This window comes from Nesterenkonia halophila, from assembly GCF_009467795.1.
GTDB lineage: Bacteria > Actinomycetota > Actinomycetes > Actinomycetales > Micrococcaceae > Nesterenkonia > Nesterenkonia halobia.
This window is the reverse complement of sequence record NZ_WIAX01000012.1, coordinates 172793-288135: the sequence shown is the minus strand read 5'-3', so window position 1 is coordinate 288135 and position 115343 is coordinate 172793. Positions and strand designations below refer to the sequence as shown.

The window sequence follows — 115343 nt, the reverse complement described above, 5'->3', positions numbered from 1 at the left end:
GACGAGCCGCGCACCGTCGAGCTGACCAGCGGACTCATCGGCGCCCACCATGTGACCAATCTGCTCGCCGCGGCGGCCGCGGCGGCCGTCGCCGGAGTGGGCCCGGCGGCGATCGGCGAGCGCCTGGACGGCCGCGGGGCCTCCAGCCGCTGGCGCATGGAGCGCGCGGAGCGGGCCGACGGGGTGACCATCCTCAATGACGCCTACAACGCCAGTCCGGAGTCGATGCGCGAAGCGCTGCGGACGCTGGCGATGATCTCCCGCTCGGCCGGCCGCCGCTCGGTCGCGGTGCTCGGCGCGATGCTCGAGCTCGGCGACGAATCCATCGCCCGACACGCCCAGCTGGGGGAGACGGTGGTCCGGCTGGACATCTCCCGGGTGCTGGTCGTCGGCGAGGAGGCCTATCCGCTCTACCGCTCCGCGATCGCGGAGGGGAGCTGGGGCGCGGAGGTTCGCTGGGCGGCCACCGCCGACGAGGCCGAGGAGCTGCTCGCCGACGAGCTGCGCACCGGCGACGTCGTGTTGTTCAAATCGTCCCACGGCGCAGGACTTAGACTGCTCGGAGATCGCGTCGCCGGCCGGGACGGCGACGCCCTCGACGGCAGCGGGAAGGCAGGTACCACGTGGTAGGAGTAGTGATCGGCTCCGTGCTGGGGCTGGTGCTGACGCTTCTCGGCACGCCGCTGTTCATCCGTCTGCTGGTCAGGCGCGGCTATGGACAGTTCATCCGGGACGACGGACCGACCTCGCACCATGTCAAGCGCGGCACCCCCACCATGGGCGGGGCGGTGATCCTGCTGGCGGTGGTCGTGGCGTACTTCGCCACCCATCTGCTGCTGACGCTCACCCGCGACGCCGCCGGCCCTTCGGTCTCGGGGCTGTTGCTGCTGCTGCTGACCGTCGGCATGGGCGCAGTGGGCTTCGCGGACGACTTCAGCAAGATCAGCCGGAAGCAGTCGCTGGGGCTGACCCCCTGGGCGAAGATCCTCGGCCAGGGCGTCGTCGGCGTGCTCTTCGCCGTGCTGGCGCTGAACTTCCCCGACGCGCACGGGCGCACCCCCGGGTCGACGGCGATCTCCTTCGTCCGTGACACGCCGCTGGACCTGGCCTTCGCCGGGCCGGTGATCGGCGGGATCCTGTTCGTCCTCTGGGCGAACCTGATCACCACGGCGACGACGAACGGGGTGAACCTCACCGACGGACTCGACGGCCTGGCCGCGGCGGCGACGGCGATGGTCACCGCCGCCTACACGATCATCTCGATCTGGCAGTACAACCAGCTCTGCGGCGGCTCCGGCGCCGTCGAGGGGGTCTGCTACAGCGTCCGGGACCCGCTGGACCTGGCGATGCTCGCCGGGATCATCACCGGCTCGCTCATCGGCTTCCTGTGGTGGAACACCTCGCCGGCGAAGATCTTCATGGGCGACACCGGCTCGCTGGCCCTCGGCGGCGCGCTGGCGGCCCTCGCGATCCTGACCAGCACGGAGCTGCTCTTCGTGATCCTCGGCGGGCTCTTCGTGCTGATCTCGCTGTCGGTCATCGTCCAGGTCGGCTTCTTCAAGATCTCCGGCGGCCGGCGCATCTTCCTGATGGCGCCGCTGCAGCATCATTTCGAGCTCAAGGGCTGGGACGAGGTCACCGTGGTGGTGCGCTTCTGGATCATCGGCGCCGTCGCCGTCGGCCTGGGGCTCGCATTCTTCTACGGCGAATGGGTGGTCTTCCAGTGACGGACCGGTCCGACTCCGCGCAGGGCCCGCGGGACCCGCAGGACGGCGCGAACGACAGCATGAACGACGAGGGGCTCGTCACCTCCGACGACGGCGACGCCGGTGCGGAGTACGCGGGCCGCCTCGACGTCGCCCGCACCGAGCCCGAGCGCGAGCCGCAGGTGCTGCCGTCGCTGCGCGGCTGGGACGCGCCGTGGAGCGAGCTCACCGTGGCCGTGGCCGGCCTCGGGCTCTCCGGCTTCGCCGCCGCCGACACGCTCGCCGAGCTGGGCGCGCGCGTGGTCGTCGTCGACTCCGGGACCGGGGAGCGGCAGCGGCGCAGCGCCGAGACGCTCGGACTGGTCGGCGTGGACGACGTCCGGCTGGGCGCCGAGCACGCCGAGACGCTGCCGCTGGTCGACGGCGCGGCCCCCGACGTGCTGGTCACCTCGCCGGGCTGGCGCCCCGACTCGACGCTGATCGTCCAGGCCGCCGCGCACGGCGTGCCGGTCTGGTCGGAGGTCGAGCTGGCCTGGCGGCTGGGTCCGCGGCCCGGGGCGAAGGATCCCGACTGGCTGGTGCTCACCGGCACCAACGGCAAGACCACCACAGTGCGGCTGCTGGAGTCGATGCTCGTCGCCGCCGACCTCCGGGCGGTGGCCTGCGGCAACGTGGGCATGCCGGTGCTCGACGCGATCCGCGACCCGGAAGGCTACGACGCGCTGGCCGTGGAGCTCTCCAGCTTCCAGCTGCACTACACCGAGCTGCTCGACCCGGTCGCCTCGGCGGTGCTGAACGTCGCCGAGGACCACGTCGACTGGCACGGCAGCTTCGCCGCCTACTGCGCGGACAAGGCTCGCATCTTCGAGAACACCCGGGTCGCCTGCGTCTACAACGCCGACTCTCCGCTCACCGAGCGGATGGTCCTCGAGGCCGAGGTGCAGGAGGGCTGCCGGGCGATCGGCTTCACCACCGATGCGCCGGGCCCGTCGATGGTCGGAGTCGTCGACGACGTCCTGGTCGACCGTGCGTATCTGGTCGCACGCCGGAGCCGGGCCCTGGAGCTCGGGCTGCTCTCCGACTTCGGGCCTGCGGCTCCGCAGCATCTGGTGGCCGACGCGCTGGCCGCCGCGGCGCTGGCCCGTGCGGCCGGCGTCGCGCCGGAGGCGGTGCAGGCGGGCATCCGCACCCACGAGCCCGGCGAGCACCGCATCCAGCCGGTCGCCCAGTCCGGCGACGTGTTCTGGGTCAACGACACCAAGGCGACCAACCCGCACGCCGCGAAGGCCTCGCTGACCAGCTTCACCGACGTCGTCTGGATCGCCGGCGGCCTGCCCAAGGGGGTCGACTACGACGAGCTCGTCGTCGCCGCCGCGCCCCGGCTGCGTCACGTGGTGCTGCTGGGCACCGACTCCTCCCAGCTGAGATCCAGCCTTCGACGACACGCGCCGGGCGTCTCGGTGGTCGGCGGAGGCGTGCGAGATGATGACGACGACGGGCGGCCGGACCGCTCGACGGCCCCGCTGGAGTGTCGTCTCGCCGACGTCGACGGCCGGGAGGCCATGCGGGCCGCCGTCGAGGAGGCCTCCCGCGTCGCCGAACCGGGGCAGACGGTCCTGATGGCCCCCGCCGCCGCCTCGATGGACCAGTTCACGTCCTATGCGACCCGCGGCGAGGCGTTCATCGAGGCCGTGGCGGAGCTGATGGACCGGCTGGGCCATCGGCGGCCCGCGGACGCCGAGACGACGGACCCGGGCACCACGCCCGAGGCGTGACGACCTCGGACCCGACGCCGGTGATGCGGCGCCCGGGCGCCGCCCGGGGCCCGGAGACGGCCCGCCGCGGACTCCGCCCGGAGGCGGAGCCGGAGATGCTCGAGCAGGAGGACGGAATGGACCGACGGCGACCTCGCGTGCCGTCCTCGTCGCGCCCGCGCGCGGAGGGCCCGGAGGAGGTGCACGGCGACTCCTGGACCCGCGCGGATCCCGACGCCACGATCGGCGACGTCGCCTCTCCGAACGCCGCTGACGCCGCCGACGCCGCGGCCCGGGAGCCGGGCGAAGAGGGCGAGGAGGGCGCGGAGGGCGTCACCGAGGAGATCGCCGCCGACCGGCGGCGCAGCCTCCGACCGGTCGCGGACGCGGAGGACGCCGTGGAGACCACCGCCGGCGGCGAGGCCGCCGGGGACGCCGGGGACCGGCCCGCGACGTCGGGGCCCGCCTGGCGGGAGCAGCGCCGTCGGCGCCGGCGCGAGCGGGTCCTCGGCTTCTGGCGCTTCGTGGAGGTCGGCAACACGCACAGCACCTTCTGGATGCTGCTGGGGTCGTCCCTGGCGCTGACCGCCGTCGGACTGATCATGGTGCTCTCCTCCTCGGCGGTGGAGACGCTCGGCAGCTCCGGCGGGGCCTACGGCCTCTTCCTCCGCCAGGCGATCTGGGCCGGGGTCGGCCTCGTGGGCCTGTTCGCGGCCATGCTGGCCCCGCGCCGCTGGCTCGACCGACTGGCCTGGCCGGCGCTGCTGCTCGCCCTGGTGCTGCTGGCCCTGGTGCTCACCCCGCTGGGCTACGGCGTCAACGGCAACCGCAACTGGCTGCGGCTGGGGCCGATCACCGGTCAGCCGGCCGAGCTGGCCAAGTTGGCGATGGCGGTCTGGTCCGGCTCGGTGCTGGCCCGCAAGGGTGATCTCGTCCGGCACGTCCAGCACGCGCTGGTGCCGGTGGTGCTGCCGGGCGGCCTCTTGGTGCTTGCGCTGGTCATGGCCGGCAAGGACCTCGGCACGGCGCTGGTCTTCGGCGCGCTCATCGCCGCAGTGCTGTTCACCGCGGGCACCCGGATGCGCTGGTTCGTCATCTCCGGGGCACTGGGCATCAGCGCGGCGGTGGGGCTGACGCTGGTCAGCGTCACCCGCATGCAGCGCGTGCAGGTGTGGCTGGGCATGGAGGGCGCCTGCGAGGGCGTCCGGGACCCCTGCTTCCAGCCGATGCACGGCATCTACGCACTGGCCTCCGGCGGCTGGTGGGGCGTCGGCCTCGGCCAGTCCCGGCAGAAGTGGAACTATCTGCCGGAGGCGGAGAACGACTTCATCTTCACCATCCTCGGCGAGGAGCTGGGCCTGCTCGGCGCGCTGACGGTGCTGGCGCTCTTCACGATGCTCGTGCTGGGGATGTTCCGCGTCGCGTCGCGGTCCCGCTCGCCCTTCGTGCGGATCACCACCGTCGGGATCATGGCCTGGATCATCGGCCAGACCGTCATCAACCTGGCGATGGTCACCGGGCTGCTGCCGGTCATCGGCATCCCCCTGCCGTTCATCTCCTACGGCGGCTCGGCGCTGACGGCGACGCTGCTGGCCGTCGGCGTGGTGCTGAACTTCGCCCGTGAGCAGCGCCGCGAAGTGCGCCTGGAGGAGACGGCCCCCGCCGCCGATCCGGGGCGCGGCGGCGCGGCCGACGGCCCGGACGCCCGTTCCGGCCCCCGAGACTCTACAGTGGATCCCGCCCCCGGAACGCGGCGCGGCGCGAGCAGGGGGAGGACGAGCTTGACTCCGCGCATCACCACGGACCCGACGACCAGGAAGCAGGACCCCACAGCATGAGCAGCCAGGGATCGGCCTCGCCGACGCCGCACGGTGCCCCGGAGGAGACCCCGGGCGTCTCGGTGGTGCTCGCCGGCGGCGGCACCGCCGGGCACGTCAGCCCGATGATCGCGATCGCCCGCGCCGTCGAGCGCCTGATGCCGCAGGCGCAGGTGAGCATGATCGGCACCGAGGTCGGCCTGGAGACGCGCCTGGTGCCGGAGGCCGGCTATGCGCTGGACACGGTGGAGAAGGTGCCCATGCCGCGCCGGCCCTCCCGGGACCTGCTCAGCGTGCCCGCGCGGCTGCGGCGTGCGGTGGCCGCGGCCGCCGAGATCCTGCGCCGTCGCGAGGCCGACGTGGTCGTCGGCGTCGGCGGCTATGTCTGCACTCCGGTCTATCTGGCCGCGCGCCGGCTGGGCGTGCCGGTCGTCGTCCACGAGGCCAACGCCCGGCCCGGCCTGGCGAACCGGCTCGGCGCCCGCTTCGCCGCCCATGTCGGCACCGCCTTCGAAGGCACGCCGTTGAAGCGGGCCGCCTGGGTGGGCATGCCGATGTCCCGGGAGATCTCGCAGCTCGACCGCGAGGCCGAGCGGGCCTCCGCCCGCGAGCGGCTGGGCCTGGACCCCGACCGGACCACGCTGGTCGTCACCGGCGGCTCCTCCGGGGCGCTCTCGCTGAACAGCGCCGTGGCCTCGGCGGTGGACGATCTCCTGGTCGGCGGCGCCCAGGTGCTGCACCTCACCGGACGGGACAAGGTCGTCACCGCCGCCGACGCCGGCTCGAGCGACGGCGTGGGCGACGCCGAGGCGCCGCTGAGCCGCCCCGGATACCACCAGCGCGAGTACCTGGACGGCATGGAGCTGGCCTATGCGGCCGCGGACCTGATCATCGCCCGCTCCGGCGCCGCCACCGTCTGCGAGGTCGCGGCGGTGACGCTGCCGGCAGTCTTCGTGCCGCTGCCGGTGGGCAACGGCGAGCAGGAGCTCAACGCCCGCGAGCTCGTCGACGCCGGCGGCGCGCTGCTGGTCAAGGACGAGCACTTCACCCGCGCCTGGATCCGGCGCAATGTGGTCCCGCTGCTCGAGGACCCGCAGATGCTGCTGACCATGCGGGACCACGCCGCCGAGCGCGGCATCGCCGACGCCGACGAGCGGGTGGCCGCCGCGGCGCTGACCGCCGCCGGCGTGCCCGAGGACCGACTGCCGGCCGACGAGGCCCGGTGAGAGCGGCTCCGTGCGCGGAGCCCCGCGAGAGAGGACGCTGCCATGACTGAAGCCGCCGCCGCGCCGCAGCGCGCGGAGGACCTGGGCCGGGTGCACCTGCTGGGGCTCGCCGGCGTCGGCGTCTCGGGCGTCGCGCGGCTGCTGCAGGCCGACGACGTGCCGATCTCGGGCACCGACGGCAAGGACCTGCCGGTCCTCGACGAGTTCCGCGCCGCCGGGGTGCCCGTCCGGGTGGGCTACCGCGCCGAGAACCTCGACTCGGTGGAGGAGGAGGCCGGGGCGCCGATCAGCACCGTCATCGCCTCCTCGATCGCCGCCGAGGGCAATCCCGAGCACGACGAGGCGCGCCGCCGCGGGCTGCCGATCCTGCACCGCTCGCAGGGGCTGGCGGCGGTGATGGCCGGTCGCCGCGGCATCGCCGTGGCCGGCACGCACGGCAAGACCACGACCTCCTCGATGGCCACCGTCCTGCTGGAGCGCGCGGGCCTGTCGCCGAGCTTCGCCGTCGGGGCGACCGTCGCCGGTCTCGGGGTCAACGCCGCCGCCGGGGAGGGGGAGTGGTTCGTCGCCGAGGCCGACGAGTCCGACGGCTCGCTGCTGAACTACCGCCCCGAGACGGCGGTGATCACCAATGTCGAGGCCGACCATCTGGACCACCACGGCACGGCCGAGGCCGTCCACCGGATCTTCGTGGAGTTCACCCGGCGCATCGCCGACGGCGGTCTGCTCGTGCTCTGCCTGGACGACCCGGGAGCTGTGGCGCTGCTCGAGGACGTCGCCGCCGAGCTCGCCGCCCGCGACGTCGAGGTGCTGACCTACGGGTTCTCCGCCGACGCTCGGCTGCGGCTGCACGAGCACCGCGACGCCCCCGCCGGGACGCTCGGCCAGCAGGTGCTGCTCAGCGGGCCTCCGGCCGCGGATCCGGAGCGCCCCGGCGAGGAGCCCGGAGACGACGAGGAGGCGCTGCTGCGGCTGACGGTTCCCGGTCGGCACAACGCCCTCAACGCCGCGGCCGCCGCCGCCGCCGGTCTGCGTGCCGGGGTGTCGCTGGCCGGGGCCGCGGAGGCGCTGGGCCACTTCCAGGGCGCCTCGCGGCGCTTCGACTTCCGCGGCGAGGTCGACGGGGTGGCCGTCTACGACGACTACGCCCACCATCCGACCGAGGTGGCCGCAGTGCTCGCCGCCGCGCGCGCCGCGGCGGGGGAGCAGCACGCGGTCCACGTGGTCTTCCAGCCGCATCTGTACAGCCGCACCCAGCTCTTCGCCGCCGAGTTCGCCGAGGCGCTGGCCGCCGCCGACACCGTCGCGCTGCTGGAGGTCTACCCGGCCCGCGAGGAGCCGATCGCCGGGGTGACCTCGGAGCTGATCGCCGAGCCGCTCTTCGCCCGGCCGACGCCGCCGTCGGGCGGGGTCCGCTCCCGCGAGGACGCCGTCGCGGCTACGGTCGCCGCGGCCGCCGCCGGGGACCTGGTGCTGACGCTGGGCGCAGGCGACGTGACCGCCCTGGGCGCGGACCTGGTCGAAGCGCTGGAGCGTCGCAGCCGATGAGTCCGCGACCGCCGCGCAGGCCGCGCAGCACCGGCCCGCCGCGCGAGGGCCGGAGCGCCGCGGAGGCGCCCGATCCCGCGCCCGACCGCGACATCGAGGGGCCCGCCGCTGCGCCGGTCGAGGAGGCCGGCGCTGCGGAGGCCGCGCCCTCCGACGCCGCCGACACGGTGGTACCGCTGACCCGTGACGTCCCGCTCGTCGCCGGTCTTCGTGCCGGCTCCGGAGCGGCGACGGGGGAGAGGCGCTCCCGCGCGGCGCGGAGGGGCCCGGAGGCGGGCGACGACGCCGAGCACCTCGCCGAGCATTCCGCGGAGCACCCCGGAGGCAGCACCGGAGGGAACGCCGGCGGGGAGGCCGAGGAGGAGCCCGAGCAGCGCCCTGAGGCGGCCGCCGACCTGCTGGCCTTCCCGGAGCCGGAGGTCGTCGTCCTTCGACGGCGTCGACGGCGCGGGGCGCTGCTGGTCCTCGCCGGGCTGGCGGTGCTGCTCGTGGTCGTGCTGGTGCTGGTCTTCTCGCCGCTGCTGACGGTGCGGCAGGTGCAGGTCGAGGGCAACGACCTGCTCACCGACTCGAAGGCCGAGGAGCTGCTGGAGCCGGCCCTGGGGCGGCCGATGCCCCAGGTCGGCGACGGCCGGGTGGCGGAGCTGCTGGACGAGGAGCCGGTGGTCGCCGACGTCGTCGTCCAGGGCGAGCTGCCCGACACCCTCCGGGTCGAGGTCACCGAGCACCCGCCGGTGGCCCGGGTCCATCGCGACGGACAGGTGGAGTATTTCACCGCCGAGGGCGAGGTCATCCGCAGCTGGCCGGAGGACGAGGCACCGGCGGAGGACGCCTACGCGACTCCGGAGATCGCCAGCGACGCCGCACTCGATCACCGGGCGGTCTTCGAGACCATCGTCGGGGTCCTGGGCGAGCTGCCGAGTGCGGCGCGGAAGAGCATGCAGTCGGCCACCGCCGATTCGGTCGACTCGGTGCGGCTGCGGCTGGACGACGGGCGCACCGTCCTCTGGGGCGGCGAGGACCGCGGAGCGCAGAAGGCCGCCGTGCTGGCCGCGCTGCTGGAGTCCGACGCCGAGGAGTTCACCGAGGTCGACACGATCGACATCTCCGACCCCGAGGCCCCGGTGACCCGATGAGCGTGCCGTGGGCCGCCCCGTGGTCGCTCCACCGCCCCGGGAGCCCTCGCGAGGGCACTCCGGAATCCGCCCGGAACCGGCACGCAGCCGGCCCGGAGCCCGCCGGGAGCGCGATCGGCCGGGGACTCGCCCCGCCGGCTGGAGGCCGCGGTCCTTCCGCGCCGGTATCCTGGTCGGAGACGAGGAACCTTCGACCCAGGTCGAACCTTCGCGGGAGACCTAAGGTTCAAGTGCAACTTCAACGTTGCCGAGGGTCTGTGACCACCACAAGAATGTCATGCAGTACGGAGGCTCCCGTCGTGGAGGGCGAGCCGCTGCGACGTCGGAGAGCATCCCGGGTCGGTCCGGTGTGACCGCGAACCATCCCGGCCCGGCCGGATGCCGACGACGGGTCAGCTGGAGCAGCCGTCCCCGCAGAGGGGGCGGAGGCTCCGCCGATTGGCAGTGAGGAGTCGCGCCGCGGTCGCCCGACGGCGGGAGCCTCCGTACTTTTCGACGTGAGAGACGAGCAAGGGACACACAACGTGGCAACACCGAACAACTACCTGGCCGTGATCAAGGTCGTCGGCATCGGTGGCGGCGGCGTGAACGCCGTCAACCGCATGATCGAGGTCGGTCTGCGTGGCGTGGAGTTCATCGCCATCAACACCGATGCTCAGGCCCTCCTGATGAGCGACGCCGACGTCAAGCTCGACGTCGGCCGTGAACTGACCCGCGGGCTCGGCGCCGGCGCCAACCCCCAAGTCGGCCGGGAGGCCGCCGAGGACCACGCCGAGGAGATCGAGGAGGTCATCCGCGGCGCGGACATGGTCTTCGTCACGGCCGGCGAGGGCGGTGGCACCGGAACCGGCGGCGCGCCCGTGGTGGCGCGGATCGCCCGGTCGCTCGGCGCGCTGACCATCGGCGTGGTGACCCGTCCCTTCACCTTCGAGGGCCGCCGCCGCGCGACCTCCGCCGAGGACGGCATCGAGGCGCTGCGCGACGAGGTCGACACTCTCATCGTCATCCCCAACGACCGGCTGCTGTCCATCTCGGACAAGAACGTCTCCGTGCTCGACGCGTTCCGCTCGGCCGACCAGGTGCTGCTCTCCGGTGTCCAGGGCATCACCGACCTGATCACCACGCCGGGCCTGATCAACCTGGACTTCGCCGACGTGAAGTCGGTGATGCAGGGTGCCGGCTCGGCGCTGATGGGCATCGGGTCGGCGAACGGCGAGGACCGGGCCGTCAAGGCCGCCGAGCTGGCCATCGCCTCGCCGCTGCTCGAGGCTTCGATCGACGGCGCCCACGGCGTGCTGCTGTCCATCCAGGGCGGCTCGGACCTCGGCCTCTTCGAGATCAACGAGGCCGCCCGGCTGGTGCAGGAGGTCGCCCACCCGGAGGCCAACATCATCTTCGGCGCGGTCATCGACGACGCGCTGGGAGACGAGGCCCGCGTCACGGTGATCGCCGCCGGGTTCGACCAGGTCGACACGGCGTCGCAGCCGATGGCGCAGAACGCCGGACAGCAGCTGCCCGGCTCGGGGGCGGGCCAGGGCTCGCCGTCGGCGCGGCCCCAGCAGCCGCCGCGCCAGCAGGCCGGCGGCCACCAGGCCGGCCAGCGGTCGGGCGCGCAGCAGAGCGTGCCGGGCACGGTCCCGGTCCAGTCCGCCGCCCCGCAGCAGGTGCCGGGCACTGTGCCGATCCAGCAGTCCGGCGAGGCGGCCCCGGCGGCCGGTTCGGCCGAGGAGCAGGACACCGCGCCGCAGCAGCGGCAGGTCCGGCAGGAGCAGCAGGACATCCCCGACATCGTCGAGTCCGACTACTCCGGCGGGCGCAACGACGACCTGGACGTGCCGGACTTCCTCAAGTGATCGGAGAGCTCCGGGCCGCGGCCGAGGGGCTGCGACGGACGCGGACCGCATGACCGCGCGTCCGAGGGGCGGCGCCGACGCCGGCTTCTGGTGGCATGGTGCTGCCGGGGCCGGCGTCCGCGTCGCCTTCACGTCGGCGGCGGCGGGGAACCTGGCGCTGCACGTGGGGGATGCCGCGGCGCAGGACGACGACGGCCCGGCGCGTCGTGAGGTGCTCGCCCGGCGTCATGCGCTGGAACGCCGCCTCGGCGTCGCCGCCGGCCGGCTGCGCTTCCTCGAGCAGATCCACTCCGCAGAGGTCCGCGACGCCGACGGGTCGGAGACTGCGGACGCGACGGCGCCTGTGGGCGACGCGTGGGTCTCGCCGCACGGCTCCCATCCGCTGGCGATCATGGTCGCCGACTGTCTGCCGGTGCTGCTGGTCGGCGCGCGGGGCGACGGCGGCGCGGTCACCGGCGCCGCCCACGCGGGCCGCCCGGGGCTGCTCGCCGGCGTGCTGGAGCGGACGGTGGAGCGGATGCGCGACCACGGCGCCGAGCAGCTGCGCGCCTGGATCGGCCCCGGCGCCTGCGGCCGCTGCTACGAGGTCCCCGAGGCCATGCACGCCGAGCTGACGGTCGGGCGGCCGGCGCTCGCCTCGCGCACTCGGGCGGGCACGTCCGGTCTGGATCTGCGGGCCGAGGCGCAGGCGGTGCTGGCCGGCCGCGACGTCTCGACGGCCGAGGTGTCCGGCTGCACGATCGAGGATCGCACGCTCTTCTCCCATCGGCGGGAGCCGGGCCGCGGTCGCTTCGTCGGCGTCGTCTGGCGTCCGGAGGGCGAGGACCCGCGGAGCGGCGGCGGGGCCCGCGGCGGTGACGCGGGCGCCCCGCGATAGAGTGGGGCGGATGGACACCACCCCGTTCGACGACGCCCGCCTGCGCCGCGCCCGCGACGAGGACGCCGATCAGCGGACCCGGGAGATCGCCGCCGGGCTGCTCGCAGTCCGGGAGCGGATCGCCGCGGCGGCCGCCGCCTGCGGCCGGATCGACCTCCCCGCGCTGATCGTGGTCACGAAGACCTTCCCCGCCGAGGACGTCGTGCGGCTGCACGACCTGGGCGTGCGCGAGGTGGGGGAGAACAAGCACCAGGAGGCCGCGGCCAAGGCCGCCGCCGTGGAGCAGGAGCTCGCCCGGCGCGCCGGCCGGGACCCGCAGGAGGCGGCGGCCGACGGCTCGTCGATGCGCTGGCACTTCGTCGGGCAGCTGCAGTCGAACAAGGCGCGCTCCGCGGCCGGCTACGCCGCAGCGGTGCACTCGCTCGACCGCGGCTCGCTGCTGACGGCTCTGGCCCGCGCCGCCGGCGACCGGCGTCAGCCGCTCGACTGCCTGGTCCAGGTGGACCTGCGCCGTGAGATCCCCGCCGACTCCCGCGGCGGCGCGGCTCCGGAGGCGGTGGCCGGCCTCGCCGACCGATTGGCCGTCTCCGAAGGGCTGCGCCTCGGCGGGCTGATGGCCGTGGCCCCGCTGGACGAGGAGCCCGCCGCGGCGTTCGCCCGGCTGGCCGAGATCTCGCGGCGGCTGCGCGAGGACCATCCGGAGGCGCAGATGATCTCGGCAGGGATGAGCACCGATCTGGAGGCCGCCGTCGCCGCGGGCGCGACACACCTGCGCGTCGGACGCGATGTCCTCGGGAAGCGCGGAACGGGCCGGTAGTCTCGGGTCCGCGCAGAGACATCGTCCGGAACCGTGACATGGTCCGAGACAGATCCCAGACACGCCCCCGAACCTCAGCGCAGGTTCAGTTCTTCCCTCAGGAGAGACTTCATGGCCGGAGCATTCAAGAAGACCATGATCTACCTCGGTCTGGCCGACGGCGAGGAGTACGACGAGGACTTCGGCGCGCAGCAGGGCGCCGGAGCCCCGGCCGCGAGCCGGGACGCCGCCGCGAGCTCCTCCCGGCCGGCGGCGGAGTCGCCGCGCCTCGCCGGCGACCGGAGCGCCGCCCGGCCGACGGCGGAGCCCCCGGCGACCTCCGGGGTCCGTGCGGGCTCCTCCGGCGACGGCTCGGAGGTCGTCGAGCTGGGGGCCGCGGGGCAGTCCTCGGCGCGCGGCCCCGCGTCCGCCGGCGAGCACAACAGCTCGTCGCTGGCCGTCGACCCGGAGTACCGGGCGCCGGTGACCCCGATCAAGCGTGCCCCCTCCTCCCGCGACGAGAGTTCCTCCATGCGCCGTATCACCACAGTCCACCCGCGCTCCTACAACGATGCTAAGGTCATCGGTGAGTCCTTCCGCGACGAGGTCCCGGTGATCATGAACGTCACCGAGATGGGGGAGGCCGAGGCGAAGCGTCTCGTCGACTTCTCCGCGGGGCTGGTCTTCGGCCTGGGCGGATCGATCGAGCGTGTGACGAACAAGGTCTTCCTGCTGACCCCGAAGAACGTCGAAGTCGTCGCGGACGAGCGCGGCGCCGTGGAGCCGGACTCCTCGGCCCAGTTCTTCAATCAGAGCTGATCCGCCGCCGCGCGACGTCGTCGCGCCGGCTCGTCCGATCCGACCGCACCCTCCGGAGGAACCCGTCCCGCCGTGGATCTCATCGCCGCCCCGATCTACCTGCTGCTGACCGTGTACCAGCTGGCCCTGGTGGTCCGGATCATCTTCGACATCACCCAGCAGTACGCTCGCCAGTGGCGCCCGAAGGGAGCGGCGCTGGCGCTGGCGATGGGCGTCTACACGCTCACCGACCCGCCCATCCGCTGGGTGCAGTCCAAGGTGCCGCCGCTGAACCTCGGCGGGATCTCATTGGACATGGGCTTCATCATCGTCTTCCTCGTCGTGGTCATCGCCAAGGTCATCGTCCAGGCGATCGGCTGACCGGCTCGGCGCGCCGTCGAGGGGAGCCGTCGGCGCGGCCCGCGCCCCACCGACGAGGGTGTGACCTGTTCGTGAAGGCTGAGGTCCCGGTTCCGGTCGTCGTGGTCGGCGCCACCGGGGTATCGTATCCGGTGACCACTGGACGATCTTCGGAGGCGGCCCGCCCCCGGCTCCGTCTCGCCGACAGCTTCTCGATGAGGTGACACCGCATGGCTCTGACTCCCGATGAACTCCTGAACAAGGAGTTTCCGGAGACCAAGTTCCGCCCCGGCTACGACAAAGACGAGGTCGACGACTTCCTCGACGAGGTCGTCGTCGAGTGGCGACGGCTGGTCCAGGAGAACGAGGACCTCAAGGCCCAGGTCTCGACGCTCGAGGAGCAGCTGGAGGAGAATCCCGCCGACCTCGAGCCCGACGACCTCGAGGACGCCGGGCTCTCCGGCTACGCGGGCACCGACGCCGAGGTCACCGGAACCTTCGACTCGGTCGCGACCGAGGATCCGGCCGACGACGGCGCCGTGCCGTCGGGCTCCGGCGTGACGGCCTATCCGGAGTACGAGCCGGGCCACCGCCCGGCCCAGACCCGCCGCGAGGCCGCCGCGCAGCCGGCCGAGGGATCGCCGAGCGGGCCGGGCGCCGCGAGCTCGGACGACGCCGCGGCCGGGGAAGTCGCGAGCACCGCCGCCGGCGTGCTGGCCATGGCCCAGAAGCTGCACGACCAGTACGTCAGCGAGGGCGAGGAGACCCGGGCGCAGTACATCGCCGAGGGTGAGAAGACCCGGGCCGAGCACATTGCCGAGGGTGAGAAGACCCGCGACGAGTATGTCTCCGAGGGTGAGAAGACCCGGGCCGAGCACATCGCCGAAGGCGAGCGGAAGCGCACGGAGATCGTCACCGAGGCCGAGACGCGGGCGGAGAACATGATCGAGGAGGCCGAGATGACCTCCTCGCGCACGCTCTCGGCGCTGGAGCGCAAGAAGACCGACCTCGAGACCAAGGTCAGCGAGCTCACGAGCTTCGAGCGCGACTACCGCACCCGGATCAAGAACTATATCGAAGGGCAGCTGGAGCAGCTCACCAGCCGCGGCTCCATCGAGAAGGAAGCCGGCGCCGCCGAGATCTGAGCCGCCGAGACGGCGTCCGGGAGGACCGATCTCCCGGGCGCCGTCGTGTCATCCCGGACGTCCATGGGACGTCCCGCGCCGTGGGACGGCGCAGAACAGCAGAGGAGAGCAGGACGCCTGTGAGTCAGACGCGCCCGTCGCCGAGCCCCGCACGCCGCACGGCGCTCCTGGTCGCGGCGTCGGTCGCCGTCGTCGCCTGGGGGCTGGACCAGCTGACCAAATGGTGGGTCGTCTCCACGCTGAGCCTCGGCGAGGAGATCGCGGTGCTCGACCCGGTGCTCTCCTGGCGATTCCATCTCAACCCGGGAGCGGCGTTCTCGCTGGGCACCGACCACACCTGGCTGTTCACCCTGATCATGGTGGTCGTGCTGACCGTGGTCGTCGTCAACTCCCGCCGGCTCGGCGGCTCCTGGCTCTGGACGCTCGGGCTGGGCGGCCTCGCCGGGGGCATCGCCGGCAATCTGACCGACCGACTGTTCCGTCCGCCCTCCTTCGGCGAGGGCGAGGTCGTCGACTTCATCGCTGTGCCGCACTTCGCGATCTTCAACATCGCCGACTCGTTCATCGTCTGCTCGATGATCGGCATCTGCGCGATGCTGGTCTTCGGACTGGAGATGGACGGCCGTCGCACCCGCGACGACGAGGAGGACTGAGTCCCACGAACCCCGAGCCGCAGAATCCCGAGCCGCAGCATGAAACGGAGCCGGACCCCGGGACGCCGAGCCCCGATCCCGAGCGTCTGACGGTCCCCGAGGCGCTCGACGGGCGGCGCGCCGACCAGGTGATCTCCTCCTGCTGCGGGATGTCCCGCACCGAGGCCGCCGAGCATCTGGCCGCCGGCGCCGTCGTCCATGCCGCCGGCCGGGCGGCCGGACGAGCGGTGAAGAAGTCCGAGAAGCTGGCCGCCGGGACGGAGCTCGACATCGACCCGCCGGCGGCCGACGATCCGCTCGAGGTGAGAGTCGAACCCGTGGAGAATCTGCGCATCCTGCATCAGGACGAGGACCTCGTCGTCGTCGACAAGCCCGTCGGCGTCGCCGCCCACCCGTCGCCCGGCTGGACCGGCCCGACGGTGATCGGCGGGCTGCTCGCCGCCGGCGTGCCGATCTCGACCTCCGGATCCCAGGAGCGCCGCGGCATCGTCCACCGGCTCGACGTCGGCACCTCCGGGGTGATGGTGGTGGCGAAGAACGAGCAGGCCTACAGCGTGCTCAAGGACGCCTTCCGGCGGCGCACGCCCACGAAGATCTACCAGGCCCTGGTCCAGGGACTCCCGGACCCGGTCGACGGGACCATCGACGCGCCCATCGGCCGCCATCCCGGCCATGAGTGGCGCTTCGCCGTCGTCGAGGACGGCCGCGCCTCGCGCACCCACTACACGCTGCTGGAGGCCTACGGCCGGGCGAGCCTGATGCAGGTGCAGCTGGAGACCGGCCGCACCCATCAGATCCGCGTGCACTTCTCCGCCCTCGGCCACCCCTGCGCCGGAGACCTGACCTACGGCGCCGATCCGGGGCTGGCCGCCGAGCTGGGACTGACCCGCCAGTGGCTGCACGCCGCCGAGCTCGGGCTGACCCATCCGCGCACCGGCGAGCCGGTGACCTTCACCTCCGTGCGCCCCGACGATCTGGCCACCGCGCTGTCGATCCTGGAGAATGGGTGACCATGGCCTCGACTGCAGACTTCGTCCACCTGCACAATCACACCGAGTACTCGATGCTCGACGGAGCGGCGAAGATCGGCGAGCTCTTCGAGGAGACGCGCCGGCTCGGGATGTCCTCGGTGGCCACCACCGACCACGGGTTCCTCTTCGGCGCCTACGACTTCTGGAAGACCGCCCAGAAGCACCAGGTGAAGCCCATCGTGGGGCTGGAGGCCTACCTCAGCCCGGGCACCCATCGCTCGGACCGCCGGCGCGTGAAGTGGGGCGAGGGCATCAAGGGGGAGAAGGACGTCGCCGGCGGCGGCGCCTACACCCACATGACCATGTGGGCGGAGAACACCGCCGGGATGCACAACCTCTTCCGGATGGGCTCGCTGGCCTCCATCGAGGGCTTCTTCTACAAGCCGCGCATGGACCGCGAGCTGCTCCAGAACTACGCCGACGGGATCATCGCCACCACCGGCTGCCCCTCCGGCGAGATCCAGACGCGGCTGCACCTGGGCCAGTATCAGGAGGCGAAGAAGGCCGCCGGAGAGTTCCAGGACATCTTCGGCAAGGAGAGCTTCTTCTGCGAACTGATGGACCACGGTCTGGACATCGAGCGCCGGGTCAAGAGCGACCTGCTGAAGCTGGCCAAGGAGCTCAACCTGCCGCTGGTCGCCACCAACGACCTGCACTACACGCATAAGCACGACCACAATGCCCACGGCGCGCTGCTGTGCGTGCAGTCCAACTCCACCCTCGACGACCCGAACCGCTTCAAGTTCGACGCCGAGGAGTTCTATCTGAAGTCCCCGGCGGAGATGCGCGAGCTCTTCCGCGACTTCCCGGAGGCCTGCGACAACACACTGGCGATCGCCGAGCGCTGCCACGTGGAGTTCGACGAGTCGGCCTCCTACATGCCGAACTTCCCGGTGCCCGAGGGCGAGACCGAGGAGTCCTGGTTCATCAAGGAGGTCGAGCGCGGGCTGGCCTACCGCTTCCCGGGCGGCGTGCCCGACGACGTGCGCGACCAGGCGAAGTACGAGATCGGCATCATCACCCAGATGGGCTTCCCGGGCTACTTCCTGGTCGTCGCCGACTTCATCACCTGGGCCAAGGAGAACGGCATCCGCGTCGGCCCCGGTCGCGGCTCCGGCGCCGGCTCGATGGTCGCCTTCGCCATGCGCATCACCGACCTCAACCCGCTGCAGCACGGGCTGTTCTTCGAGCGCTTCCTCAACCCCGACCGCGTCTCGATGCCCGACTTCGACGTCGACTTCGACGACCGGCGGCGCGCCGAGGTCATCCAGTACGTCGTCAACAAGTACGGCGACGAGCGGGTGGCGATGATCGTCACCTACGGCACGATCAAGTCCAAACAGGCGCTGAAGGACTCCGCCCGGGTGATGGGCGAGCCCTTCTCCACCGGCGAGCGGCTCACCAAGGCCATGCCGCCGGACGCGCAGGGCAAGCCGACGCCGCTGGCCGAGATCTTCGACGAACAGTCGTCGCGCTACGCCGAGGCGGTCGACATGCGCGAGACGCTGGAGGCCGATCCGCGGCTGAAGGAGATCTTCGACCTCGCCACCGGCATCGAGGGGCTGAAGCGTCAATGGGGCGTGCACGCCGCCGGCGTCATCATGTCCTCGGATCCGCTGCTGGACATCATCCCGCTGATGAAGCGCGAGCAGGACGGCGCGATCATCACGCAGTTCGACTATCCGACCTGCGAGACCCTGGGCCTGATCAAGATGGACTTCCTGGGGCTGCGGAACCTGACGATCATCTCCGACGCGCTGGAGAACGTCCGGCAGAACCAGGGCGTCGAGCTGGACCTGGAGACGCTGCATCTGGAGGACCAGCCCTCCTACGACCTGCTGGCCAAGGGGGACACGCTCGGCGTCTTCCAGCTCGACGGCGGGCCGATGCGCCAGCTGCTGCGCCAGATGCGCCCGGACAACTTCGAGGACATCTCCGCGACCATCGCGCTGTACCGCCCCGGTCCGATGGGCGCGAACTCGCACATCAACTACGCGCTGCGGAAGAACGGCCAGCAGGAGGTCACTCCGATCCACGCGGAGCTCGAGGAGCCTCTGAAGGACATCCTCGACACCACCTACGGGCTGATCGTCTACCAGGAGCAGGTCATGGCGATCGCCCAGCGGGTGGCCGGCTACACGCTGGGCCAGGCGGACATCCTGCGCCGCGCGATGGGCAAGAAGAAGAAGGAGGAGCTGGACAAGCAGTACGTCGGCTTCCACCAGGGCATGCTCGACAACGGCTTCTCCGAGGAGGCCATCCAGGCGCTCTGGGACATCCTGCTGCCCTTCTCCGAGTACGCCTTCAACAAGGCCCACTCGGCCGCCTACGGGCTGGTCGCGTACTGGACCGCCTACTTGAAGGCGAACTACCCGGCCGAGTACATGGCCGCCCTGCTGACGTCGGTGGGGGAGAACCGCGACAAGCTCGCGCTCTACCTCAACGAGTGCCGCCACATGGCCATCACCGTCACCCCGCCGAGCGTCAACGAGTCCACGCAGAACTTCACCCCGGTCGGCGACGACATGATCCGCTTCGGCATGGGTGCTGTGCGCAACGTCGGCTCCAACGTCGTCGCCGGGCTGGTCGAGGCGCGGCAGGAGAAGGGGGCCTTCGAGTCCTTCTCCGACTTCCTGAAGAAGGTGCCGCCGCATGTGTGCGGCAAGCGCGCCGTGGAGTCGATGATCAAGGCCGGCTCCTTCGACGACCTCGGCTACACCCGCCGGGCGCTGGTCTCGGTCCACGAGCAGGCCGTCGAGCAGGCGGTGAAGCAGAAGAAGGACGCCCTGCAGTACGAGACCGACATCTTCGGGGCGATGTCCGGCGGCGAGGACGGTCTGGACGACTTCGACGCCGTGGCCGTGCCCGATGTGCCCGAGTGGGACAAGAAGGACCGGCTGGCCTTCGAGCGCGACATGCTCGGCCTCTACGTCTCCGACCACCCGCTGCAGGGGCTGGAGCGGGTGCTGGCCCAGCACGCCGACCGCTCGATCACCTCGCTGCTCGGCGAGGACGGCCCGCCCGACGGGGCGACGGTGACGATCGCCGGGATGATCACCTCGCTGCAGCGCCGCATCGCGAAGTCCTCGGGCAACCCCTATGCGCGGGTGGAGGTCGAGGACGTCGGCGGCACCGTCGAGGTGATGTTCTTCGGCAAGGCCTACCAGCCGGTGTCGATGGTCCTCGCCGAGGATCTGGTGGTGGCCATCAAGGGCCGCATCCAGCGGCGCGACGACGGCTCGGTGTCGATGTCGGCCCAGGAGATGATCGTCCCCGAGCTCGACGACGAGACGAGCACCGGGCCGGTGGTGCTCTCGGTGCCCAGCCAGCGGGCCAGCGAGAAGGTCGTCACCCAGCTCGGCGAGATCCTGCGCCGGCACCGCGGCTCCAACGACGTCCACGTGCGGCTGCTCTCCGGGGCGACCATCGAGGTGATGCGGCTGGGGCCCGACTACCAGGTCACGCCGTCGCCGTCGCTCTACGGGGATCTGAAAGTGCTGCTGGGGCCGAGCTGCCTCGAGTCCTGATCTGCCTGTCGGCCCGCCGCCCCCACAACATCTTGTGTATGCGGACTTGATGGCCACCACATCTAGTGCGTAGACTCATGCCGTCCGGTGATGTGCGCCGGATCAGCGTCCGACGGGCCGCGAGCGGACCGCAGGAGAGGAGAGCGCCGCGATGTACTGTCCGTACTGTCGCCACGACGCGTCCCGCGTGGTCGATTCGCGCATGCTCGACGACGGCTCCGGCATCCGGCGCCGGCGGCAGTGCCCGCAGTGCTCGAAGCGCTTCACCACGATGGAGACCACGTCGTTGAACGTGATCAAGCGCTCCGGAGCCGCCGAGCCCTTCGACCGCTCCAAAGTCATCAACGGCGTGCGCAAGGCCTGCCAGGGACGGCCGGTCTCCAGCGACGACCTCGCCGTGCTGGCCCAGGAGGTCGAGGAGGCGGTGCGCGCATCGGGCAACGCCGAAGTCGACGCGAACGACGTCGGCCTGGCCATCCTGCGTCCGCTGCGCACTCTCGACGTGGTCGCCTATATGCGCTTCGCCTCCGTCTACCGGGGCTTCGGCGGCCTCGACGACTTCCAGGAGGCCATCGACGAGCTGCGCCGCGAGGAGGAGATGCCCGGCGGGACCGCCGACGGCGTCACCGTGGTGCAGCCGCGCTTCGGGTTCCGCTAAACTCGGCCTCGTGGTCGCCCGCGCGGCGGCCGCATCGCAGACTCCGGCGGTGCTCTCGACAGGGGAAGGTCGGGAGCACCGCCGGTCTTCGTCCGCGCCCCCTGCGGCTCAGTGCTCCAGCAGTCCGCGCAGACCCGCGATCGCCGCGTCCGGGTCCTCGGCCGCGTAGACCGCCGAGCCGGCCACGAAGGTGTCCGCGCCCGCGTCGGCGGCACGCAGGATCGTCTCGGCATTCACCCCGCCGTCGATCTGCACCGCGATCTCCCCGCCCAGGTCGTCGACCGCCTTCCGCGCCCGGCGGATCTTCGGCAGCACCAGGTCCAGGAAGGACTGCCCGCCGAATCCGGGCTCGACGGTCATCAGCAGCAGCATGTCCAGCTCGCCGAGCATGTCCAGGTAGGACTCGATCCCGGTGGCCGGCTTCAACGCCATCGCCGCGCTGCTGTGCCGGGCGCGCAGCTCGCGGGCCAGCCGGATCGGCGCCTGCGCGGCCTCGGCGTGGAAGGTCACCGACTCGCAGCCCAGCTCGGCGTAGCGCGGCGCCCAGACGTCGGCATCTTCGATCATCAGGTGGATGTCCAGCGGCAGATCCGTCGCCGCGCGCAGCGACTCGACCACCGGCAGGCCCAGCGTGAGGTTGGGCACGAAGTGGTTGTCCATGACGTCGACGTGCACGGCGTCGGCGGTGCTGATCCGGGAGAGCTCCCGCTCTAGGTTCGCGAAGTCCGCGCTGAGGATGCTCGGGTGGATGCAGGGCGTGCGGGGCGAGGGGGTCACGGGTCGATCCTCCTGGTCGATCGGGTCGGTGGGCTGCGTCGCGCGCCGCGCTCAGGCCGGCCGGTGCAGCAGGGCGAAGAACATCGCGTCGGTGCCGGTGACGTGCGGCCAGAGCTGGACCATGCGGGACCGGTCGGCGACGGCGGCGCCGGTCTCCGATCCGTCCGGCGTCGTCGACGGCGCCGGCGACGCGGCGGCCAGCCGGGCGCCCTCGGGCAGCGCGACCATCGCCATCGGGTCATGCGCGTCGAGCAGCTGCAGCTCCGGATGGCGGCGCAGCACGTCGTCGACCTGCACCACCGTCTCGGCGGCGTGCGGCGAGCAGGTCACATACGCCAGCAGCCCGCCCGGGGCGAGGACGTCGACGGCGGCGTCGAGCAGCTCGGACTGCAGCACCGTCAGCTCGGCGAGGTCGGAGGGGCTGCGGCGCCAGCGCGCCTCGGGGCGCCGACGCAGCGCGCCGAGTCCGGTGCACGGGGCGTCGAGCAGGATCCGGTCGAATGCTCCGAGGTCGTCGTCGCCGACGGTGCGCCCGTCGCCGGTGCGCAGGTCCCAGGCCTCGGAGTCCACAGCGTCGAGGGCCTGACGGACCAGCTCGGCACGGTGGTCGGCGGGCTCGTTGGCGAGCAGCCAGGCCTCCTGCTGCGCGGCCAGGGCGGCGAGCAGGGCGGCCTTGCCGCCCGGCCCGGCGCAGAGGTCCAGCCAGCGCTCCCCGGCGACGTCGGGGTCGACGGTCTCCGGGGTGAAGGCCGCCGTCAGCGCGCGGGCGATCCACTGCGAGCCGATGTCCTGGACGCGGACGACGCCCTCGCGCACGCCGGGCAGCCGGCCCACGTCCCCGCCGCGGAAGACGACGGCGTCTTCGAGCAGCGGGCTCTCCTCGCCGCCGACCTCCAGGGCCGCCGGTAGGTGGCGCTCGCCCAGCTCGGGCAGGCCGACCAGGTGGACCTCGGGGGCGGCGTTGTCGGCGGCCAGCAGCTCCTCCAGCTCGCCGGGCCCGCCGCGGCCGTGCAGGCGCAGCCCCTGGCGCAGCGCCCGCACCACCCAGGAGGGATGGGCATGCTCCAGGGCCAGCGCCTCGTCGTCGCCGGCGGAGGTGCCGCGGGCGGAGGCGACCTCGGCGATCCAGTCGGCGCGGGACTTCGCCCCGACGCGGCGCAGCACGGCGTTGACCAGCCCGGAGGGGCCGGCTCCGATCTCGCCGCGGACCAGTCCGACCGTCTCGCCGACGGCGGCGTGGTCGTCGACCCGCATGCCGAGCAGCTGGTGGGCGCCCAGGCGCAGCGCGTCGAGCACCGGCGCATCGAGGGAGTCCAGCGGACGGTCCACGCAGGCGGCCAGGATCGCATCATAGGTGCCCTGCCCGCGCAGCGCGCCGTAGGTCAGCTCGGTGGCGAAGCCGGCGTCGCGGCGACCGAGCTTCGCCCGCCGGATCTCGGCGGGCAGCACCAGGTTGGCGTAGGCGTCGTCGGCCGAGACCGCTCGCAGCACCCGGAAGGCGGTGCGCCGGGCGGGATCGGCCGCACGAGTGCGCTCCGACGGCGCGCTGCGGCTGCGGCGGCGCGGCGTCGAGCTGGACGCGCGGGAGCGCTGGCGGCCGCCGGCGTCGCGCGGAGTCGAGTCCGCCGAGCTGCTCCGCCGGTCCTGGCGGTCCTGGCGTGCTCGACGCTCGGGACGGCCCGAGGAGCCGTCTCCCGGGCCTCGGTGCTGCTGCGGGGTCATCGCTGCTCCTCCCGGGAGGTCTGCGGCCGGCCGTCGGCCGGAGGGGGATCGTCGGGGCCCGACGGGAGTCCGCCCCGCTCGTGCGAGGCTCCGGCACCCGGTCCGGCGTCGTCCGCCCGGGGCGCCGCGCCCAGGACGGGAATCTCGCGCAGGCCGCGGTGCCAGGACGCCGGATCCATCATCTGCTTGCCCGCCGGCTGGACGCCGCGCAGCACGACGAGTCGTCCGTCGCCGGCGCGCAGCGTCAGGACCGACCCCGCGCCGGGTCGGTCCTCGGGCGCCGGCAGGACAGTGCCGACAGGAGCGTCGTCGATGTCGTCAGGAGCCTCGGCCTCATAGGGGCGGGCCGTGCCGAGCTTGAGCCGCGCCTCGCCCAGCAGCGTCCAGGGGCCCGGCTCGGGAGTGGTCGCGTTGATCCGGCGGACCAGCTCGGCGGCCGGGCGCCGGGGATCGATGAAGGCGTCCTCGCGGGTGAGCTTCGGGGCATGGGTCGCCTCGCCGGCCTGCGGCTCGGGGACCGAGCGGCCGGCCAGCAGGTCGGGGAGCAGGGCGATGAGCAGACGGGTGCCGACGGCGGTGAGCTCGTCGAGCAGCTCCCCGGCGGAGATCTCCTCGCTGATCGGCAGCGGGCAGACGCCGTGGATCGGGCCGGTGTCCATGCCCGTCGCGATCTGGAAGACCGTCGCGGCGGTCTCGACGTCGCCGTCCAGCACGGCGTGCTGGACGGGGGAGGCCCCGCGATGGGCCGGCAGTCGCGAGTAGTGCAGGTTCACCCAGCCGCGCTCCGGGGCGTCGAGGGCGTGCTGGGGCAGCAGCGCGCCGTAGGCGACGGCGATCCCGAGCCGGGCGCCGGTGTCGCGGATCGCGGCGGTGACCTCCTCGTCCACGCGGGAGGCGCGGATCACTGGGATCCCGGCCTCCTCGGCGAGGCGCGCCACCGGCGAGGGCGTCATCCGTCGCCGGCGCCCCACCGGGGCGTCCGGCCGGGTCAGCACGGCGACGACGTCGACGCCGGCGGCGAGCAGGCCCGACAGGCAGTCCGCGGCGATCTGCGGGGTGCCGGCGAAGAGGACGCCGCCGGCGGCCGCCGCGGCGGAGTCGGTGCGGCGTCCCGCCGCGGCGAGCGACGTCTCGGTGTAGTGCTGCACGAAGGTCCTTCCCAGGAGATCGGTGCTGTGCTGGTCGGGCGGGACGCTGGGACGGTGCTGACCCTCGGGCCCCGCCCGGCGCCCTGCCGCGGACCCGCGGACGTCAGCGGCCTGCGGCGAAGAAGCTCCCTCCCGCGCTCGGGGCGCGGCGCGCGTCGGGGGAGGAGCCGGCGTCCTGCGGGGTTCGCCGCAGCGTGCGCAGCGCGGCGCGCTTCTCCTCGCCGACCAGTCGATCCACGAAGAGCCGGCCGTCGAGATGGTCGACCTCGTGCTGGAAGCAGACGGCGAGCAGTCCCGAGGCCTCGACGTCGACGCGCCCGCCGTCGGGGGCCAGCCCGGTCAGCCGGGCGCGCTGCGGGCGTCCCACCGGCCCGTGGACGTCGGCGACGGACAGGCAGCCCTCGCGGAGGAGGTTCGTCCCCTCGGCCGGGCCGGCCGCGGCGTCCTGCGGGGTGAACTCCGGCTCGCCGTCGGTCTCCACCGCCGGGTCGACGACGGCGCCGCGCGATCCGGCGACGTCATAGGTGAAGATCCGCAGTCCCACGCCGACCTGCGGGGCGGCGAGGCCGATCCCGCCGACGGCGTCCATCGTGGTGAGCATGTCCTCGATCAGCCGGCGCGCCGAGTCATCGACGACGCCGACCTCGCGGGCCGGCGTGCGGAGCACCGGGTCGCCGATCATGCGGAGGGGGAGAACAGCCATAGTGTCGATCCTACTGTGCGAGGGCGTGCGGAGGTCATGCGTGGTGCATGGGGGAGGGGAGCGGGGCGGGCGGCGGAGGCGCTACGCCGTCGACGCCGCCGACTCTGCCGCAGTCTCCGGTGCAGTATCCGGTGCAGCCTTCGGCGCAGTCTCGGGCACGACCTCCGGCACAGGCGCCGGCGGCGGCCCGATCGGCTGCAGCGCGGGGCCGGCCTCGCTGGCGCGGCGCATATGCTCCCAGACCTGGCGCAGCGCCCAGAACTTGTGCCAGTGGGACTTCAGCACCTCAGGGTTGGCCTGGACGGGGACCACCTCGCGGGCGGAGAGGGCCACGCCGAGCAGCACCGGCGAACCGTCGCCGTGCGGCCACGGCGTCCAGCCGCCGTCGTCGGCGTCGACGAGCATCTCCTCGGCCTGCATGCCGGCGACCAGCTGCATCACCACGGACTCGCTGAGCGGCTTGGCGCGGCCCTTCCGCGTCAGGCCCTTGGTCTTGAAGTCGATGATGCAGGTCCGGCCGCCGATCTCGGCGACGAGGTCCAGCGTCCCGGCATAGCCCAGCGTGTGGTTCCAGACGGTGACCTCCGCGGCCAGCGGCTTCACCGCGAAGGTCCGCCACCAGTGGTCGAACTGGTCGGCGAAGGCCAGTTCGTCGTGGGCGCGCAGCACCTCGCGGGCGGCCTCGGCCTCGTGCTCGGCGTCCAGCGCCCGCCGGGCGACCTGCTCGGCGTAGTGGTGGACGCGGTCGCCCCGTGCGGCGGCGTCGTCGCGGAAGCGCGCCGCGGCCGAGGAGGCCCGGCGCGCCAGCGAGCGCAGCTTCGTCGTCGAGCCCACGGCCTCGGGGAGCCGGTCGTCGGCGATGAGCTCGGTGGCGGCCATATGACCCGCCCAGCCGGTGAGGTCCTTGTGCTCCTGGCCGATCACCGTGGTGATCGAGGGGACCTCCGGGGTCGAGGTCGTCGAACGCGAGTACATCCGGCCGAAGTCGGTGGCGTGGGCGAGGCTGGGCTGTGTCATGTCGCCGACCAGTCTGCCACGCTCGTCCGGGCGAAGGCGGCCTCGCCCGCCGTGGCGGGGATGGAGGGAGGTCGCACCGGTATGTGACGGGGGTCACGCACTCTCGATTGGACGCGACGGGCGGGGCTCCACTAGAGTTTCATGTCGTCGGAACGCAGAGGTGACGACGGGCCGCCCCGCTCCGGGACGGAGGCCGTGAGAGTGTGAGACACTGTCAGGGTCGCCTGACGAGGGGTTCCCGCGGAACCGACGCAGATGACAGGCGGATGTAGCTCAGCTGGCTAGAGCATCACCTTGCCATGGTGAGGGTCGCGAGTTCGAATCTCGTCATCCGCTCGACGAGCTGCATGCCATGCGGCGGAATCGGTCTTCCGAGGCCGTCGCATGCTGCGGTTCGCTCTTCGCCGCCCGGATTCGTCCGGCGTCGGAGGGGCACTGCAGACGGCGTGCGGGCTCCGGCCCGGCCGCTGGACGTCGAGCAGGCCTCGCAGGATCCTCCGGGATGCGAGCGAGGAGCTGATCGGGTACGGTGGGGTGGCCGAGTGGCGAGGCAGCGGCCTGCAAAGCCGTCAACGCGGGTTCGATTCCCGTCCCCACCTCGCACGACGGTCGAGCTGTCCGCAGCCGGCCGACAACTGAACAGGCGCGATTGGCGCAGCGGTAGCGCGCTTCCTTGACACGGAAGAGGTCACTGGTTCGAACCCAGTATCGCGCACTGGATGGTCTATACTGATCATCCATGCGGATGTAGCTCAGCTGGCTAGAGCATCACCTTGCCATGGTGAGGGTCGCGAGTTCGAATCTCGTCATCCGCTCTGGAGTATCACCGAAAGGCCCGGAATCCGAGAGGATTCCGGGCCTTTCTCATGCCTGTGGCAGACTGGACCTCGACACACCACGTGCTCCGGGATCGGTGGAAGTCCGAACCGGCGGTCACAGCCCGCGACCCGCGGTCGTCCCCGACGTCCACGGTTGAACCGGTGGAATTCCGGTGCCGACAGTCACAGTCTGGAGGGGAGAAGCACGCTGGGGGTCGGACGCGTCCCGGGTCTCTCCGCGGACCGGCGCCGCCCTCCGTCGCGCAGGCGCCGTCACCCCGGAGCTCCTGGCATCCACGAGATCCGCCGGACCGGGGGAGGACACGACGCCCATGCATGTTCCGCGCTTCCCGGGCCCTCCGCGCCCGACGACGTCGTCGCCGGGCCGCGCGCGGAGAGGGCGGCGATGACGGCGATGACTGAGCACGAGAAGCACATGGCCGCCGCGCTGCAGGCCGCCGAGCGTGGCGTGCGCGGGGTGAACCCACTGGTCGGGGCCGTGCTCGTCGACGACTCCGGCGCAGTGGTCGCCGTCGGCCACCACCGCGGCGCCGGGCACCGGCACGCCGAGCGCGACGCGCTCTCCCGGGCCGCCGCGGAGCGGCCCGACGTCGATCTGCGCACCACGACGCTCTACTGCACCCTCGAGCCCTGCCGGCACCACGGCCGCCAGCCGCCGTGCGTGGAGGCGATCCTGGCCGCCGGCATCCCGCGAGTCGTCCACGGCGCCGCCGATCCGACCGCCGACGCCGGCGGAGGAGCGGACGAGCTCGCCGCGGCCGGCGTGGAGGTCGTCTCCGGAGTGCTCGCCGCGGCATGCCGTCGGCTGAACCACCGGTGGACGCTCGCCCAGCAGCAGGGGCGCCCCTTCGTCACCGTGCACCTGGCGCAGAGTCTGGACGGGCGCATCGCCGCCGCCGACGGCACCAGCCAGTGGATCACCTCAGCCGCCTCGCGGAGCCACACCCACCGGATCCGCGCGCGCATCGACGCGATCCTCGTCGGCAGCAGCACCGTCGCCGTAGACGACCCCCGACTCACCGCCCGCGACGCCTCCGGCGAGCCGCTGGCGGCGCAGCCGCTGCGGGTGGTCATGGGGCGCCGCCCGGTGCCGGAGGACGCGCGGCTGCGCGGCGGACGGCCCGAGGGGGAGGGGTGGCTGCAGGTGCCCACCCACGATCCGCTCGAGGCGCTGCGCCGCCTGGCCGCCGTCCAGCATGAGGGCCGTCCCGTGCGCCATGTGCTCGTCGAGGGCGGATCCCGGGTGCTCTCGGCCTTCTTCGCCGCCGATCTGGTCGACGAGATCTTCGCCTACCACGCGCCGGTGCTGCTCGGGCAGGGCCCCAGCAGCGTCGGAGCCATCGGCGTCTCGACGCTGTCCGAGGCGCCGCGCTTCCGACCCGACTCCGCCGAGGACGGGCCGGTGACGCTGATGGAGGACGACGTCTGCGTCCACCTCACCCCCGAACCCCCGTCGTCATCCACCCTTGCGAACAGGAGCAGCTGAGAGATGTTCACCGGAATCATCACCGGACTCGGCACCGTCGTGGAACGCCGCCCCGATCCCGCCCGCGGGGTCGAGCGGCTCACCGTCGCCGCCCCGGGCCATGTCGACGACCTGCCGCTGGGCGGCTCGATCGCCGTCGACGGCGTGTGCGTCAGCGCCACCTCGATCGACGGCGAGCACCTCGCCGTCGACCTGATCCAGGAGACGCTGCGGCGCACCACGCTGGGACGCCGAGCCGTCGGGGATCGGGTGAACCTGGAGCGCTGCGTGCCCTCCGGGGCCCGGCTGGACGGCCACGTGGTCCAGGGCCATGTGGACGGGCTCGGCGAGCTGCTCGCCCGCGACGTCCACGACGGACGGCACCGCGTCGCCGTGCCCGCGGAGCTCGCCCCCTATCTGGCGGAGAAGGGCTCGATCGCCGTCGACGGCGTCTCGCTGACCGTCACCGCGGTCTCGGACCCCGAAGAGGCGCCGGCCTGGTTCGAGGTCGGGCTGATCCCGACCACGCTGGCCGAGACCACGCTGGGTCGCCGCGAGATCGGCGACGCGCTGAACCTCGAAGTCGATGTGCTGGCCAAATACGCCCGCCGCATGCTGCGCTTCTCCGGCGATCTCGCCGCCGCCGAGCTCGCCGCGGAGGACCCTGCCGCGGCGGTGCCCGCCGTCGCGGCGCCGACGACGCCGGAGCCGGTGCTGGACCCGGTGGAGGTCGCGCTGAACCAGCTCGCCCAGGGGCGGCCGGTCGTCGTCGTCGACGACGCCGACCGCGAGAACGAGGGAGACCTGATCCTGCCGGCGGCCCTCGCCGACGAGGAGCTGATGGCCTTCACCGTCCGGCACAGCTCCGGGGTGGTCTGCGCGCCGATGAGCGCCGAGCGCGCCGCCCACCTGGACCTGCCGGCGATGGTGGCCGAGAACGAGGACCCCAAGGGCACCGCCTACACCGTCAGCGTCGACGCCGCCGCGGGGGTGACCACCGGGATCAGCGCCGCCGACCGGGCGCGGACGCTGCAGGTGCTGGCCGACAGCGGCGCCGACGCCGCCGCCCTGACCCGCCCCGGCCACGTCTTCCCGCTCGTCGCCCACGCCGACGGCGTGCTCGGCCGGTCCGGGCACACCGAGGCCGCCGTCGACCTCTGCCGGCTGGCCGGGACCTCGCAGGTCGGGGCGATCGCCGAGCTCGTCCACGACGACGGCCGCATGATGCGCGTGCCGGCGCTGCGCGAGTTCGCCGACGCCCACGGGCTGGCGCTGATCTCGATCGCCGACCTGGTCGACTACCGCGGCGGCGCCGTGGATCCGACGGCCGTGCGCGACGCCGCCCGGGCGTCCTGGGACAGCCCCTCCGAGCAGGCCCGCGCCCTGGTCACCCCGGGGCCGGTGGTCACCCTGCCCACCGACCACGGGATCTTCGCCGCCCAGGTCTGGGCCGAGCACGACACCGGCCACGAGCACCTGCTCATCTCCGCCCGTTCGCAGGCGCCGGCCGAGGGCGGGGACGGAGTCGACGCCGCCGGCGCGGCCCCGCTGATCCGGCTGCACTCCGAGTGCATCACCGGCGACGTGCTGGGCTCGCACCGCTGCGACTGCGGCACGCAGCTGGCCTCGGCGCTGGAGTCCATCCAGCGCGACGGCGGGCACCTGCTCTACCTGCGCGGCCACGAGGGGCGCGGGATCGGGCTGGCCAACAAGCTGCGCGCCTATCAGCTCCAGGAGGAGGGCGCCGACACCGTCGAGGCCAACGAGATGCTCGGGCTGGCCGCCGAGCTGCGCGACTACACCGGCGCGGCGGCCATCCTGCACAGCTGCGGGCTGACGCGGGTGCGGCTGCTGACGAACAACCCGGAGAAGGTCGCCGCGCTGCAGGAGGCCGGCCTCGACGTCGAGCAGGTGCCCTCCGAGGGCGAGGTCCACGACGAGAACCGCCGCTACCTGCGCACCAAGCGCGACCGCATGCATCACCTCATGGACCACCTCGGCGACCGCCTGGGGCTCGGCGAGACGCCGACGGAGGTCCCCGACGCCGACGGCCGCGGCGAGCCGGCCGAACAGACCCGACCGCTGAACGAGCAAGGAGAACGATGAGCAGCACCGGAACCCCCGTGATCGACGCCGACGAGCTGCAGCAGCTGCGCGCCCGGGCCGGACGCGGCCTGCGCGTGGCCGTGGTGGCCTCCCGCTGGCACACCCGCGTGATGGACGGCCTGATCGGCGGCGCGCACCGCTTCCTGGAGCAGATCGGCGTCGACGACGTCACGCTGCTCCGCGCCCCGGGCAGCTTCGAGCTGCCGCTGCTGGCCGCCCGCGCCGCCGAGACGCACGACGCCGTCGTCGCCCTGGGCGTGGTCGTCCGCGGCGGAACCCCGCACTTCGACTACGTCTGCCGGGCGGCCACCGACGGGCTCACCGAGGCCTCGCTGCGCACGGCGACGCCGATGGGCTTCGGCGTGCTCACCGTCGACGACGACCAGCAGGCCCTCGACCGCGCCGGGCTGGAGGGCTCCACCGAGGACAAGGGCTTCGAGGCCGCGCATGCCGCCGTGGCGACCCGAGCGGTGCTCGACGCCCTCGACTGAGTCCCGCCCGCGACGGCGTCGTGGCGTCTGTGACGTCGTCGCGGGGCGGCGAATCGCCGCGACCGGCGCCGACGGCATACCCTGGGACGGTGAAGACCTTCGACCAGCTGTATGCCGAACTCGCCGAGAAGGCCGCCTCCCGACCCGAGGGATCCGGCACCGTCGCCGCCCTCGACGCCGGCGTCCATAGCATCGGCAAGAAGATCGTCGAGGAGGCCGCCGAAGTCTGGATGGCCGCCGAGCACGAGTCCGACGAGGCCGCCGCCGAGGAGATGTCCCAGCTGCTGTATCACCTGCAGGTGATGATGCTCGCCCGCGGGATCAGCCCCGAGGACGTCTACCGCCATCTCTGAGCCGGCGCCTCTCGCCGCTGCCCCCCCCGAACCGCTCCTGATCCGCATACTGACCCGAGGGACCACCTGATCCATGCTGCGTGTTGCCGTACCGAACAAGGGCGCGCTCTCCGAGGCCGCCATGGCCATGCTCTCCGAAGCCGGATACGTCCAGCGCCGTGACAAGCGCGACCTCGTGATGGTCGACGAGGAGAACGGCGTCGAATTCTTCTACCTCCGTCCGCGCGACATCGCCGTCTACGTCGGCTCCGGGACCCTGGACATCGGGATCACCGGCCGCGACCTCTTCCAGGACGCGCGCGTCGACCACGGCGCCGAGGAGATCCTGGGGCTGGGCTTCGGCCAGTCCACCTTCCGCCTGGCGGCCCCGCAGGGCAGCTTCAGCTCCGCCGAGGAGCTCGCCGGCAAGCGGGTGGCCACCAGCTATGACGGGCTGCTCGACCACTGGTTCACCTCCCAGGGCATCGAGGACGTCGAAGTCGTCCACCTCGACGGCGCCGTGGAGACCGCGGTCCGGCTCGACGTCGCCGACGCCATCGCCGACGTCGTCGAGACCGGCAACACGCTCAAGGCCGCCGGCATGGAGATGTTCGGCGAGCCGATCATGCGCTCGGAGGCCATCCTGATCTCCCGCCACGGCGAGCGTCCCGTCGGCATCGACCGGCTCATCCGGCGGATCCAGGGCGTGCTGGTGGCCCGGCGCTACGTGATGATGGACTATGACATCCGCCGCGAGCTGCTCGACCAGGCCGCGGCGATCACTCCGGGGCTGGAGTCGCCGACGGTCTCCCCGCTGGCCGACGAGGACTGGGTGGCCGTGCGCTCGATGGTGCCCAGCGGACGCACGAACCAGCTGATGGACGAGCTATACGAGCTCGGGGCCCGGGCGATCCTGGTCTCCTCCATCCACGCCTGCCGCGTCTGAGCTGGGCCGTCGCCCAGCACCCCGCCCCGTCCCCGGTCTGATCGAGCACAGGAGGAGCACAGCATGTCATTGGCGGTCCGGATCATCCCCTGCCTCGACGTGGACGCCGGGCGGGTGGTGAAGGGGGTGAACTTCGCCGAGCTGCGCGACGCCGGCGACCCGGTGGAGCTGGCCCGGCGCTATGACGCCGCCGGCGCCGACGAGCTGACATTCCTGGACGTCACCGCATCCTCCTCGGACCGCAGCACGACCTACGACGTGGTCACCCGCACCGCCGAGGAGGTCTTCATCCCGCTGACCGTCGGCGGGGGCGTGCGCAGCGCCGAGGACGTCGCCCGGCTGCTGCGCTGCGGAGCGGACAAGGCCTCGATCAACACGGCGGCGGTGGACCGTCCGGAGGTCATCGACGAGATCGCCGCCCGCTTCGGCTCCCAGGTGCTGGTGCTCTCGCTGGACGCCCGGCGCACGGAGGACCCGGCGATCGCCTCCGGCTTCGAGGTCACCACCCACGGCGGCCGGCGCGGCACCGGCCTCGACGCCGTCGCCTGGTGCCGCGAGGCCGCCGGGCGCGGCGTCGGCGAGATCCTGCTGAACTCCATCGACGCCGACGGCACCCGCGACGGGTTCGACGTCGAGATGATCCGCACCGTCCGGTCGGCCACCCGGGTGCCGCTGATCGCCTCCGGCGGCGCCGGGAAGCCCGAGGACTTCCCGGAGGCCGTCGAGGCCGGCGCCGACGCGGTGCTGGCCGCCTCACTGTTCCACTTCGGCCCCGACGACATGCTCGCCCGGGTCAAGGAGGCCGTGGCCGCCGCCGGCCATCCGGTGCGCTGACCCGCCGCCGACGGCGGATCCCGCCCGCCTCCGTCCCGTCCATCCGCCCAGGAGATCCCGATGAGCTCGACCCCGCTGCCCGCCGCCGTCCGCGACCGCGTCCGCTTCGACGCCGACGGACTGGTGCCGGCGATCACCCAGGACGCCGCCACCGGAGAGGTGCTGATGATGGCCTGGATGAACGACGCCGCGCTGGCGACGACGCTGGCCACCCGCCGGGGCACGTACTGGTCCCGCTCGCGGGGCGAGCTCTGGCGCAAGGGGGCGAGCTCGGGGCACACCCAGCAGGTCGTGTCCGTCGCGCTGGACTGCGACGGCGACACGGTGCTGCTGCGCGTCGAGCAGACCGGCCCGGCCTGCCACACCGGCACGACCAGCTGCTTCACCGACCGCGCCGTGGACCTCGACGCGCTCGAGACCGCCGAGGCGGCTCGCCCGGGAGAGGAGGGCCGCACCGATGGCGACTCCTGAGCTGGGCGTCGTCTCGCCGACGCCGGAGGAATTCGCCGAGCTGGCCGCCCGGCACCGGGTGATCCCGGTGACCATGCGGCTGCTCGCCGACGGACACACGCCGCTGAGCATCTACCGCACGCTGGCCGACGGGCGGCCGGGGACCTTCCTCATGGAGTCCGCCGCCCCCGGGGCGGCCTGGTCGCGGCATTCGTTCATCGGCGTCTCCTCGCGCGCGACGCTCTCCGAGCGCGACGGCGCCGCGCACTGGATCGGCGAGCCGCCTGCGGGCACCCCGCGCGAGGGCACCACCGCCGAGGTGCTGCGCGCGACGCTGGAGTTCCTCGCCGGCGACGACGGCCGGGCTCGCACCGCGCAGCTGCCCCATCTGACCTCCGGGATGGTCGGCTACATCGGCTGGGACGTGGTCCGGCACTGGGAGCGGCTGCCGCATCCGCCCGCCGACGACCTGCAGGTCCCGGAGATGGCGATGCACCTGGTCAGTGATCTGGTCGTCCACGACAACCGCGACGGCACCGTCACGCTGGTGGCCAACGCGATCAACCAGGACGGCCGCGACACCGGAGTGCAGGCGGCCCACCAGGACGCCGTCGCCCGGCTGGACCGGATGCGCGCCGAGCTGTCCACACCGGCCGGCGACCCCGCGCTCTCCGGGGTGAGCAGCGCCGAGGCCGGCTGGTCCGCGCAGGTCGAGCGCGACCTCGACGAGCGGGTGCGCCACGCCTGGGACGAGCGCGAGTACCTGGACACGCTGACGAAGGCCAAGCAGGCCATCGTCGACGGCGAGGTCTTCCAGATCGTGGTCTCGCGCCGCTTCGACGTCGACACCGCCGTCGACCCGCTGGCCGTCTACCGCATGCTGCGGCTGCTCAACCCGAGCCCGTACATGTACCTGCTGCACCACGAGACCCCCGACGGCGAGCCGTATCAGGTCGTCGGCGCCTCGCCGGAGGCTCTGGTCACCCTCGAGGAGGGCACAGTGGTCACCCATCCGATCGCCGGCACCCGACCGCGCGGCGAGACCCCGCGGGCCGACCAGGAGCTGGCCGCGGACCTGCTGGCCGACGAGAAGGAGCGCGCCGAGCACCTGATGCTGGTGGACCTCTCGCGCAACGACCTCGCCAAAGTCTGCGAGCCGGGCTCGGTCGAGGTCACCCAGTTCATGGGGGTGGAGCACTTCAGCCATGTGATGCACCTGACCTCGCATGTGCAGGGCCGGGTGGCCGAGGGCGTGGCCCCGCTGGACGTGCTGGCCGCGACCTTCCCGGCCGGCACGCTCTCCGGAGCCCCGAAGCCGCGGGCGCTGCAGCTGCTCGACGCCTGGGAGCCGACCCGGCGCGGGGTCTACGGCGGCGTCGTCGGCTACTTCGACTTCTCAGGCCGGATGGATGCGGCGATCGCCATCCGGTCCGCGCTGCTGAAGGACGGCGTCGCCCATGTCCAGGCCGGCGGCGGGATCGTCGCCGACTCCGACGACGACGCCGAGCGGCAGGAGACGGTGAACAAGGCCGCCGCCCCGCTGCGCGCGGTGCTGGCCGCCGACCGGCTGCACGACGTCGCCGGAGACGGGCAGGAGCCCCGATGAGCGGGACGACGAGCGCGAGGTCCGGCCGCCGTCCGGGCCGGCGCGCGGTGGCGCTGGGCGCGCTGCTCTCCGGAGCCCTGATCCTGGTCGCCACCTCCCAGCCATGGGTCACCGCGACGGGCCTGGGGCCGACCAGCGTGTCCTCCTCGGTCGACGTCGCCGGATCCGACGCCGCGCAGACGGTCACCGCCATGGGACTGGTCGCGCTCGCCGGCGGCGCGGCGGTGAGCATCGCCCGCCGCCTCGGTCGGCTGATCATCGCCGTTCTGCTGCTGGCGGCCGCGGCGGTCACCCTGGTCATGGTGGGATCCGTCGTCGCCGACCCCGCCGGGGCGGCGCAGACGCAGCTCGGCGACGTCACCGGCACCACGGAGGCCGCCGCCGAGTATGCGCTGCGGCCGGCCATCTGGCTGGCCGCCGCCGGTGCGGCGCTGCTGCTCGGTCCGGCGGCGCTGCTGCTGGGGTCCCGCGGCTGGCCGGAGACCCGCCGGTACGAGACCGCCGCGGAGTCCCCCTCGGCGGAGCCGGATGCCGCGGACCCGGCCGGGGCATCGGCCGAAGGGCCGACCGCGGGATCGGTCGCGGGCCTCGAGGACGCCGCGCCGTCCGGCGACGACGACGGCGAGGACGCGGAGCATGCGGAGGACGATCCCTTCGACCTGTGGGACGGACTGTCCCGGGGAGACGACCCGACGGATCGGCGCTGAGCGAGGGGGCACGCCCCCCCCCGGCGGCCGCCCGGTCCGGGCCGTGACGCCCGCGCCCGCGGGACCCTGCGGGCGTGGCAGAATGGACGACGGAGACTTCAACGGCAGTCCGCGGCGCCGGCGCGCCGCGCAGCAGAGAGGACAGCGATGACCACCACCACCGCGCAGCGGCCGGCCGAGGCCACCACTCCCCGCGCCGTCGAGCAGGCCGTCGAGCAGCCGGATGACTCCTTCATCCATGACGACCACATCGGCCACGGCTCCACTCCGGCGGCCTGGACGCTGAGCATCACGCTGATCATCGGCTCGGTGATCGGCGGCATCGGCTTCATCCTCGAGCTGTGGGTGCTGGCCTGGGTCGCCGCCGCCTTCGTGCCGCTGGCGATCGTCCTCGGCGTGCTGCTGAAGAGGGCCGGCCACGGCGTGGAGATCGACAGCTCCTCGGTGCTGCAGCGCGACCCCGCCCGCTCCGGACGCTGAGGTGACCATGCAGCAGTCTGCGAGCAGCTCCGGCGTCGCCGCCGACGGCACCTCCGGCACTGTGCTCGATCAGATCATCGCCGGGGTCCGCGAGGACCTCGCGACGCGTCGTGCCGCGGTGCCGCGGGAGGAGATCGCCGCTCGGGCCCGCCGGGTCCAGCAGGAGGCTCCGGCCCGCGACGCGCGGGCGGCGCTGGCGGGCGGCCGCGACGACGCCGCCGGGGTGCGGATCCTCGCCGAGGTCAAGCGCTCCTCGCCGTCGAAGGGCGCCCTGGCCGAGATCCCCGATCCGGCCGAGCTGGCCGCGGCCTACGCCGCCGGCGGGGCCTCGGCGGTGAGCGTGCTCACCGAGCCGCGCCGCTTCGGCGGCTCGCTGGCCGACCTCGACGCAGTGCGCGCCGCCGTGGACGTGCCGGTGCTGCGCAAGGACTTCATGGTCGACGAGTACCAGTTCCACGAGGCCCGCGCCCACGGGGCGGACATGGTGCTGCTGATCGTCGCCGCCCTGGACGACGCCCGGCTGCGCGACTACCTCGCCCTGACCCGCGAACTGGGCATGGAGGCGCTGGTCGAGGCGCACACCGCCGAGGAGATCGAGCGCGCCGCCGTCGTCGGCGCCCGGATCGTCGGCATCAACGTGCGGAATCTGAAGACGCTGGACGTGGACGTCGCCCACTACGCCACGCTGGCCGGGCAGCTGCCCGCCGACGTCGTGCGGGTCGCCGAGTCCGGCGTCGACGGTCCCGGCGTGGTCGCCGACTACGCCCGTGACGGAGCCGATGCGGTCCTCGTCGGCGAGGCGCTGGTCCGCGACGGCGACCCGGGCGCCGCGCTGGGCCGCTTGCGCGCCGCCTCGCGGGCCTGACCTCCGTCACGTTCCGTCGGCGGGCCGCGCGACGCCCGCGGCGACCGCACCGGACGCCGACCACCTCTCGTCGAGAAGGAGACACCCATGACCGACTCCGCAGCCGCCGGCTCCTCCCACCGGGACGCCGAGGGCCCCTACTACGGTCCCTACGGCGGTCGATGGATGCCCGAGTCGCTGATCGCCGCCCTCGACGAGGTCGAGCAGACCTTCGGCGAAGCCCGTGAGGACGAGGAGTTCGTCGCCGAGTACCAGCGCCTCTGCCGCGACTACACCGGACGGCCCTCGCTGCTGGCCGAGGTCCCGCGCTTCGCCGCCGAGCAGGGCGCGGCGCGCATCCTGCTCAAGCGGGAGGACCTGAACCACACCGGCAGCCACAAGATCAACAACGTCCTGGGGCAGGCTCTGCTGGCCCGCCGGATGGGCAAGACCCGGCTGATCGCCGAGACCGGCGCCGGCCAGCACGGCGTGGCCACGGCGACCGCGGCGGCGCTGATGGGCATGGAGTGCATGATCTACATGGGCGCCGAGGACACCCGCCGGCAGGCGCTGAACGTCGCCCGGATGCGGCTGCTCGGCGCCGAGGTGGTCGCCGTCGAGCACGGAGCGAAGACGCTGAAGGACGCGATCAACGAAGCCCTGCGCGACTGGGTCGCGACGGTGGAGAACACCCACTACCTGCTCGGCACGGTGACCGGTCCGCACCCGTTCCCCTCCATGGTCCGCTGGTTCCACCAGGTCATCGGCGAGGAGGCCCGCGAGCAGATGCTCGCGCAGGAGGGCCGGCTGCCCGACGCGGTGGCCGCCTGCGTGGGCGGCGGCTCCAACGCGATGGGCCTCTTCCACGCCTTCCTCGACGACGCCGAGGTCGCCCTGCACGGCTACGAGGCCGGCGGCGACGGCGTGGAGACCGGCCGGCACGCCGCGGCGATCACGCTGGGCCGCTCGGGCGTGCTGCACGGCGCGCGCTCCTACCTGATGCAGGACGAGGACGGCCAGACGCTGGACTCGCACTCCATCTCGGCCGGGCTCGACTACCCCTCGGTGGGTCCGGAGCATGCGCATCTGGCCGACAGCGGCCGGGCGATCTACGAGCCGGTCACCGACGCCGAGTGCATGACCGCCTTCGAGACGCTGTGCCGCACCGAGGGCATCATCCCGGCGATCGAGTCGGCCCATGCGCTGGCCGGCGCGGCCCGGCTCTCGGCCGCCTGGACGGCGGAGGATCCCGCGGCCGCCGCCGAGAAGATCATCGTCGTCAGCCTCTCCGGCCGCGGGGACAAGGACGTCGGCACTGCGGCCGAATGGTTCGACCTGCTCGACGCGGAGCAGCAGGAGCAGCAGGAGCAGCAGGAGCAGCAGGACGAGGACGAGCAGGACGAGGACGAGCAGGGCGACGAGACAGGAGTCCAGGCATGAGCATCACCGCAGACGCCGTCGAGGCCGCCCGCGCCGAGGGACGCTCGGCGTTCATCGGCTACCTCCCGGCCGGCTACCCGGACAAGGAGACCTCCATCGCCGCGGCGATCGCGCTGGCGGAGAACGGCGCCGACGTCCTCGAGATCGGCATCCCGTATTCGGACCCGGTGATGGACGGCCCGGTCATCCAGCAGGCCACCACGGAGGTGCTCGCCCGCGGGTTCCGCATGGACGAGGTCTTCGAGATCGTCGCCGCCGTCACGGCGGCCACCGACGCGGCCGTGCTGGTGATGACCTACTGGAACCTCATCGACCGGATGGGCCCGGAGGTCTTCGCCCGCCGACTGGCCGAGGCCGGCGGGGCCGGAGCGATCACCCCGGACCTCACGCCCGACGAGGCCGGGGCCTGGATCGCCGCCGCCGAGGCCCATGACCTCGACCGGGTCTTCCTGGCGGCGCCGACGTCGACGCCGGAGCGGATGCGACGGATCGCCGAGGCCTCGCGCGGCTTCGTCTACGGCGTGTCGCTGATGGGCGTCACCGGGGCGCGCACCGAGGTCTCCGACGCCGCGGAACGCGTGGTGTCCGCCGCCCACTCCGCCGGCGCCGGGCGCGTCTGCGTCGGACTCGGCGTCTCCACCCGGTCCCATGTGGAGGAGATCGGCGGCTACGCCGACGGCGTCATCGTCGGCACCGCCCTGGTCGCCGCCCTGCGCGACGGCGGCGTCGAGGCGGTCGCGGCGAAGGCCGCCGAGCTCTCCGGCCGCGCCTGATCCGCCACGACGCGGCATCCGCCGGGCCGCGTGCCGGACGACATGCGCCGCATGTCCAGACTCAGGACGTAGACTCGCCCCCGACGTCGCGCCGTCGACCCCGGTGCACTCCCCGCGGGGAGCGGACGGGTCGACGGCGCGCCTGACCGTGCACAGATCCGAGAGGACCTTCTGCCCATGACTCCCACTGTTGCGGCGGCCGCCCCTGCCGGGGACCTGCGTGCCGGATTCCCGGCTCCGCCCTCCAGCGGTCTCGACCTGTTCGGCCCGTTGACCCTGAACTACTACGCCCTGTGCATCGTGGTGGGCATCATCGCCGCCATCCTGCTCAGCTCCCGGCTGTGGAAGTCGCGCGGGGGATCGGTCGACAACGTCATGGACGCCACGCTGTGGGCGGTGCTGCTGGGCATCGTCGGCGGCCGGCTCTATCACGTGTTCTCCTCGCCGGACGCCTACTTCGGCCCGAACTTCGACGGCAGCGGCGATCTGACGCTCATCCCGCAGGTCTGGCTCGGCGGGCTGGGCATCTGGGGCGCCATCGTCCTGGGCGCCGTCGGCATCTGGATCGCCTGCCGACGCTACGGCATCAAATTCGCCGGATTCGCCGACGCGATCGTCCCCGGCGTGCTGCTCGGACAGGCGATCGGCCGCTGGGGCAACTGGTTCAACCAGGAGCTCTACGGCGCGCCGACCAGCCTGCCGTGGGGCCTCGAGGTCGACGCCGAGCACCGCGTTCCGCAGGTCCAGCACCTCTCCGAGTCCACGCTCTTCCACCCGACCTTCCTCTACGAGAGTCTCTGGAGCTTCGCCGGCGTCGTGCTGCTGGTGCTGCTGCACAAGAAGTTCCGCTTCAAGCAGGGGCTGGTCACCTGGACCTACGTGGCCTACTACACGCTGGGCCGCTTCTGGATCGAGAGCCTGCGCATCGACGAGCTGGACAAGTCGACCCAGTGGATCAGCCTCTTCGGGCAGGAGTGGCGGCTGAACATGTGGGCCGCGCTGTTCACCTTCGTGCTGGCGGCGGTCATGCTCGTGGTGCTCTTCCTGCGTCGCCCGCGCACCGCCGAGGCCGTCGCCGAGGAGCTCGAGGTCTACCGCGCCGGCCACGGGACCCGTACCGTGGGAAGCGCCCAGGACATCGACCCCGATGTCGACGAGGACGCCCCCGCGGATCCCGACCAGGATTCCGCGGAGGACGCCGACCAGGACGCCGAGGAGAGCACCGTCGCGGACCAGAGTCCGGATGATGAGACCTCGGTCGGTCCAGATGCTGGGACACTTGAAGGGGGCGCCGCGGCCCAGGAGGACGGAGCGTCCGACGAGACCGCCGGGAGTGCAGGAGAGGATCCCTCCGAAGCCGCTGATGAGCGCCGCTGAGCGGTCCACATCATGAGATGTGATTTGCTTCTGCGGCGTGGGACCCAGAAGATGAATCTGATCACCTGAGACCCAGGCGACACCGTCGTGCCCGGACACTCGCACCACCGATGCCGGGCGTGACCGGCGCCCCACATCCGGCGCCGAGGCGTCGCCGCGGGCCGGGCTCGGCGCCCGGGACTGCGTGTCGTCCCGGGTGCGGCGTCGGAGTGCGACGTCGTATCCGGGCCGCGGAGCCGGAGCACCGGCGCCTCAGGACGCACCGACAGCCTGTCCGGGGACCGGCCGGCCGCCTGCACGGCGGACCCGGCGGGCCTCTCCGGGCCCGAGACTGCATGAGACGCGAGACGAGGGCGCCCGGGCGATCCGCGGGTCGAGCCGACCGCCAGCACGGCGGCGCCGCCCTCCAGCTGTGACAGGGGCCGATGATGTCCCCTCCCATGAATCGTCCGCATGCGGAGGAAGGAACACCGTCATGTCCACTCGAGGACTTTCGGAGATGCACGTCCCCGCGACTGCCGAGGAGCAGTCGAGCACGGAGCAGGTGGTGAGCCCGTTCAGCCGGTTCTCGACCCGCCCCGAGCAGACGGGACTCTACTCTCCCGACAACGAGCACGAGAACTGCGGCATGGCCGCAGTGGCCACCCTGCGCGGGGAGCCCGGCCACGACATCGTCGACCACGCGCTGCGCGCGCTGCGCAACCTCGAGCACCGCGGCGCCGTCGGCAGCGACGTCGGCACCGGTGACGGCGCGGGCCTGCTCACGCAGGTCCCCGACGAGTTCCTGCGCGCCGTGGTGGAGTTCGACCTGCCGGCCGCCGGGGACTACGCCGTCGGCATCGCTTTCCTCCCGCAGTCCGCCGAGGAGCGCGAGCAGATGGTCGTCGGCATCGAGGAGCTCGCCGGCGAGCAGGGGCTCGGCGTGCTCGGCTGGCGCGAGCTGCCGATCGACGACTCGATGATCGGCGAGCTGGCCCGCGACGCCATGCCGGTCTTCGCCCAGCTCTTCCTGGCGCTCGACGAGTCCGCCGACGTCGAGGGGTCGCTGGACCAGCGGGCCTGGCGGCTGCGCAAACGCAGCCAGAACCGCCTGGGGGCCTACTTCCCGTCGCTGTCCTCGAAGACGATCACCTATAAGGGCATGCTGACCACGGCGCAGCTCGAGCCCTTCTACCCGGATCTGTCCGATCCGCGGTTCAAGACCACGCTGGGCATCGTCCACTCGCGGTTCTCGACGAACACCTTCCCCTCCTGGCCGCTGGCCCAGCCGCTGCGCAACATCGCCCACAACGGCGAGATCAACACCGTCAAGGGAAACCGCAACTGGATGCGGGCCCGGCAGTCGGTGATGTCCTCCGAGCTCCTGGGGGAGGACCCGGAGCAGCTGTTCCCGATCTGCACGCCGGGCGCCTCCGACTCCGCCTCCTTCGACGAGGCCGCCGAACTGCTGATGCTCTCCGGCCGGCCGCTCTCGCAGGCGATGCGCATGATGGTCCCGGAGGCCTGGGAGAACCACGACACCATGGACCCGGCGCTGCGGGCCTTCTACCGCTACCATTCCATGCTCATGGAGGCCTGGGACGGTCCGGCGGCGGTGGCCTTCACCGACGGCGTCCAGGTCGGCGCGGTGCTGGACCGCAACGGGCTGCGCCCGGCGCGGTACTGGGTCACCGACGACGGTTTGGTCGTCATGTCCTCGGAGGTCGGCGTCGTCGACCTCGACCCCTCCTCGATCGTGCGCAAGGGCCGCGTGGCCCCGGGGATGATGTTCCTGCTCGACACCGCCGAGGGGCGGATCATCGAGGACGAGGAGGTCAAGTCGGAGTTCGCCTCCGCCGCGCCGTGGCAGGAATGGGTGGACCAGAACCTGATCGAGCTGCAGGACCTGCCCGAGCGGCTGCACGTCCGCCACCCCTCCGACTCGGTGCGCCGCCGCCAGCAGACCTTCGGCTACACGCATGAGGAGCTGAAGATCCTGGTCGGCCCGATGGCGTCGAACGGCGCCGAGCCGCTGGGCGCGATGGGCACCGACACGCCGATCGCGGTGCTGGCCGACCGTCCGCGGCTGCTCTTCGACTACTTCGTGCAGAGCTTCGCCCAGGTCACCAATCCGCCGCTGGACGCCATCCGCGAGGAGCTGGTCACCTCGCTGGGCCACCACATCGGCCCCAACGGCAACCTGCTGGGCACCGGGCAGGTGAGGACCAAGCAGCTCGCCCTGGACTTCCCGGTCATCGACAACGATCAGCTGGCCAAGATCGCCAACATCCGCGACGACGACGGCCGGAAGATCGCGATGAAGGTGCGCGGACTCTACCGGGTCGGCAGCACCGAGGAGGACTTCCGCCAGCGCATCCGTGACCTCTGCGAGAACGTCTCGGCGGCGGTCAACCGCGGGGTGAGCTACATCGTCATCTCCGACCGAGACTCCAACGCGCAGTGGGCCCCGATCCCGTCGATGCTGCTGCTCTCGGCGATCCACCACCACCTGCTGAAGTCGGCGAACCGCACCCGCGCCTCGCTGATCGTCGAGGCCGGCGACGTCCGCGAGGTCCACCACGTCGCCTGCCTGGTCGGCTACGGCGCCGCCGCGGTGAACCCCTACCTGGCCATGGAGTCTGCCGAGGACATGGTCCGTCGCGGCGAGATCACCGGCGTCGACGAGGGCCGGGCGGTGCACAACCTGCTCACCGCGCTGGGCAAGGGCGTGCTGAAGATCATGTCCAAGATGGGCATCTCGACAGTGGCCTCGTACTGCGGCGCGCAGACCTTCGAGGCCGTCGGACTGGCCCAGCATGTCGTCGACCAGTACTTCTCCGGCACCCACTCGCCGATGGGCGGCGCGGGGCTGGAGGTCCTCTCCGCCGAGACGATGGCCCGGCACGCCCACGCGTACCCGTCCGACGGCAACGACCTCGGGCGCGGCGACGAGCTGGAGGTCGGGGGCGAATACCAGTGGCGCCGGGAGGGGCCGCCGCATCTGTTCAACCCGCAGACGGTGTTCAAGCTGCAGCACTCCACTGCGCGGCGCCGCTATGACATCTTCAAGCAGTACACCCGGCAGATCGACGACCAGTCCGCGTCGCTGATGACCCTGCGCGGGCTCATCAAGCTCAAGGGCACGCGGCCGTCGATCCCGATCTCCGAAGTCGAGCCGGTCAGCGAGATCGTCAAGCGGTTCAACACCGGCGCGATGAGCTACGGCTCGATCTCGCAGGAGGCCCACGAGACGCTGGCGATCGCGATGAACCGGCTGAAGGGCCGGTCGAACACCGGCGAGGGCGGCGAGCACCCCGCGCGTCTGGCCGACCCGGAGCGGCGCTCGGCGATCAAGCAGGTCGCCTCGGGCCGCTTCGGCGTGACCAGCCAGTACCTCACGCACGCCGACGACCTGCAGATCAAGATGGCCCAGGGCGCCAAGCCCGGCGAGGGCGGCCAGCTGATGGGCAAGAAGGTCTACCCGTGGGTGGCCGAGACGCGGCACTCCACGCCCGGCGTCTCGCTGGTCTCCCCGCCGCCGCACCACGACATCTACTCCATCGAGGACCTCGCCCAGCTGATCTACGACCTCAAGCGCGCCAACACCGGCGCGCGGGTCCACGTGAAGCTGGTCGCGCTCAACGGCGTGGGCACAGTGGCCGCCGGAGTGACCAAGGCCAAGGCCGACGTCGTGCTCATCTCCGGGCACGACGGCGGCACCGGCGCCTCGCCACTGAACTCGCTGAAGCACGCCGGGGCCCCCTGGGAGCTCGGACTGGCCGAGGCGCAGCAGACCCTGATGCTCAACGGGCTGCGCGAGCGGGTCACCGTGCAGGTCGACGGACAGATGAAGACCGGCCGCGACGTGGTCATCGCCGCGCTGCTGGGCGCGGAGGAGTACGGCTTCGCGACGGCTCCGCTGGTCGTCTCCGGCTGCGTGATGATGCGCGTCTGCCACCTGGACACCTGCCCGGTCGGCGTGGCGACGCAGAATCCCGAGCTGCGTGCGCGCTACACCGGCCAGGCCGACCACGTGGTGAACTTCTTCGAGTTCGTCGCCCAGGAGGTCCGCGAACACCTGGCCGAGCTCGGCTTCCGCAGCCTCGACGAGGCCGTCGGGCACATCGAGTCGCTGGACTTCGACCGGGCCAAGCGCCATTGGAAGACCGACGGGCTGAACCTGGACTCGGTGCTCGGCGGCTACGATGCGCAGGATCCCGCCACGGAGGCGATGCTCCGCCGCACCGGCGGGCAGGACCACGAGCTGGAGAAGCACTTCGACGTCGCGCTCATCGAGCAGGCCCAGCCGGCGATCCGGCAGGGCCTGCACGTGAGACTGGAGCGGAAGGTGATCAACACCGACCGTTCAGTGGGCACGATGCTCGGCCACGAGATCACCAAGGCGCGGGGCCTGACGACGCTGGATCCCGACACCGTCGAGGTGGACCTGCACGGCGAGGCCGGGCAGTCGCTGGGAGCCTTCCTGCCGCACGGCGTGACGCTGCGGCTCTCCGGCGACGCCAACGACTACGTCGGCAAGGGCCTCTCGGGCGGACGCCTGGTGGTCCACCCGGACGCGGAGGCGCCGCTGCGGGCCGAGGACAACGTCATCGCCGGCAACGTGATCGGCTACGGCGCGACTTCCGGCGAGATCCTGCTGCGCGGACAGGTCGGCGAACGCTTCCTGGTGCGCAACTCCGGGGCGACCGCCGTCGTCGAGGGCATCGGCGACCACGGCTGCGAGTACATGACCGGCGGCCAGGCGCTGATCCTCGGGCCGACGGGACGCAACTTCGGAGCGGGCATGTCCGGCGGCACCGCCTACGTGCTGGACTTCGACCCGAAGCTGATGAACGCGCAGGCCCGGGCCCAGGACGACCTGATGCTCGAGGAGCCGGACGAGGAGGACCGGCAGATCATCCTGGACCTGCTGCGCCGCCACCTCGAGGAGACCGGCTCCGAGCTGGCCCGCCAGCTGCTCGACGAGGTCGAGACGACCTTCTCGCGGATCACCAAGGTGATGCCGCGCAACTACGACGCCGTGCTGCGGACTCGCTCCGAGGCGCTCGACGAGGGCCTCGACCCCGACGGGGACGAGACGTGGCAGAAGATTCTGGAGGTGACCCGTGGCTGATCCCCGCGGATTCCTGAAGCACCGCGAGCGCCGGGACCGGCCCTCGCGCCCCGTGCCCGTGCGCATCATGGACTTCCACGAGGTCTACGAGCGCCAGGAGAAGGACACGGTCCAGACCCAGGCCGGCCGCTGCATGGACTGCGGCATCCCGTTCTGCCACACCGGCTGCCCGCTGGGGAACCTGATCCCGGAATGGAACGACCTCGTCCATCGGGACCAGATGGAGGAGGCCTCCGCCCGGCTGCACATGACCAACAACTTTCCGGAGTTCACCGGCCGCGTCTGCCCGGCACCCTGCGAGACCTCCTGCGTGCTGGGGATCAATCAGCCCGCGGTCACCATCAAACAGTCCGAGGTCTCCATCGCCGACGAGGCGATCGAGCAGGGCTGGGTGGAGCCGGTGATCCCGCAGCGTCTGACCGGCAAGACCGTCGCCGTCGTCGGCTCCGGCCCGGCCGGGATGGCCGCGGCCCAGCAGCTCACCCGCGCCGGGCACACGGTCGCCGTCTACGAGCGCGACGACCGGCTCGGCGGACTGCTGCGCTACGGCATCCCGGACTTCAAGATGGAGAAGCAGCACGTCGACTTCCGCATCGAGCAGATGGAGGCCGAAGGCACCCGCTTCTACCCGTCGACGGCGATCGGCGAGGACATCTCCTGGGACGCGCTGCGCGAGAGCTACGACGCCGTCGTGGTCGCGACCGGGGCCATGGTCCCGCGCGATCTGCCGATCCCGGGCCGCGGCCTGGACGGGGTGCACTTCGCCATGGAGTACCTGGTCCAGTCGAACCGGGCCACCCACGGCGACGACGTCGAGGACCAGATCCACGCAGAGGGCAAGCATGTGATCGTGCTCGGCGGCGGCGACACCGGCGCCGACTGCATCGGCACCGCCCACCGGCACGGTGCGGCCTCGGTCACCACCCTGGCCATCGGCACCCAGCCGCCGCAGGAGCGCCCGGAGAACCAGCCGTGGCCGGTGGATCCGAAGGTCTTCGAGGTCACCTCGGCCGACGAGGAGGGCGGCGAGCGGCGCTACCTGGCCTCGACGGTGGAGTTCCTCGGCGACGAGGACGGAGGGGTGCGGGCGCTGAAGATCGCCGAGACCCAGTACAACGAGGACGGCTCGCGCACGCCGAAGGAGGGGACCGAGCACGAGATCCCCGCCGACCTGGTGCTGCTGGCGCTGGGCTTCACCGGTCCGGAGCAGGACACGCTGTCCGAGCAGCTGGGCACCGGCTTCGACCGGCGCGGCGCGCTGGGCCGCGGCGAGGACTACATGACCGACGTCGACGGCGTCTTCTCGGTCGGCGACGCCGGCCGCGGGGCCTCGCTGGTGGTCTGGGCGATCGCCGAGGGGCGCGCCGTCGCCAAGGAGGTGGACTCCTACCTCGAGGGCGAGTCCCGCCTGCCGGCGCCGGTCAAGCCCTCCGACCACGGGATCTCGCTCTCGGCCTGAGCGCCGGGCCTGTCCCCGGCCGGGGCCGAGTGAGATAGGCTCGGAGCGTGACGCGTCGGACGTCAGCGACGTCAGCGACGCATGCTTCCGCTGGCCCAGTGTCGTGCCAGGCATCGAGCAGAGCAATGACCGCCAACGACTAAGGGTGAGGCATGAGACACGCCAAGATCGTCGCGACCTTCGGGCCGGCCACCGAGGGATATGAGACCACGCGTCGGCTCGTCGAGGCCGGCGTGGACGTGGCCCGGGTGAACATGAGCCACGGGGACTACAGCGTCCACGAGCAGACCTACAACACCGTCCGCGAGGTCTCGAAGGACCTGCGCCGCGCCGTCGCGCTCTTCGCCGACCTGCAGGGTCCGAAGATCCGTCTGGGCCGCTTCGTCGAGGGCGGCCACGAGCTCGCCGTCGGCGACCGCTTCACGATCACCACCGAGGACGTCGAGGGCACCAAGGAGCGCTGCTCGACCACGTTCAAGGGCCTGCCCGGCGACGTCGAGCCCGGTGACACGCTGCTCATCGACGACGGCAAGGTCTCGCTGCGCGCCGTCGAGGTGACCGAGACCGAGGTGGTCACCGAGGTGACCGTGGCCGGCCCGGTGTCGGACAACAAGGGCATCAACCTGCCCGGCGTCGCCGTCTCCGTCCCCGCGCTGAGCGACAAGGACGAGGACGACCTGCGCTGGGCGCTGCGCACCGGCTTCGACATGATCGCGCTGTCCTTCGTCCGCGACGCCTCCGACGTCGAGGCGGTCCACCGCATCATGGACGAGGAGGGCCGCCGGGTGCCCGTCATCGCCAAGGTGGAGAAGCCCCAGGCGGTCGACGCGCTGCAGGACGTCGTCGACGCCTTCGACGCGATCATGGTCGCCCGCGGCGATCTGGGCGTGGAGCTCCCGCTGGAGGAGGTCCCGCTGGTGCAGAAGCGGGCCATCGAGCTGGCCCGCCGTTGGGCGAAGCCGGTCATCGTGGCCACTCAGGTGCTGGAGTCGATGGTCGACAACCCGCGGCCGACCCGCGCGGAGGCCTCCGACTGCGCCAACGCGGTGCTCGACGGCGCCGACGCGGTCATGCTCTCCGGCGAGACCTCGGTCGGACAGTACCCGGTGCGCACAGTGGAGACGATGTCCAGCATCATCGCCGCCACCGAGCGCAAGGGGCTGAGCCGCATCCCTCCGCTGGGCACGCTGCCGCGGACCCGGGGCGGGGCGATCACCCGCGCGGCCGCCGAGATGGCCGAGCAGCTGGACATCGACTACCTGGCCACCTTCACCCGGTCGGGCGACTCGGCGCGGCGGCTCTCCCGGCTCCGCCCGGTCCAGCCGATCTTCGCCTTCACCCACGTCGAGCACACGCACAACATCCTGTGCCTGTCCTGGGGCGTGCAGCCCCGCTGGGTAGAATTCGCCTCGCACACCGACAAGATGACCGCCCAGGTGGACAAGCTCCTGCTGGAGGAGGGCATCGCGAAGCCCGATGACCTGGTGGTCATCGCCGCCGGCTCGCCTCCCGGTCAGGCCGGCACCACCAACATGGTCAAGGTCCACCGCATCGGCGACATCCCCGACAGCGCGGATCTGGCGACTCTGCAGCGCGGCGACATCGCGCCGCCGAACAAGGAGCCGGTCGGTCCGTGGCCGGCGAAGAGCGCCTCCAGCCCGCTCTGAGCGGCTGATCCTGCCCGGGACGCCGGGACGACGCCCCGCCCTCGCGACCTCGCCGGGTCGCGGGGGCGTCGTCGTGTCCGGGGCGGCCGGTCACGGCGTGCGCCGTCGCGGACCCCGCGCGTCAGCCCATCGTGGGCAGTCCGCCGAGGATGGCCAGCAGGGCTGCACCCACTGAGGCGCCGAGCAGTGAGCCGAGAACGATGTCGAGGCCCGTATGGCGTCGCAGCTCCAGGCGCGACCAGGACGCGGCCGCCCAGACCAGCATGCCGACGACCCACCAGACCGGATGGTCGAGGCCGGCGGGCACGATGACGGCGGCCAGAGCGGCGGTCAGCGCATGGATGCTGATCTTGAGCCTGGTATTGATGATCAACGCCGTCAGCTGAGTCCCGACGCCGAGGACGCCGGACCAGCGCACGGCCTCGCTGGTGGGCACCAGCAGCAGGGATGCGGCGCCGAGCAGCATCGACGCCAGCGCGATCCCGTAGAACAGGTGCCGTTGGCGTCGGTGCCGGATGAACGGATCGGTGGCCAGCCCGCGGCGGACCATCGCGCGCGATGCCAGCCAGGGAATTCCCGCGAAGAAGACGGCCGAGAACAGGGCGGCCCACCACCAGCGGGGGTCGGTGAGCAGCGCCACCCAGACCAGCACGAGCGTCACCAGGATGAAGGGGCTGAGCGCCTCCGAGAGGAGGTGGGCGGCTCGTCGCCGCGCGGCACGGCGCGGTCCGGGGGTGAGTCGGGCTGCGGCGGAGGGCACGGTGCTCGAGTCTAGAGCGGACCTCGTCGTCAGGCCACTTCATCGTCGGGCCTCCTCCGCCGCCCCGGCCGGCCGGGAGACCCTGGTGCCCGGCCGGGCGCAGTCGATATGGTCGACGTCCCCGGACTCATGTGTCCGGATCGCCGCGCATGGGGTGAGGGGCGCGGGTGACGAGGGGGTCGCCATGGCGGATTATCAGACGGAGCGGCGGGAGCTCGCGGCGCGGCTCGATTGCACGCCGTCGGAGGACGAGATGCTGCGCCCGAGCGAGCTCGTGCCGATCCTCGAGGCGTGGGCCTACTGCGGGTACATCGACGAGGATCATGTGAGCGAGATCCTCAGTCGATTGTGCCTCTGGGTGGAGGACTGCGAACACCATCGCCCCGGGTGGTACCTCCGGGGCGAGCATCGCGATCGGCGCGACTGGATGGACGTCGTGGAGGCGGTGAGTCGCGAGGTGGGGGAGCGGCGGACCTCGTCGTGACACTCTCTCCGTGCAGGGCGCCTCCCGGTGTCCGTCGGCACGACGCGGCCGAGCCGTCGCACACGAGATGCGTCACGCAGACGGCGTCCGGGGCCGATTCCCGACACACCAGGTGTGCCTCCAGCACGGTGGGGCGGACAGGCAGCACGGCGGCCGCATGCCGAGCGCGTGCCGGGACCTCGGTCCACGATGTCCCGCGACATCACCCAGGTGCCCGAAGCGGGACTCGAACCCGCACACCAGTGGTACCGCATTTTGAGTGCGGCGCGTCTACCGATTCCGCCATTCGGGCTGGTGGCCGCTCGAGTCCGGGCGCCAGGGGCCGCCGGAGGCGGCGACGTCGTCGACAGGCGTGCCGGCGTGGCCGGCGGACTCGAGGTGCCTGATCAGCATACCGGGCGATACGCTGGGGTGGACAATTCGGCCGCGCCGCCGGGATCGGCGGCATGGGCGGCCTCGCACCAGCAGATGAGCCCCATCCGAAGGAGAACGGTGACCGAAGAGCAGAACTCCGCATCAGCCGAGGCCGCATCCGACGCAGCGTCCGACGGCGGGGCCGGCAAGCGCCGCGTGCTCGTCGCCGAGGATGAGACGCTCATCCGTCTGGACATCGTCGAGATCCTCGACGGAGCGGGGTACGAGGTCGTCGCGCAGGCCGACGACGGCGAGCAGGCCGTCGAGCTGGCCCGCGAGCACGATCCGGAGCTGGTGGTCATGGACGTGAAGATGCCGGTGATGGACGGCATCACCGCCGCGACGACGATCGCCGAGGAGCAGATCGCTCCGGTGGTCATGCTCACCGCCTTCTCCCAGCGGGATCTCGTCGAGAGCGCCCGCGAGGCCGGGGCGATGGCCTACGTGGTCAAGCCCTTCACCGAGAACGACCTCATCCCGGCCATCGAGGTCGCCGTCGCGCGCTTCGACGAGATCCGTGCCCTGGAGCAGGAGGTCGCCTCGCTCAACGACAAGTTCGAGACCCGCAAGCTGGTCGACCGGGCGAAGTCGCTGCTGACCACCAAGATGGGGCTCAGCGAGCCGGAGGCCTTCCGCTGGATCCAGAAGACCTCGATGGACCGCCGGCTGAGCATGCGCGAGGTCGCCGAGACCGTCGTCGACCAGATGGACTGAGTCCTCCGTCACTCCGCCCTCCGCGGGCGGGGGAGCGGCTCAGCTCTCGAAGTACGCCGGGTGGTGCTTCCGGCACCCGGGATTGAAGGCCGCACCGCAGGCCGGGCAGGCCGGCCGCACGGCGTCGGCCGCGAGATAGGCGCGGATCGTCAGCCGCGCACCGCAGACGCCGCAGAGCAGCGCCGCCGCGTCGTGCTCGGCGCGGGGCCAGGGGACGGGCGCGTGCTCCTCGGCCGCGTCGTGGCAGTGCAGGCAGGGGTACCACCGGTCGCAGCAGCGGAAGCGGATCGCCACCACGTCCAGCGCGCCGGCATAGTGCGCGCAGCGCGTCTGCGCATCGACGACGGCGCCGACCACGGCAGGTCGCCGGTCCGCATCGTGCGGATCGGCCTGCCGGCCGCGCGGCGGATCGGTGCGGGAGTCGGCTCGGGCCATGGCGTCCACTGTAGCGGGATGCCCGGATACGGGCCCGGCGGCGCGGCGTCCCGCTCGGCCGCCGTCCGGGACGTCGCAGCACCGGACCATGTCATCTCTCGGCCGCCGCTCTTGTGATCGATCCCTCGACCCGGTAATGTCACGTTAAAGCGACTCACCTCACAGTGTGAGGGAGTCGTGGCCGGTCCACCCGGCCGACGGATGCCGGGGCGCTGGTGGTGCGGCGCGTCGGATGCGGCGGGGCCTCAGGTCGCTCGAGGTCGCCCCTCGGAGCGGGCCGCCGCCGTCGAGGGGAGGAACAGCCCCGTCGTCGTCCCGCAGCACTGTGCTGCGACGCTCTCCGGAGCGTCCTGCATGCTGAGACGGCGGCGGGGCTGTCGTCGTTCCGCGCCGACCAGGGCATAGAATCGCACCATGGCACACAGCACCCCAGAGGACCCCGCACGGGGCGCCGCCGAGGAGGCGCCCCACACCCCGCCGACGCCGGTCACCGGTCCGAGCGTCCCGGAGAAGCCGCGCAGCTGGCAGGTCACCGACGGCTACACCAGCGCGCCGTCCCGCGGCATGCTCCGTGCGGTCGGGATGGGCGACCAGGACTTCGGCAAGGCGCAGATCGGCATCGCGAGCTCGTGGAACGAGATCACTCCGTGCAACCTCTCGCTGGACCGGCTGGCCCGCGCCTCCAAGGAGGGTGTGCACGCCGGCGGTGGCTACCCGCTGGAGTTCGGCACGATCTCGGTCTCCGACGGGATCTCCATGGGGCATGAGGGGATGCACTACTCGCTGGTCTCCCGCGAGGTCATCGCCGACTCCGTGGAGACGGTCATGGAGGCCGAGCGACTGGACGGCTCCATCCTGCTGGCCGGCTGCGACAAGTCGCTGCCCGGGATGATGATGGCCGCGGCGCGCCTGGACCTCTCCAGCGTCTTCCTCTACGCCGGCTCCATCATGCCGGGCACCGCGCGGTTCTCCGACGGCAGCGAGAAGGAGGTCACCCTCATCGACGCCTTCGAGGGTGTCGGGGCCTGCGCCCGCGGGACCATCAGCGAGGAGGACCTCGGGGTCATCGAGCGCGCCATCTGCCCCGGCGAGGGGGCCTGCGGCGGCATGTACACCGCCAACACGATGGCCGCCATCGGCGAGGCCCTCGGGCTCTCGCTGCCCGGCTCGGCCGCTCCGCCATCGGCGGACCGGCGCCGCGACGTCTTCGCCCACCGCGCCGGCGAGGCCGTCGTCGAGCTGCTCCGGCGGGGGATCACCACCCGCGACATCCTCACCAAGCAGGCCTTCGAGAACGCCATCGCGGTCACGATGGCCTTCGGCGGATCCACCAACGCGGTGCTGCACCTGCTGGCCATCGCCCGTGAGGCCGGGGTCGACCTCGCGCTGGAGGACTTCAACCGGATCGGCGACCGGATCCCGCACCTGGGCGACCTCAAGCCCTTCGGCCAGTACGTGATGGCCGACGTCGACCGCGTCGGCGGCGTGCCGGTGGTCATGCGGGCGCTGCTCGACGCCGGACTGCTGCACGGCGACGCACTGACCGTCACCGGCCGCACCGTCGCCGAGAACCTGGCCGAGATCGATCCGCCGGACCTCGACGGCTCGATCATCCGGTCGCTGCAGGACCCGATGCACCACAACGGCGGCATCGCGGTGCTGCGCGGCTCGCTCGCGCCGGAGGGTGCGGTCGTGAAGTCGGCGGGCTTCGACGCCGAGGTCTTCGAAGGCACTGCGCGGGTCTTCGAGCGCGAGCAGGCCGCGCTGGATGCGCTGTCCGCCGGCAGCATCACCGCCGGCGACGTCGTCGTCATCCGCTACGAGGGGCCCAAGGGCGGGCCCGGCATGCGCGAGATGCTGGCGATCACCGGCGCGATCAAGGGCGCGGGCCTGGGCAAGGACGTGCTGCTGATCACCGACGGCCGGTTCTCCGGCGGCACCACCGGGCTGTGCATCGGCCACATCGCGCCGGAGGCGGTCGACGGCGGCCCCATCGCCCATATCGCCGACGGCGACCGGATCCGGGTGGACATCGCCTCGCGCACCATCGACCTGCTGGTCGACGCGCAGGACCTCTCGCGCCGGGCCGAGGGATGGGAGCCGCTGGACCCGACGACGACCACCGGGGTGCTGGGCAAGTACGCCAAGCTGGTCCGCTCGGCGGCCGAAGGAGCCTACTGCGGCTGATCCTCCGCGCCGTCCGCGCCCGGCCCTCCGGTCGGGGCGCGGCGCCCGGAGGCGCCGCGCTCGCGGGGCGGCCCGACGGGCAGTCCAGATGGTGAGACGGGTGAGTCGCCTGTTGACTCGCCCCTCTCGTCGGGGAAGCATTGGGGGCATGCGCCAGATGCTACGAGTAGCTCCCGTCCTCCCGCCGGGGGAAGCGTGACGATCCACGTTCCTCAGGGCGGCCCGAATCCTGCTCGTCGACGAGCAGGCGGACGGTCGCACTCGAGCTGACGCATGACGCTCAAACCCCGGCAGAGAGCCCCCGCAGGGACGCTTCCTCGCCGGGGTCTTCTCATCTCCGGGGTCACTTGCCAGCATCCATCCGGGGGCGCAGCCCCTGCCGACCGGATACAGGAACACACAGATGAGCAGAACAGCTGCGACGAGCCCAGCGGCTCCGCCGGCGTCGAGCCCCGAGCGGAGCCGGCCTAGCCACACCACGACCGCCGATCATCGCCTCTACGGCCCCGGCCTGTCCGTGGAGCCGGTGGAGGTGACCGGCTCGGAGTCCATCATCCGCAGCCTCGAGGCGCTCGGAGTGACCGATGTGTTCGGCCTCCCGGGCGGCGCGATCCTGCCGACCTACGACCCGCTCATGGACTCGTCGACGATCAATCACGTGCTGGTCCGCCACGAACAGGGCGCCGGCCACGCCGCGCAGGGCTACGCCATGGTGACCGGGGAGGTCGGCGTCTGCCTGGCCACCTCCGGACCCGGTGCGACGAACCTGGTCACCGCGCTGGCCGACGCGCATATGGACTCGGTGCCGATGGTCGCGATCACCGGCCAGGTCAACGCCGCAGTGATCGGCACCGATGCCTTCCAGGAGGCCGACATCGTCGGGATCTCCGCGCCGATCACCAAGCATTCCTTCCTGGTCACCGACGCCGAGACCATCCCGCAGGTGATGGCCGAGGCCTTCCACCTGGCCTCCTCGGGGCGCCCGGGCCCGGTGCTGGTGGACATCACCAAGTCGGCCCAGGCCGCGAAGACCACGTTCTCCTGGCCGCCCGAGATCGGACTGACCGGCTATCGGCCGGTCACCCGCGGGCACGCCAAACAGGTCCGCGAGGCCGCCAAGCTCATCCAGCAGGCGCGCCGTCCGGTCTTCTACCTCGGCGGCGGAGTCGTCAAGGCCGAGGCTTCCGAGGAGTTCCGCGCCCTGGCCGAGGCCGCCGGCGCTCCGGTGGCGACGACGCTGATGGCCCGCGGCGCCTTCCCCGACTCGCACGAGCAGAACCTGGGGATGCCGGGCATGCACGGCACAGTGGCCGCCGTCGCCGCGCTGCAGCGGGCGGATCTGCTGATCACCCTCGGCGCCCGCTTCGACGACCGCGTCACCGGGGCGCTGGACTCCTTCGCCCCGGACGCGAAGGTCATCCACGCCGACGTCGACCCGGCCGAGATCTCGAAGAATCGGCTGGCGGACGTGCCGATCGTCGGCTCGCTGAAGGAGATCGTCCCCGAGCTGACCACGGCGGTGACCGACGTCTTCGAGCGTGAGGGCCGTCCGGAGCTGGAGAGCTGGTGGCGCCAGCTGGACCGGATGCGCACCACCTACCCGCTGGGCTGGACCGAGCCCGAGGACGGCATGACCGCCCCGCAGCAGGTCATCCGGCGCATCGGCGAGGCCGCCGGCCCGGAGGCGGTCTACGTCGCCGGCGTCGGCCAGCACCAGATGTGGGCCTCGCAGTTCATCGGCTTCGAGCGGCCCCGGCAGTGGCTGAACTCCGGCGGACTGGGGACCATGGGCTACTCGGTGCCCGCCGCGATGGGGGCGCAGGTCGGCCAGCCGGACCGTGTGGTCTGGGCGATCGACGGCGACGGCTGCTTCCAGATGACCAACCAGGAGCTGGCCACCTGCGCGATCAACGGCATCCCGATCAAGGTGGCGGTGATCAACAACTCCTCGCTGGGCATGGTGCGGCAGTGGCAGACGCTGTTCTACGAGTCGCGCTACTCCAACACCGACCTGAACACGGCGATGGACCGCCACGGCGACCAGGTCGTGCCGATCCCGGACTTCGTGAAGCTCGCCGAGGCCTACGGCTGCGCGGGGCTGCGCTGCGAGCGCGAGGAGGACCTGGACGCGACGATCGCCGAGGCCATGGCGATCACCGACCGGCCCGTCGTCGTCGACTTCCGGGTCAGCCGCGACTCCATGGTCTGGCCGATGGTGCCGGCGGGGGTCTCCAACAGCGACATCCAGGTCGCCCGCGACCTGACCCCGGACTGGGACGAGGAGGAGTGACCATGAGCGCCGAGACGGCCGAACGCCGCACCCTGTCCGTGCTCGTCGAGGACGTGCCCGGAGTGCTCTCCAAGGTCTCCGGGCTGTTCTCCCGACGGGCCTTCAACATCGACTCGCTGGCCGTCGGGCCCTCGGAGATCGCCGGTCTCTCCCGGATCACCGTGGTCGTCCGCGCCGACGAGGTGCTGCTGGAGCAGATCACCAAGCAGCTGAACAAGCTCATCAACGTCATCAAGATCATCGAGCTGGCGCCGGAGACCTCGGTGCAGCGCGACCACCTGCTGATCAAGGTCAGGGCCGACTCGCCGACCCGGCTGCAGGTGACCCAGGCGGTGGACCTGTTCCGCGCCAAGATCGTCGACGTCTCGGTCGACTCGCTCACCGTCGAGGCCACCGGGGCTCCCGACAAGCTCAACGCCCTGCTGGACGTGCTCGAGCCCTACGGCATCCGCGAGATCGTCCGGTCCGGGACGCTCGCGATCAGCCGGGGCGCGAGATCCATGACCGACCGGGCGCTGAAGCCGTGACGGGGAGGCCGGAGCCCGCGGGCATCCGCCGCCGGATCCGGCCCGTCCCCGCCCGTCCCACCCGCACGATCCCTCCATATCCGACCCGCAAGGAGACCTCGAAGTGACTGACCTGTACTACGACGACGACGCCGACCTCGCCGTGCTGTCCGACCGGAAGGTGGCGGTGATCGGCTACGGCTCCCAGGGCCACGCCCACTCGCTGTCGCTGCGCGACTCCGGCGTCGACGTCCGCGTCGGCCTCAAGGAGGGCTCCTCCTCGAAGGCCAAGGCCGAGGAGCAGGGCCTGACCGTGACCACGGTGGCCGAGGCGGCCGCGGAGGCCGACGTCGTGATGATGCTGGTCCCGGACCAGCACCAGGCCGACGTCTACGCCGCCGAGATCGCCCCGCACCTGTCGGCCGGCGACGTGCTGCTGTTCTCCCACGGCTTCAACATCCGCTACGACTACATCCAGCCGGCCGCCGACGTCGACGTCGCCATGGTCGCCCCCAAGGGGCCGGGCCACGTGGTGCGCCGCGAGTATGAGGCCGGCCGCGGCGTGCCGGCGCTGATCGCCGTCGAGCAGAATCCCTCTGGGAAGGCCAAGGACGTCGCCCTGGCCTACGCCAAGGGCATCGGCGGCACCCGTGCCGGCGTCATCGAGACCACCTTCACCGAGGAGACCGAGTCGGACCTCTTCGGCGAGCAGGCGGTGCTCTGCGGCGGCGCCTCGCAGCTGGTCCAGTACGGCTTCGAGACGCTGACCGAGGCCGGCTACCAGCCGGAGATCGCCTACTTCGAGGTCCTCCACGAGCTGAAGCTCATCGTCGACCTGATGGTCGAGGGCGGCCTGACCAAGCAGCGCTGGTCCATCTCCGACACCGCGGAGTTCGGCGACTACGTCTCCGGCCCCCGGGTGATCTCCCCGGAGGTCAAGGAGAACATGAAGACGGTGCTGGGCGAGATCCAGGACGGCAGCTTCGCCCAGCGGTTCATGGACGACCAGCGCGCCGGCGCGCCGGAGTTCGCCGAGCTGCGGCGGAAGAACGAGTCGCACCCGATCGAGTCCACCGGGCGGCAGCTGCGCAAGCTGTTCTCCTGGATCCCGGAGGACGACGACTACACCGAGGGCACCGCCTCCCGCTGACCCGTCGTCGGGCAGCAGGCAGGAGGCAGTAGAGTGAGCGGGGTCGGGTCGTCCGCGGCCCGGCCCCGCACCGCTGAGGTCCGCACCGTCGATCGGACTCGATCCAACCACCACCGAGAAGAAGGACACTGTGAGCAGCAACCGCCCCGTCGTCGTCCTCGCCGAGGAACTCTCGCCCGCCACTGTCGAGGCCCTCGGGCCCGACTTCGAGATCCGCCAGTCGGACGGCACCGACCGTGACCGGCTCGCCGCCGATCTCGCCGACGCCCACGCCCTCATGGTCCGCTCGGCCACCACCGTCGACGCCGAGGTCCTCGCCCAGGCGCCCCGGCTGAAGGTCGTCGCCCGCGCCGGCGTCGGTCTGGACAACGTCGACATCAGCGCCGCCACGGAGGCCGGCGTGATGGTGGTCAACGCGCCGACGTCGAACATCGTCTCCGCCGCCGAGCTGACCTGCGCCCACATCCTGGGACTGGCGCGGAACATCCCGCCGGCGACGGCGGCGCTGAAGGCGGGGGAGTGGAAGCGCTCGAAGTACGCCGGCCTGGAGCTGCAGGACAAGGTCCTCGGCGTCATCGGCCTGGGCCGCATCGGCGGGCTGGTCGCCGAGCGGATGAAGGCCTTCGGCATGGAGATCGTCGCCTACGACCCCTACGTGACCTCCGCCCGCGCGCATCAGCTCGGCGCGCAGCTGCTCAGCCTCGAGGAGCTCTACGAGCGGGCCGACGTGGTCACGATCCATATGCCCAAGACCCCGGAGACGCTGGGCATGCTGGGCGCGGCGGCCTTCGAGCGGATGAAGGACTCGGCCTACGTCGTCAACGTCGCCCGCGGCGGCCTGGTCGACGAGGACGCGCTGGAGCAGGCCCTGCAGGCCGGCAGCATCGGCGGGGCGGCGATCGACGTCTACGCCTCCGAGCCGTCCACCCACCTGCCGTTCTTCTCCCGGGAGAACGTCGTGGTGACCCCCCATCTGGGCGCCTCCACCGCCGAGGCCCAGGAGAAGGCCGGCGTCTCGGTGGCGAAGTCCGTCCGCCTGGCCCTGGCCGGCGAGCTGGTGCCGGACGCGGTCAATGTCGCCGGCGGGGCGATCGACGAGCTCGTCCGCCCCGGCATCCCGCTGATCGAGAAGCTCGGCCGGGTGCTCACCGCCGTCGGCTCCGACGCCTTCACCGATGTGGAGACCGAGGCCGCCGGCGAGATCGCCGAGCTCAACGTCGATGCCCTGCAGCTGGCCGCGCTGAAGGGCCTGTTCACCGACGTCGTCTCCGAGCAGGTCTCCTATGTCAATGCGCCGGTGCTCGCCGAGCAGCGCGGGATCACCACCCGGCTGACGACCACGCCCGACGTCGGGGACTATCGCAACGCGCTCACTGTGCGCGGGGCGACATCCTCCGGGGCGCAGTTCGAGGTCCGCGGCACGCTCACCGGGCCGAAGCAGGTCGAGAAGATCATCGGGATCAACGGCTACGACCTGGAGATCCCGCTGACCGAGCACCTGGTGATCTTCGAGTACGCCGACCGCCCCGGCGTCGTCGGCGCGCTGGGACGGATCCTCGGCCAGCACGGGCTGAACATCGGCGGCATGCAGGTCTCGCAGAGCACCAAGGAGGAGCGCGCGCTGGCGGTGCTGGCCGTCGACGCCGCGCTGCCGACCGGGGTGCTGGACGAGATCGCCGACGAGGTCGGCGCCGCCCTGGCCGCCGAGGTCGACCTCGAGGAGCGTGGCTGAGCCGGGCTGAACCGGACTGAGCCGGTCCGACTCGCCTCCGCCGCACGACGCCGGCCGCCGGTCCCTGCAGGGACCGGCGGCCGGCGTCGTCGTGTCTGGGGCGGTGTCGGGAGCGGCGTCGGCGCCGGTGGCGGCGGTCGCGGCGACGTCACCGGCTCGGCGCGGTCGACGCCGGTGCGGTAGATTCTCGATGTGACTTCTGTGCAGCGTTCCCCCTACTACCTGACCACGGCGATCACCTATCCCAACGGTGAGCCGCACATCGGCCATGCCTACGAGTACATCTCCGCCGACGTGATGGCCCGGTTCAAGCGGCTGGACGGCTACGACGTGCGGTTCCTGACCGGCACCGACGAGCACGGCCAGAAGGTCCAGCAGACGGCGGAGGCCGAGGGCATCACCCCGCTGGAGCTGGCCGCGCGCAATGCGCAGGCCATCCGCGACGTCGACGACGAGGTCCTCGACGTCTCCTACGACCGGTTCATCCGCACCACCGACTCCGACCACTACGAGGCCTCCCAGGCCATCTGGCGGCGCATGGTGGACAACGGCGACATCTACCTGGCCGACTACGCCGGCTGGTACTCGGTGCGCGACGAGCGCTACTTCGCCGAGGACGAGACCGAGGTCGGCGACGACGGCGTCCGCCGGGCCTCCGAGACCGGCACCGAGGTCACCTGGACAGAGGAGGAGAGCTACTTCTTCCGGCTCTCCGCCTATCAGGAGAAGCTGCTCGCGCTCTACCGGGACCATCCGGAGTTCGCCGCGCCGGCCAGCCGCTTCAACGAGGTCATCCGCTTCGTCGAGTCCGGTCTGGAGGACCTCTCCATCTCGCGGACCACCTTCGACTGGGGCGTGCCGGTGCCCGCCGACCTCACCGCGGCGGAGACGACGCAGAACCACGTGATGTACGTGTGGGTCGACGCGCTGACGAACTATCTGACCGGAGCCGGCTTCCCGGACGTCGAGTCGGCGGACTACCAGGCCTACTGGCCGGCCGACCTGCACATCATCGGCAAGGACATCTCCCGCTTCCACTGCATCTTCTGGCCGGCCTTCCTGATGAGCGCGGGGCTGCCGCTGCCGCAGCGCGTGATGATCCACGGCTTCCTGCACAACGCCGGCGAGAAGATGTCGAAGTCGGTCGGCAACGTCGTCGCCCCGCGCGAGTGGGTCGCGGAGTACGGCCTGGATGCGGTGCGCTTCTTCCTGCTGCGCGAGTTCCCCTTCGGCCAGGACGGCTCGTACTCCCACGAGGCCGTCGTCGGGCGGAAGAATGCGGACCTGGCGAACAACCTGGGCAATCTGGCCCAGCGGTCGCTGTCGATGATCGTGAAGAACTGCGCCGGCGCCGTGCCCGAGCCGGGCGAGCTCACCGAGGCTGACCGGGCGATCCTCGCCCAGGCCGAGGAGCTGCTGGACATCAACCGCGCGGCCTACGAGGTCCAGGACTTCCACCGGGCTCTGGAGCGGACCTGGTTCGTGCTCGGCGAGGCCAACGCCTACTTCGCCGACGAGCAGCCCTGGAAGCTGAAGGCCTCGGATCCGGAGCGGATGGCCACAGTGCTCTACGTGACCGCCGAGCTCGTCCGGCGCGTCGCGCTGCTGGCTCAGCCGGTGATGCCGGAGTCGGCGACCCGGCTGCTCGACGCCCTCGGTGTCGCGGCGGCCGGCGATGCCGGCCGCACCACCGCCTCGGGGGAGGGGCCGCGGAGCTTCGCCGCCTTCGGCGAGCAGCTGCGGCCGGGGACGCCGCTGGAGAAGCCGCAGCCGATCTTCCCCCGGCACGAGGACTGAGGCGCCCGGCGGCGCCGGGCCGTCGTGCGAGGGGGCCTGACGGCGCGTCCCGGCGGTGGGGCCGCGCCGGTCTCAGATGGTGAGAGCCGTCGTCGTCCTCTCGCCGTCGCGGCGCCGGGGCCCTACTCTGGGCGGCATGGCTGACACCTCTGCGCAGACGACCCTGGACATTGCCGTCATCCCCGGAGACGGGATCGGACCTGAGGTCATCGCCGAAGCACGGCGTGTGCTGGAGGCGGTGCTGGACTCCGCGGGCGTCGGGCTGCGCTGCACCGAGTACCCGCTGGGCGCCGCCCATTGGCTGGAGACCGGCGAGACGCTCGAGGACGACACGCTCGAGAAGCTCCGCGGCCATGATGCGATCCTCTTCGGCGCCGTCGGCGCTGACCCCCAGGACGACCGCGTCCCCTCGGGGCTGATCGAGCGGGAGCTGCTGCTGAAGCTGCGCTTCAGCCTGGACCATGCGATCAACCTGCGCCCCTCGCGCTCCTACCCGGGGGTGACCTCGCCGCTGCGCGGCGTCGGCGAGGAGTCGGGCCCGCAGATCGACTTCGTCGTCGTCCGCGAGGGCACCGAGGGCCCCTACGTGGGCAACGGCGGCACCATCCGTCGCGGCACCGCCCAGGAGATCGCCACCGAGGTCTCGCTGAACACCGCCCACGGGGTCCGGCGCGTCGTCGCCGACGCCTTCGCCCGGGCGGCCTCCCGCCGGCGGAAGCTGACCCTGGTGCACAAGCACAACGTGCTCACCCGGGCCGGCGACCTCTGGCGCCGGGCCGTGGAAGAGGCCGCCGTCGAGCACCCGGACGTGAGCTGGGAGTACATGCACGTCGACGCCGCGACCATCCACATGGTCCAGGACCCGGCGCGCTTCGACGTGATCGTCACCGACAACCTCTTCGGCGACATCCTCACCGACCTCGCCGGCGCCATCAGCGGCGGCATCGGACTGGCCGCCTCCGGCTCGATCAACGCCGAGGGCACCGCCCCTTCGATGTTCGAGCCGGTCCACGGGTCGGCGCCGGACATCGCCGGCGAGCAGATCGCCGACCCCACTGCGACGGTGCTCTCGGCGGCGCTGATGCTGCAGCACCTCGGCCACGCCGGTCCGGCCGCCCGCATCCAGGCCGCCGTCGACGCGCAGATCGCCGACTGGGCTCGCGATCCCCAGGCCTCGGCGGCGCTGAGCACCGCCGCCCGCGGCGAGGCGCTGCTCCGGCGCGTGCTCGCCGGCTGACCGGTCGAGCACGCGCCGGAGCGGCGGTAGAGTGTGGGCCTGAAGCACCGGCCGAGTGGAAGGCAGTCCTGAATGCAGTTCGACGTCATCGAGAACCCGCACCCCGTCGCGCAGGATCGGCGCCGCGAGATCCTGGCCGATCCGGGCTTCGGCGTGCACTTCAGCGACCACACGGTGATCATCGACTGGACCGACGACGGCGACGGCGGCTCCTGGCACGACGCCCGCGTGGAGGCCTACGGCCCGATCGCGCTGGACCCGGCCGCCTCGGTGCTGCACTACGCCCAGGAGGTCTTCGAGGGCATGAAGGCCTATCGGCACGCCGACGGCGGCGTGTACACCTTCCGCCCGCGGGCCAATGCGGCGCGGATGAACCGCTCGGCGGCGCGCATGGCCCTGCCGCAGCTCGACGAGGAGGCCTTCGTCGAGTCGCTCGAGCAGCTGCTCGCCGTGGACTCCTCCTGGGTGCCCGAGGGCGAGGGCGCGGCGCTGTATCTGCGTCCGTTCATGATCGCCACCGAGGCCTTCCTCGGCGTCCGCCCGGCGCGCGAGGTCTCCTACCGGGTCATCGCCTCGCCGGCGGGCAACTACTTCGGCGGCGAGCTGAAGCCGGTGCGCATCTGGGTCTCTCGGGACTTCACCCGGTCGGGGCCCGGCGGCACCGGCGCGGCGAAGACCGGCGGCAACTACGCCGGCTCGCTGGCGGCGCAGGCCCAGGCCGCCGAGCACGGCTGCGACCAGGTGCTCTTCCTGGACCCGCTGCACGAGAACGCCGTCGAGGAGCTCGGCGGCATGAACGTCTTCCTGGTCACCTCCGACGGCCGGCTGATCACTCCGCAGCTGACCGGCACGATCCTCGAGGGTGTGACCCGCGACTCGGTGATCCAGCTGGCCCAGGACCGCGGTCTGACGGTCGAGGAGCGGCGGGTCACGCTCGACGAGTGGGCCCGCGGGATCGAGGACGGCACGATCGTCGAAGCCTTCGCCTGCGGCACTGCGGCGGTGATCACCCCGATCGGCGAGCTCGTCGACGGCGAGACGACCATCGCCTCCCCGGGCACCGGGGAGGTCACCGCGAGCATCCGCGAGGAGCTGCTGGGCATCCAGACCGGCGCGGTCGCGGACCGCCACGGCTGGATGCACCGGCTGGCCTGAGCAGGCGGGCCGTCGGCCCGGCGGCGCGCTCGGGGCGCGACGAGTAGACTGGCGGGCATGCGCATTGCACGTTTCGTCACTGAAGCCGAGCCCGCCTACGGCATCGTCACCGGCGATCCCGGCGAGGAGACCATCACCGAGCTGACCGGCGATCCGTTCTACGGATCCGTCCAGCAGACCGGGACCTCGCATGCCGTCGACGACGTCCGGCTCGTCGCCCCGATCATCCCCCGCAGCAAGGTCGTCGGCGTCGGCCGCAACTACGCCGACCACATCGCCGAGATGGGCGGCGAGCCGCCGGTCTCGCCGCTGCTGTTCCTGGTGCCCAACACCGCCGTGTCCGGGCCGAACGAGCCGATCACCCTGCCCTCCTTCTCCGAGGAGGTCAGCTATGAGGCCGAGCTGGCCGTCGTCATCGGCCGGATCTGCAAGGACGTGCCGCGCGAGCGCGTCGACGAGGTGATCTTCGGCTACACCGTCGCCAACGACATCACCGCCCGCGACGCCCAGCGCACCGACGGCCAGTGGGCCCGCGCCAAGGGCTTCGACGGATCGACGCCGCTCGGTCCCTGGGTGGAGACGGAGCTGGACGTCGAGGACCTGGAGATCACCGGCCGGCTCAACGGCGACGTCGTCCAGCAGGGCCGGACCTCCGAGATGATCTTCGGCGTGCCCGAGCTCATCTCCCAGGTCTCGCAGGCCTTCACCCTGCTGCCCGGCGACGTCATCCTCACCGGCACGCCGGCCGGCGTGGGCGCCGTCTCCGACGGCGACCGCTTCGAGGCCGAGGTCGAGGGCCTCGGCACGCTGGTCAACCACTTCCGGCGCTGACCTCGGCGGCGCGGGCGGCCGTGCGCCGTCGTGCCCGCCTGCGCCGCGCCCTCCCTCATCCCGCACCGATCAGGAGCCCCCACACCGCTATGAGCACCCCCGCCGCCTCCGGCCCCGCGATCCCCGCCGTCGACCCGTCCGCCCCCGTGCGCGTGCGCTTCTGCCCGTCGCCGACGGGATCGCCGCACGTCGGGCTGATCCGCACCGCGCTGTTCAACTGGGCCTACGCCCGCCACACCGGCGGTTCGCTGGTGTTCCGCATCGAGGACACCGACGCCGCCCGCGACTCCGAGGAGTCCTACGAGCAGCTCCTCGAGGCGCTGCGCTGGCTGGGCCTGGACTGGGACGAGGGTGTCGAAGTCGGCGGCGAGCACGGTCCGTACCGCCAGTCCGAGCGCGGCGAGATCTACGCCGACATGCTCGAGCGGCTGACGGCCTCCGGCCACGTCTACGAGGCGTTCTCCACGCCGGAGGAGGTCGAGGAGCGCCACCGCGCGGCCGGCCGGGACCCGAAGCTGGGCTATGACAACCACGACCGGCACCTGACCGAGGAGGAGAAGGCGGCCTTCCGCGCCGAGGGCCGGCAGCCGGTGCTGCGGCTGCGGATGCCCGACGAGGACCTCACCTTCACCGACCTGGTGCGCGGCGAGATCACCTTCGCCGCCGGCTCCACGCCGGACTTCGTCGTCGCCCGCGCCGACGGCAGGCCGCTCTACACCCTGGTCAACCCGCTGGACGACGCCCTGATGGGCATCACCCACGTGCTGCGCGGCGAGGACCTGCTCTCCTCGACGCCGCGGCAGATCGCCCTCTACCGGGCACTGCACGCGATCGGCGTCGCCGACCACATGCCGGCCTTCGCACATCTGCCCTACGTGATGGGGGAGGGGAACAAGAAGCTCTCCAAGCGCGACCCGGAGTCGAACGTCTTCCACCATCGTGACCGGGGCTTCATCCGTGAGGGCCTGCTGAACTACCTGGCGCTGCTGGGCTGGTCGCTCTCCTCCGACGAGGACGTCTTCACCGTCGACCAGCTCGTCGAGCACTTCGACGTCGCCGACGTGCTGGGCAATCCGGCGCGCTTCGACACCAAGAAGGCCGAGGCGATCAACGGCACCCACATCCGCCGGCTGGACCCGCAGGACTTCCGCGACCGGCTGGTGCCGCATCTGCGGGCCCAGGAGCTGGTCGGCGAGGAGCTCACGGCACGCCAGGCGAGGATCCTCGACGGCGCCGCCCCGCTGGTGCAGGAGCGCATCGCGCTGCTCGCCGAGGGGGCGGACATGATGGCCTTCCTGTTCGTCGACGACGAACAGCTGGAGATCGAGGCCAAGGCCTTCAGCGGACTCGGCGAGGAGGCGCCGGCCACCGTCGACGCCGCCGTCGCCGCTCTGGAGGAGCTCGACGACGCCGCGTGGACCACTGAGCGCATCGAGGCCGCACTGCGCGATGCCCTGGTGGACGGGCTGGGGTTCAAGCCGCGCAAGGCCTTCGGCGCGGTGCGCTCGGCCGTCTCCGGGCGCAAGGTCTCCCCGCCGCTCTTCGAGTCGATGGAGCTGCTCGGCCGGGCCTCCTCGCTGGCCCGTCTGGCTCGCTTCCGTCGCGAGCTGGTCGCCCGGCAGGAGGGCTGATGGCCGCGGCCGAGGAGCCGGACGCCGCGGAGCCCGTCGGCGGCTCGTCCGGCTCCGGCCGGGCGCCGCGGACGGTCGCGGGGGTGCTCTTCGACGTCGACGACACGCTGGTCGACCTGGGAACGGCCATGCGTGCGACCGTCGTCGAGCTGGCCGCCCAGCTCCCGGCCGCGCTCGATCTCGAGGCTCGACGGCGCGCCGCCGAGCTCTTCGCGCAGGACGCTCGGCGGCGGTACCACGCCTATCTGGCCGGGGAGCTGTCCTTCGTCGAGCAGCGGGTGGCCCGGATGCGCGATGCCTGCGCCGCGCTCGGGGTCCCGCTCCCGGACCGCGGCGCGCCGGCAGAGGCCCTGGCCGAGCTCTGGGGCGAGCCCTATGAGCAGGCGATGCGGCGCCGCTGGGGCCCCTTCGACGATGTGCATCCCAGCCTCGACGCCCTGGAGGCGGCCGGATTCGCCGTCGGCGCGGTGACCAACAACGTCGCCGCCTACCAGACCGAGAAGCTGCGCACGGCGGGCCTGGAGCGGATCGCCGACGTCGTCGGCATCGACGCCGTCGGCGTGGTCAAGCCTGATCCGGCCATCTTCCACGAGGGCGCCCGCCGGCTCGGCCTCGCCCCGGAGCAGTGCGCCTATATCGGCGACGATCCGGCCGCCGACGGCATCGGCGCGCGCGACGCCGGGATGCTCCCGGTGCTGGTCGACCGGGCCGGCCGGCATGCCGAGATCGAGGGTGTGACGAAGGTCAAGTCGCTGAGGGCCGCGCTCGATTTTGTACATCGAGCAGAGGGTCGTGTAGAGTAGTTGTCCGTTGCGAGGCGTTCGGAACACCGGTCGGAGACGAGCGGATGACCGGGCGAGGAGCAGCGGCCGATGGGCTATGGTGTAATCGGCAACACAGCGGTTTCTGGTACCGTCGTTCTAGGTTCGAGTCCTAGTAGCCCAGCGAGATCCCCTCGGGGATCGAGGGCCCTCGGAGACGGGGGCCCGACATATGGAGAGGGCCCCATCGTATAGCGGCCTAGTACGCCGGCCTCTCACGCCGGTAACGCGGGTTCGAATCCCGCTGGGGTCACCGCTCAGGCGGCCCTCGTGCTGATCACAGTGCGAGGGCCGCCGCTATGAGCAGGCGTTCGGATCGTCGGGCGCCGGCCGTCCGGTGACCGACGGCACGTGCTTCGAACAGGATTCTCTCTGAGGGTTCTGCTAGGATGGAAAAGCCTTCTGACGAGGGCGACAATCACATACGGCCCCATCGTATAGCGGCCTAGTACGCCGGCCTCTCACGCCGGTAACGCGGGTTCGAATCCCGCTGGGGTCACCGCTGAAGGCCCCCGATCCCGCGCGGATCGGGGGCCTTCGTCATGTCGGCCTGCGACGACGCCCGGGCGTCTCCGCGAGGCGTGCCGCCGCGGCCCGGCAGGACCGACCCTCAGAACCGACGTGGCAGGATGGCACGCATGGCAGAACCGCGAGAGATCCGCACCCGTCCCGAGCCCGACGTCGGACGCGGCGCCGAGCCCCACGCCGGGACGGAGGAGCCCGCCGGCATCACCGTGGGCGATGTCGGCGAGGACCGCGTCCTGGCCGCCGTGCGAGCGGTGATCGACGCGCACAACGCCGAGGAGCCACGTGCCGCCGGCCTGGCCCTGCCCCCCGGAGACGACGCCGCAGTGCTGCGCCTGGCCTCCGCGGAGGCGGTGCTGAGCACCGACACCATGGCCGAGGGTCAGGACTTCCGGCTGTCCTGGTGGTCCGACTCCGTCGCGGCGGGCCGCGCCGTCGGGCAGAAGGCCGCCGCGCAGAACCTCTCCGACCTCAACGCCATGGGGGCCGAGCCGCTGGCCCTGCTGGTCAGCTGCACGCTGCCGGCCGACCTGCCGCTGGCGGCGGTGACCGCCCTCGCCGACGGGCTGACGGCGGCCTGCCGCGCCCCGGGCGCGGGTCGCTGCGTCGTCGCCGGCGGAGACCTGGGCTCCGGGCCCGGGCTGGCGGTGACCATCACCGCCGTCGGCGAGCCCTGGCGTCCGGAGCCGTCGGCCGCCGCCCGGCCGCTGCGCCGCGACGGTGCGCGTCCCGGCGACGTCCTGGCGATCAGCGGGCCGCTGGGTCGTGCGGCGGCGGGTCTGGCGCTGATCGAGGGCGGGGTCGTCGCCCCCGACGCCCGGCCGATGCGGGGGCAGAGCCCGCAGGAGGGCCTGCTGGCCGCCTGTGCGGCGGCCCAGACCGCCCCGAGCCCGGACCTGACCTCGGGGGCCGCGGCGGTGCGTGCCGGCGCCACGGCGGGGCTGGACGTCTCCGACGGGCTGCTGCGCGATGCGCGGCGTCTCGCGGCGGCCTCCGACGTCGCCCTCGAGTTCGACCAGGCCGCGCTCGAGGAGGAGGTCGAGTCCCTGCGTCGCGTCGCGGAGACGCTGCGCCGCCGCTCGCCGGGGGCCCGCCCGGATCCGCGGGCCTGGGTGCTCTCCGGAGGCGAGGACTACGCCCTGCTGGCGACGTTCGGCGCCGCCGCCGAGCTGCCCGAGGGATTCCGCCGGCTCGGCACCGTGCGTGCGCACGACGGAGCCCCCGGCGTGGACGCCGGGGGCTCCGAGGGGTCGTCGGGATGGGACTCGCTGAGCGGCTGACGCCGACGGTCAGCGCAGACTCATCGGCGGATCATCGTGCGGGGCGCCCCATGCGGGGGCGCCTCACTCGGGGGCGCCGTCGTAGTAGCGGCCGAGCTGGGCGAACTGCCAGCCGGCGGCCTGCCACTGGTCGGCGGAGAGCACGTTGCGCGCGTCGAGCAGCCGCCGGACGGCCACGACCTCGTCGAGGTCGTCGGGGGTCAGCGCCTTGAACTCGTTCCACTCGGTGGTCAGCACCACCAGATCGGCGTCCGCGGCGGCCTCGCGCAGCGAGTCCACGTAGCCCAGCCGCGGGAAGCGCTTCGCGGCGTTCTCGTTGCCCTCCGGGTCATAGACGAGGACGTCGGCGCCGGCGGTGTAGAGCCGGTTGGCCACGTCCAGCCCGGGGGAGTCGCGCACGTCGTCGGAGAGCGGCTTGAAGGTCACGCCCAGCACGGCGATCCGCGTGCCGGGCAGGCCGCCGAGCATCTGCTCGGCGAGGGTCACCGCCCGCTCGCGCCGGCGCAGGTTGATCTGGTCGACCTCGTTGAGGAAGGTCATCGAGTGGTCCAGGCCCAGCTCCGAGACCCGGGTCTGCAGCGCGCGGATGTCCTTGGGCAGGCAGCCGCCGCCGAATCCGACGCCGGCATTGAGGAACTTCCGCCCGATGCGGGTGTCGTGGCCGATCGCATCGGCCAGCGTCCGGATGTCGCCGCCGACGGCCTCGGTGACCTCGGAGAAGGCGTTGATGAAGGAGATCTTCGTCGCCAGGAAGGCGTTGGCGGCGACTTTGACCAGCTCGGCGGTCTCGAAGTCAGTGCTGATCCACGGAGTCTCCTGGGTCAGGGCATCTGCGTAGACCTCGCGCAGCACCTGCTCGTCGTCCGCGGCGTCGGTGCCGATCACCAGGCGATCCGGGCGCAGCGTGTCCTGGACGGCGAAGCCCTCGCGGAGGAACTCCGGGTTCCAGGCCAGCGAGACCTCGACGTCGTCCGAGGACTCCTCGGCCACCAGCCGCTGCAGCCGGCGCGCGGTGCCCACCGGCACCGTCGACTTGCCGACCACCAGGGCGTCCTTGGTGATCGAGCGGGCCAGCGCGGCGGTCGCGGCGTCGACGGCGGTCAGGTCCGCGGCGGTGCCGCCGGCGACCTGCGGAGTGCCGACGGCGATGAAATGCACGTCGGCCCAGGAGCCGGCGCCTTCCATGTCGGTGGTGAAGCGCAGCCGTCCGGAGTCCACATGCTTGCGGATCAGCTCGGGCAGCCCGGGCTCGTGGAAGGGCAGGTCGCCGCGGGAGAGGGCCTCGATCTTCTCCGGGTCGACGTCGACGCCGAGGACGTCGAAGCCGAGCTCGGCCATGCATGCGGCATGCGTGGCGCCCAGGTAACCGGTTCCGATGACACTGATGTTCTTGATCACGCGCCCCATCATAGGACGCACCCGGACCGCGGCGAGACTCGACAGGCGACCGGCGCGTCAGGCGCGTCCGGCATCCTCGCCCAGACCATGTTCGGCGGCCTCCGGATTGCGCCGCACCAGCTCGGTGAGCTGATGGGCGGCCTGGACGACCACCTCGGCGTGCTGACGGCCCGGCTGGCGGGTCAGCCGCTCGATGGGTCCGGAGATGGACACGGCCGCGATCACCCGGCCGGAGGGGCCGCGCACGGGGGCCGAGACCGAGGCCACGCCGGGTTCGCGCTCGCCCAGCGACTCGCCCCAGCCGCGCCGGCGGACCCCCGCCAGCACCGTCGGGGTGAAGCGGGCGCCCTGCAGCCCCTCGACGAGCCGCTCATGGTCCTCCCAGGCCAGCAGCACCTGGGCGGCGGACCCGGCCTTCATGGACAGCTGGGTGCCCACCGGGATGGAGTCGCGCAGACCGATGGGCCGCTCGGCCGAGGCCACACAGATGCGGGCGTCGCCCTGGCGGCGATACAGCTGCGAGCTCTCCCCGGTGGCGTCGCGCAGCCGCAGCAGGATGGGCCCGGCCGCCGAGATCAGCCGGTCGTCGCCGGCGGCGGAGGCCAGCTCGGCCATCCGCGAGCCGATGACGTAGCGGCCCCGCACGTCGCGGGAGAGGAAGCGGTGGTGGATGAGCGCGCTGGCCAGTCGATGGACGGTCGGCCGGGCCAGGCCGGTGGACTCCACCAGCTGGGCGAGCGAGGCCGGGCCGGCCTCCAGCGCGTCGAGGATCATCACCGATTTGTCGACGACGCCGATGCCGGAGGGGGAGTGCAGCGGCCGCGGCGGCTCCGGGTCGACGGACAGCGGGGACGCGACGCCGGTCGGGGGCTCGGCGTCGGGGGCGACGTCCCGGGCCGGGAGCTCCGGCCGCTGGTTCTTCGGGGCGCGAGGACTGGACATGGCTCCATGATACGACGCCTCGCGGCCGAGGTCTCAGATAGTGAGACCTGACGTCACGGTATGGAGGTCCGACTGGCGGAGGTGCTTCTGTAGTGGTATATGGACCGCAGCAGGACGACCCCCACGGAGGCTCCCATGAGCAGGCCGCTCACCCTCGCCGAGAAGGTCTGGCGCGACCACGTCGTCGCGCCCGGCGTCGAGAAGGACGGGCAGCGCTCGCCGGACCTGCTCTACATCGACCTGCACCTGGTCCACGAGGTCACCTCTCCGCAGGCGTTCGAAGGGCTGCGCCTGGCCGGGCGGCCGGTGCGGCGTCCGGACCTGACCATCGCCACCGAGGACCACAACACGCCCACGTTGGAGATCGACAAGCCGATCGCCGACCCCGTCTCACGCAAGCAGGTCGACACGCTGCGCGACAATGCCGAGGAATTCGGCGTGCGGCTGCACTCGCTGGGCGACGACGACCAGGGCATCGTCCACGTCGTCGGCCCGCAGCTGGGACTGACCCAGCCGGGCATGACAGTGGTCTGCGGCGACTCGCACACCTCCACCCACGGCGCCTTCGGGGCTCTGGCCCTGGGCATCGGCACCTCCGAGGTCGAGCATGTGCTGGCGACCCAGACGCTGCCGCTGAACCCGTTCAAGACGATGGCGATCACCGTCGAGGGCACGCTGAAGCCCGGAGTGAGCTCCAAGGACATCATCCTGGCGGTCATCGCGAAGATCGGCACCGGCGGGGGGCAGGGCTATGTGCTGGAGTACCGCGGCAGCGCGATCGAGCAGCTCTCGATGGACGCGCGGATGACCATCTGCAACATGTCCATCGAGGCCGGCGCCCGCGCCGGCATGATCGCCCCGGACGAGACGACCTTCGACTACGTGAAGGACCGTCCGCACGCGCCGCAGGGTGCGGACTGGGACGCCGCGGTGGAGTACTGGCGCTCGCTGCGCACCGACGAGGGCGCGGAGTTCGACACCGAGGTCGTCATCGACGCCGACGCGCTCGAGCCGCATGTCACCTGGGGGACCAACCCCGGGCAGGGCGTCGGCCTGGGCGAGTCGGTGCCGTGGCCGCAGGACTTCGCCGATCCGGGCGATCGCGACTCCGCGGAGCGGGCGCTGCGCTACATGGACCTCGAGCCGGGCACCCCGATGCGCGACATCCGGGTGGACACGGTCTTCCTCGGCTCCTGCACCAACTCCCGGATGGAGGACCTGCGCGCGGCCGCGGGGCTGATCCGCGGCCGGGAGAAGGATCCGGAGGTGCGGATGATCGTGGTGCCGGGCTCGCAGAAGGTCCGCCTGCAGGCCGAGGCCGAGGGCCTGGACCAGGTGTTCAAGGACTTCGGCGCGGAGTGGCGCTTCGCCGGCTGCTCGATGTGCCTGGGGATGAACCCCGACCAGCTCGCCGAGGGCGAGCGCTGCGCCTCGACGTCGAACCGGAACTTCGAGGGCCGGCAGGGCAAGGGGGGACGCACCCACCTGGTCTCGCCGGTGGTCGCGGCCGCCACGGCGATCCGCGGCACGCTCTCCGCCCCCTCCGACGTGCTGGCCGCGCACCCGGCCTGACCCGCTCCGTCGCAGAGCCCGACGCCACGTACCAGGACATACAGGAGATCCCGCCATGGAACCGATCATCCGCCACACCGGAGTGGGCGTGCCGCTGCGCGCCTCCAACGTCGACACCGACCAGATCATCCCCGCCGTCTACCTGAAACGGATCACCCGCACCGGCTTCGAGGACGCGCTGTTCTCCGCCTGGCGCCGGGACCCGGAGTTCGTGCTGAACCAGCCGGCCTACTCGGCCGGCTCGGTGCTGGTGGCCGGGCCCGACTTCGGCACCGGCTCCTCCCGCGAGCACGCCGTCTGGGCGCTGAAGGACTACGGCTTCCGCGTGGTCGTCGCCTCGCGCTTCGCCGACATCTTCCGCGGCAACTCCGGGAAACAGGGTCTGCTCACCGCCGAGGTCGAGCAGGCCGAGGTCGAGCGGCTCTGGAAGGAGCTGGAGACCGTCCCCGGCGCCGAGGTCGAGGTCGATCTGGAGAGCCGCATGGTCCGCTGCGGCGCTGTCGAAGCTCCCTTCGCCATCGACGACTACACCCGGTGGCGGCTGATGGAGGGGCACGATGACATTTCTCTCACGCTGACCGCCGAGCAGGACATCGTCGACTATGAGGCGTCCCGCGCGGCGTTCAAGCCCACCACGCTGCCGGCCCGCACCTGAGCTCGTGCTGTCATCGAATCGTTGCCGGGACGCACTGCGAGGTGCGCGGGCGGCGGCGCCGCGTTGGGTACAGTGGCAGGGCTGTAAACCTGCGCACCACGAAGGGACCGTCGAGTCACCATGACCAAACTGCTCACCATCCAGGGTGGAAAGCCCCTCCAGGGCAGCGTCCGGGTCCGCGGGGCGAAGAACCTCGTCCCCAAGGCGATGGTCGCCTCGCTGCTGGGCAGCTCGCCGTCGCAGCTGCGCAACGTCCCGGAGATCAAGGACGTCGAGATCGTCACCAACCTGCTGACGATCCACGGGGTTAAGGTCGAGGCCGACGTCGACACCGGCGACCTGACGCTCGATCCGAGCCAGATGCGCACCGCCGAGCATTCGGAGATCGACGCCCACGCCGGCGACTCGCGCATCCCGATCCTGTTCTGCGGTCCGCTCATGCACCGCAACGGCGAGGCCTTCATCCCCGACCTCGGCGGCTGCCGGATCGGGGACCGGCCGATCGACTACCACCTGGAGGTGCTGCGCACCTTCGGCGCCGTGGTGGACAAGCAGGCCACCGGCATCCACATCACCGCCCCGAAGGGGCTCAAAGGCGCGAAGCTCGAGCTGCCCTACCCGTCGGTGGGCACCACGGAGCAGGTGCTGCTGACCGCCGTGCTGGCCGACGGCATCACCGAGCTGAAGAACGCCGCGGTCGAGCCCGAGATCCACGATCTGATCGCCATCCTGCAGCAGATGGGCGCGATCATCACCGTCAACACCGACCGCACGATCCGCATCGAGGGCGTCGAGCGGCTCGGCGGCTATAAGCACCGGGCGATCCCGGACCGCATCGAGTCGGCCTCCTGGGCCTCTGCGGCGCTGGTCACCCGCGGCGACATCTATGTCCAGGGGGCGGCTCAGCGGGATCTCTCGGCGTTCCTGAACACCTACCGCAAGATCGGCGGCGAGTTCGAGGTCGACGACGGCGGCATCCGCTTCTGGCACGCCGGCGGCCAGCTGGAGCCGCTGGTGCTGGAGACCGACGTGCACCCCGGCTTCATGACCGACTGGCAGCAGCCGATGGTCGTCGCGCTGACCCAGGCCCACGGAGTCTCCATCGTCCACGAGACCGTCTACGAGAACCGCTTCGGCTTCACCGAGCCGCTGCGCCGCATGGGGGCCTCGATCCAGCTGCACCGGGAGTGCCTGGGGTCGAACCCCTGCCGCTTCGGCCAGCGGAACTTCCTGCACTCGGCGGTGATCTCCGGCCCTGCGGAGCTGCAGGGCGCCGACATCGACGTGCCGGACCTCCGTGGCGGCTTCTCCCACCTGATCGCCGCGCTGGCGGCCTCGGGGACCTCCCGGGTGACCGGCATCGAGATCATCGACCGCGGCTACGAGCATTTCATGGACAAGCTCCACGCCCTGGGCGCGGACGTCGAGCTCACCGAGCGCTGAGTCGGTAGGCTGGCGACGTGACCGCAGCTGACGACACCTCCTCCGCCGGGCCCGCCGCGACGTGCGCCCGGCCCATCCCGCCGGGCTTCCGCGCCGCGGCCGCCGTCGTGCGTCCGGCGCTGAACCTGCTGATGGGCAAGCGTTGGGAGCACATGGACCGCCTGCCCGAGGGCGGGTTCATCGTGGTGGCCAACCATGTCACCGAAGTGGACCCGCTGGCGGTGGCCCATGCGGTCTACTCCGGCGGCAGCACGCCGCATTTCCTGGCCAAGGACTCGCTGTTCCGGCTGCCCGTCGTCGGCGCGGCGCTGCGCGGGCTGAAGCAGATCCCGGTGATCCGTGACCGGCGCGAGGCGCAGAAGTCCCTGGAGGTCGCCCGCGAGGTGATCGACGAGGGCGGGGCGATCATCATCTACCCGGAGGGGACGCTGACCCGCGATCCGGAGCTTTGGCCGATGCGGGCGCGGACCGGCGCGGCCCGGCTGGCGCTGACCACCGGCGCGCCGGTGGTGCCGATCGCCCACTGGGGCGTGCAGGACTTCCTGGCCCCCTACGGCAAGGTGCCGCACGTGCTGCCGCGCGCCCGGTACCGGCTCTCCGTGGGGCACCCGGTCGAGCTGCAGGACCTGCGTGACGGACGGGTGACCCGCCGAAGCCTGGCCGAGGCCACGATGCGCATCGAACAGGCGCTCAGCGACGGCGTAGCCGAGCTGCGCGGCGAGCCCGCCCCGGAGCTCATCTGGGACCGGGCGCTGCGCTGCCGCGTCCCGCGCGACCAGCACCTGCGGCAGCCCGGGGGAGGGGCCGCCTCCGCGGGCCCCGGACCGGACGCGGCGCAGGAGCAGCACGAGGTGCGAGAGCAGGACGGAGCCCGATCCGACCTCGGGACGCCCACGGAGAACGACACCCGGCAGAGCGGAGAGCAGAACTCATGACGGCACCCGTCGACGCCGCCCGGACCTCCTCCGGCGCCGGCGCGCACCGGATCGCAGTGCTCGGGGCCGGCAGCTGGGGGAGCACCTTCGCCAAGGTCCTCGCCGACGCCGCCGCCGGCCGCGGCGAAGAGCCCGAGATCGTGCTCTGGGCCCGTCGCCCCGAGGTCGCGGCCGAGATCGCCGAGCAGCACACGAACACCACGTACCTCGGCGAGATCGGGCTGCCGGAGGCGATCACCGCCACCGCCGACGTCGGCGAGGCCGTCGCCGGCGCCGACGTCGTCGTGCTGGCGCTGCCGGCCCAGTCGCTGCGCACGCAGCTGGAGGAGGTCCGCGGCCGGCTGGGCGCCGAGACCGTCGTGGTCTCGCTGATCAAGGGCCTGGAGCGCGGCACCGACCTGCGCATGTCGGAGGTCATCGCCGAGCAGCTGGCGCTGCCGGCCGAGCGGATCGCGGTGATCTCCGGGCCGAATCTGGCCATGGAGATCGCCCGCGAGGAGCCGACGGCCTCGGTGGTGGCCTGCGCCGACCACGCCGTCGCCGAGCGCATCGCCGGGCTGAGCAACACCGGCTACTTCCGGCCGTACACGAACTCCGACGTCGTCGGCGTGGAGCTGGCCGGCATCGTGAAGAACGTCATCGCCCTGGCGGTCGGCATCTGCGACGGGCAGGGGCTGGGGGACAACTCCAAGGCCTCGGTCATCACCCGCGGCCTCGCCGAGACCACGCGGCTCGCCCACGCCCTCGGCGGGACGCTGGAGACGTTCTCCGGGCTCGCCGGCCTCGGTGATCTGGTGGCCACCTGCGCCTCGCCGCTCTCGCGCAATCGCACCGCCGGGCGGCTGCTCGGCGACGGGCTGACCGCCGACGAGGTGGTCGCCGAGCTCACCCAGACCGCCGAGGGCATGAAGTCCGGATCCGCCGTGGTGGATCTGGCCCGCCGCCACGGGGTGGAGATGCCCATCTCCGAGGCGGTCGTCGCCGTGCTCGACGGCACGCTGAGCGTCGACCGCATCGCCCCGCTGCTGCTGGCACGCGACCTCAAAGCCGAAGGAAAGTGACCGACGTGTCCGACGCTCCGTCCCACCACTCCCTCCCCGACCCGGCCGCCGCCTCCGGCGCCGTCGGCGCTGTCGGCCCCGAGGTCCGGCGCCCGCGCGTGCTGGTGCTCTACGGCGGCCAGTCCTCCGAGCATGCCGTGAGCTGCGTGACTGCCGCCGGCGTGCTCGACGCCGTCGACGGCGAGCAGTTCGACGTCGTGCCGGTGGGGGTGACCGCCGCCGGCCAGTGGACCCGTCCGGTGATCGACCCGCGGACCCACGCGTTCGTGCCGGGCGAGGACCTGCCGCGGGTCGTGCCGACCGACGCCACCGTGCAGCTGCATTCCGGTCCGTCGGGTTCCGCCGAGCGCGGCGCCGAGCTGCTCGAGATCGGCGCCGACGGCTCCGCCGAGTCCCTCGGGACGGTGGACGTGGTCCTGCCGCTGCTGCACGGTCCCTTCGGCGAGGACGGCATGCTGCAGGGGCTGCTGGAGACGGTCGGGGTGCCCTACGTCGGCGCCGGGGTGCTGGCCTCGGCGGTGGGCATGGACAAGCACTTCATGAAGGTGGCCTTCACCGCGGCCGGCCTGCGGGTCGGCCCCTACGAGACCGTCACCGCCCGGCAGTGGGCCGCCGACCCCGACGCGGCCCGGGAACGCCTCCGCGGGCTGCGTCTGCCGGTCTTCGTCAAGCCGGCCCGGGCCGGCTCCTCGATGGGCATCACCCGGGTCGAGGACTGGGAGCAGCTGGATCCGGCGATCGCCGGCGCGCAGAAGCACGACCCGAAGGTCATCGTCGAGGAGGGCATCGACGGGCGGGAGATCGAGTGCGGAGTGCTCGACGGCCGCGACGGCGCCGCTCCGCGGGCGTCGCTGCCGGGGGAGATCGTCGTCCACGACGGCGGCGAGTCCCACCAGTTCTACGACTTCACCGCCAAGTACACCGACGCCGCGGCCGCGGACCTGAGCTGCCCGGCCGACCTGCCCGAGGAGGTCTCCGCCGAAGTGCGCCGCCAGGCGGTCGTCGCCTTCGAGGCCGTGGACGGCGAGGGCCTGTCCCGGGTGGACTTCTTCTGCGCCGAGGACGGCTCGGTGACCGTCAACGAGATCAACACGATGCCCGGATTCACGCCGATCAGCATGTACCCGCAGATGTGGCGGGCCACCGGGCTGGACTACCGCGAGCTGATCACCGAGCTGATCACCCTGGCCCGGCAGCGGCCCGTCGGGCTGCGCTGACAGTCGGACTGAGCTGAAACCCGGGCTGCGCTGAGGGCCGGGGATGTCCGTCGGCGGACGGGGCCGCCGACGGAGGTGGTCAGTCGGCGGCGCCGCCCGAGCCTTCGACGTCCTCGAGCGACTGCTCCACCGACGGGCAGCGGTCGTCGGCCTCGATGCGCTTCGTCGGACGGGCCATCGCCAGCATCACCGAGGAGGAGGAGATCTCCTCGGTGTCGATGAGCACCTCCACGGCGGGTTCGCGCCCATAGCTGATCAGCCGCCAGGTGGCGCCGTCCTCCTCGACGGCCAGCCAGTCGACGCCGTCGGCGCTGACGCAGTGCTCGCTGCTCGGCCCCGGCGGCTCCACGCCGCACCGGACCACCGCCTGACTCGGGTCGCCGAAGGCGGCGGTGGCCTGGGCGTTGGTCTCCCGCTGATCGGCCTCGCCGATGCTGTCCGGCAGGGCGATCATGACCGGGGCGCAGTCCGGGTCGGCGGCATGCGGCGCGGCCTCGACGTCGGCGATGCTCCCGCAGGCGGTCAGCGCCAGGCCCGCCGCGCCGAGCGCGGCGAGGGCGGTCAGTCGTCCGCGGACCCGGCCCGCGGCGCGGCCGCTCCGGACCCCGCGGGATCCTCCGGGAGCATCGAGGTGACTCCGCCGGGCGGACGGGCGGGACGCGGAGCGCGGGGTCGACGGCTCGGAGGGCGCGGAGAGCATGCGGCCAGGATATCGGACGTTCCCTGCTCCGCGTCGGGACGAGGAGACGGGCCGGTTTCCGCCGAGACTGCGCGCGTGTCCTATCCTGGGTGCAGTCTGTCGACCCGTCGACGCCGCTGATCAGCATCGCCCGGACGATCGCGTCCGCAAGCTCCGGCGTCGCACCGTGCGACCCCGCGGACCCTCCCCGGGGCCGCCGTCTCCGAGGAGGATCCATGTCCGAGGCCCCTGTGACCCCTGCCGCGCCGCGCGGCAGGCGCCGCCGTCGGATCACCGCGGTGGTGCTGGTCAGCCTGCTGGTGCTGGTGGTGGGCGGTCTCGCGACGACCTGGTACTACCTGGACTCGCTGAGCAGCAGCTATGAGGAGAACGTCCAGACCTTCGAGCAGCAGGCGCAGGAGGAGGGCGGGGACGCCGGGACCGGCGGATCCTTCCCCGAGGAGTCGGACCGGCCGGAGAAGGAGGCCGACGACGAGTCGATCACCATCCTGCTGCTCGGCTCCGACGACCGCGCCGGCACCGACCTCGCGCAGAGCACCGGACAGTTCCCGGGCAGCCGCTCGGACACGATGATGCTGGTCCATGTGCCCTCGGACCGCAGCGGCGTGCAGGTGATGTCGATCCCGCGCGACCTGTGGGTCGACGTGCCCGGCGACCACGGCGAGGCCAAGATCAACGCCCCGATGGCGCTCGGCGGCGTCTCGCTGACCGTCCAGACCATCGAGGGTCTCTTCGACGTGCGCGTCGACCATGTCGCCTCAGTGGACATGCAGGGCTTCATCGGCCTGGTCGAGTCCCTCGGCGGCGTCGACGTCGAGTCCACGCATCCCGAGACGTTCACCACCACGGGCGGACATACCTTCCACCCCGGCACCCAGCACATGGACGCCGAGGAGGCGCTGGCCTTCGTCCGCGAGCGCAAGACCTTCTCCGACGGGGACCTGCAGCGGGCGCGCAATCAGCAGTCGTTCATCCAGGCGGTGGTCGACGAATCGCTGCAGGCCGGCAACCTCGCCAACCCCGGCCGCGTGCGCGACATGGTCGAGACCTTCACCCCGTACCTCACCGTCGACGAGTCCCTCGACGCCTCGACGGTCGCCTCGCTCGGCTGGGAGATCCGCGGCGCGGCCGACGACATCACGATGTTCACCCTGCCGACCGGACCCGACGATCGCTCCGCCGACGGGCAGTGGATCTGGCGGCAGGACGAGCAGGCGATGACGGAGATCTCCGAGGCGCTGGCCGACGACACGCTCGAGGAGTACGTCGAGGAGAACGACCTCTGAGCACCGCCGATCACGCACGCCGCGCACCTGACCGGAAGGGGGAGCTGTGAAGGGGAAGGTCCGAGGACCCGCCGCCATGCATCGCTGGCTCCTCCTCTCCGAGGAGTCGCTGGAGGCCGCGCGCGAACGGCTGGACGGGCTCAACGTGTTCCCGATCCCGGACTCCGACACCGGCACGAACATGCTGGCGACGATGCGCGCCTGCCGTCGGGCCGTCGAGGAGGAGGCCGCCGAGCAGCAGGACCGGGAGGACCTGGGCGCGCTGCTCGCCGCCGCTGGCGCCCGGGCGATGTCCGAGGCGCACGGCAACTCCGGCACGCTGCTGGCCGTGCTGATCTCCGGCTTCGCCGAGCCGCTGCACACCGTCCCGCGGCTCAGCGCGGCCGGTCTGGCCGATGCGCTGGAGCGCGGCGGGCTGCGGGCCTGGTCCGCGCTCTCCGAACCGGTGTCCGGCACGATGCTGTCCGTGGTGGACGCGCTGGCCGCACGGGCCCGCCGGCTCGCGGCCGAGGCCGAGGAGCCGGACAGCCGCGCCGCCGTGCAGGGCGCCGCCGACGCGCTCGTCGACGTCGCCCGCACGGCGGTGGAGTCCACCGTCGAGCAGCTCGAGGCGCTGCGCCGCGAGCGGGTCGTCGACGCCGGCGCGGCCGGACTGCTGCTGGTGGTCGAGGCGCTGCGCGCCGCCGTCACCGGCACCGCCGTGCGGGACGAGATCATCGACGGTCTGCTCGGCATGGACGGCCGGCGGCCGAGGACGGACGGGCCGGCGACGGCCGCGGAGCCGACCGCGACCTCGGCCGCCGGCGTGGAGATCATGTGCACCTCCCGGCTGGACCCGCTGGGGGCGGCCTCGCTGCGCCACCGGCTGGACGAGCTCGGCGAAGCGGTCATCATCACGCCCATCGACGTCGAGCCCGACGCCTCGGGCACGCACCGGTGGCGCATCCACGTGCACACCGCCGACGCCCGCGAGGTCGAGGAGGCGCTGCGCGCCGCCGGCTCCGTGGAGACGCTGGACGTGACCGCATTGAGCACCGGGACCGAGGGGGTGAGCACCGAAGATGGAGGCGAGCACTGACTCCTCGACCGCCGCCGGCGCGACCGGACCGTCCGGGCCGTCCGAGCAGTCCGAGCAGTCCGGCCCGCATGCGCCGCTGGAGACGCTGCTGGGCGCCGCCGCGGCCGAGACGCTGCGCCGCGAGCTGGGGCTGAGCACCGCCGGCGAACTGCTCGAGCACCATCCGCGCCGCTGGGTGGAGTACGGGCGGCTCTCCTCGCTGACGGAGCTGCGCGAGGACGAGCACGCCAGCTTCATCGCGCGCGTCGTCAGCGTCTCCAAGCGCTCCATGCAGCGCCGCCGCGGAGTCCTGGTGGAGGTCGTCGTCGAGGACGACGAGGGCGGCCGGCTGCAGATGGCCTTCTTCCAGGGCTTCCGCGCCTTCCGCGAGCTGCGGCGCGGGGCCAAGGCGATGTTCCACGGCAAGGTCGGCAGCTACGGCGGCCGGCTGACGCTGAACAACCCCGAGTACTCCGTGCTCGAGCTCGCCGACGGCGGCGCGCCCGAGGAGGACGACGACGGCGCGGCGGCGCTGATCCTCGCCGCCGGACGCGCGCCGCTGCCGATCTACCCGGCCACGGCGCGGATCTCCAGCTGGGAGATCCTGCGCTGCGTGCGGCTGGTGCTCGACCTCGCCGCCGTCGACGCGTGGCCCGATCCGGTGCCCGCCGAGGTCGCCGCCGCCGAAGGGCTGTGCGACCTGGTCACGGCGCTGCGGCTCATCCATCGGCCGGAGACCATGGAGGACCCCGAGCGCGGGCTGGCCAGGCTGCGCTTCCAGGAGGCGTTCTTCCTGCATGCGCTGCTCGCCCGGCGTCGGGCGCGGGTGGGCACCGGCGTCGGCATCCCGCGTCCGCGGCCTGCCGACGGGCTGCTCGCCGCCTTCGACGCACAGCTGCCCTTCGCCCTGACGGAGGGCCAGCGCAGCTGCGGCGAGCTCCTCGCCGGCGACCTCGCCGGGAAGCAGCCGATGAACCGGCTGCTGCAGGGCGAGGTCGGATCCGGCAAGACGCTGGTCGCGCTGCGGGCGATGCTGCAGGTCGTCGACGCCGGCGGCCAGGCCGCGCTCATCGCGCCGACCGAGGTGCTGGCCGCCCAGCACGAACGCTCCCTGCGGGCGATGCTGGGCCCGCTGGCCGGCTCCGACCTGCTCTCGGCCTGGCAGCGCCCGGCGGCCGGGACCGAGGCGCAGGTGACGCTGCTGACCGGCTCGATGAGCACCGCGCGGCGGAAGCAGGCCCTGCTGGACATCGCCTCCGGCGCCGCCGGGATCGTCGTCGGCACCCATGCGCTGCTCTCCGAGACGGTGAGCTTCGCCGACCTGGGGCTGGTGGTGGTCGACGAGCAGCACCGCTTCGGCGTCGAGCAGCGCGACGCGCTGAGGACCCGGGAGGCGGCCACGCCGCACATGCTGGTGATGTCTGCGACGCCGATCCCGCGGTCGGTGGCGATGACCACCTTCGGCGACCTCGAGCTCACCGTGCTGGAGGGCCTGCCCGCCGGGCGACGTCCGGTGGAGACGCATGTGGCGAGGATGCGGCGCGGCCCCCGGGTGATCGGCCGGGTGTGGGAGCGCCTCGCCGAGGAGGTCGCGGCCGGGCATCAGGCGTATGTGGTGTGTCCGAAGATCACCGAGTCCGACCAGCGCGAGGATCCGGAGTCCGGTGTGGAGATCGAGCAGGACGCCTCGGTGGAGCTGCTGGAGCAGACGCTCGCCGAGCATCCGCTGATCGGCCCGCTGCGCCGCGCCGTGCTGCACGGGCGGATGAGCGGCGAGGAGAAGGAGGAGGCGATGACCGCCTTCGAACGCGGCGAGGTCGACGTGCTGCTCTCCACCACCGTCATCGAAGTCGGCGTGGACGTGCCCAACGCCACTGTGATGACGATCCTCGACGCCGACGCCTTCGGCATCTCCACGCTGCATCAGCTGCGCGGCCGCGTCGGCCGCGGCGCGGCCCCGGGGCTCTGTCTGCTGGTCACCCGGCTGCCCGACGACCACCCTTCGGGGCGGCGGCTCGACGAGGTCGCCGAGCACTCCGACGGGATGACCCTGGCCCGGCTGGACCTGCAGCGTCGCCGCGAGGGCGACGTCCTCGGCGCCTCGCAGGCCGGGCGCCGCTCGACGCTGAAGCTGCTGCGCATCGTCCGCGACGAGGAGCTCATCACCTCCGCCGCCGAGCAGCTGCGCCGGATCACCGCCGCCGATCCGGACTGGCGGGCCCATCCGGGGCTGCGCGCCTCCGTCGACGCCTGGATGGCCGCCCACGACGGCGCCGACGCGTATATCGAGCGCGGCTGAGGCCCGAGCGCCCCCGCCCCCCCCGCGAGCCGGCCGCCGCTCCCGCCGCCTCCCCCCCCCCGCATCCGCCCCGACCCGAGACAGGAGCTCTCCATGGCACGCATCATCGCCGGCACGCACAAGGGCCGCCGTCTGACGTCGGTGCCCACCGACGCGACGCGTCCCACCAGCGACCGGGTCAAGGAGTCGCTCTTCAGCCGCCTCGAGGGCTACGACGCGCTGGTCGACGCCGTCGTGGTGGACCTCTTCGCCGGCTCCGGAGCGCTGGGGCTGGAGGCGCGCAGCCGCGGCGCGCGCGCCGTCGAGCTGGTCGACGTCGCCGAGCCGGCGGCGGCGACGCTGCGGCGCAACGCCGCGATCGCCGACGGCGGGGTCACCGTCCACCGCACGGCGGCGCTGCGTCATCTGCAGCAGCGCGGACTGCGCGAGGCCGAGCCCATCGAGCTGCTCTTCCTCGACCCGCCCTACGACTGGACCGACGCGCAGCTGGCCGAGATCCTCGCCGCAGCGCTGCCGCAGCTGCATCCGGCGGCGACGATCGTCGTCGAGCGGGACGAGCGCGGCGGCGAGCCGGCCTGGCCGGAGGGGCTGGAGCGCTTCGCCGACCGGGCCTACGGCTCGACGCACATCTGGTTCCTCGAGCCGGAGTGAGCCGTCGCGGGACGGTGGTCGTCCCGTCTCAAGGTCCTGTCGTCAGGGGGTGGAACCCAGTCGGTACGGGCATTAGGCTGACCCCATGAACGGGGGAGACACACCGACGGTCCTGTCCATCGCGCGGGCCCCGCGGGGCGTCGCCCTGCCGCTGGCGGGGCTGCTCCTCGGCGCCGGCGCCTTCTCGCTGGGGACCACCCTGCTCGTCGGCGCGGGCGTGGTGTTCGGCGCCGCGACCGCCGCGCTGATGCTGGTCCTGGCCGGGATGATGCTGCGCCTCCGGACGACGATCACCGCCGATGCAGCCGGCCTGCACGCCCGCTGCCTGGGCGTCTTCCGGATGACCGCCGCCTGGTCGCAGATCCGCCGCGCTGAGGAGGGGCCGGCGACCGGACTCGTCGAGGGCCTCGGATGCCGGTTCCTCCCCGGCGGGACGACCGGACTGCTCGTCGGCGGCCCCACCGTCCATGTGGTCACCGACCGGCGCCGCTGGCTGCTCAGCGCCGCGGACCCCTCCGTCGTGTGCCGGGCCGTCGAGCGGCGTGCGGCGGCGCGGGGCGCCGGATCGGCTGCCGTGCCGCGCTCGCGCTGCTAGCCGGCCCAGTCGCGCAGCGCGGCTCCGGTCAGCGTCTCGCCGGGATGCGGCCCGGAGGCCCAGACGGCATTGACGGTGGCCTCGGCGAACGGCGCCTGCGGGGAGACGGCCAGCACCAGATTGCCCTCGGCCTCGCCGGCGACGACGTCGGCCGGGGCGGTCAGCAGCAGCCGGTCCCACAGCCCGTCGGCGGCCGCGCCGAGCGGGCCCAGCGCCTCAGCGACGCGGCGGACCTGTTCGGCGGCGAAGTCCATCGGCGGCTCGTCGCCCAGATTCATCAGCAGCAGCCCGCCCTCGGCCGTCGCGCCCAGCGTGGTGCGGTGGAAGGCCGTCGAGGTCAGCGCCTCCGGGGCCTCGGAGGAGTTGAAGAGGTCCACCAGCACCAGGTCGAAGCGCTCGCCGGCCAGCGCGCCGTCGTCGGCGAACACTGTCGCGGCATCGGCGACGACGCTGCGCGGCGCCGGCTCCATCGGCAGGTGGGTGAGCACGAAGTCGACCAGCTCGGGCTCGACGTCGACCACCGTCTGCTCCAGGCCCGGGGCGTGATGCCCCAGCCAGCGCGGCAGCGTCAGCGCGCCGGCCCCGAGGTGCAGGACCTGTCCGCGGGCGTCGGCGCGCACCAGGTCGCGCGCGGCGGTGCGCAGCACGGCGGATTTTCGGACGGTGTAGTCGTGCAGCAGGAAGCCCGGGTCCGCGACCTCGACGTGGGACTGCTCGGCCCCGTCGATGCTCAGCACCACGCCGGCGTCGGTGAGCTCGTCGCAGCGCAGCTCGGTGACCGTTCCGGAGGCGCTCAGCCGCATGCTCGCCGGCAGCCGGGCCATCAGGACCGCTCCAGCGCGGCGGGCAGCCGCTCGGCCAGGCGGCGCATGCCCTCGATGATCGTCTCGTGGCGTTTGCAGAAGGCGAAGCGCACCAGCTTCTGCAGCTCGTCCTCGGCGGAGGCGGCGTGCCGGATGGTCAGCGTCGAGACCGGGATCGCCGCGACGCCGACCTCCTCGGCGAGCAGCCGGCAGAAGGCCTCGCCGGAGAGATCGGTGAGCGGTGAGATGTCGGCGACGACGAAGTAGCCCGCCTCGGTGTGGTGGGCGCGCAGGCCGGCCGAGGTCAGCCCGCGGTGCAGCAGATCGCGGCCTGCGGTCAGCTCGGCGACGTTCTCGGCGAAGAAGCCGCGGTCGTCCGCCAGCCCTTCGGCGACGGCGTGCTGGTAGGCCGGGCCGGAGGAGAAGCTCAGGAACTGCTTGACCCCGCGGACCTGGTTGACCAGCGTCGCCGAGCCGGTGATCCAGCCGACCTTCCAGCCCGTCACCGAGAAGGACTTGCCCGCCGAGCCCACGGCGACGGCGACCTGCTCGGCGCCGGGGATCGAGAGGACCGTGCGGTGCGGATGCGCGGCGTCGTCGAAGACCAGCCGCTCGTAGACCTCGTCGCACATGATGCGCAGGTCGTGGCGGACGGCCAGATCGACGATCCGCCGCATCTCCTCGGCGCTGAAGACGGTGCCGGTCGGATTGTGCGGAGTGTTGAGCAGGATCATCGTCGTCCGCTCGGTGACTGCGGCCTCCAGCGCGTCGACGTCGGGCCGGAAGTCCGGGCCGCGCAGCGGCACGCCCACCAGCTCGGCGCCGGCCAGCGCCGCGCAGGCGCCGTAGGAGTCATAGTGCGGCTCGAAGGTCAGCACCTCGCCGCCGGGGCGGGCGAAGGCCAGGATCGCGGCGGTGATCGCCTCAGTGGCCCCGGTGGTGATCAGCACCTGCTGCTCCGGATCCAGGGCGACGCCGGCGCGGCGATCGACGTCGGCGGCGACGGCCTGCCGCAGGGCCGGCAGTCCCGGACCCGGCGCGTACTGGTTGGGCGGGCCGACCTGCGGATCGGCGACGGCGCGGGCGGCCAGGTCGAGCAGCCAGTCCGGCCCCTCCCGGTCCGGGAAGCCCTGTCCGAGGTTGACCGCCTCATGGCGCATCGCCGCGGCCGTGGTGCGCTCGTAGATCGTCGGGGTCACGGTGCCGGTCGCGCCGTCATAGGTGTTCGCGCCGACGGCGGCCCGAGCCCAGAGCGGGCGGTGATCCAGCGGGCGGCGGGCGGCGCGCTCGGCGGGCGTCTCGGCGGGGGAGAGGTCGGGCGCGCCGTCGACTCCGCCCTCGGTCGGGCGGTCGGCGGAACGGGGTGCGACGGGATCATCGGCGTGCGACAGCATGCTCCCCATCGTAGACACGGCGGCCCCGGCGGCGCAGAGGGCGGGGCGGACGCGGTCGTCCGGGCCGGCGACGTCCGGCGGCGTGGCCGTCGTCGGCCGCGTCGACTAGTGTCCTGTCCATGCAGTCTGCAGTGTGTCCCGGATCCTTCGACCCCATGCACAACGGCCACGCGGAGATCGTGGCCCGAGCGGCGAATCTCTTCGACGAGGTGATCGTCGCCGTCTCGCCGAACATGCACAAGTCCCCGATGTTCGGGGTCGAGGAGCGCATGGAGATGGCCCGCGAGACCTTCTCCGCGGTCCGCGGCGTCGTCGTCGAGCCGCTGGGCGAGGGTCTGCTCGCCGAGTTCTGCCGGCAGCACGGGGCCAACGCCGTGGTCAAGGGCATCCGCGATGCGAAGGACCTCGCCTACGAGACGCCGATGGCGACGATGAATCGTCATCTGACCGGTCTGGAGACCATCTACCTGGCCGCCGACGGCCGTTACACGCACCTCTCCTCGACGCTGATCAAGGAGGTCCACGCCCTCGGCGGCGACGTCGCCGAGTTCGTCCCGTGGGCCGTCGAGCGGCGGCTGGCCGAGCGGCGTGGAGCCGACGGCGGTTCCTGACTCCGTGCTAGATTCGCAGGCACCGGATCCCGTCCTGCGGCCCGTCTGCGTCCCCGCCCCGGGAGCTGCGGGTCGGAGCAGCCCAACCGAGAGAGGTCGATGCGTCCCATGAGCCAGATCCGCAAGGCCGTCATCCCCGCCGCCGGACTGGGGACTCGCTTCCTCCCGGCGACCAAGGCGATGCCGAAGGAGATGCTTCCGGTCGTCGACGAGCCGGCCATCCAGTACGTCGTCGACGAGGCCTCCCAGGCCGGGCTCGACGACATCCTGATGGTCACCGGCCGGAGCAAGCGCGCCCTGGAGAACCACTTCGACCGGGTGCCGGACCTCGAGGCCGTCCTGGAGGCCAAGGGAGATCAGAAGAAGCTGGACCTGGTGCGCCGGGCGACCGGCCTGGGCGATCTGCACTACATCCGCCAGGGCGAGGCCAAGGGCCTCGGCCACGCGGTGCTCTGCGCCAAACGCCACGTCGGCAACGAGCCCTTCGCCGTGCTGCTCGGCGACGACCTCATCGACGCCCGCGACGAGCTGCTGACCACCATGCTGGAGACCCAGGAGCGTCTGGGCGGGTCGGTCATCGCGGTCATGGTGGTCCCCCGCGAGGACATCAGCGCCTACGGCGTGGTCACTCCCGCCGAGTCCGGCGGCGACGCGGCCGGCGACGGCGTCGTGCCGGTCTCCGGGCTGGTGGAGAAGCCGGCGGCCGACGAGGCCCCGTCGAATCTCGCGGTCATCGGCCGCTACGTGCTGCACCCGGCGATCTTCGAGCAGCTCGAGCAGACGCCGCCCGGTCGCGGCGACGAGATCCAGCTGACCGATGCGCTGCAGGAGATGGCCGCCAAGCCGGCAGAGCAGGGCGGCGGCGTGCACGCGGTGGTCTTCCGCGGGCGCCGCTACGACACCGGAGACAAGCTCAGCTACATCAAGGCGGTGGTGACCCTCGCCGTCGATCGCGAGGATCTGGGCACTGACCTGCGCAGCTGGCTGAAGGACTTCGCCGCCGACCTCTGAGCGCTGCGCGGACCACGCTCGGCTGCGTCCGGGCGCGTCCGGAGGCGTCGTGACGCGCCGGAACGCGGGGATTCGCTCCGGTGTGCGACCATGGTCTAGCATGGAACGTCGGTCATGACGTATGCCCGGATCGCCGTCCACCCAGGGAGAGTGCCCCGTGAGCGCAGAGCAGGACGCCGGACTGTCCGTCGATGTCCGCGAGCTCGGGGGCAAGCCCGGCACGCAGGAGCATCTGGACAGGACGGTGGCGACCCCCGCCGACTTCTCGGCGGTCCTCGTCGGCTTCCGCGAAGGCGGAGCGCTGCACCTGGACCTGCGCCTGGAGTCGGTGCACGAGGGCGTGCTGTTGACCGGCACCGCCTCGGCGGAGGTCACCGGTCAGTGCAGCCGGTGCCTCGACGCGATCGGCTACTCCGCGACGGTGGACCTCATGCAGCTGTTCACCCACCCGGGACGGGAGGTCGACGGCGAGGCCGAGGACGAGGATGAGCGTCTCATCGGCGAGGACCTCACCATCGACCTGGAACCGGTGCTGCGGGACCTGATGGTCTCGACGCTGCCGTTCCAGCCGGTCTGTCGCGAGGACTGCCCCGGCCTGTGCTCCCAGTGCGGCTTCCGCATGGAGGACGATCCGGAGCATGCTCACGAGCAGATCGACCCCCGCTGGGCCGCCCTGGCGGACCTCGCCGACGGGCTGAACGACCCGGAGGACGCCTCCGGGGAGCGCAGCTGAAGACTCCAGAGCCGGGGACGCGGCGCGTCCCTGCTGACCTGTCCGACAACGACGAAAGAAGAGAGACACCGTGGCTGTTCCGAAGCGGAAGAAGTCCCGTTCCAACACCCGTAGCCGCCGTTCGCAGTGGAAGGCCCAGGCGCCCTCGCTGGTGAAGTCGGTGGAGAACGGTCGTGTCGTCTACAGCCAGCCGCACCAGGCCAAGCTGGTCACCGACTCGGCCGGCTCCCCGCTGTTCTACGAGTACAAGGGGCGCAAGGTCGCCGACGCGTGATCTCCTGACCTGTTGGGAGCGCGTGACGTGACATCATCGGCATCCGCCGGCGCGACGACGCCGGGGGACCATGAGGCATTGGTGGAGAGTCTCGGGGTGCACATCGACCCCGAGACTCTTCGTCTTGCCCTGACGCATCGGTCGTACTCCTATGAGAACGACGGCATCCCCACCAACGAGCGCCTGGAGTTCCTGGGCGACTCCGTGCTCGGCTACGCGGTGACCGACCACCTGTTCCGCAGCTATCCCGAGCTCTCCGAGGGAGACCTGGCCAAGCTGCGCTCGGCGCTGGTCAGCACCCGGGCGCTGGCGCGCGTCGCCCGCGACCACGGCGTCGGTCCGCACATCAGCCTGGGCACCGGCGAGCTGCGCACCGGCGGACAGGACAAGGACTCGATCCTCGCCGACACGATGGAGGCGCTGATCGGCGCGGCTTATCTCTCGACCTCCTTCGAGACGGGCCGCCGGCTGGTGCTGCGTCTGGTGCTTCCGCTGCTGGACGACGACCAGGCGATGAGCGCGGGCAAGGACTGGAAGACGACCATCCAGGAGATCGCCGCCGACCGGGAGCTCGGCGACATCCGCTACGTGATGGAGGACTCCGGGCCCGACCACGACAAGACGTTCACCGCCACGCTGACCATCGGCGGCGTCGCCTACTCCTCCGGCACAGGCAAGTCCAAGAAGGAGGCCGAGCGCGAGGCCGCCCGACTCACCGCGGCGACGCTGACCGCCGGCGAGGCCGACCGCGGCGCCTTCGACGCCGTGCTCGGCCGCTGACGCGGGGCCTGATGCCCGAGCTCCCCGAGGTCGAAGTCGTCCGCCGCGGCGTCGAACGCTGGGCCGTCGGTCGCCGCGCCGCCCGGCCCGTCGTCCACGACGTGCGCAGTCTGCGCCGGCACGACGACGGCGTCGAGGACTTCGCCGCCCGAGTCGCCGGCCGGACGCTCGACGCCGCGCGCCGCCGCGGCAAATACCTCTGGATCCCGCTGTCCGCGGCCGGGTCCCCGACGACGAGGCCGGACGGATCCGCGCGCGACGAGGCGCTGGTGATCCACCTGGGCATGAGCGGCCAGGTGCTGGTCCAGCCCGACGACGCCCCGGCGGAGAAGCATCTGAAGGTCGTCGTGGACCTGGGGGACGTGCCGGGGGACGCCGCGGCCGGCGACGGCGAGCCGGCGACCGGATCCGGCCGGCAGCTGCGCTTCGTCGACCAGCGCATCTTCGGCGGTCTGCAGATCCGCCCGCTCGTGCCCGCCGACCACCCGTCCGGCACAGTGCCGGCGAGCATCGCCCACATCGGCCCAGATCCGCTGGAGCCGGCCGGCGCCGCCGTCGAACCGTTCTTCCGCGCGCTGCGTCGCCGGCGCAGCGGGCTGAAACGGGCCCTGCTGGACCAGACGCTGCGCTCGGGCATCGGCAACATCTACGCCGACGAGGCGCTCTGGCGGGCCCGGCTGCACTTCGCCCGACGCACCGAGACCGTCACCCGCGCCGAGGCGGCGCGGGTGCTGGGCGCGGTCCGCGAGGTCATGGAGGCCGCGCTGGAGGCCGGAGGCACCAGCTTCGACGCGCTCTATGTCAACGTCAACGGGGAATCCGGCTACTTCTCCCGCGGGCTCGACGCCTACGGCCGCACGGGAGAACCCTGCCGCCGCTGCGCGACGCCGCTGCGCCGCACGCCCTTCATGGGGCGGTCCTCGCACTGGTGTCCGCGCTGCCAGCCCCGGCCGCGCTCCGGACGATGGTGACGCCGACCATGGCCTCGCTCACGTCGACTCCGCGCCTCGACGCTCCTGCATCGCAGAGCCGACCGCCTCGTCTAGCATGGGACGGGTCGCCCGTGCCCGCCGCGGACGGTCGCGCGGGTCCGGGAGGCGGCACCCGTCGTGCCGTCCGCTCCGGAGGGGACGGATCCGCGCGCCGCGCCCAGACTGCGACCACTCCGACGACCCAGGCGGCCGTCGCATCCGAGGGGAGGACCCATGGCCGACCGAGAGCATGACGGCGCCCGCCGTGGTCACCGGCCGCAGCGCGTGCGCTCCGTCTCTCCGGGGGCCCCCGCCCCGTCCGACCGAGGGGAGAAGCCTCGCCGCGGCCGGCGGATCCTGGCCTGGTCGCTGGCCGCAGTGGCCACGCTGGTGGTCGTCGCCGTCGCGGTCGTCGGCATCTACCTGCACGACCTGCGGAGCAGCTTCGAGGAGAACCGCAACGTCCTGGAGATGAACCTGGACGACGACTCCGCCGCGCGCACCGACGACGACGTCATCAACCTGCTGCTGCTCGGCTCCGACACCCGCGGCGAGGGGCAGGATCTCGCCGAGGTCAAGGGCGAGGACGGGCAGCGCTCGGACACGATGATGTTCGTCCACATCCCGGCCGACCGCTCGACGGTCTACGTCATGTCGATCATCCGGGATCTGTGGGTCGACATCCCCGGCGAGGGCCCCAACCGCATCAACACCGCCATCAACTCCGGCGGCTACCCGCTGGTGGTCGACACGGTCGAGGAGCTGCTCGACACGCATATCGACCATGCCGCGATCATCGACTTCGAGGGCTTCAAGGATCTCACCGTGGCGCTGGACGGGGTCTACGTGGACAACCCACAGGCGTTCTCCTCGGGCCAGCACAACCCGGACTTCTACCCCGAGGGCACCATCCGGCTGGAGGGATCGAACGCGCTGCGCTACGTCCGCGAACGGAAGACCTTCTCCGACGGCGACTTCACCCGTGTGGAGAACCAGCGGCGCGTGGTCAAGGCGATCATCGACCGTTTCCTCAGCGCCGACACGCTGACCAACCCCGGCCGCGTCTCGGACATCGTCGAGAGCATGGTCCCCTACCTGTGGCTCGACGAAGGGCTGGACGCCGAGACGGTGGCCGGCTACGCGGTCCAGCTGCGCAGCCTGCGCTCCGACGACATCGAGATGTTCACCATCCCCGCCGGCGAGCCGATGACGACCTCCGGCGGCGCGCAGGTGATCACCCGCGACGAGGCGGCGATGGAGGCGCTCCGCCGGTCGCTGGACGAGGCGTCCATGGACGACTTCGTGGACGATCTCGCCGAGGACGGGACGAATCCCTTCGAGGCTCCCGAGACCGATCCTGAGGCCGACCCTGAGACCGTTCCCGAGACTTCTCCCGCGACGGAGGACGACGTCGAGGAGACTCCCCGGTGAGCCCGGTCGAGGACCGTCGCCGGGGAGACGGCCGACGCGCGCTGCTGCTCACCCATTCCTACTGGCCGGAGCACACGCCCCCGCAGCGGCGCTGGCAGCGCCTGGTCGCCGGACTGCGGGCCGAGGGCTGGAGCGTCGACGTCGTCACCCCGGCCGCCGATGCCCGCAGCACGCCGGCCGCCGAGCGCGGCTCCGGCGCCGCCGGCGTGCGCAGCGGGAGCGGCCCGGCCGGTGAGCAGGTGCACCGGGTGCTGCGCCCGCTGCTCCGGGACAGCCGCGCCGGGCGGTTCGCCGCCGACGCGGTCGCCGCGGGGCTGATGGTCCCGCGGGCGCTGCTCGTCGAGCGTCCCGACGTCGTCGTCGCCACTGTGCCGGCGCTGCCGGTGATCTGCTCGGGCTGGCTGGCCGCGCGCCTGCGCCGTGCGCCGCTGGTGGTCGACATGCGCGACGCCTGGCCCGAGCTGGCCCGCGAGGCCGGCGTGCGGGCCGGACCGGCCGGCCGGATGATGGAGACGGTCGTCGCCGCAGTCCAGCGCCGCGCCGAGCTCGTGGTGACGGTGACCCGCGGATTCGCCCGCCGGCTGGCCGCCCGCGGCGTGGAGCGGGTGACCACGATCAGCAACGGCGTCGCGCTCGACGAGGTCCCGCAGCTGGAGCATCGGGAGCGCACCGCCGGGGAGCTGCGGGTCGCCTATCTCGGCAACCACGGCGAGAGCCAGGCGTTGGATGCGGTCATCGACGCGGCGGCCGCGCTGCATGCCGCCGGCGAGGTCGCCGTGCGGCTGCGCATGGTCGGCTCCGGCACGCAGAAGCCGCGCCTGGTCGCCCGTGCGGCGGACTGTGCGGCGATCGAGTTCCACGATCCCGTCCACGGCGAGGAGCTCTGGCAGCACCACCGGTGGGCCGACACCGTGCTGATCAGCCTGCGCACCGACTGGGAGTCCTTCGCCTGGACGGTGCCGTCCAAGACCTTCGAGCTGATGGGCACCGGCAAGCACATCACCGCCGCCGTCGTCGGCGAGGCCGCCGAGATCCTCGCCGCGGCCGAGAACGTCACCCTCGTCGACCAGGGCCCCGACGGGCTGGCCGAGGCGCTGGTGGCCCTGGCCCGGGACCCGGAGTCCACTCCGATCAGCGACTCCGGGCGCCGCTGGGTGCGTGAGCATGCGGATCTGCCGCGGCTGGCCCAGGACTACGCCGGGTTGCTGGCCGACGTCGTCGACCGCCGCGGCCCGGCCGGCTCCGCGCGCGCCGCACACCAGGGGCGTGCCGGGCGGCGCGACGGGGAGCAGGCCCTCGATCCGCGCGCGACCGCCGAGCCCGGCCCGGTGCGCGCCGATCGCGTCTGGGTCTGCGTGTGCACCTACCGGCGGAACGAGCTGCTCGCCGAGCTGCTGACCTCGCTGCGCGCCGCGGCTCCCCAGGAGCTCGGCGAGGACGTGCTGCCTCCGCTCGTCGTCGTCGACAACGACCCCGCGGCGGGAGCGGCCGAGACCGTCGCCGAGCTGGCGCCGGAGGCGATCGCCGTCCACCAGCCCCGCCCGGGGCTCGCCGTCGCGCGCAACGCCGCGCTGGACGCGGTGCCCGACGACGCCGACGCGGTGGTCTTCGTCGACGACGACGAGCGCGTGGCGCCCGGGTGGCTGGACGCGCTGATCAGCACGGCCCGCAGCTCGGGGGCGGCCACCGTCTCCGGGCCGGTGGAATCGATCTTTCCGCCTGAGGCCTCCGCGCAGGCCGTCGAGGACGGCGCGATCCGACGCACGGACTTCGCCACCGGGCCGTGGACTCTGCGGCCGGCGACGAACAACGTGCTGGTGCGGGCCGAGTGGTTCACCCGCTCGCCGGCGTTCCGCTTCGACGAGGCCTTCAACGCCACCGGCGGCGAGGACTCCGAGCTCTTCGGCCGGCTCCAGGCCGCCGGAGCGACGTCGTGGTGGTGCGCCGCGGCGCGCGTCTCCGAGGAGGTGCCGCTCGAGCGCACCACGCGACAGTGGCTGCGCCGGCGCGGGCTGCGCTCCGGCCATGTGCGGGCGCTGAAGGCGCGCAAGGCCCGGCGGAGCAGCGCGAGCATCGCCGCCGAGGGAGCCGCGCGCCTCGGCGCCGGCGTGCTGCGACGCGGGGCAGTCCGAGTGCGCGGACGACGGGCGAGCTATCAGGACCGACTCTGGACGCGCGAGGGACTGGGCATGCTGCAATGGCTCGCCGGCCGCGCCCGCGGCGAGTACGCCCGGGACTGAGCCGGGACCGTCCCCGGGCTGTCCCAGGACTGCCCCGAGGTCGTTCCCGGGGCGGCCCCGAGGGCTCCGCGCGCTCGCCGTCCCGTTCGGTCACTCCGCGGCGAGCAGCCGGGTGCGCAGCGCCTCCAGCGCGTCCTCGGCCTCGGCCGCCGCGCGCACCGGAGAGCTCGCGGCCTCGGCCGCGTCGGTCTCCTCGCGCAGGGCGGCGAGCAGCTCGCCGCGCTCGGCCGACGGCGCCGGCTTCAGCGTGCGTCGATAGACCGTCCCGAGGCGCCGGCCGGCCGGAGTCCCGCGGAACCTCTCGAGCGCCAGCGTCGCCTCGCCCCGACCGCGGCGGCTGAGCCGCCCGAGGACCGGCCGCAGCGCGGCCGGGCGCAGCATCCCGACGCGAGGGCGGACGGGCAGGTCGAAGAAGCGCCGGGCCGCCGCCGTCGTCCACGGGTGCGCCCGCGGATCCTCGACATAGCAGCGGGCCAGCTCGTCGAGCACCCCGGCGGCCTCGGCCCGCTGCGCGGCCGGCACCCGGTCGAGCTTGTCCAGATACCAGCCGACGAAGAAGGACTCGAAGCGCGTGTCCAGATAGTCCTGCATCAGCCCGACCTCGCGCAGCCAGGCCGCCCGGGCCGTCTCCAGCAGCAGGTATTTGCGGAAGTAGCCCGGCGAGATCGCATTGACGATGGAGGTCTCCACGGCGCCGTAGTAGACGTAGGCGGGCTCCTCGACCTCCAGGTACGCCTCGGCGCGGAAGAGCAGCTGCTGGAAGAAGAAGGTGTCCTGGCCCGTGGCGCCGACCGGCTGCTCGAGTCCCAGCGACTGCAGCCAGACGGTGCGGAAGACCATGGACTCGATGCTGGCCGGGCGGAATCGGGTCTCCCGCAGGCTGTCGCGCGAGGGACGGCGCAGGCCGTCGCGCAGGGCTGCGCCCTCGCGCAGCCAGGAATGCACATCCAGGTGCAGCCACCGGTCGGTCCAGGTGATCTGGGTGGCCAGCGCGAAGTTCGCCTCCTCGGCGGCGGCCAGCCGATCGGCCATCCGAGAGTAGGAGTCTCCGAGCTGCTCGTCGTCGGGATCCAGATAGGTGGTGTACTCGGTCGCCGCCAGGGCCAGTCCGGTGTTCCGCGGGCGCGACGCCGATCCCGAGCCGCCGGGCGCGTGGTGGTAGGCGGTGACGTTGGCGTGCGTGCGGGCGAGGTCCGCGACGATCGCCGGCGTGACGCCGTCGGTGGAGCCGTCGTCGACCAGCAGCACGTGCATCCGGGAGAACCCGGGGGAACGGCGCAGCGAGGCGAAGGCCTTGTGCCGCAGGTGGTGCCCGTTGTCGAAGATCGGCACGATCACCGACAGGTCCAGCCCCTCGGCGGCGGCGACGGCGCGGGTCCGGGCGGCGGCGTCCTGCAGCGGCTCCTCCGCGTCGGCGTGCTCCGGCGTCTCGTCGGCATCCGACCCCGCGGCGCAGACGGTGACCGTCGACTCTGCGCGACGGTGCTGGAAGGAGTCGAGGGCGAGGCTGCGCAGCCCGCGGGCGGCCGCCGCGGTCCGCTCCGCCGATCCCAGAGCAGGGCCGCCCAGCGTCTCCTGGGGGCGGTGCAGCGCGGTCAGCTCCCACGCGGTGTCGGCCCCTGCTCGTCGATGGGTCAGCGAGGCGGCGTCGGTCGCGGCGTCGAGGCCTCCGTCGGCCCGGTTCTCCAGCTTCACCGTCATCGGGGCGGACTGGAATCGCAGGCCCGCCAGGTGGTCGGCGACGTAGTCGGGCTCGTAGCGTCGGTCGGGGCTGACCGGGAGCAGGATGTCATAGTCGTCCGCGCGGGCCGGCAGATCCTCCCAGCGCACGAGGTCGACGGATCCCGCCGACTGGATGCGCAGGTCCGCCCGCAGCGTCTCGGTCGGCTCCTCGCTCACGGCCAGCACACGCTCCCCCGGCATGTCGATGCTGACTCCGGCGATCGCGGCCACCCGGGCGAGGAGGTCGACGACGTGATGGTCGAGGAAGACGCGGCGGATGCCGTCGCCCTGGATCCGCCGGAGATCCTCGTGTCCGGCGGCCGAGGACGTCAGGTGTCGCAGCGTCGCGGCCACGTCCTCGGCGGAGTTGGCGATGTGCACCTGCGGGTGGTGCGAGTTCAGCCCCTGGCTGTAGGTGGAGAGCACCATCGTTCCGGAGGCCTGCAGCTCCAGCGCCCGATTGGCGAACATCGTCTGCGAGTCCTGCACCGAGTTGAAGTTGATCGCGATGTCCACGGTGCGCTGCAGGCCCATCAGCTGTTCGTGGTCCATCGACGGGGCGCGGTGCGGCCAGTACTCGAACGGCATCAGCTGGTTCGGCGAGGGGTCCTCGGCGTCGTAGTGCCGGTCGATCAGCGCCAGCGGCCGGTCCGCGGCCAGCACGCCGTCGAGGATCCATCGGCCCTGCTCGGCCCGGCTCGGATACTTCCGGCCCATCCAGGATCCGGCGAAGGGGATCAGCTCCGAGCCGGCGGGGCGGCCGCCCAGCGGCGAGTGCAGCAGCGGGTTCACCCCGAAGGGCAGCACCTCGATGCTGCGCGCGCCCGGGCAGTCGGCGCGGTACTGCGGGACGACTTCGGCGGCAGTGGTGAGGACGTGCTCGCAGGCGCGGGCGACGTCGAGGAAGCGCCGATAGTCCGGCGGATCCTCCTTGCCGTAGTAGACCGTCGGCACTCCGGCCGCGCGGAAGGCGGGGATGAGAGTCTCGACCAGCAGCGTCCGGCGGGCGCGCGCCCCCTCGCCGGTGACGTCCCAGCTGGCGCCGTCGTGGCCGCGCCAGGTCGCCGCGACCAGCAGCACGTCCACCTCGCCGAGGCGCTCCTGCCAGTTCTGCGGGGTGATGGGCAACAGCTCGGCGGCGCCGGTGAAGGTGTCCAGCAGGAACCGGTCGCAGATGATGCCGAGGCGCAGGCCCAGCCGCGGACGGGTGATCCCGGCTTCGGGGCCGGGGAGCTGCTCGGCGGCCTCCAACGCCTGCTCGACCGCGCGTCGGGGCGGCGTCGCCGCGCCCGGTGCGGGCCGCGGCGCGGCGAGCAGCTCGGCCGGCAGCGACGGTCCCCGGTGCTCCTCCGTCGCGGCCCCGCGGTTCTCGAGCGTGGCCGCGCGACGATGATGCGCCTCGGCCGGCCGCCGCCAGACGCCGGGGTCATGCGTCTGCTCGGCCATCCACGAAGCGGCGCGGCGGTGGGTGCGGGCGGTCTCCTGCAGCGCGGAGGCCCAGGTCTCGGCCGGGGCGGGCTGCCCGGGCTGCTCGGCGTGCTCGGATGGCGGGGGAATGCTCACCCTGAGAGCCTATCGCCGCCGGAGTGCGCGACGTCTTCCGGCATGCCGCCTTCCCGGCGAGGTCGGTGCAGATCGCGCGGGCGTGGAGGCCGCCCGGGGCGGCGTCGCAGGTCCGGCGGGCTCGCCGGTGGCAGGGGATGCGTGCGAGGTTTGGCGGCGGCGCCGGGGTCTTGCTAATCTGAGGTGTCGCCGCGACGCCGCGGCCGATCGGGGATGTAGCTTAATGGTAAAGCTTCGGTCTTCCAAACCGACGACGCGGGTTCGATTCCCGTCATCCCCTCTCCTGAGATGTCGCAGGACATCCTCGACGACGGGCCCTCTGTGCAGATCTGCGCAGAGGGCCCGTCGTCGTCCGTGCCCCTCCCGCCTCCGGCGCGTCGGGGTTCGGCGTCCGGGCCGCGCGGCGGGTCGATACGATGGCGAAGAGGGTCGGGACCGGTTCCGGCCAGTCCGTCCGTCGCCGTTGAAGCCCCGAGGTCCGCATGCCCGCTGCATCCCGCTCCGCCGACCGACCACGCGTGCACTTCGTGGTCCAGCCGACGGTCAGCCACTATCGGGGCCCGCTGCTGCGACGACTGCTGGAGAGCCGGCGCCTGGAATTCGACCTCGTCGGCCGCTTCCGCAACTCCGAGGGGGCCTCGGCCGACCGCATCGAGTCCGCCGACGCATCGGTGCTGGCCGAGGTCACGCCGATGGACTTCGTCTCCTGCGGCGAGCTCTGGTGGGAGAAGGGCCAGGTCGGCGCGGTGCTCTCCGGCCGCCACGACGTCTACGTGCTGGCCGGCCGCATCTACACCCTCTCCGCCTGGGCCGCGCTGCTCGCCGCCCGGGCGCGCGGGGCCCGGGTGCTGCTCTGGGGCCACGGCTGGAAGCGTCCGGAGTCCGGGGTGAAGCGGCGGCTGCGCCTGGCCTTCTACGCGCTCTCCGACGGGCTGCTGGTCTACGGGGACCGTGCCCGTGAGCTGGGGACCGCCTACGGCGTGGACGCCGAGAAGATCGCCGTGGTGTACAACAGCATCTACTCGGCCGACCAGCTCGAGGCGACCGACGCCGACGTCCCGAGGAGCACCGGCGCGAGCCGTGCGGAGGAGGGCCGTCGGGATCCGACGGGCGACGAACGGCCGACGCTGATCTACAGCTCGCGGCTGACCACTCGGCACCGGCTGGACACCCTCGTCGAGGCGCTGGAACAGCTGCCGGAGGACGCCGTGCGGCCGCGGGTGATCGTCGTCGGCGACGGCGTCGAGCGGCCTCGGCTCGAACGGCGCTTCGCCGACGCCGGCCTGGAGGCCGATTTCCTGGGGGCGGTCTACGACGTCGACCGGCTCCGCGCGCTCTACGCCGCCGCCGACGCCGCCGTCTGCATCGGCGGGGCGGGGCTGAACGTCACCCAGGCGCTGGGCTTCGGCGTGCCGGTGGTGGCCGAGGACGCCCACCCCGACTCGAGTCCGGAGATCGAGGCCGTCGTCGACGGCGAGACCGGCCGGCTGTACCGCTCCGGGGATCCGGCCTCCCTGCAGGAGGTGCTGGCCGAGATGCTCGCCGACCCGCCGGCCATGCGGCGGATGGGGGCGGCCGGCCGGGCCGTCGTCGAGGAGCGCTACACCGCCGAGGCGCACGCCGAGGCCCTGGAGGAGGCGATCCTGGGGTTCCTGCGGCGCTGGGACCGCCGCGGCCGACGCCGCCGGAGCATGAAGCCGGCGACGTCCTGACACGACGAGGCCCTCCTTCCGGAGCTCCGGAAGGAGGGCCTCGTCGTGCGGGGCGGGTCCGAGTCGTTCTCGGCGCGAGCCAGGATCAGGCCGGCGTCTTCGTCCCGCTCGTCTGGGCCAGCATCGCGTCGAACTCCTCCTCGACCTGCGCGTTCCGGCGGTAGGTCGCCAGCGAGACGACGACGGCGGCCAGCAGCGCCAGGGCGAAGCCGGGGATGATCTCGTAGACCACGCCGGAGAGGGTGTCGGTCGAGCCCCAGACGCCCACAGTCACCGCGCCGACGACCATGCCGGCCAGCACGCCTGGCATGGTCAGCTTCCGCCAGTAGAGGCTGAGCAGCACCACCGGGCCGAAGGCGGCGCCGAATCCGGCCCAGGCGAAGCCGACGAGGTCCAGGATCGTCGACTCGGTGTCCAGCGCCAGCAGGGCGGCGACCACGGAGACGGTCAGCACGGCCGCGCGGCCGAGCATCAGCTGCTGGCGGCGGGTGGAGTTCCGCCCGAAGCTCAGGTAGATGTCCTCGACCAGCGCTGAGGAGGAGACCACCAGCTGGGAGGAGATCGTCGACATCACCGCGGCCAGCACGGCGGCCAGCAGCAGCGCGGCGATGAACGGATGGAACATCGCCTGGGCGAGCACCAGGAAGACGTGCTCGGGGTTGTCCAGCGCGGAGCCTTCGCTCTGGAAGTAGGCCACGCCGATCAGTCCGGTCATCACCGCGCCGAAGCCGGCCAGCGCCATCCAGCCGATGCCGATGCGCCGGGCGGCGGGGGCGTCGGCCACGGAGCGCATGGCCATGAAGCGCACGATGATGTGCGGCTGGCCGAAGTAGCCCAGGCCCCAGGCCACGGCCGAGACCACGCCCCAGAACGAGGCGCCGACCAGGAAGCTCATCCGGTCGACGTCGCCGCCGGAGGCCGCGTCGGCGGCGTCGACGCCGGAGGTCACGTCGCCCCATCCGCCCATCGTCGCCAGCGCGATGATGGGCACCAGCAGCAGGCCGATGAACATCATCGTGCCCTGCACGACGTCGGTCAGCGAGGCGCCGAGGAAGCCGCCGGCCAGCGTGTACACCACCGTCACACCCGCGACGATGAGCATCCCCGGCACGTACTCCAGGCCGAAGGCCACGGTGAAGAACTGGCCGCCGGCCACCAGGCCGGAGGAGACGTAGAAGATGAAGAAGGCCAGGATGATCAGCCCTGCGATGATCCGCACGGCATGATTGTCGGTCTTCAGCCGGGACTCCAGGAAGCTGGGGATGGTGATGGAGTTCTGCGAGACCTCGGTGTAGGCCCGCAGGCGCGGCGCGACGAACTTCCAGTTCAGCCAGGCGCCGACGGTCAGCCCGATGGCGATCCAGGCCTCCACGAGTCCGGAGGCGTAGATGGCGCCGGGCAGGCCCATCATCAGCCAGCCGGACATGTCGGAGGCTCCCGCCGAGAGGGCGGCGGTCGACGGGCGCAGCCGGCGGCCGGCGAGCATGTAGTCGTCGTAGCTGCTCGTCCGGCGATAGGCGTAGTACCCGATCGCGAGCATGCACGCGAAGTACAGGATCACCGCCACGAGTTGGACGGAGGAATCTGCGGTCTCGATCATGCGGCAGAGTATGGCACGCAGTGTGCGGGGTCACCATGTGCCGCGCCCAGTCGCCGTGCAGTCTCCGTCCAGAGCCTCGGCAGGCGGCGGCTCCGCGCCGTCCATCCGCCCGTCGCCCGCGGGCCGCCCGCCCGTTGCCGGCGCGTCAGTCGCGCGGCGCCAGGATCATGTTCGTCATCCGCGCGGTGGACAGCCGGCGGCCGCGCTCGTCGCGCATCACGATCTCGTGGGAGGTCAGCGTCCGGCCCCGCGAGATCGGCGTGCAGGTGGCGGTCACCATCCCCGCCGTCGCGGCCCGGTGGTGCGTGGCGTTGAGCTCGGTGCCGACCACGGCGTTCTGTTGCTGCAGGTCCAGCCGCACATGCAGGATCGCCGCGATCGAGCCGAGCGTCTCGGCCAGCACCATATGGGCCCCGCCGTGCAGCAGCCCCATGTTCTGCTCGTTGCCGGCCACCGGCAGCGTCGCCACCATCCGCTCGGGACTCATCTCCACGAAGCGCAGACCCATGGTCCGCGCCAGCGGGGAGACGCCGTGCGGCCCCATATGCGCGAAGAGCTCCTCCGGGACTCCGGCCGCGCGCATCAGCGCCAGCCGCTCGTCCTCCTCGGGCAGCGGAGTGGGGGCGGGGGCCGGCGCGGGAGCGGACTCGGGGGCCGGGGCGTCGTCCGCGGCCGGAGCCGTCCGGGCCGCGATGAAATCTCCATCCATGCCCACTAGAGTTGCACTGTGAGCCCGACACGTGAAACCGCCTCCGGCGGCCAGACCCTGGAGACCGACCGCAAGCTGCTCGTCGTCGACGGACACTCGATGGCCTTCCGCGCGTTCTACGCGCTGCCGCCGGAGAGCTTCGTCACCGACACCGGCCAGCACACCAACGCCGTGCACGGCTTCACGAACATGCTGCTGAAGCTGATCCGCGAGGAGAAGCCCACGCATGTCGCGCTGGCCTTCGACCTCGACACCCCGACCTTCCGGCACGAGGCCTACGAGGAGTACAAGGCCGGCCGGGCGAAGACGCCGGAGGAGTTCAGCGGCCAGATCGGGCTGATCAAGCAGGTCGCCGAAGCGATGCGCATCCCGGCGATCACCGTCGAGGGCTATGAGGCCGACGACATCGTCGCCACGCTGGCCACCCGCGCCGAGGAGGCGGGCTGGCGCACGCTGATCGTCTCGGGCGACCGCGACGCCCTGCAGCTGGTCACCGAGCGCACCCATCTGGACTACCCGACCTCCGGAGTGAGCAAGAGCGTGCGGCTCGACCCGGCCGGCGTCGAGGAGAAGTACAAGGTGCCGCCGGAGCAGTACCGGGACCTCGCCGCACTGGTCGGGGAGAGCGCCGACAACCTGCCCGGCGTGCCGCTCGTCGGCCCCGGCGTCGCCGCCAAGTGGCTGGGCCAGTACGGCTCGGCGCGCGGCATCATCGACCACGCCGACCAGATCAGCGGCAAGCGCGGCGAGAACCTGCGCGCGGCCCTGGACGACGTCGAGCGCAACCTGGAGCTCAATCGGCTGCTGTGCGACGTCGAGCTGCCGGTGGACCTGGAGGATGCCGTCCTCGGCCCGCCCGACCGAGAGGCGGTCGAGCCGCTCTTCGACGCGCTGCAGTTCGACCAGATCCGCGACCGGCTCTTCGACACCCTCGCCGAGCGCTTCCCCGAGGCCGCCTCCCGTCCCGCGCCGACCCAGCGGCTGCCGCGGGTCCGTACCCTCGACGCGGCCGCCGACGTCGAATCGCTGCGCGAGGCCGCCGGACCGGTCGGCGTCGCGCTCTGCCTGGACCGCAGCGGCGAGAGCCTCTCCACCAAGGCCAAGCGCGACGAGGCCGCCCGCACCGCCGAGGCGCTCGCCGTCGTGCTGCTGCCGCCGCCGGACGACGCCGCCGCGGAGGGCGAGGCGGCGGAGGAACCGACCGAGGCGCTCGCCGTCTCGCTGACCGACGCCGAGCCGCCCGTCGAGCAGGCGCTGGCGGACTGGCTGGCCGATCCGCAGGCGCCCAAGCGCGTCCACGACCTCAAGGATGCCGGACGTCGGCTCGCCGCCCGCGGTCTGCGACTGCGCGGGGCCGTCGACGACACGCTGCTCTCGGCCTACCTCATCCAGCCCGACCGGCGGAACTTCGACGTCGGCGACCTGGTGACCCAGCACCTGCGCACCTCGGCGGACCCGGCCGACTGGCTCGGCGCCGACGAGCCCGCCGCGGGGGAGGAACCCGCCGAGGGCACCTCGACCGAGGACCCGCTGGGCGGGGAGGGCACGCTGTTCTCCTCCCAGGACGTGCTGCCGGGGGTCACCGCCGGCGACCTCGACGCCGCGGCGCTGCAGGTGCTGCTGCTGCACCGGCTGAGCCCGGTGCTGACCGAGCAGCTCGTCGAGCGGCGGGCCGACCACCTGGTCCGCGACCTGGAGATCCCGCTGGCCGAGGTGCTGCTTCAGATGGAGCTGGCCGGCATCGCGGTCAGCGCCGAGCGTCTCGAGGCCCTCGACCAGGAGTTCGCCGACCAGGTCGAGGACGCCGCCCAGGCCGCCTACGCCGCGATCGGCCACGAGGTGAACCTCGGCTCGCCGAAGCAGCTGCAGACGGTGCTCTTCGAGGAGCTCGAGCTGCCCAAAACCCGCAAGACCAAGACCGGGTACTCCACCGACGTCGAGTCGCTGCAGGACCTGCTGGCCAAGACGCAGAACGACTTCCTGGTCCATCTGATGGCCCATCGCGACGCGACGAAGCTGCGGCAGACGGTGACCGGGCTGGTCGAGTCGATCGGCGACGACGGCCGGATCCACACCACCTACGCGCAGACGGTCGCGGCCACCGGCCGGCTGTCCTCGCTGCATCCGAACCTGCAGAACATCCCGGTGCGCACCGCCGAGGGTCGCCGCATCCGCGACGCCTTCGTCGTCGGCGAGGGGTGCGAGTCGCTGCTGACCGCCGACTACTCGCAGATCGAGATGCGCATCATGGCGCATCTCTCCGGAGACGAGGAACTCATCCGCGCCTTCCGCGAGGGCGAGGACCTGCACAGCTTCGTCGGCGCCCGCGTCTTCGGCGTGGGCACCGACGAGGTCACCGGCGAGATGCGCTCGAAGGTCAAGGCGATGAGCTACGGCCTGGTCTACGGCCTCTCCAGCTTCGGACTGTCCAAGCAGCTGGGCATCGGCGTCGACGAGGCCCGGGACCTGATGAACGAGTACTTCGAGCGCTTCGGCGCCGTCCGCGACTACCTGCGCGAGGTCGTCGAGCAGGCCAGGAAGGACGGCTTCACCTCCACTATCTACGGCCGGCGGCGGTACCTGCCGGACCTGACCAGCGAGAGCCGGCAGCTGCGCCAGATGGCCGAGCGGGCAGCGCTCAACGCCCCGATCCAGGGGTCGGCGGCCGACATCATCAAGCAGGCGATGCTCGACGTCGACGCCGCGCTGCGCGAGCAGCGGCTGGCCTCGACGATGCTGCTGCAGGTCCATGACGAGCTCATCCTCGACGTCGCTCCCGGCGAGGAGGAGCAGGTGCGCTCGCTGGTGGTGGAGAAGATGGCCGCCGCCGCGGACCTGAGCGTGCCGCTGGATGTGAACGTCGGCGTCGGCTCCTCCTGGCACGAGGCCGCGCACTGACATAGCCTGTCAGGCGTGAGCTCCCTGACACCGCCCCGCCGTCCGCAGGTCTCTCCGCTGCCCGAGGGGCTGCGTGCGGAGACCTTCGCCCCGGCGCTCGACGCCGAGGGCGCCGCCGACGCGCGCACTGCGGCGCACCTGCGCACCACGTTGCAGGGCTTCTACGAGCCGTGGCTGTCGGATGAGGAGGTCTCGCGGCACACGGAGACCTTCATCGCCGATGCGCAGCGGCTGGTCGGGGTCCACCTCGATCCGGCGAGCGAGGAGGCCGGCGCGACCGCCCGTCGTCGAGTCGGGTTCGGCGCCGATCATCCGGCGGCGACCTTCGTGGAGTTCGACGAGACGCTCGACGCCGGTGGCCGAGGCGCCGACGGCCCGCTGCTGGACGCCCGGCTGATCACCGGAGTGACGGTCGATCCCGGATTCCGCCGGCGCGGGATCCTCGCGCATCTGATGACGTCCTCGCTGGCCCGCGCCGTCGACGACGGGATGCCGCTGGCCGCGCTGACCGCCTCCGAGGGCGGGATCTACGGACGCTACGGCTTCGGCGTGGCCGCGCGGGAGGCCGTGCTGCGCGTGGACCTGGCGCACAGCGCCGGCACCGGGCTGCAGCTGCGCGGGGAGCCGAGCGGGCAGGTGATCGGCGCCGATCCGACGGCCATGGACGAGGTCGTCGACGAGGTCTTCGCGCAGTTCCATCGCCGGGTCCGCGGATCGGTGGACCGGCCGACGGGCTACCGTCGTCGGGCCACCGCCCGCTGGTCGCCGCGCGACGTGACCTCCTGGGACCGGCGTCTGCGGGCGGCGGTGCATGTGCGCGACGACGGGTCGATCGGCGGCTACGTGACCTTCCGGCACGCCGGCTGGGAGACCGAGCCGAGCACGCTGGAGATCGCCGATCTGGTGGCCGCCGATGCGACGAGCCATCTGGAGCTCTGGCGGCATCTGGCGCAGCGGGACCTGGTCGCCCGCGCCGAGCTGGGCGGCGCCTCGGTCGAGGACGTGCTGCATGCCGCGGCGGTGAATCCGCGCAGTGTGCAGGTCCGCGAGGTCCGCGACGTCCTCTGGGTGCGCCTCCTCGACGTCGTCCGCTGCCTGCAGGCTCGCGAGTGGGGCGGCGACGGCGCGTTCACGCTGCGGCTGAGCGATCCGCAGGGCATCGCCGACGGCGTCTATCGCGTCGACGTCTCCGGGGGCGTCGCGGTCGTCGAGCCTGTGGTCGATCCGGTGACCGAGCAGCAGGCGGACCGGTGTCCGGTCGGTCCCGTGCTGTCCACGGACGTGGAGACCCTGGGCTCGCTGTACCTCGGGGACGCCGCGGTGGTCACCATGCAGCGGGCGGGTCGGCTGAGCGTCGCCGACGGCGCCGCGGCGAGCGGGGGAGCGGGCGACGCCGAGGACGCGCTGCGCGAGCTCTCGGCGATCGTCGATCTGCCGACCCGGCCGTTCTGCGCCACACATTTCTGAGCCGCCGCGCGCGTCTGACCCGGGCCGCGACGCGCCCGCGCGGTTGAATCCGATTGGTGAGCGCGTATAGACTGGCCGGGCGCGTTCTGCGCACAGAGTCGATAGCTGACGTCTGGCACAGTTTCTGCTCGACTGCGTGCATCATCGCATGTGATCCAGCACCTTGTCATTGTCAATTGTCCGTCGCTCAGTGCATGGAGAACCGTGCGCTGACCAATAAGCCAACGATCCCTCATCGGAGCCCCTACTACATGACCACCACCGCAACCACCCCGCAGGTCGCCGTCAACGACATCGGCACCTCGGAAGAGTTCCTCGCCGCCGTCGACGCCACGATGAAGTACTTCAACGACGGCGATCTCGTCGAAGGCGTCATCGTCAAGGTCGACCGTGACGAGGTCCTCCTCGACATCGGGTACAAGACCGAAGGCGTCATCCCGTCCCGCGAGCTGTCCATCAAGCACGATGTCGACCCGGACGAGGTCGTCGCGGTCGGTGACCAGGTGGAGGCTCTGGTCCTCACCAAGGAGGACAAGGAAGGCCGCCTGATCCTCTCCAAGAAGCGCGCGCAGTACGAGCGCGCCTGGGGCGACATCGAGCGCATCAAGGACGAGGACGGCGTCGTGTCCGGCACGGTCATCGAGGTCGTCAAGGGCGGCCTCATCCTCGACATCGGGCTGCGCGGCTTCCTGCCGGCCTCGCTGGTGGAGATGCGCCGCGTGCGCGACCTGGCGCCCTACATCGGCCAGGAGATCGAGGCCAAGATCATCGAGCTGGACAAGAACCGCAACAACGTGGTGCTGTCCCGCCGCGCCTGGCTGGAGCAGACCCAGTCCGAGGTGCGCTCCTCCTTCCTCAACAAGCTGGAGCGCGGCCAGGTCCGCACCGGCACCGTCTCCTCGATCGTCAACTTCGGCGCCTTCGTGGACCTGGGCGGCGTCGACGGCCTGGTGCACGTCTCCGAGCTGTCCTGGAAGCACATCGACCACCCGAACGAGGTCGTCGAGGTCGGCAAGGAGGTCACCGTCGAGGTGCTCGAGGTCGACATGGACCGCGAGCGGGTCTCGCTGTCGCTGAAGGCCACCCAGGAGGACCCGTGGCAGGCCTTCGCCCGGACGCACGCGCTGGGCCAGGTCGTCCCCGGCAAGGTCACCAAGCTGGTGCCCTTCGGCGCGTTCGTCCGCGTCGAGGACGGCATCGAGGGCCTGGTGCACATCTCCGAGCTGGCGGTCCGTCACGTGGACCTCGCCGAGCAGGTCGTCTCGGTGGGCGAGGAGCTCTTCGTCAAGGTCATCGACATCGACCTCGAGCGTCGCCGCATCAGCCTCTCGCTGAAGCAGGCGAACGAGGGCGTCGACCCGGACGGCACCGAGTTCGACCCGGCCATGTACGGCATGGACGCCGAGTACGACGAGGAGGGGAACTACAAGTACCCCGAGGGCTTCGACCCGGAGACCAACGAGTGGATGGAGGGCTTCGAGGAGCAGCGCGCTGCCTGGGAGGCCCAGTACGCCGCCGCTCAGGAGCGCTGGGAGGCCCACAAGGAGCAGGTCCGCAAGGCCCTCGAGGCCGACGCCGAGGTCGTCGCGCAGCAGACGGTCGGCGGCGGAGGCAGCTCGAGCTCGAGCTCCAGCTCGTCGAACTCCGGCGCCGCCAAGCGCGAGCCGGCTCCGTCGAACTACTCCTCCGAGGCTCCGGAGGACGCCGGCACGCTGGCTTCCGACGAGGCTCTCGCCGCCCTGCGCGAGAAGCTCACCGGCCAGGGCTGAGCATCCGCCTGAGCGCCCAGAGCGCCTGAGGCACCACGAAGGGGCCCGCTCCACCGATCGGTGGGGCGGGCCCCTTCGTCGTCTGCGGGTGCGGACTCGGTCCGCCGACCGCGTCGCGGGGACGAGCCCGCGCGGCCCCGTGCGGTCCTGTGCGGTCCGGGGCCGGATCAGCCGGCGGGCTTCTCGCTGACCGTCACGGTGAACTTCCGGTCCCGGGCGAGCTGGCGGGTCGGGCCCACGAAGCGCCGCAGCGCCGCGCGGTGCTGCAGATGCGAGTTCCACACGCAGTAGAGCGTCCCGCCCGGCGCCAGGGCGCGGCCGGCGGAGGCGATCAGCCGGTGGGCCGCTGTCGGATCGACGGCGTTGCCCCGATGGAAGGGCGGATTCAGCAGGATCAGCCGCTCGCCGCCGTCGGCGGCGACGTCCTCCAGCTCGTCGGCGCGGCGGACCTCCACGCGGTCCGCGACGGCGTTGGCCTCGGCGGTGAGCGTCGTCGAGGCCGTCGCCGAGGCGGAGTCGTCGACGGCCAGCACCTGCACCTGCGGCCGGCGGCGCGCCGCCCAGGCGGCCACCGTCCCGTTGCCGCATCCCAGGTCGACGAGGCGATCGGCCGCGGCCAGCTCCGCCTCGAACGCCGCGTGGCCGTCCACGGCGGCCAGCAGCCGTCGGGTGCCGGGGTCGACGCTGGTGCCGCCGTAGGTGGTGCCCGTGCTGCACAGCGTGAGCTCGTCGACCGGAGCCACGGCGTGGACCGCGCGCCGCGGCCCCGGCGCCGCGAGTCCCCGCCGCGGCGACCGGGCGGTGAGCACCCGCGACTTCGACCGACCTCGGCCGGGGACCACGTCGGCGAAGTGCTGCTCCAGCACCTCGTTCATCGACCGGGTCATGTGTTTGTCGCGCCCGCCGGCCAGCAGCACGACGTCCTCGGCGGCGTGCTCGGCCGCCAGGTGGGCCCAGTCGGCCAGCGCATCGAGCGAGCGGGGCAGCGGCATCAGCACTGTGCGGGCACCGGCCACTGTGTCGGCGTCGACCGGGCGGGGCGCCGGAGCCGGGAGATCCAGCGCCGCGGCGTTCTCGGCCAGCGCCAGCTCGCCGCCGCGGGCGTCCTGGGCCGTGCGCACCGTGTGTCCGGCGGCGACCAGCGGCAGAGTGAGCGCACCCCAGCGGTCGTCGAGGACGACGACTCCGTCGGTGGGATGTCCGGCCGCCCACCAGGCGGCCGCGGTGTCGAGCAGCAGCAGGTCGGCCGCGTCGTAGGCCTGCTCTCCGTCGTCGGGACGCCGGCGCAGCCGCGCCCGGTCGAGGGCGCCGCCGTCCTGCGGCGCCGCAGTCAGCCGGGACGGGACCACCTCGGGCGTGCGGCCGGGCTCCAGCGCGCGGCTCATGCCGGGACCTCGCCCGCGCCGTCGTCGCTGCGGTGCTCGACGTCGACCCAGTCCACACCGGCGGCACGCAGCTCGCCGGCTCCCGCGGAGAGCGTGGCGATCCGTCCCTGCAGCGCCGTCACCGGCCCGTCGTCGTCGGGCACGGCCAGATGCATCCGGGCGCCGGAAGGGCCGACGCCGTACTCGGTCTCGCGGACGGCGGCGCCGGCGCCGCGCAGCTCGTGCTCCCAGCGGCCGACGTCGGCGATCGGCGCGTCGAGCCGGAACTGCCGCATCCGCCGGCGCTGCACCGTCCCGCCCGTCGCCGCCGCCTGCTGCAGGGCCTCGCCCACGGCGTCGGAGTAGGCGCGGACCAGGCCTCCGGCGCCGAGCAGCGTGCCGCCGAACCAGCGCACCACCACGGCGGCGACGTCGGTCAGATCGGCGCGGCCCGAGGGCATCGTCGACTGGGCGAGGACCTCGAGCATCGGGGCGCCGGCGGTGCCGGAGGGCTCGCCGTCGTCGTTCGCCCGCTGCACGTGCCGTTCGGGGCCGATCAGCCAGGCGCTGCAGTGGTGCCGGGCCGCGTGGTGCTCACGGCGCAGCGCATCGACGAGCTCCTGGGCCTCCTCGGCCGACGCGGTCCGGCGCAGCACGGCCAGGAAGCGGGACTTCCGCCGCTCGATCTCGGCGACGATTTCGACTCCGGGGCGCAGCGCAGTGCAGGAGGCGGGGTCGGGCGTCGCGGAGGAGGACGGCGGCGGAGGGGTCATCACCCTCCAGTCTAGGCGATCGCGTCGTCCGGGACGGGTTGCCCGGACCGTCTCCGACGGCGCGCCGCGGGGTCCGCCGGGTGCCTCGAGGAGCCACGACCTGGAGGATCGATGATGGCGCCGGTCACAGTCGCGAGCCGTGTGTCGCGTGCTCTCCGACCGATAATTGCCTACCGTTGGGGTATCAGTCGGGCCCCGCCGGGTCTGCGGGCCGTCGCCGACGGCGCCCGGACCCGACTCGGCCGGAATGCATCCTCCCTGGAAAGGCGACGACATGCTCGAGAGATTCCACGACCTGCTGAGGCTGCGCACCAGCCCCGCGGTCTTCTTCGTCTCGGCCGGTCTCATCCTGGCCTTCGTGGTGGTCACGCTGATCATCCCCACCCGCATCGGTGACCTGTTCGGCACCATGTCGACGTGGATCTACGACAACCTCGGCTGGTTCTACATCTCCGGGGTCACGATCTTCCTGCTGTTCCTGATCTACATCGCCCTGGGCCGCTTCGGCCGCATGCGACTGGGCCAGGACGACGAGACCCCGGAGCACAGCGACATCTCCTGGTTCGGCATGCTCTTCGCCGCCGGCATCGGCACCATCCTGATGTTCTGGGCGGTCGCCGAGCCGGTGAACCACTTCGCGAACCCGCCGCGCGGGATATCGGCCGACGAGGCCGAGGAGATGCGCTCCGCCGGCGAGACGGTGGATCCGACGACGATCGTCGGCGGCACCGCCGAGGCCGCGCGCGAGGCGATGGGCTTCACGCTCTACCACTTCGGGCTGCACACCTGGACGATCTTCGCGCTGCCGGGACTGGCCTTCGCCTACTTCATCTATAAGCGCAACCTGCCGCCGCGGGTGTCCTCGATCTTCCAGCCGCTGCTGGGGGAGAAGATCCACGGCAACTGGGGCCGGGCCATCGACATCCTCGCCATCGTCGGCACGGTCTTCGGCGTCGCGGTCTCCATCGGCCTGGGCACGCTGCAGATCAACGCCGGGCTGGCCAGCGTGATGGGCATCTCGGAGTCGGCGCTCTCGCAGATCATGATCATCGCCGCCGTCACGCTGGTCGCGCTGGCCTCCACGCTGCTCGGCCTGGAGAAGGGCGTGAAGCGGCTGTCGAACTTCAACATCTGGGTCGCGATCCTGCTGCTGGCCTTCATCCTCATCTCCGGGCCGACGGTCCACCTGCTGAGGGGCATGATCGAGTGGACCGGCGTCTACGCCTCGATGCTGCCCGAGCTGGCCTTCTGGAACGACACGCTGGCCGACACCGGATGGCAGAACGGCTGGACGATCTTCTACTGGGCCTGGACGATCACCTGGTCGCCGTTCGTCGGCATCTTCATCGCCCGCATCTCGCGCGGCCGCAGCGTCCGCCAGTTCGTCGCCGGAGTGCTGGGCCTGCCCACGCTCTTCACGATCGTCTGGTTCGGCATCTGGGGCACCGGCGTCTTCGACATCCAGATGAACGGCGACGGCGGACTCGTCGAACGCGTGGTCGGGGAGGGGGACATCCCCGGAGCGCTCTTCGCCTTCTTGGACCAGTTCCCGCTGGCGACGCTGACCTCGGCGATCGCGATCATGCTGGTGGCGATCTTCTTCGTCACGTCCATGGACTCCGCGGCCCTGGTGCTCAACGACATGTCCTCGGGCTTCGAGGGCCAGGTCCCCGGGCACCAGAAGGGCTTCTGGGCTGTGGCCATCGGGCTGATCGCCGCGATCCTGCTGACCGCCACGGGCGACGGCGGGCTCAACGCGCTGCAGAGCGTGGCCATCGTGCTGGGGCTGCCGTTCTTCCTGCTGGGCTACCTGATGATGTTCAACCTCTCGCGAGCGATGCGCGAGGACGCCGGCGAGATCGGCTACCTGCGCACGCGCCGCTGGCTGAAGACGCTGCCGCCGGAGGAGTACGAGCGGCGGATGGACGAGTTCGACGACTCGCTCACCGAGGCGGTCGTGGCCCCCGACTATCAGGAGGGCACCCAGCCGGAGAACGCTCCCGAGGTCGAGCACGTCGAGCAGCCGGAGATCGTCGAGGAGTACCGGATCCGCACCGGCGACCTGCCGACGGTGGATCAGGTCGCCGCCGAGCGCGCGGCCGGCGGCGCCGACGGCGACCAGAGCGCGCCGAGCACCGGCGGCGCGGACGATGAGGAGCGTCGACGCTGAGCGCCGCCGCGAGGAGCCGGGTCTCGTCCGAGGCGCATGACGAGTCCCGGCGGCGCGCCGCCGACGCGATCGTCCAAGTCGGGCTGACCGGGGGGATCGCCTCCGGCAAGTCCACCGTCTCGGCGCGGATGGCCGACGGCGGCGCACAGATCATCGACGCCGACCGCATCGCCCGCGAGGTGCTCGAGCCCGGCACCGAGGGGCTGGGCGAGGTCGTCTCGGCCTTCGGCGAGGAGGTCCTCGACGCCGACGGCGCCCTGGACCGTCCGGCGCTGGGACGGATCGTCTTCGCCGACGAGGCGGCCCGCGAGCGGCTCAACGGCATCGTGCACCCGCGGGTGCGCGCCGAGTCCCGTCGTCGGCTGCAGGCGGCCGCGCCGGGGAGCGTCGTCGTCGAGGACATCCCGCTGCTCGTCGAGACCGGCCAGCAGGACCGCTTCGACGTCGTCGTGGTGGTCCGGGCGCCGGAGGAGGAACGCGTGCGGCGCCTCGTCGAGGACCGCGGCGTCGACGCCGCCGACGCCCGCGCCCGGCTCGCCGCCCAGGCGAGCGACGCCGAGCGCGCCGCGGCCGCCGACGTCGTGCTGGACAACGACTCCACGCGCGCGGCGCTCGAGGCGCAGGTCGACGAGCTGATGGAGGCGCTGCGCCGGCGCCTCGGCCGCTGACCCCGCCGCAGGCGACGGCTCCGCGGCACGTGTGGGAATGCGGCATCATCGCCGCACGTCCCGCGGACTCATCTCCCGGGCAGACGGGCGATAGGGTGGGCGGAGAGCGAGCCGGGGCCCGGCTCGGAGCGACACGAGGAGACGGGGAGCGAGCGAACGATGAGTCTGGCGCCGAAGATCAACCGCACTGTCGCCCCGTTCGACGTCGTCAGCTCCTACGAGCCCAGCGGCGACCAGCCGAAGGCCATCGCCGAGCTCGCCGAGCGGATCGACGGCGGCGAGAAGGACGTCGTGCTGATGGGGGCGACGGGCACCGGCAAGTCGGCGACGGCGGCCTGGCTGGTCGAGCAGGTACAGCGGCCGACGCTGATCCTGGTGCAGAACAAGACGCTCGCCGCGCAGCTGGCCAACGAGTTCCGCGAGCTGCTGCCGCACAATGCCGTCGAGTACTTCGTCTCCTACTACGACTACTACCAGCCGGAGGCATACGTCCCGCAGACGGACACCTTCATCGAGAAGGACTCCTCGGTCAACGACGAGGTCGAACGGCTGCGGCACTCGGCGACCAACGCGCTGCTCACCCGCCGCGACGTCGTCGTGGTCGCCACCGTGTCCTGCATCTACGGCCTGGGCACGCCGGAGGAGTACATCGAGCAGATGGTGCCGCTGCAGGTCGGCGACGCCCTCGACCGCGACGAGCTCCTCCGCCGCTTCGTGGGAATGCAGTACACGCGCAACGATCAGGACTTCCACCGCGGCACCTTCCGGGTGCGCGGCGACACGGTGGAGATCATCCCGATGTACGAGGAGCTCGCAGTGCGCGTGGAGTTCTTCGGCGACGAGATCGAGAGCATCCAGACGCTGCATCCGCTGACCGGCACCGTGGTCCGCGACGAGGACGAGATGTACATCTTCCCGGCCAGCCACTACGTCGCCGGCGACGAGCGGATGGCGCGGGCGATCACCGCCATCGAGGACGAGCTGCGCGAGCGGCTGGCCGAGCTGGAGTCGCAGGACAAGCTGCTCGAGGCCCAGCGGCTGCGCATGCGCACCACCTACGACCTCGAGATGATGCAGCAGATGGGCTTCTGCAATGGCATCGAGAACTACTCGCGGCACATCGACGGCCGCGACGCCGGCTCGGCGCCGCACTGCCTGCTGGACTACTTCCCGGACGACTTCCTGCTGGTCGTCGACGAGTCGCATGTGACGATCCCGCAGATCGGCGGGATGTACGAGGGCGACATGTCGCGGAAGCGCACGCTGGTCGAGCACGGCTTCCGGCTGCCCTCGGCGATGGACAACCGGCCGTTGAAGTGGGACGAGTTCCTCGAGCGGATCGGCCAGACCGTCTACATGTCCGCCACCCCGGGAAACTACGAGCTCGGGCTCTCCGACGGGTACGTCGAGCAGGTCATCCGGCCCACCGGGCTGGTCGACCCGGAGGTGGTCGTCAAGCCCACGCAGGGCCAGATCGACGATCTGCTCGCCGAGATCCGCCGCCGCGAGCAGCAGGACGAGCGCGTGCTGGTGACCACGCTGACCAAGCGCATGGCCGAGGAGCTCACCGAATATCTGCTCGACCACGGGGTGAAGGTCGAGTACCTGCACTCCGACGTCGACACGCTCAAGCGCGTCGAGGTGCTCCGCGAGCTGCGCCGCGGCACCCATGACGTCGTCGTCGGCATCAATCTGCTGCGCGAGGGCCTCGACCTGCCGGAGGTTTCGCTGGTCTCCAT

At 72.3% G+C, this 115343-nt stretch carries 91 protein-coding genes, 9 tRNA genes and 1 riboswitch (2 of these 101 running past the window's edge); of the genes, 82 read left to right on the top strand and 18 right to left on the bottom strand.

Going from position 1 to position 115343, the window contains the following annotated elements; genetic code table 11:
• The 17 genes from GCL72_RS06860 to nrdR all read left to right on the top strand — a co-directional run.
• On the top strand, positions 1 to 630 hold the end of the coding sequence (locus GCL72_RS06860; protein WP_153143944.1) for a UDP-N-acetylmuramoyl-tripeptide--D-alanyl-D-alanine ligase. Its footprint begins 864 nt before the window's first position; 630 of the gene's 1494 nt are visible here — the last part of the coding sequence; its start codon lies off the left edge, out of view; the stop codon is at positions 628 to 630.
• A complete protein-coding gene (gene mraY, locus GCL72_RS06855) occupies positions 624 to 1727 on the top strand; it encodes a phospho-N-acetylmuramoyl-pentapeptide-transferase (protein ID WP_153143943.1) in 1104 nt (367 codons plus the stop codon). Before GCL72_RS06860 ends, mraY begins: the two co-directional genes overlap by 7 nt.
• Positions 1724 to 3481: a UDP-N-acetylmuramoyl-L-alanine--D-glutamate ligase gene (gene murD, locus GCL72_RS06850; RefSeq protein WP_153143942.1), complete on the top strand. Its 1758-nt coding sequence runs from the start codon at positions 1724 to 1726 to the stop codon at positions 3479 to 3481. Before mraY ends, murD begins: the two co-directional genes overlap by 4 nt.
• Entirely contained in the window at positions 3478 to 5298 is a 1821-nt protein-coding gene (gene ftsW, locus GCL72_RS06845) for a putative lipid II flippase FtsW (protein WP_246161056.1), read from the top strand. The genes murD and ftsW overlap by 4 nt, the downstream gene beginning before the upstream one ends.
• On the top strand, positions 5295 to 6503 hold the full coding sequence (murG, locus tag GCL72_RS06840) for an undecaprenyldiphospho-muramoylpentapeptide beta-N-acetylglucosaminyltransferase (RefSeq protein WP_153143941.1): 1209 nt from the start codon (positions 5295 to 5297) through the stop codon (positions 6501 to 6503). Before ftsW ends, murG begins: the two co-directional genes overlap by 4 nt.
• 42 nt (positions 6504 to 6545) lie before the next feature.
• The gene (gene murC / locus GCL72_RS06835; protein ID WP_153143940.1) at positions 6546 to 8051 is read left to right on the top strand and encodes a UDP-N-acetylmuramate--L-alanine ligase; all 1506 of its coding nucleotides are present in this window, start codon (positions 6546 to 6548) and stop codon (positions 8049 to 8051) included.
• On the top strand, positions 8048 to 9187 hold the full coding sequence (locus tag GCL72_RS06830; RefSeq protein ID WP_153143939.1) for a cell division protein FtsQ/DivIB: 1140 nt from the start codon (positions 8048 to 8050) through the stop codon (positions 9185 to 9187). Before murC ends, GCL72_RS06830 begins: the two co-directional genes overlap by 4 nt.
• Positions 9188 to 9711: 524 nt before the next feature.
• Complete coding sequence (gene ftsZ, locus GCL72_RS06825; RefSeq protein ID WP_153143938.1) at positions 9712 to 11040, top strand: cell division protein FtsZ; 1329 nt, start codon at positions 9712 to 9714, stop codon at positions 11038 to 11040.
• Between the two features lie 49 nt (positions 11041 to 11089).
• On the top strand, positions 11090 to 11917 hold the full coding sequence (locus GCL72_RS06820; RefSeq protein ID WP_153143937.1) for a purine nucleoside phosphorylase YfiH/LACC1 family protein: 828 nt from the start codon (positions 11090 to 11092) through the stop codon (positions 11915 to 11917).
• Positions 11918 to 11927: 10 nt separating this feature from the next.
• Positions 11928 to 12734, top strand: a complete 807-nt coding sequence (locus GCL72_RS06815) for a YggS family pyridoxal phosphate-dependent enzyme (protein ID WP_153143936.1) — start codon at positions 11928 to 11930, stop codon at positions 12732 to 12734.
• Positions 12735 to 12845: 111 nt separating this feature from the next.
• Positions 12846 to 13532 (top strand): cell division protein SepF, encoded by a 687-nt coding sequence (locus GCL72_RS06810; protein WP_153143935.1) that lies wholly within the window; start codon positions 12846 to 12848, stop codon positions 13530 to 13532.
• 72 nt (positions 13533 to 13604) lie between these two features.
• On the top strand, positions 13605 to 13892 hold the full coding sequence (locus tag GCL72_RS06805) for a YggT family protein (RefSeq protein WP_153143934.1): 288 nt from the start codon (positions 13605 to 13607) through the stop codon (positions 13890 to 13892).
• Positions 13893 to 14101: 209 nt separating this feature from the next.
• Positions 14102 to 15016, top strand: coding sequence for a DivIVA domain-containing protein (locus GCL72_RS06800; RefSeq protein ID WP_153143933.1), 915 nt, complete (start codon positions 14102 to 14104; stop codon positions 15014 to 15016).
• 119 nt (positions 15017 to 15135) lie between these two features.
• The gene (gene lspA / locus GCL72_RS06795; RefSeq protein WP_153143932.1) at positions 15136 to 15669 is read left to right on the top strand and encodes a signal peptidase II; all 534 of its coding nucleotides are present in this window, start codon (positions 15136 to 15138) and stop codon (positions 15667 to 15669) included.
• An 86-nt stretch (positions 15670 to 15755) separates the two neighbouring features.
• A complete protein-coding gene (locus GCL72_RS06790; RefSeq protein WP_153143981.1) occupies positions 15756 to 16679 on the top strand; it encodes an RluA family pseudouridine synthase in 924 nt (307 codons plus the stop codon).
• A gap of 2 nt (positions 16680 to 16681) precedes the next feature.
• Positions 16682 to 20227 carry a DNA polymerase III subunit alpha gene (dnaE, locus tag GCL72_RS06785; RefSeq protein ID WP_153143931.1) on the top strand — a complete coding sequence of 1182 codons (3546 nt, stop codon included), beginning with the start codon at positions 16682 to 16684 and terminating at the stop codon, positions 20225 to 20227.
• Positions 20228 to 20378: 151 nt separating this feature from the next.
• On the top strand, positions 20379 to 20885 hold the full coding sequence (gene nrdR, locus GCL72_RS06780; protein ID WP_153143930.1) for a transcriptional regulator NrdR: 507 nt from the start codon (positions 20379 to 20381) through the stop codon (positions 20883 to 20885).
• 108 nt (positions 20886 to 20993) lie between these two features.
• Here nrdR and rpe read toward each other — a convergent pair whose 3' ends face one another.
• The 5 genes from rpe to GCL72_RS06755 all read right to left on the bottom strand — a co-directional run bounded on the left by rpe (position 20994) and on the right by GCL72_RS06755 (position 26252).
• The gene (gene rpe / locus GCL72_RS06775) at positions 20994 to 21662 is read right to left on the bottom strand and encodes a ribulose-phosphate 3-epimerase (RefSeq protein ID WP_153143929.1); all 669 of its coding nucleotides are present in this window, start codon (positions 21660 to 21662) and stop codon (positions 20994 to 20996) included.
• Positions 21663 to 21713: 51 nt separating this feature from the next.
• Complete coding sequence (locus tag GCL72_RS06770; protein ID WP_153143928.1) at positions 21714 to 23384, bottom strand: RsmB/NOP family class I SAM-dependent RNA methyltransferase; 1671 nt, start codon at positions 23382 to 23384, stop codon at positions 21714 to 21716.
• Positions 23381 to 24532, bottom strand: a complete 1152-nt coding sequence (locus GCL72_RS06765) for a methionyl-tRNA formyltransferase (RefSeq protein ID WP_153143927.1) — start codon at positions 24530 to 24532, stop codon at positions 23381 to 23383. The genes GCL72_RS06770 and GCL72_RS06765 overlap by 4 nt, the downstream gene beginning before the upstream one ends.
• Before the next feature lie 103 nt (positions 24533 to 24635).
• A complete protein-coding gene (def, locus tag GCL72_RS06760; RefSeq protein WP_153143926.1) occupies positions 24636 to 25235 on the bottom strand; it encodes a peptide deformylase in 600 nt (199 codons plus the stop codon).
• 81 nt (positions 25236 to 25316) lie between these two features.
• Positions 25317 to 26252, bottom strand: coding sequence for a cytochrome (locus GCL72_RS06755; protein WP_153143925.1), 936 nt, complete (start codon positions 26250 to 26252; stop codon positions 25317 to 25319).
• Between the two features lie 262 nt (positions 26253 to 26514).
• Here GCL72_RS06755 and GCL72_RS06750 point away from each other — a divergent pair.
• The 21 genes from GCL72_RS06750 (at position 26515) to pyk (ending at position 49181) form a co-directional block, all read left to right on the top strand.
• Positions 26515 to 26588: transfer RNA gene (locus tag GCL72_RS06750), tRNA-Gly, on the top strand.
• 192 nt (positions 26589 to 26780) lie between these two features.
• Positions 26781 to 26851: transfer RNA gene (locus GCL72_RS06745), tRNA-Cys, on the top strand.
• Positions 26852 to 26895: 44 nt separating this feature from the next.
• A tRNA-Val gene (locus tag GCL72_RS06740) sits at positions 26896 to 26967 on the top strand.
• A gap of 26 nt (positions 26968 to 26993) precedes the next feature.
• Positions 26994 to 27067 (top strand) — tRNA-Gly (locus GCL72_RS06735).
• A gap of 81 nt (positions 27068 to 27148) precedes the next feature.
• Positions 27149 to 27280, top strand: a riboswitch (FMN riboswitch).
• A gap of 205 nt (positions 27281 to 27485) precedes the next feature.
• The gene (ribD, locus tag GCL72_RS06730; RefSeq protein ID WP_170289578.1) at positions 27486 to 28577 is read left to right on the top strand and encodes a bifunctional diaminohydroxyphosphoribosylaminopyrimidine deaminase/5-amino-6-(5-phosphoribosylamino)uracil reductase RibD; all 1092 of its coding nucleotides are present in this window, start codon (positions 27486 to 27488) and stop codon (positions 28575 to 28577) included.
• A 3-nt stretch (positions 28578 to 28580) separates the two neighbouring features.
• On the top strand, positions 28581 to 30662 hold the full coding sequence (ribB, locus tag GCL72_RS06725) for a 3,4-dihydroxy-2-butanone-4-phosphate synthase (RefSeq protein WP_153143923.1): 2082 nt from the start codon (positions 28581 to 28583) through the stop codon (positions 30660 to 30662).
• Positions 30659 to 31153, top strand: a complete 495-nt coding sequence (gene ribH / locus GCL72_RS06720; protein WP_211364989.1) for a 6,7-dimethyl-8-ribityllumazine synthase — start codon at positions 30659 to 30661, stop codon at positions 31151 to 31153. Before ribB ends, ribH begins: the two co-directional genes overlap by 4 nt.
• Positions 31154 to 31242: 89 nt before the next feature.
• Complete coding sequence (locus GCL72_RS06715) at positions 31243 to 31506, top strand: phosphoribosyl-ATP diphosphatase (protein ID WP_010525399.1); 264 nt, start codon at positions 31243 to 31245, stop codon at positions 31504 to 31506.
• Between the two features lie 73 nt (positions 31507 to 31579).
• On the top strand, positions 31580 to 32431 hold the full coding sequence (hisG, locus tag GCL72_RS06710; protein ID WP_153143922.1) for an ATP phosphoribosyltransferase: 852 nt from the start codon (positions 31580 to 31582) through the stop codon (positions 32429 to 32431).
• Between the two features lie 63 nt (positions 32432 to 32494).
• Entirely contained in the window at positions 32495 to 33265 is a 771-nt protein-coding gene (gene hisF, locus GCL72_RS06705) for an imidazole glycerol phosphate synthase subunit HisF (protein ID WP_153143921.1), read from the top strand.
• A 60-nt stretch (positions 33266 to 33325) separates the two neighbouring features.
• Positions 33326 to 33736, top strand: a complete 411-nt coding sequence (gene hisI / locus GCL72_RS06700) for a phosphoribosyl-AMP cyclohydrolase (RefSeq protein WP_153143920.1) — start codon at positions 33326 to 33328, stop codon at positions 33734 to 33736.
• Positions 33723 to 35321, top strand: coding sequence for an anthranilate synthase component I (locus GCL72_RS06695; protein ID WP_153143919.1), 1599 nt, complete (start codon positions 33723 to 33725; stop codon positions 35319 to 35321). The genes hisI and GCL72_RS06695 overlap by 14 nt, the downstream gene beginning before the upstream one ends.
• Positions 35318 to 36028 carry a Trp biosynthesis-associated membrane protein gene (locus GCL72_RS06690; protein ID WP_153143918.1) on the top strand — a complete coding sequence of 237 codons (711 nt, stop codon included), beginning with the start codon at positions 35318 to 35320 and terminating at the stop codon, positions 36026 to 36028. Before GCL72_RS06695 ends, GCL72_RS06690 begins: the two co-directional genes overlap by 4 nt.
• 147 nt (positions 36029 to 36175) lie before the next feature.
• The gene (locus GCL72_RS06685; RefSeq protein WP_153143917.1) at positions 36176 to 36508 is read left to right on the top strand and encodes an HGxxPAAW family protein; all 333 of its coding nucleotides are present in this window, start codon (positions 36176 to 36178) and stop codon (positions 36506 to 36508) included.
• A 7-nt stretch (positions 36509 to 36515) separates the two neighbouring features.
• Positions 36516 to 37373: an indole-3-glycerol phosphate synthase TrpC gene (gene trpC / locus GCL72_RS09890; RefSeq protein ID WP_246161054.1), complete on the top strand. Its 858-nt coding sequence runs from the start codon at positions 36516 to 36518 to the stop codon at positions 37371 to 37373.
• 87 nt (positions 37374 to 37460) lie between these two features.
• Positions 37461 to 38792 (top strand): tryptophan synthase subunit beta, encoded by a 1332-nt coding sequence (gene trpB, locus GCL72_RS09885; protein ID WP_246161053.1) that lies wholly within the window; start codon positions 37461 to 37463, stop codon positions 38790 to 38792.
• Positions 38789 to 39565: a tryptophan synthase subunit alpha gene (trpA, locus tag GCL72_RS06675; RefSeq protein WP_153143916.1), complete on the top strand. Its 777-nt coding sequence runs from the start codon at positions 38789 to 38791 to the stop codon at positions 39563 to 39565. Before trpB ends, trpA begins: the two co-directional genes overlap by 4 nt.
• Before the next feature lie 177 nt (positions 39566 to 39742).
• A complete protein-coding gene (gene lgt / locus GCL72_RS06670; protein WP_153143915.1) occupies positions 39743 to 40942 on the top strand; it encodes a prolipoprotein diacylglyceryl transferase in 1200 nt (399 codons plus the stop codon).
• 499 nt (positions 40943 to 41441) lie between these two features.
• Entirely contained in the window at positions 41442 to 46055 is a 4614-nt protein-coding gene (gltB, locus tag GCL72_RS06665; protein WP_153143914.1) for a glutamate synthase large subunit, read from the top strand.
• Complete coding sequence (locus GCL72_RS06660; RefSeq protein ID WP_153143913.1) at positions 46048 to 47514, top strand: glutamate synthase subunit beta; 1467 nt, start codon at positions 46048 to 46050, stop codon at positions 47512 to 47514. Before gltB ends, GCL72_RS06660 begins: the two co-directional genes overlap by 8 nt.
• A gap of 152 nt (positions 47515 to 47666) precedes the next feature.
• On the top strand, positions 47667 to 49181 hold the full coding sequence (pyk, locus tag GCL72_RS06655; protein WP_153143912.1) for a pyruvate kinase: 1515 nt from the start codon (positions 47667 to 47669) through the stop codon (positions 49179 to 49181).
• A 121-nt stretch (positions 49182 to 49302) separates the two neighbouring features.
• Here the strand turns inward: pyk and GCL72_RS06650 are convergent, their stop codons facing one another.
• Positions 49303 to 49941 carry a hypothetical protein gene (locus GCL72_RS06650; protein WP_153143911.1) on the bottom strand — a complete coding sequence of 213 codons (639 nt, stop codon included), beginning with the start codon at positions 49939 to 49941 and terminating at the stop codon, positions 49303 to 49305.
• A 184-nt stretch (positions 49942 to 50125) separates the two neighbouring features.
• Between GCL72_RS06650 and GCL72_RS06645 the strand changes: the two genes are divergently transcribed.
• Positions 50126 to 50425 (top strand): hypothetical protein, encoded by a 300-nt coding sequence (locus GCL72_RS06645; RefSeq protein WP_153143910.1) that lies wholly within the window; start codon positions 50126 to 50128, stop codon positions 50423 to 50425.
• A 211-nt stretch (positions 50426 to 50636) separates the two neighbouring features.
• Here GCL72_RS06645 and GCL72_RS06640 read toward each other — a convergent pair.
• Positions 50637 to 50717, bottom strand: a tRNA-Leu gene (locus GCL72_RS06640).
• Positions 50718 to 50917: 200 nt separating this feature from the next.
• Between GCL72_RS06640 and GCL72_RS06635 the strand changes: the two genes are divergently transcribed.
• Positions 50918 to 51553, top strand: coding sequence for an ANTAR domain-containing response regulator (locus GCL72_RS06635; protein WP_170289577.1), 636 nt, complete (start codon positions 50918 to 50920; stop codon positions 51551 to 51553).
• 39 nt (positions 51554 to 51592) lie between these two features.
• Here GCL72_RS06635 and GCL72_RS06630 read toward each other — a convergent pair whose 3' ends face one another.
• Complete coding sequence (locus GCL72_RS06630; RefSeq protein ID WP_153143908.1) at positions 51593 to 51988, bottom strand: CHY zinc finger protein; 396 nt, start codon at positions 51986 to 51988, stop codon at positions 51593 to 51595.
• A 414-nt stretch (positions 51989 to 52402) separates the two neighbouring features.
• Here GCL72_RS06630 and ilvD point away from each other — a divergent pair, with 414 nt between their 5' ends.
• The 15 genes from ilvD (at position 52403) to thiL (ending at position 69130) form a co-directional block, all read left to right on the top strand.
• Complete coding sequence (ilvD, locus tag GCL72_RS06625; RefSeq protein WP_153143907.1) at positions 52403 to 54175, top strand: dihydroxy-acid dehydratase; 1773 nt, start codon at positions 52403 to 52405, stop codon at positions 54173 to 54175.
• 403 nt (positions 54176 to 54578) lie between these two features.
• Positions 54579 to 56465 carry an acetolactate synthase large subunit gene (locus tag GCL72_RS06620; RefSeq protein ID WP_246161052.1) on the top strand — a complete coding sequence of 629 codons (1887 nt, stop codon included), beginning with the start codon at positions 54579 to 54581 and terminating at the stop codon, positions 56463 to 56465.
• A 2-nt stretch (positions 56466 to 56467) separates the two neighbouring features.
• Complete coding sequence (gene ilvN, locus GCL72_RS06615; RefSeq protein WP_153143906.1) at positions 56468 to 56992, top strand: acetolactate synthase small subunit; 525 nt, start codon at positions 56468 to 56470, stop codon at positions 56990 to 56992.
• A 103-nt stretch (positions 56993 to 57095) separates the two neighbouring features.
• Positions 57096 to 58121 (top strand): ketol-acid reductoisomerase, encoded by a 1026-nt coding sequence (ilvC, locus tag GCL72_RS06610; protein WP_153143905.1) that lies wholly within the window; start codon positions 57096 to 57098, stop codon positions 58119 to 58121.
• Positions 58122 to 58251: 130 nt separating this feature from the next.
• Entirely contained in the window at positions 58252 to 59853 is a 1602-nt protein-coding gene (gene serA, locus GCL72_RS06605; RefSeq protein ID WP_153143904.1) for a phosphoglycerate dehydrogenase, read from the top strand.
• Between the two features lie 192 nt (positions 59854 to 60045).
• Complete coding sequence (gene metG / locus GCL72_RS06600; protein ID WP_153143903.1) at positions 60046 to 61650, top strand: methionine--tRNA ligase; 1605 nt, start codon at positions 60046 to 60048, stop codon at positions 61648 to 61650.
• A 136-nt stretch (positions 61651 to 61786) separates the two neighbouring features.
• The gene (locus GCL72_RS06595; protein ID WP_153143902.1) at positions 61787 to 62887 is read left to right on the top strand and encodes a 3-isopropylmalate dehydrogenase; all 1101 of its coding nucleotides are present in this window, start codon (positions 61787 to 61789) and stop codon (positions 62885 to 62887) included.
• Between the two features lie 72 nt (positions 62888 to 62959).
• On the top strand, positions 62960 to 64042 hold the full coding sequence (locus GCL72_RS06590; protein WP_153143901.1) for a branched-chain amino acid aminotransferase: 1083 nt from the start codon (positions 62960 to 62962) through the stop codon (positions 64040 to 64042).
• Positions 64043 to 64099: 57 nt separating this feature from the next.
• Positions 64100 to 64873: a fumarylacetoacetate hydrolase family protein gene (locus GCL72_RS06585; protein WP_153143900.1), complete on the top strand. Its 774-nt coding sequence runs from the start codon at positions 64100 to 64102 to the stop codon at positions 64871 to 64873.
• Between the two features lie 89 nt (positions 64874 to 64962).
• Positions 64963 to 66504, top strand: a complete 1542-nt coding sequence (gene gltX, locus GCL72_RS06580; RefSeq protein WP_153143899.1) for a glutamate--tRNA ligase — start codon at positions 64963 to 64965, stop codon at positions 66502 to 66504.
• The gene (locus GCL72_RS06575; protein ID WP_153143898.1) at positions 66504 to 67307 is read left to right on the top strand and encodes an HAD family hydrolase; all 804 of its coding nucleotides are present in this window, start codon (positions 66504 to 66506) and stop codon (positions 67305 to 67307) included. Before gltX ends, GCL72_RS06575 begins: the two co-directional genes overlap by 1 nt.
• A gap of 70 nt (positions 67308 to 67377) precedes the next feature.
• Positions 67378 to 67449 (top strand) — tRNA-Gln (locus tag GCL72_RS06570).
• Between the two features lie 56 nt (positions 67450 to 67505).
• A tRNA-Glu gene (locus GCL72_RS06565) sits at positions 67506 to 67578 on the top strand.
• 173 nt (positions 67579 to 67751) lie between these two features.
• Positions 67752 to 67824, top strand: a tRNA-Glu gene (locus tag GCL72_RS06560).
• 139 nt (positions 67825 to 67963) lie between these two features.
• Positions 67964 to 69130 (top strand): thiamine-phosphate kinase, encoded by a 1167-nt coding sequence (gene thiL, locus GCL72_RS06555; protein WP_153143897.1) that lies wholly within the window; start codon positions 67964 to 67966, stop codon positions 69128 to 69130.
• 63 nt (positions 69131 to 69193) lie between these two features.
• On the opposite strand, the gene GCL72_RS06550 is transcribed toward thiL, so the two are convergent.
• Both GCL72_RS06550 and GCL72_RS06545 read right to left on the bottom strand, forming a co-directional pair.
• The gene (locus tag GCL72_RS06550; protein ID WP_246161068.1) at positions 69194 to 70537 is read right to left on the bottom strand and encodes a UDP-glucose dehydrogenase family protein; all 1344 of its coding nucleotides are present in this window, start codon (positions 70535 to 70537) and stop codon (positions 69194 to 69196) included.
• 48 nt (positions 70538 to 70585) lie between these two features.
• The gene (locus tag GCL72_RS06545) at positions 70586 to 71470 is read right to left on the bottom strand and encodes an IclR family transcriptional regulator (protein ID WP_425486762.1); all 885 of its coding nucleotides are present in this window, start codon (positions 71468 to 71470) and stop codon (positions 70586 to 70588) included.
• Between the two features lie 135 nt (positions 71471 to 71605).
• Between GCL72_RS06545 and leuC the strand changes: the two genes are divergently transcribed.
• The 6 genes from leuC to GCL72_RS06515 all read left to right on the top strand — a co-directional run bounded on the left by leuC (position 71606) and on the right by GCL72_RS06515 (position 78353).
• Positions 71606 to 73042, top strand: coding sequence for a 3-isopropylmalate dehydratase large subunit (gene leuC / locus GCL72_RS06540; RefSeq protein WP_153143895.1), 1437 nt, complete (start codon positions 71606 to 71608; stop codon positions 73040 to 73042).
• 55 nt (positions 73043 to 73097) lie between these two features.
• A complete protein-coding gene (gene leuD, locus GCL72_RS06535; protein WP_153143894.1) occupies positions 73098 to 73697 on the top strand; it encodes a 3-isopropylmalate dehydratase small subunit in 600 nt (199 codons plus the stop codon).
• Between the two features lie 120 nt (positions 73698 to 73817).
• The gene (gene murA, locus GCL72_RS06530; protein WP_153143893.1) at positions 73818 to 75140 is read left to right on the top strand and encodes a UDP-N-acetylglucosamine 1-carboxyvinyltransferase; all 1323 of its coding nucleotides are present in this window, start codon (positions 73818 to 73820) and stop codon (positions 75138 to 75140) included.
• 17 nt (positions 75141 to 75157) lie between these two features.
• Complete coding sequence (locus GCL72_RS06525) at positions 75158 to 76075, top strand: lysophospholipid acyltransferase family protein (RefSeq protein WP_153143892.1); 918 nt, start codon at positions 75158 to 75160, stop codon at positions 76073 to 76075.
• Positions 76072 to 77136 carry an NAD(P)H-dependent glycerol-3-phosphate dehydrogenase gene (locus GCL72_RS06520; RefSeq protein WP_153143891.1) on the top strand — a complete coding sequence of 355 codons (1065 nt, stop codon included), beginning with the start codon at positions 76072 to 76074 and terminating at the stop codon, positions 77134 to 77136. Before GCL72_RS06525 ends, GCL72_RS06520 begins: the two co-directional genes overlap by 4 nt.
• Positions 77137 to 77234: 98 nt before the next feature.
• A complete protein-coding gene (locus tag GCL72_RS06515; RefSeq protein WP_153143977.1) occupies positions 77235 to 78353 on the top strand; it encodes a D-alanine--D-alanine ligase family protein in 1119 nt (372 codons plus the stop codon).
• A 79-nt stretch (positions 78354 to 78432) separates the two neighbouring features.
• Here the strand turns inward: GCL72_RS06515 and GCL72_RS06510 are convergent, their stop codons facing one another.
• Entirely contained in the window at positions 78433 to 79053 is a 621-nt protein-coding gene (locus GCL72_RS06510) for a DUF3515 family protein (protein ID WP_153143890.1), read from the bottom strand.
• Positions 79054 to 79268: 215 nt separating this feature from the next.
• On the opposite strand from GCL72_RS06510, the gene GCL72_RS06505 reads away from it, so the two are divergent.
• The 5 genes from GCL72_RS06505 to GCL72_RS06485 all read left to right on the top strand — a co-directional run bounded on the left by GCL72_RS06505 (position 79269) and on the right by GCL72_RS06485 (position 84941).
• The gene (locus GCL72_RS06505; protein WP_153143889.1) at positions 79269 to 80339 is read left to right on the top strand and encodes an LCP family protein; all 1071 of its coding nucleotides are present in this window, start codon (positions 79269 to 79271) and stop codon (positions 80337 to 80339) included.
• Positions 80340 to 80415: 76 nt separating this feature from the next.
• Complete coding sequence (locus tag GCL72_RS06500) at positions 80416 to 81417, top strand: DAK2 domain-containing protein (protein ID WP_153143888.1); 1002 nt, start codon at positions 80416 to 80418, stop codon at positions 81415 to 81417.
• On the top strand, positions 81401 to 83695 hold the full coding sequence (locus GCL72_RS06495) for an ATP-dependent DNA helicase RecG (RefSeq protein ID WP_246161051.1): 2295 nt from the start codon (positions 81401 to 81403) through the stop codon (positions 83693 to 83695). Before GCL72_RS06500 ends, GCL72_RS06495 begins: the two co-directional genes overlap by 17 nt.
• A gap of 93 nt (positions 83696 to 83788) precedes the next feature.
• A complete protein-coding gene (rsmD, locus tag GCL72_RS06490) occupies positions 83789 to 84346 on the top strand; it encodes a 16S rRNA (guanine(966)-N(2))-methyltransferase RsmD (protein WP_153143887.1) in 558 nt (185 codons plus the stop codon).
• An 85-nt stretch (positions 84347 to 84431) separates the two neighbouring features.
• On the top strand, positions 84432 to 84941 hold the full coding sequence (locus GCL72_RS06485; protein WP_153143886.1) for a hypothetical protein: 510 nt from the start codon (positions 84432 to 84434) through the stop codon (positions 84939 to 84941).
• Here the strand turns inward: GCL72_RS06485 and GCL72_RS06480 are convergent.
• Together GCL72_RS06480 and GCL72_RS06475 are read right to left on the bottom strand one after the other, a co-directional pair.
• A complete protein-coding gene (locus tag GCL72_RS06480) occupies positions 84938 to 85765 on the bottom strand; it encodes a spermidine synthase (RefSeq protein WP_153143885.1) in 828 nt (275 codons plus the stop codon). The two genes, GCL72_RS06485 and GCL72_RS06480, sit on opposite strands and share 4 nt — an antisense overlap.
• A complete protein-coding gene (locus tag GCL72_RS06475) occupies positions 85765 to 87138 on the bottom strand; it encodes an aminotransferase class I/II-fold pyridoxal phosphate-dependent enzyme (protein ID WP_153143884.1) in 1374 nt (457 codons plus the stop codon). The genes GCL72_RS06480 and GCL72_RS06475 overlap by 1 nt, the downstream gene beginning before the upstream one ends.
• A gap of 119 nt (positions 87139 to 87257) precedes the next feature.
• On the opposite strand from GCL72_RS06475, the gene coaD reads away from it, so the two are divergent.
• From coaD to GCL72_RS06435, 8 genes are all read left to right on the top strand, one after another.
• Positions 87258 to 87749 carry a pantetheine-phosphate adenylyltransferase gene (coaD, locus tag GCL72_RS06470; RefSeq protein ID WP_153143883.1) on the top strand — a complete coding sequence of 164 codons (492 nt, stop codon included), beginning with the start codon at positions 87258 to 87260 and terminating at the stop codon, positions 87747 to 87749.
• 108 nt (positions 87750 to 87857) lie between these two features.
• Positions 87858 to 88760, top strand: a complete 903-nt coding sequence (gene galU / locus GCL72_RS06465; protein ID WP_153143882.1) for a UTP--glucose-1-phosphate uridylyltransferase GalU — start codon at positions 87858 to 87860, stop codon at positions 88758 to 88760.
• Between the two features lie 157 nt (positions 88761 to 88917).
• Complete coding sequence (locus GCL72_RS06460; protein WP_246161050.1) at positions 88918 to 89493, top strand: YceD family protein; 576 nt, start codon at positions 88918 to 88920, stop codon at positions 89491 to 89493.
• A gap of 70 nt (positions 89494 to 89563) precedes the next feature.
• Positions 89564 to 89767 (top strand): 50S ribosomal protein L32, encoded by a 204-nt coding sequence (gene rpmF / locus GCL72_RS06455; RefSeq protein WP_010524281.1) that lies wholly within the window; start codon positions 89564 to 89566, stop codon positions 89765 to 89767.
• A gap of 96 nt (positions 89768 to 89863) precedes the next feature.
• On the top strand, positions 89864 to 90547 hold the full coding sequence (rnc, locus tag GCL72_RS06450) for a ribonuclease III (RefSeq protein WP_246161067.1): 684 nt from the start codon (positions 89864 to 89866) through the stop codon (positions 90545 to 90547).
• 11 nt (positions 90548 to 90558) lie between these two features.
• On the top strand, positions 90559 to 91518 hold the full coding sequence (gene mutM, locus GCL72_RS06445; RefSeq protein ID WP_153143880.1) for a bifunctional DNA-formamidopyrimidine glycosylase/DNA-(apurinic or apyrimidinic site) lyase: 960 nt from the start codon (positions 90559 to 90561) through the stop codon (positions 91516 to 91518).
• Positions 91519 to 91752: 234 nt separating this feature from the next.
• Positions 91753 to 92949 carry an LCP family protein gene (locus tag GCL72_RS06440; protein WP_153143879.1) on the top strand — a complete coding sequence of 399 codons (1197 nt, stop codon included), beginning with the start codon at positions 91753 to 91755 and terminating at the stop codon, positions 92947 to 92949.
• Positions 92946 to 95189, top strand: a complete 2244-nt coding sequence (locus GCL72_RS06435) for a glycosyltransferase (RefSeq protein ID WP_153143878.1) — start codon at positions 92946 to 92948, stop codon at positions 95187 to 95189. Before GCL72_RS06440 ends, GCL72_RS06435 begins: the two co-directional genes overlap by 4 nt.
• Positions 95190 to 95279: 90 nt before the next feature.
• Here the strand turns inward: GCL72_RS06435 and GCL72_RS06430 are convergent, their stop codons facing one another.
• Positions 95280 to 98474, bottom strand: a complete 3195-nt coding sequence (locus tag GCL72_RS06430; RefSeq protein WP_153143877.1) for a glycosyltransferase — start codon at positions 98472 to 98474, stop codon at positions 95280 to 95282.
• Between the two features lie 209 nt (positions 98475 to 98683).
• Between GCL72_RS06430 and GCL72_RS06425 the strand changes: the two genes are divergently transcribed.
• Both GCL72_RS06425 and GCL72_RS06420 read left to right on the top strand, forming a co-directional pair.
• A tRNA-Gly gene (locus tag GCL72_RS06425) sits at positions 98684 to 98754 on the top strand.
• 202 nt (positions 98755 to 98956) lie between these two features.
• Positions 98957 to 100186 (top strand): glycosyltransferase family 4 protein, encoded by a 1230-nt coding sequence (locus tag GCL72_RS06420; protein WP_153143876.1) that lies wholly within the window; start codon positions 98957 to 98959, stop codon positions 100184 to 100186.
• Between the two features lie 85 nt (positions 100187 to 100271).
• On the opposite strand, the gene putP is transcribed toward GCL72_RS06420, so the two are convergent.
• Positions 100272 to 101786: a sodium/proline symporter PutP gene (gene putP / locus GCL72_RS06415; protein WP_153143875.1), complete on the bottom strand. Its 1515-nt coding sequence runs from the start codon at positions 101784 to 101786 to the stop codon at positions 100272 to 100274.
• Positions 101787 to 101931: 145 nt separating this feature from the next.
• Positions 101932 to 102495: a hotdog fold thioesterase gene (locus GCL72_RS06410; protein ID WP_153143874.1), complete on the bottom strand. Its 564-nt coding sequence runs from the start codon at positions 102493 to 102495 to the stop codon at positions 101932 to 101934.
• 18 nt (positions 102496 to 102513) lie between these two features.
• Between GCL72_RS06410 and polA the strand changes: the two genes are divergently transcribed.
• From polA to rpsA, 3 genes are all read left to right on the top strand, one after another.
• On the top strand, positions 102514 to 105393 hold the full coding sequence (gene polA, locus GCL72_RS06405; RefSeq protein ID WP_153143873.1) for a DNA polymerase I: 2880 nt from the start codon (positions 102514 to 102516) through the stop codon (positions 105391 to 105393).
• Between the two features lie 15 nt (positions 105394 to 105408).
• On the top strand, positions 105409 to 106860 hold the full coding sequence (locus GCL72_RS06400) for a GNAT family N-acetyltransferase (RefSeq protein WP_153143872.1): 1452 nt from the start codon (positions 105409 to 105411) through the stop codon (positions 106858 to 106860).
• A 251-nt stretch (positions 106861 to 107111) separates the two neighbouring features.
• Positions 107112 to 108629 (top strand): 30S ribosomal protein S1, encoded by a 1518-nt coding sequence (rpsA, locus tag GCL72_RS06395; protein ID WP_153143871.1) that lies wholly within the window; start codon positions 107112 to 107114, stop codon positions 108627 to 108629.
• A 167-nt stretch (positions 108630 to 108796) separates the two neighbouring features.
• Here rpsA and GCL72_RS06390 read toward each other — a convergent pair whose 3' ends face one another.
• Both GCL72_RS06390 and GCL72_RS06385 read right to left on the bottom strand, forming a co-directional pair.
• Positions 108797 to 110014, bottom strand: coding sequence for a class I SAM-dependent methyltransferase (locus GCL72_RS06390; RefSeq protein ID WP_153143870.1), 1218 nt, complete (start codon positions 110012 to 110014; stop codon positions 108797 to 108799).
• A complete protein-coding gene (locus GCL72_RS06385) occupies positions 110011 to 110766 on the bottom strand; it encodes an IMPACT family protein (protein ID WP_246161049.1) in 756 nt (251 codons plus the stop codon). The genes GCL72_RS06390 and GCL72_RS06385 overlap by 4 nt, the downstream gene beginning before the upstream one ends.
• A gap of 274 nt (positions 110767 to 111040) precedes the next feature.
• On the opposite strand from GCL72_RS06385, the gene GCL72_RS06380 reads away from it, so the two are divergent.
• The 3 genes from GCL72_RS06380 to uvrB all read left to right on the top strand — a co-directional run.
• Positions 111041 to 112936 (top strand): BCCT family transporter, encoded by a 1896-nt coding sequence (locus tag GCL72_RS06380; RefSeq protein ID WP_153143868.1) that lies wholly within the window; start codon positions 111041 to 111043, stop codon positions 112934 to 112936.
• A 128-nt stretch (positions 112937 to 113064) separates the two neighbouring features.
• Entirely contained in the window at positions 113065 to 113604 is a 540-nt protein-coding gene (gene coaE / locus GCL72_RS06375; protein WP_246161048.1) for a dephospho-CoA kinase, read from the top strand.
• Between the two features lie 159 nt (positions 113605 to 113763).
• A protein-coding gene (gene uvrB, locus GCL72_RS06370; RefSeq protein WP_153143866.1) for an excinuclease ABC subunit UvrB crosses the window boundary here: on the top strand, positions 113764 to 115343 show its 5' portion. It continues 592 nt past the right edge of the window; only the first 1580 of its 2172 coding nucleotides appear in the window; it begins with the start codon at positions 113764 to 113766; its stop codon lies beyond the right edge, outside the window.

Coding starts and splice junctions, on each gene's coding strand:
- murG (WP_153143941.1), top strand. CDS start 5,295: ATGAGCAGCCAGGGATCGGCCTCGCCGACGCCGCACGGTGCCCCGGAG.
- murC (WP_153143940.1), top strand. CDS start 6,546: ATGACTGAAGCCGCCGCCGCGCCGCAGCGCGCGGAGGACCTGGGCCGG.
- GCL72_RS06830 (WP_153143939.1), top strand. CDS start 8,048: ATGAGTCCGCGACCGCCGCGCAGGCCGCGCAGCACCGGCCCGCCGCGC.
- GCL72_RS06820 (WP_153143937.1), top strand. CDS start 11,090: ATGACCGCGCGTCCGAGGGGCGGCGCCGACGCCGGCTTCTGGTGGCAT.
- GCL72_RS06815 (WP_153143936.1), top strand. CDS start 11,928: ATGGACACCACCCCGTTCGACGACGCCCGCCTGCGCCGCGCCCGCGAC.
- GCL72_RS06810 (WP_153143935.1), top strand. CDS start 12,846: ATGGCCGGAGCATTCAAGAAGACCATGATCTACCTCGGTCTGGCCGAC.
- GCL72_RS06800 (WP_153143933.1), top strand. CDS start 14,102: ATGGCTCTGACTCCCGATGAACTCCTGAACAAGGAGTTTCCGGAGACC.
- dnaE (WP_153143931.1), top strand. CDS start 16,682: ATGGCCTCGACTGCAGACTTCGTCCACCTGCACAATCACACCGAGTAC.
- nrdR (WP_153143930.1), top strand. CDS start 20,379: ATGTACTGTCCGTACTGTCGCCACGACGCGTCCCGCGTGGTCGATTCG.
- GCL72_RS06770 (WP_153143928.1), bottom strand. CDS start 23,384: ATGACCCCGCAGCAGCACCGAGGCCCGGGAGACGGCTCCTCGGGCCGT.
- def (WP_153143926.1), bottom strand. CDS start 25,235: ATGGCTGTTCTCCCCCTCCGCATGATCGGCGACCCGGTGCTCCGCACG.
- GCL72_RS06755 (WP_153143925.1), bottom strand. CDS start 26,252: ATGACACAGCCCAGCCTCGCCCACGCCACCGACTTCGGCCGGATGTAC.
- ribD (WP_170289578.1), top strand. CDS start 27,486: ATGACTGAGCACGAGAAGCACATGGCCGCCGCGCTGCAGGCCGCCGAG.
- ribB (WP_153143923.1), top strand. CDS start 28,581: ATGTTCACCGGAATCATCACCGGACTCGGCACCGTCGTGGAACGCCGC.
- ribH (WP_211364989.1), top strand. CDS start 30,659: ATGAGCAGCACCGGAACCCCCGTGATCGACGCCGACGAGCTGCAGCAG.
- hisG (WP_153143922.1), top strand. CDS start 31,580: ATGCTGCGTGTTGCCGTACCGAACAAGGGCGCGCTCTCCGAGGCCGCC.
- hisF (WP_153143921.1), top strand. CDS start 32,495: ATGTCATTGGCGGTCCGGATCATCCCCTGCCTCGACGTGGACGCCGGG.
- hisI (WP_153143920.1), top strand. CDS start 33,326: ATGAGCTCGACCCCGCTGCCCGCCGCCGTCCGCGACCGCGTCCGCTTC.
- GCL72_RS06695 (WP_153143919.1), top strand. CDS start 33,723: ATGGCGACTCCTGAGCTGGGCGTCGTCTCGCCGACGCCGGAGGAATTC.
- GCL72_RS06690 (WP_153143918.1), top strand. CDS start 35,318: ATGAGCGGGACGACGAGCGCGAGGTCCGGCCGCCGTCCGGGCCGGCGC.
- GCL72_RS06685 (WP_153143917.1), top strand. CDS start 36,176: ATGACCACCACCACCGCGCAGCGGCCGGCCGAGGCCACCACTCCCCGC.
- trpC (WP_246161054.1), top strand. CDS start 36,516: ATGCAGCAGTCTGCGAGCAGCTCCGGCGTCGCCGCCGACGGCACCTCC.
- trpB (WP_246161053.1), top strand. CDS start 37,461: ATGACCGACTCCGCAGCCGCCGGCTCCTCCCACCGGGACGCCGAGGGC.
- trpA (WP_153143916.1), top strand. CDS start 38,789: ATGAGCATCACCGCAGACGCCGTCGAGGCCGCCCGCGCCGAGGGACGC.
- lgt (WP_153143915.1), top strand. CDS start 39,743: ATGACTCCCACTGTTGCGGCGGCCGCCCCTGCCGGGGACCTGCGTGCC.
- gltB (WP_153143914.1), top strand. CDS start 41,442: ATGCACGTCCCCGCGACTGCCGAGGAGCAGTCGAGCACGGAGCAGGTG.
- pyk (WP_153143912.1), top strand. CDS start 47,667: ATGAGACACGCCAAGATCGTCGCGACCTTCGGGCCGGCCACCGAGGGA.
- GCL72_RS06645 (WP_153143910.1), top strand. CDS start 50,126: ATGGCGGATTATCAGACGGAGCGGCGGGAGCTCGCGGCGCGGCTCGAT.
- GCL72_RS06630 (WP_153143908.1), bottom strand. CDS start 51,988: ATGGCCCGAGCCGACTCCCGCACCGATCCGCCGCGCGGCCGGCAGGCC.
- ilvD (WP_153143907.1), top strand. CDS start 52,403: ATGGCACACAGCACCCCAGAGGACCCCGCACGGGGCGCCGCCGAGGAG.
- GCL72_RS06620 (WP_246161052.1), top strand. CDS start 54,579: ATGAGCAGAACAGCTGCGACGAGCCCAGCGGCTCCGCCGGCGTCGAGC.
- ilvN (WP_153143906.1), top strand. CDS start 56,468: ATGAGCGCCGAGACGGCCGAACGCCGCACCCTGTCCGTGCTCGTCGAG.
- GCL72_RS06595 (WP_153143902.1), top strand. CDS start 61,787: ATGGCTGACACCTCTGCGCAGACGACCCTGGACATTGCCGTCATCCCC.
- GCL72_RS06590 (WP_153143901.1), top strand. CDS start 62,960: ATGCAGTTCGACGTCATCGAGAACCCGCACCCCGTCGCGCAGGATCGG.
- GCL72_RS06585 (WP_153143900.1), top strand. CDS start 64,100: ATGCGCATTGCACGTTTCGTCACTGAAGCCGAGCCCGCCTACGGCATC.
- gltX (WP_153143899.1), top strand. CDS start 64,963: ATGAGCACCCCCGCCGCCTCCGGCCCCGCGATCCCCGCCGTCGACCCG.
- GCL72_RS06575 (WP_153143898.1), top strand. CDS start 66,504: ATGGCCGCGGCCGAGGAGCCGGACGCCGCGGAGCCCGTCGGCGGCTCG.
- thiL (WP_153143897.1), top strand. CDS start 67,964: ATGGCAGAACCGCGAGAGATCCGCACCCGTCCCGAGCCCGACGTCGGA.
- GCL72_RS06550 (WP_246161068.1), bottom strand. CDS start 70,537: ATGGGGCGCGTGATCAAGAACATCAGTGTCATCGGAACCGGTTACCTG.
- GCL72_RS06545 (WP_425486762.1), bottom strand. CDS start 71,470: ATGTCCAGTCCTCGCGCCCCGAAGAACCAGCGGCCGGAGCTCCCGGCC.
- leuC (WP_153143895.1), top strand. CDS start 71,606: ATGAGCAGGCCGCTCACCCTCGCCGAGAAGGTCTGGCGCGACCACGTC.
- leuD (WP_153143894.1), top strand. CDS start 73,098: ATGGAACCGATCATCCGCCACACCGGAGTGGGCGTGCCGCTGCGCGCC.
- murA (WP_153143893.1), top strand. CDS start 73,818: ATGACCAAACTGCTCACCATCCAGGGTGGAAAGCCCCTCCAGGGCAGC.
- GCL72_RS06520 (WP_153143891.1), top strand. CDS start 76,072: ATGACGGCACCCGTCGACGCCGCCCGGACCTCCTCCGGCGCCGGCGCG.
- GCL72_RS06510 (WP_153143890.1), bottom strand. CDS start 79,053: ATGCTCTCCGCGCCCTCCGAGCCGTCGACCCCGCGCTCCGCGTCCCGC.
- GCL72_RS06505 (WP_153143889.1), top strand. CDS start 79,269: ATGTCCGAGGCCCCTGTGACCCCTGCCGCGCCGCGCGGCAGGCGCCGC.
- GCL72_RS06500 (WP_153143888.1), top strand. CDS start 80,416: ATGCATCGCTGGCTCCTCCTCTCCGAGGAGTCGCTGGAGGCCGCGCGC.
- GCL72_RS06495 (WP_246161051.1), top strand. CDS start 81,401: ATGGAGGCGAGCACTGACTCCTCGACCGCCGCCGGCGCGACCGGACCG.
- rsmD (WP_153143887.1), top strand. CDS start 83,789: ATGGCACGCATCATCGCCGGCACGCACAAGGGCCGCCGTCTGACGTCG.
- GCL72_RS06485 (WP_153143886.1), top strand. CDS start 84,432: ATGAACGGGGGAGACACACCGACGGTCCTGTCCATCGCGCGGGCCCCG.
- GCL72_RS06480 (WP_153143885.1), bottom strand. CDS start 85,765: ATGGCCCGGCTGCCGGCGAGCATGCGGCTGAGCGCCTCCGGAACGGTC.
- GCL72_RS06475 (WP_153143884.1), bottom strand. CDS start 87,138: ATGCTGTCGCACGCCGATGATCCCGTCGCACCCCGTTCCGCCGACCGC.
- coaD (WP_153143883.1), top strand. CDS start 87,258: ATGCAGTCTGCAGTGTGTCCCGGATCCTTCGACCCCATGCACAACGGC.
- galU (WP_153143882.1), top strand. CDS start 87,858: ATGAGCCAGATCCGCAAGGCCGTCATCCCCGCCGCCGGACTGGGGACT.
- mutM (WP_153143880.1), top strand. CDS start 90,559: ATGCCCGAGCTCCCCGAGGTCGAAGTCGTCCGCCGCGGCGTCGAACGC.
- GCL72_RS06440 (WP_153143879.1), top strand. CDS start 91,753: ATGGCCGACCGAGAGCATGACGGCGCCCGCCGTGGTCACCGGCCGCAG.
- GCL72_RS06420 (WP_153143876.1), top strand. CDS start 98,957: ATGCCCGCTGCATCCCGCTCCGCCGACCGACCACGCGTGCACTTCGTG.
- putP (WP_153143875.1), bottom strand. CDS start 101,786: ATGATCGAGACCGCAGATTCCTCCGTCCAACTCGTGGCGGTGATCCTG.
- GCL72_RS06410 (WP_153143874.1), bottom strand. CDS start 102,495: ATGGATGGAGATTTCATCGCGGCCCGGACGGCTCCGGCCGCGGACGAC.
- rpsA (WP_153143871.1), top strand. CDS start 107,112: ATGACCACCACCGCAACCACCCCGCAGGTCGCCGTCAACGACATCGGC.
- GCL72_RS06390 (WP_153143870.1), bottom strand. CDS start 110,014: ATGAGCCGCGCGCTGGAGCCCGGCCGCACGCCCGAGGTGGTCCCGTCC.
- GCL72_RS06385 (WP_246161049.1), bottom strand. CDS start 110,766: ATGACCCCTCCGCCGCCGTCCTCCTCCGCGACGCCCGACCCCGCCTCC.
- GCL72_RS06380 (WP_153143868.1), top strand. CDS start 111,041: ATGCTCGAGAGATTCCACGACCTGCTGAGGCTGCGCACCAGCCCCGCG.
- coaE (WP_246161048.1), top strand. CDS start 113,065: ATGGCCGACGGCGGCGCACAGATCATCGACGCCGACCGCATCGCCCGC.